This is a genomic window from Burkholderia puraquae, assembly GCF_002099195.1.
In the GTDB taxonomy this organism is placed as follows: domain Bacteria; phylum Pseudomonadota; class Gammaproteobacteria; order Burkholderiales; family Burkholderiaceae; genus Burkholderia; species Burkholderia puraquae.
This window is the reverse complement of record NZ_NBYX01000005.1, coordinates 284948-400290: the sequence shown is the minus strand read 5'-3', so window position 1 is coordinate 400290 and position 115343 is coordinate 284948. Positions and strand designations below refer to the sequence as shown.

General features: G+C 65.6%; 99 protein-coding genes, 3 tRNA genes and 2 pseudogenes (2 of these 104 running past the window's edge). 51 read left to right on the top strand and 53 right to left on the bottom strand.

The features are described from left to right. The 7 genes from B7G54_RS13285 to B7G54_RS13255 all read left to right on the top strand — a co-directional run. On the top strand, positions 1 to 82 hold the final stretch of the coding sequence (locus B7G54_RS13285) for an EamA family transporter (RefSeq protein ID WP_085039486.1). The gene continues 290 nt to the left of window position 1, outside the view; the window shows 82 of its 372 coding nt (coding positions 291-372); its start codon lies beyond the left edge, outside the window; it ends in the stop codon at positions 80 to 82. Between the two features lie 129 nt (positions 83 to 211). Beyond that, a complete protein-coding gene (locus B7G54_RS13280) occupies positions 212 to 1363 on the top strand; it encodes a DegT/DnrJ/EryC1/StrS family aminotransferase (protein WP_085039485.1) in 1152 nt (383 codons plus the stop codon). Positions 1364 to 1369: 6 nt separating this feature from the next. Further along, positions 1370 to 2407 (top strand): glycosyltransferase, encoded by a 1038-nt coding sequence (locus B7G54_RS13275; RefSeq protein ID WP_085039484.1) that lies wholly within the window; start codon positions 1370 to 1372, stop codon positions 2405 to 2407. Continuing rightward, positions 2404 to 3351 (top strand): formyltransferase, encoded by a 948-nt coding sequence (locus B7G54_RS13270; RefSeq protein ID WP_085039483.1) that lies wholly within the window; start codon positions 2404 to 2406, stop codon positions 3349 to 3351. Before B7G54_RS13275 ends, B7G54_RS13270 begins: the two co-directional genes overlap by 4 nt. Then, complete coding sequence (locus B7G54_RS13265) at positions 3348 to 4403, top strand: bifunctional UDP-4-keto-pentose/UDP-xylose synthase (protein ID WP_006482864.1); 1056 nt, start codon at positions 3348 to 3350, stop codon at positions 4401 to 4403. The genes B7G54_RS13270 and B7G54_RS13265 overlap by 4 nt, the downstream gene beginning before the upstream one ends. Positions 4404 to 4416: 13 nt before the next feature. Then, on the top strand, positions 4417 to 5313 hold the full coding sequence (locus B7G54_RS13260; RefSeq protein WP_059694573.1) for a polysaccharide deacetylase family protein: 897 nt from the start codon (positions 4417 to 4419) through the stop codon (positions 5311 to 5313). A gap of 108 nt (positions 5314 to 5421) precedes the next feature. Continuing rightward, complete coding sequence (locus B7G54_RS13255) at positions 5422 to 5883, top strand: peroxiredoxin (RefSeq protein ID WP_034207483.1); 462 nt, start codon at positions 5422 to 5424, stop codon at positions 5881 to 5883. A gap of 198 nt (positions 5884 to 6081) precedes the next feature. Here B7G54_RS13255 and B7G54_RS39650 read toward each other — a convergent pair. Next, positions 6082 to 6323 (bottom strand): annotated as a pseudogene (locus B7G54_RS39650) (hypothetical protein); the annotation flags it as partial. Here B7G54_RS39650 and B7G54_RS13245 point away from each other — a divergent pair. Together B7G54_RS13245 and B7G54_RS13240 are read left to right on the top strand one after the other, a co-directional pair. Then, positions 6219 to 8021 (top strand): PhoH family protein, encoded by a 1803-nt coding sequence (locus B7G54_RS13245; RefSeq protein ID WP_085039482.1) that lies wholly within the window; start codon positions 6219 to 6221, stop codon positions 8019 to 8021. The pseudogene B7G54_RS39650 and the gene B7G54_RS13245 overlap by 105 nt on opposite strands. A 241-nt stretch (positions 8022 to 8262) precedes the next feature. Then, a complete protein-coding gene (locus B7G54_RS13240) occupies positions 8263 to 9357 on the top strand; it encodes a C40 family peptidase (RefSeq protein ID WP_085039481.1) in 1095 nt (364 codons plus the stop codon). 133 nt (positions 9358 to 9490) lie between these two features. Here the strand turns inward: B7G54_RS13240 and B7G54_RS13235 are convergent, their stop codons facing one another. The 10 genes from B7G54_RS13235 to B7G54_RS13190 all read right to left on the bottom strand — a co-directional run bounded on the left by B7G54_RS13235 (position 9491) and on the right by B7G54_RS13190 (position 17137). Further along, positions 9491 to 10501, bottom strand: a complete 1011-nt coding sequence (locus B7G54_RS13235) for an inorganic phosphate transporter (RefSeq protein ID WP_046543500.1) — start codon at positions 10499 to 10501, stop codon at positions 9491 to 9493. Positions 10502 to 10511: 10 nt separating this feature from the next. Further along, complete coding sequence (locus B7G54_RS13230; RefSeq protein WP_085039480.1) at positions 10512 to 11138, bottom strand: DUF47 domain-containing protein; 627 nt, start codon at positions 11136 to 11138, stop codon at positions 10512 to 10514. Between the two features lie 138 nt (positions 11139 to 11276). Further along, positions 11277 to 12659, bottom strand: a complete 1383-nt coding sequence (locus B7G54_RS13225) for a replicative DNA helicase (protein ID WP_085039479.1) — start codon at positions 12657 to 12659, stop codon at positions 11277 to 11279. A gap of 140 nt (positions 12660 to 12799) precedes the next feature. Next, positions 12800 to 13252, bottom strand: a complete 453-nt coding sequence (rplI, locus tag B7G54_RS13220; protein WP_085039478.1) for a 50S ribosomal protein L9 — start codon at positions 13250 to 13252, stop codon at positions 12800 to 12802. A 27-nt stretch (positions 13253 to 13279) separates the two neighbouring features. After that, complete coding sequence (gene rpsR / locus B7G54_RS13215) at positions 13280 to 13555, bottom strand: 30S ribosomal protein S18 (protein WP_006486248.1); 276 nt, start codon at positions 13553 to 13555, stop codon at positions 13280 to 13282. 4 nt (positions 13556 to 13559) lie between these two features. Beyond that, a complete protein-coding gene (priB, locus tag B7G54_RS13210; RefSeq protein ID WP_014896852.1) occupies positions 13560 to 13859 on the bottom strand; it encodes a primosomal replication protein N in 300 nt (99 codons plus the stop codon). 40 nt (positions 13860 to 13899) lie between these two features. Next, positions 13900 to 14274: a 30S ribosomal protein S6 gene (gene rpsF, locus B7G54_RS13205; protein ID WP_006402295.1), complete on the bottom strand. Its 375-nt coding sequence runs from the start codon at positions 14272 to 14274 to the stop codon at positions 13900 to 13902. 252 nt (positions 14275 to 14526) lie between these two features. Beyond that, a complete protein-coding gene (locus B7G54_RS13200) occupies positions 14527 to 15417 on the bottom strand; it encodes an anti-sigma factor family protein (protein WP_085039477.1) in 891 nt (296 codons plus the stop codon). Then, on the bottom strand, positions 15407 to 16048 hold the full coding sequence (locus B7G54_RS13195; RefSeq protein WP_085039476.1) for an RNA polymerase sigma factor: 642 nt from the start codon (positions 16046 to 16048) through the stop codon (positions 15407 to 15409). Before B7G54_RS13195 ends, B7G54_RS13200 begins: the two co-directional genes overlap by 11 nt. A gap of 177 nt (positions 16049 to 16225) precedes the next feature. After that, a complete protein-coding gene (locus tag B7G54_RS13190; protein WP_085039475.1) occupies positions 16226 to 17137 on the bottom strand; it encodes a LysR family transcriptional regulator in 912 nt (303 codons plus the stop codon). Positions 17138 to 17309: 172 nt separating this feature from the next. Here B7G54_RS13190 and gcl point away from each other — a divergent pair, with 172 nt between their 5' ends. From gcl to lysM, 5 genes are all read left to right on the top strand, one after another. Continuing rightward, the gene (gene gcl, locus B7G54_RS13185) at positions 17310 to 19085 is read left to right on the top strand and encodes a glyoxylate carboligase (RefSeq protein WP_085039474.1); all 1776 of its coding nucleotides are present in this window, start codon (positions 17310 to 17312) and stop codon (positions 19083 to 19085) included. Between the two features lie 43 nt (positions 19086 to 19128). Then, positions 19129 to 19938 (top strand): hydroxypyruvate isomerase, encoded by an 810-nt coding sequence (gene hyi, locus B7G54_RS13180; RefSeq protein ID WP_085039473.1) that lies wholly within the window; start codon positions 19129 to 19131, stop codon positions 19936 to 19938. A 41-nt stretch (positions 19939 to 19979) separates the two neighbouring features. Next, positions 19980 to 20870 carry a 2-hydroxy-3-oxopropionate reductase gene (locus tag B7G54_RS13175; RefSeq protein ID WP_085039472.1) on the top strand — a complete coding sequence of 297 codons (891 nt, stop codon included), beginning with the start codon at positions 19980 to 19982 and terminating at the stop codon, positions 20868 to 20870. A gap of 347 nt (positions 20871 to 21217) precedes the next feature. After that, positions 21218 to 21343, top strand: a complete 126-nt coding sequence (locus tag B7G54_RS39990) for a hypothetical protein (protein WP_256093589.1) — start codon at positions 21218 to 21220, stop codon at positions 21341 to 21343. An 11-nt stretch (positions 21344 to 21354) separates the two neighbouring features. Next, the gene (gene lysM / locus B7G54_RS13170; RefSeq protein ID WP_021162125.1) at positions 21355 to 21825 is read left to right on the top strand and encodes a peptidoglycan-binding protein LysM; all 471 of its coding nucleotides are present in this window, start codon (positions 21355 to 21357) and stop codon (positions 21823 to 21825) included. Positions 21826 to 21920: 95 nt separating this feature from the next. Here lysM and B7G54_RS13165 read toward each other — a convergent pair whose 3' ends face one another. Further along, the gene (locus B7G54_RS13165; RefSeq protein ID WP_085039471.1) at positions 21921 to 22943 is read right to left on the bottom strand and encodes an asparaginase; all 1023 of its coding nucleotides are present in this window, start codon (positions 22941 to 22943) and stop codon (positions 21921 to 21923) included. A gap of 271 nt (positions 22944 to 23214) precedes the next feature. On the opposite strand from B7G54_RS13165, the gene B7G54_RS13160 reads away from it, so the two are divergent. The 3 genes from B7G54_RS13160 to B7G54_RS13150 all read left to right on the top strand — a co-directional run bounded on the left by B7G54_RS13160 (position 23215) and on the right by B7G54_RS13150 (position 25033). Then, on the top strand, positions 23215 to 23505 hold the full coding sequence (locus tag B7G54_RS13160) for a PsiF family protein (RefSeq protein ID WP_034181226.1): 291 nt from the start codon (positions 23215 to 23217) through the stop codon (positions 23503 to 23505). A 260-nt stretch (positions 23506 to 23765) separates the two neighbouring features. Then, positions 23766 to 24215 (top strand): hypothetical protein, encoded by a 450-nt coding sequence (locus tag B7G54_RS13155; protein ID WP_085039470.1) that lies wholly within the window; start codon positions 23766 to 23768, stop codon positions 24213 to 24215. Between the two features lie 230 nt (positions 24216 to 24445). Beyond that, the gene (locus B7G54_RS13150) at positions 24446 to 25033 is read left to right on the top strand and encodes a BPSL1445 family SYLF domain-containing lipoprotein (protein WP_085039469.1); all 588 of its coding nucleotides are present in this window, start codon (positions 24446 to 24448) and stop codon (positions 25031 to 25033) included. A 96-nt stretch (positions 25034 to 25129) separates the two neighbouring features. Here the strand turns inward: B7G54_RS13150 and B7G54_RS13145 are convergent, their stop codons facing one another. The 9 genes from B7G54_RS13145 to mltG all read right to left on the bottom strand — a co-directional run bounded on the left by B7G54_RS13145 (position 25130) and on the right by mltG (position 33740). Continuing rightward, positions 25130 to 26194: a glycosyltransferase family 4 protein gene (locus B7G54_RS13145; protein ID WP_085039468.1), complete on the bottom strand. Its 1065-nt coding sequence runs from the start codon at positions 26192 to 26194 to the stop codon at positions 25130 to 25132. A gap of 239 nt (positions 26195 to 26433) precedes the next feature. After that, complete coding sequence (locus B7G54_RS13140) at positions 26434 to 27609, bottom strand: AAA family ATPase (protein WP_085039467.1); 1176 nt, start codon at positions 27607 to 27609, stop codon at positions 26434 to 26436. 30 nt (positions 27610 to 27639) lie between these two features. Beyond that, the gene (locus B7G54_RS13135) at positions 27640 to 28812 is read right to left on the bottom strand and encodes a mechanosensitive ion channel family protein (RefSeq protein WP_085039466.1); all 1173 of its coding nucleotides are present in this window, start codon (positions 28810 to 28812) and stop codon (positions 27640 to 27642) included. Positions 28813 to 28901: 89 nt separating this feature from the next. After that, positions 28902 to 29258 (bottom strand): Rap1a/Tai family immunity protein, encoded by a 357-nt coding sequence (locus tag B7G54_RS13130; RefSeq protein ID WP_006485939.1) that lies wholly within the window; start codon positions 29256 to 29258, stop codon positions 28902 to 28904. Positions 29259 to 29377: 119 nt separating this feature from the next. Further along, entirely contained in the window at positions 29378 to 30088 is a 711-nt protein-coding gene (locus B7G54_RS13125; protein WP_085039465.1) for an ankyrin repeat domain-containing protein, read from the bottom strand. Positions 30089 to 30131: 43 nt separating this feature from the next. Then, positions 30132 to 30911 carry a TatD family hydrolase gene (locus B7G54_RS13120; protein WP_085039464.1) on the bottom strand — a complete coding sequence of 260 codons (780 nt, stop codon included), beginning with the start codon at positions 30909 to 30911 and terminating at the stop codon, positions 30132 to 30134. 141 nt (positions 30912 to 31052) lie between these two features. After that, complete coding sequence (locus tag B7G54_RS13115; protein ID WP_085039463.1) at positions 31053 to 32081, bottom strand: DNA polymerase III subunit delta'; 1029 nt, start codon at positions 32079 to 32081, stop codon at positions 31053 to 31055. 19 nt (positions 32082 to 32100) lie between these two features. Beyond that, complete coding sequence (gene tmk, locus B7G54_RS13110; RefSeq protein ID WP_047900899.1) at positions 32101 to 32721, bottom strand: dTMP kinase; 621 nt, start codon at positions 32719 to 32721, stop codon at positions 32101 to 32103. After that, positions 32721 to 33740, bottom strand: a complete 1020-nt coding sequence (gene mltG / locus B7G54_RS13105; RefSeq protein WP_085039462.1) for an endolytic transglycosylase MltG — start codon at positions 33738 to 33740, stop codon at positions 32721 to 32723. The genes tmk and mltG overlap by 1 nt, the downstream gene beginning before the upstream one ends. A 77-nt stretch (positions 33741 to 33817) precedes the next feature. Here mltG and ygfZ point away from each other — a divergent pair, with 77 nt between their 5' ends. Together ygfZ and B7G54_RS13095 are read left to right on the top strand one after the other, a co-directional pair. After that, positions 33818 to 34852: a CAF17-like 4Fe-4S cluster assembly/insertion protein YgfZ gene (gene ygfZ / locus B7G54_RS13100; RefSeq protein ID WP_085039461.1), complete on the top strand. Its 1035-nt coding sequence runs from the start codon at positions 33818 to 33820 to the stop codon at positions 34850 to 34852. A 76-nt stretch (positions 34853 to 34928) separates the two neighbouring features. Next, entirely contained in the window at positions 34929 to 35774 is an 846-nt protein-coding gene (locus B7G54_RS13095; RefSeq protein ID WP_085039460.1) for an NRDE family protein, read from the top strand. Positions 35775 to 35794: 20 nt separating this feature from the next. On the opposite strand, the gene B7G54_RS13090 is transcribed toward B7G54_RS13095, so the two are convergent. The 4 genes from B7G54_RS13090 to B7G54_RS13075 all read right to left on the bottom strand — a co-directional run bounded on the left by B7G54_RS13090 (position 35795) and on the right by B7G54_RS13075 (position 38219). Further along, a complete protein-coding gene (locus B7G54_RS13090; protein WP_069248160.1) occupies positions 35795 to 36235 on the bottom strand; it encodes a GNAT family N-acetyltransferase in 441 nt (146 codons plus the stop codon). A gap of 41 nt (positions 36236 to 36276) precedes the next feature. Next, positions 36277 to 37236 carry an alpha/beta hydrolase gene (locus B7G54_RS13085; protein WP_085039459.1) on the bottom strand — a complete coding sequence of 320 codons (960 nt, stop codon included), beginning with the start codon at positions 37234 to 37236 and terminating at the stop codon, positions 36277 to 36279. Positions 37237 to 37428: 192 nt separating this feature from the next. Then, entirely contained in the window at positions 37429 to 37908 is a 480-nt protein-coding gene (locus tag B7G54_RS13080) for a PaaI family thioesterase (RefSeq protein ID WP_085039458.1), read from the bottom strand. After that, a complete protein-coding gene (locus B7G54_RS13075) occupies positions 37905 to 38219 on the bottom strand; it encodes a Dabb family protein (RefSeq protein WP_085039457.1) in 315 nt (104 codons plus the stop codon). Before B7G54_RS13075 ends, B7G54_RS13080 begins: the two co-directional genes overlap by 4 nt. On the opposite strand from B7G54_RS13075, the pseudogene B7G54_RS40110 reads away from it, so the two are divergent. Beyond that, a pseudogene (locus tag B7G54_RS40110) lies at positions 38200 to 38532 on the top strand (Arm DNA-binding domain-containing protein); the annotation flags it as partial. The gene B7G54_RS13075 and the pseudogene B7G54_RS40110 overlap by 20 nt on opposite strands. A 129-nt stretch (positions 38533 to 38661) precedes the next feature. Here B7G54_RS40110 and B7G54_RS13065 read toward each other — a convergent pair. The 4 genes from B7G54_RS13065 to B7G54_RS13050 form a co-directional block, all read right to left on the bottom strand. Next, complete coding sequence (locus tag B7G54_RS13065) at positions 38662 to 39123, bottom strand: chromate resistance protein ChrB domain-containing protein (RefSeq protein ID WP_085039456.1); 462 nt, start codon at positions 39121 to 39123, stop codon at positions 38662 to 38664. Between the two features lie 14 nt (positions 39124 to 39137). Beyond that, entirely contained in the window at positions 39138 to 40310 is a 1173-nt protein-coding gene (locus B7G54_RS13060; protein ID WP_085039455.1) for a chromate transporter, read from the bottom strand. Then, positions 40307 to 41317 (bottom strand): chromate resistance protein ChrB domain-containing protein, encoded by a 1011-nt coding sequence (locus B7G54_RS13055; protein WP_425266480.1) that lies wholly within the window; start codon positions 41315 to 41317, stop codon positions 40307 to 40309. Before B7G54_RS13055 ends, B7G54_RS13060 begins: the two co-directional genes overlap by 4 nt. Positions 41318 to 41685: 368 nt before the next feature. Beyond that, on the bottom strand, positions 41686 to 43164 hold the full coding sequence (locus B7G54_RS13050; protein ID WP_085039454.1) for a sensor domain-containing diguanylate cyclase: 1479 nt from the start codon (positions 43162 to 43164) through the stop codon (positions 41686 to 41688). Between the two features lie 934 nt (positions 43165 to 44098). Here B7G54_RS13050 and B7G54_RS13045 point away from each other — a divergent pair. Next, entirely contained in the window at positions 44099 to 46240 is a 2142-nt protein-coding gene (locus B7G54_RS13045) for a glucosidase family protein (RefSeq protein WP_085039453.1), read from the top strand. A gap of 162 nt (positions 46241 to 46402) precedes the next feature. Here the strand turns inward: B7G54_RS13045 and B7G54_RS13040 are convergent, their stop codons facing one another. From B7G54_RS13040 to B7G54_RS13020, 5 genes are all read right to left on the bottom strand, one after another. Then, the gene (locus B7G54_RS13040) at positions 46403 to 47803 is read right to left on the bottom strand and encodes a GGDEF domain-containing protein (RefSeq protein WP_085039452.1); all 1401 of its coding nucleotides are present in this window, start codon (positions 47801 to 47803) and stop codon (positions 46403 to 46405) included. 261 nt (positions 47804 to 48064) lie between these two features. Then, positions 48065 to 49243, bottom strand: a complete 1179-nt coding sequence (locus B7G54_RS13035; protein ID WP_085039451.1) for an acetyl-CoA C-acyltransferase — start codon at positions 49241 to 49243, stop codon at positions 48065 to 48067. 51 nt (positions 49244 to 49294) lie between these two features. Next, entirely contained in the window at positions 49295 to 49927 is a 633-nt protein-coding gene (pncA, locus tag B7G54_RS13030) for a bifunctional nicotinamidase/pyrazinamidase (RefSeq protein ID WP_046545910.1), read from the bottom strand. Positions 49928 to 49967: 40 nt separating this feature from the next. Then, positions 49968 to 52052 (bottom strand): 3-hydroxyacyl-CoA dehydrogenase NAD-binding domain-containing protein, encoded by a 2085-nt coding sequence (locus B7G54_RS13025; RefSeq protein ID WP_085039551.1) that lies wholly within the window; start codon positions 52050 to 52052, stop codon positions 49968 to 49970. A gap of 189 nt (positions 52053 to 52241) precedes the next feature. Beyond that, positions 52242 to 53885 (bottom strand): 3-(methylthio)propionyl-CoA ligase, encoded by a 1644-nt coding sequence (locus B7G54_RS13020; protein ID WP_085039450.1) that lies wholly within the window; start codon positions 53883 to 53885, stop codon positions 52242 to 52244. A 146-nt stretch (positions 53886 to 54031) separates the two neighbouring features. Between B7G54_RS13020 and B7G54_RS13015 the strand changes: the two genes are divergently transcribed. The 5 genes from B7G54_RS13015 to B7G54_RS12995 all read left to right on the top strand — a co-directional run bounded on the left by B7G54_RS13015 (position 54032) and on the right by B7G54_RS12995 (position 57840). Beyond that, entirely contained in the window at positions 54032 to 55600 is a 1569-nt protein-coding gene (locus B7G54_RS13015; RefSeq protein ID WP_085039449.1) for a protein adenylyltransferase SelO, read from the top strand. A gap of 43 nt (positions 55601 to 55643) precedes the next feature. After that, positions 55644 to 56075 carry a peptide-methionine (R)-S-oxide reductase MsrB gene (gene msrB, locus B7G54_RS13010; protein ID WP_085039448.1) on the top strand — a complete coding sequence of 144 codons (432 nt, stop codon included), beginning with the start codon at positions 55644 to 55646 and terminating at the stop codon, positions 56073 to 56075. A 123-nt stretch (positions 56076 to 56198) separates the two neighbouring features. Next, on the top strand, positions 56199 to 56729 hold the full coding sequence (locus B7G54_RS13005; protein WP_034181202.1) for a septation protein A: 531 nt from the start codon (positions 56199 to 56201) through the stop codon (positions 56727 to 56729). A gap of 1 nt (position 56730) precedes the next feature. Beyond that, positions 56731 to 57039, top strand: a complete 309-nt coding sequence (locus tag B7G54_RS13000; RefSeq protein ID WP_085039447.1) for a BolA family protein — start codon at positions 56731 to 56733, stop codon at positions 57037 to 57039. Positions 57040 to 57057: 18 nt separating this feature from the next. After that, on the top strand, positions 57058 to 57840 hold the full coding sequence (locus B7G54_RS12995; RefSeq protein WP_085039446.1) for a peptidylprolyl isomerase: 783 nt from the start codon (positions 57058 to 57060) through the stop codon (positions 57838 to 57840). A 171-nt stretch (positions 57841 to 58011) separates the two neighbouring features. Here B7G54_RS12995 and B7G54_RS12990 read toward each other — a convergent pair whose 3' ends face one another. Together B7G54_RS12990 and purL are read right to left on the bottom strand one after the other, a co-directional pair. Then, positions 58012 to 58557 (bottom strand): GNAT family N-acetyltransferase, encoded by a 546-nt coding sequence (locus B7G54_RS12990; RefSeq protein ID WP_085039550.1) that lies wholly within the window; start codon positions 58555 to 58557, stop codon positions 58012 to 58014. 5 nt (positions 58558 to 58562) lie between these two features. Then, positions 58563 to 62627, bottom strand: coding sequence for a phosphoribosylformylglycinamidine synthase (gene purL / locus B7G54_RS12985; RefSeq protein WP_085039445.1), 4065 nt, complete (start codon positions 62625 to 62627; stop codon positions 58563 to 58565). Positions 62628 to 62958: 331 nt separating this feature from the next. On the opposite strand from purL, the gene B7G54_RS12980 reads away from it, so the two are divergent. The 3 genes from B7G54_RS12980 (at position 62959) to pgi (ending at position 67591) form a co-directional block, all read left to right on the top strand. Beyond that, positions 62959 to 64260, top strand: a complete 1302-nt coding sequence (locus B7G54_RS12980; RefSeq protein ID WP_085039444.1) for an FAD-dependent oxidoreductase — start codon at positions 62959 to 62961, stop codon at positions 64258 to 64260. Positions 64261 to 64312: 52 nt separating this feature from the next. Further along, positions 64313 to 65857, top strand: a complete 1545-nt coding sequence (locus tag B7G54_RS12975; protein ID WP_085039443.1) for an NAD(P)H-hydrate dehydratase — start codon at positions 64313 to 64315, stop codon at positions 65855 to 65857. A gap of 111 nt (positions 65858 to 65968) precedes the next feature. Then, a complete protein-coding gene (pgi, locus tag B7G54_RS12970; protein WP_085039442.1) occupies positions 65969 to 67591 on the top strand; it encodes a glucose-6-phosphate isomerase in 1623 nt (540 codons plus the stop codon). Positions 67592 to 67659: 68 nt separating this feature from the next. Here the strand turns inward: pgi and B7G54_RS12965 are convergent, their stop codons facing one another. Then, a complete protein-coding gene (locus B7G54_RS12965) occupies positions 67660 to 68373 on the bottom strand; it encodes an ABC transporter ATP-binding protein (protein WP_085039441.1) in 714 nt (237 codons plus the stop codon). On the opposite strand from B7G54_RS12965, the gene B7G54_RS12960 reads away from it, so the two are divergent. Continuing rightward, positions 68372 to 69046, top strand: a complete 675-nt coding sequence (locus B7G54_RS12960; protein WP_085039440.1) for an arylesterase — start codon at positions 68372 to 68374, stop codon at positions 69044 to 69046. The genes B7G54_RS12965 and B7G54_RS12960 overlap by 2 nt on opposite strands. 70 nt (positions 69047 to 69116) lie before the next feature. Here the strand turns inward: B7G54_RS12960 and B7G54_RS12955 are convergent, their stop codons facing one another. The 7 genes from B7G54_RS12955 to tig all read right to left on the bottom strand — a co-directional run bounded on the left by B7G54_RS12955 (position 69117) and on the right by tig (position 77776). Further along, positions 69117 to 71051: a SurA N-terminal domain-containing protein gene (locus tag B7G54_RS12955; protein ID WP_085039439.1), complete on the bottom strand. Its 1935-nt coding sequence runs from the start codon at positions 71049 to 71051 to the stop codon at positions 69117 to 69119. A 146-nt stretch (positions 71052 to 71197) separates the two neighbouring features. After that, positions 71198 to 71274 (bottom strand) — tRNA-Asp (locus tag B7G54_RS12950). Positions 71275 to 71297: 23 nt separating this feature from the next. Then, positions 71298 to 71373 (bottom strand) — tRNA-Val (locus B7G54_RS12945). A 204-nt stretch (positions 71374 to 71577) separates the two neighbouring features. Next, the gene (gene lon / locus B7G54_RS12940) at positions 71578 to 74001 is read right to left on the bottom strand and encodes an endopeptidase La (RefSeq protein ID WP_011352361.1); all 2424 of its coding nucleotides are present in this window, start codon (positions 73999 to 74001) and stop codon (positions 71578 to 71580) included. A 197-nt stretch (positions 74002 to 74198) separates the two neighbouring features. Continuing rightward, entirely contained in the window at positions 74199 to 75470 is a 1272-nt protein-coding gene (gene clpX, locus B7G54_RS12935; protein WP_006489345.1) for an ATP-dependent Clp protease ATP-binding subunit ClpX, read from the bottom strand. 165 nt (positions 75471 to 75635) lie between these two features. Next, positions 75636 to 76289: an ATP-dependent Clp endopeptidase proteolytic subunit ClpP gene (gene clpP, locus B7G54_RS12930; RefSeq protein WP_006496351.1), complete on the bottom strand. Its 654-nt coding sequence runs from the start codon at positions 76287 to 76289 to the stop codon at positions 75636 to 75638. Between the two features lie 140 nt (positions 76290 to 76429). Then, positions 76430 to 77776 carry a trigger factor gene (gene tig, locus B7G54_RS12925; protein WP_085039438.1) on the bottom strand — a complete coding sequence of 449 codons (1347 nt, stop codon included), beginning with the start codon at positions 77774 to 77776 and terminating at the stop codon, positions 76430 to 76432. Positions 77777 to 78164: 388 nt separating this feature from the next. Here tig and B7G54_RS12915 point away from each other — a divergent pair, with 388 nt between their 5' ends. Beyond that, on the top strand, positions 78165 to 79310 hold the full coding sequence (locus tag B7G54_RS12915; RefSeq protein ID WP_085039437.1) for a glycerate kinase: 1146 nt from the start codon (positions 78165 to 78167) through the stop codon (positions 79308 to 79310). A 62-nt stretch (positions 79311 to 79372) separates the two neighbouring features. Further along, positions 79373 to 79822 carry a MarR family winged helix-turn-helix transcriptional regulator gene (locus B7G54_RS12910; RefSeq protein ID WP_039367176.1) on the top strand — a complete coding sequence of 150 codons (450 nt, stop codon included), beginning with the start codon at positions 79373 to 79375 and terminating at the stop codon, positions 79820 to 79822. A gap of 160 nt (positions 79823 to 79982) precedes the next feature. Here the strand turns inward: B7G54_RS12910 and B7G54_RS12905 are convergent, their stop codons facing one another. Beyond that, entirely contained in the window at positions 79983 to 80981 is a 999-nt protein-coding gene (locus tag B7G54_RS12905; protein ID WP_085039436.1) for a 2-dehydropantoate 2-reductase, read from the bottom strand. Between the two features lie 99 nt (positions 80982 to 81080). Continuing rightward, positions 81081 to 82226 carry a helix-turn-helix transcriptional regulator gene (locus B7G54_RS12900; RefSeq protein WP_085039435.1) on the bottom strand — a complete coding sequence of 382 codons (1146 nt, stop codon included), beginning with the start codon at positions 82224 to 82226 and terminating at the stop codon, positions 81081 to 81083. 302 nt (positions 82227 to 82528) lie between these two features. Between B7G54_RS12900 and B7G54_RS12890 the strand changes: the two genes are divergently transcribed. The 4 genes from B7G54_RS12890 (at position 82529) to B7G54_RS12875 (ending at position 86276) form a co-directional block, all read left to right on the top strand. Next, a complete protein-coding gene (locus B7G54_RS12890; protein ID WP_085039433.1) occupies positions 82529 to 83575 on the top strand; it encodes a porin in 1047 nt (348 codons plus the stop codon). Positions 83576 to 83596: 21 nt separating this feature from the next. Continuing rightward, positions 83597 to 84805 (top strand): MFS transporter, encoded by a 1209-nt coding sequence (locus B7G54_RS12885; RefSeq protein WP_085039432.1) that lies wholly within the window; start codon positions 83597 to 83599, stop codon positions 84803 to 84805. A 16-nt stretch (positions 84806 to 84821) separates the two neighbouring features. After that, positions 84822 to 85931 (top strand): class II histone deacetylase, encoded by a 1110-nt coding sequence (locus B7G54_RS12880; protein WP_085039431.1) that lies wholly within the window; start codon positions 84822 to 84824, stop codon positions 85929 to 85931. 114 nt (positions 85932 to 86045) lie between these two features. Next, positions 86046 to 86276: a hypothetical protein gene (locus B7G54_RS12875; protein WP_085039430.1), complete on the top strand. Its 231-nt coding sequence runs from the start codon at positions 86046 to 86048 to the stop codon at positions 86274 to 86276. A 104-nt stretch (positions 86277 to 86380) separates the two neighbouring features. Here the strand turns inward: B7G54_RS12875 and B7G54_RS12870 are convergent, their stop codons facing one another. Together B7G54_RS12870 and B7G54_RS12865 are read right to left on the bottom strand one after the other, a co-directional pair. Further along, positions 86381 to 86680, bottom strand: coding sequence for a hypothetical protein (locus B7G54_RS12870; protein ID WP_085039429.1), 300 nt, complete (start codon positions 86678 to 86680; stop codon positions 86381 to 86383). Between the two features lie 132 nt (positions 86681 to 86812). Continuing rightward, a complete protein-coding gene (locus B7G54_RS12865; protein WP_085039428.1) occupies positions 86813 to 88273 on the bottom strand; it encodes an efflux transporter outer membrane subunit in 1461 nt (486 codons plus the stop codon). A gap of 77 nt (positions 88274 to 88350) precedes the next feature. Between B7G54_RS12865 and B7G54_RS12860 the strand changes: the two genes are divergently transcribed. The 12 genes from B7G54_RS12860 to B7G54_RS12810 all read left to right on the top strand — a co-directional run bounded on the left by B7G54_RS12860 (position 88351) and on the right by B7G54_RS12810 (position 107118). After that, a complete protein-coding gene (locus B7G54_RS12860; protein WP_085039427.1) occupies positions 88351 to 88968 on the top strand; it encodes a TetR/AcrR family transcriptional regulator in 618 nt (205 codons plus the stop codon). Positions 88969 to 89050: 82 nt separating this feature from the next. Beyond that, positions 89051 to 90175: an efflux RND transporter periplasmic adaptor subunit gene (locus B7G54_RS12855; RefSeq protein ID WP_085039426.1), complete on the top strand. Its 1125-nt coding sequence runs from the start codon at positions 89051 to 89053 to the stop codon at positions 90173 to 90175. Further along, entirely contained in the window at positions 90172 to 93312 is a 3141-nt protein-coding gene (locus B7G54_RS12850) for an efflux RND transporter permease subunit (protein WP_085039425.1), read from the top strand. Before B7G54_RS12855 ends, B7G54_RS12850 begins: the two co-directional genes overlap by 4 nt. Positions 93313 to 93344: 32 nt before the next feature. Further along, complete coding sequence (locus B7G54_RS12845) at positions 93345 to 94151, top strand: oxidoreductase (protein ID WP_085039424.1); 807 nt, start codon at positions 93345 to 93347, stop codon at positions 94149 to 94151. 1190 nt (positions 94152 to 95341) lie between these two features. Further along, positions 95342 to 98104 (top strand): outer membrane protein assembly factor BamB family protein, encoded by a 2763-nt coding sequence (locus B7G54_RS12840; RefSeq protein ID WP_085039423.1) that lies wholly within the window; start codon positions 95342 to 95344, stop codon positions 98102 to 98104. Between the two features lie 111 nt (positions 98105 to 98215). Then, entirely contained in the window at positions 98216 to 98668 is a 453-nt protein-coding gene (locus B7G54_RS39325) for a hypothetical protein (RefSeq protein WP_106408968.1), read from the top strand. 165 nt (positions 98669 to 98833) lie between these two features. Beyond that, positions 98834 to 99787: a CPBP family intramembrane glutamic endopeptidase gene (locus B7G54_RS12835; RefSeq protein WP_085039422.1), complete on the top strand. Its 954-nt coding sequence runs from the start codon at positions 98834 to 98836 to the stop codon at positions 99785 to 99787. 24 nt (positions 99788 to 99811) lie between these two features. Then, positions 99812 to 101137: an HlyD family secretion protein gene (locus B7G54_RS12830; protein WP_085039421.1), complete on the top strand. Its 1326-nt coding sequence runs from the start codon at positions 99812 to 99814 to the stop codon at positions 101135 to 101137. A gap of 33 nt (positions 101138 to 101170) precedes the next feature. Continuing rightward, complete coding sequence (locus B7G54_RS12825; RefSeq protein ID WP_085039420.1) at positions 101171 to 103264, top strand: peptidase domain-containing ABC transporter; 2094 nt, start codon at positions 101171 to 101173, stop codon at positions 103262 to 103264. Beyond that, positions 103261 to 104733: a TolC family protein gene (locus B7G54_RS12820; RefSeq protein WP_085039419.1), complete on the top strand. Its 1473-nt coding sequence runs from the start codon at positions 103261 to 103263 to the stop codon at positions 104731 to 104733. The genes B7G54_RS12825 and B7G54_RS12820 overlap by 4 nt, the downstream gene beginning before the upstream one ends. 117 nt (positions 104734 to 104850) lie before the next feature. Beyond that, a complete protein-coding gene (locus B7G54_RS12815; RefSeq protein WP_085039418.1) occupies positions 104851 to 105858 on the top strand; it encodes an alpha/beta fold hydrolase in 1008 nt (335 codons plus the stop codon). Positions 105859 to 105988: 130 nt separating this feature from the next. Further along, a protein-coding gene (locus tag B7G54_RS12810) for an IS3 family transposase (RefSeq protein ID WP_425266479.1) occupies positions 105989 to 107118 on the top strand; the annotation gives its coding sequence in 2 pieces (ribosomal slippage) (positions 105989 to 106250 and positions 106250 to 107118; 1131 coding nt in all). Positions 107119 to 107480: 362 nt separating this feature from the next. Here B7G54_RS12810 and B7G54_RS12805 read toward each other — a convergent pair. Continuing rightward, the gene (locus B7G54_RS12805; protein WP_085039417.1) at positions 107481 to 108683 is read right to left on the bottom strand and encodes a tyrosine-type recombinase/integrase; all 1203 of its coding nucleotides are present in this window, start codon (positions 108681 to 108683) and stop codon (positions 107481 to 107483) included. A 183-nt stretch (positions 108684 to 108866) separates the two neighbouring features. Beyond that, positions 108867 to 108953 (bottom strand) — tRNA-Leu (locus B7G54_RS12800). Between the two features lie 236 nt (positions 108954 to 109189). On the opposite strand from B7G54_RS12800, the gene hpnD reads away from it, so the two are divergent. Continuing rightward, positions 109190 to 110023, top strand: a complete 834-nt coding sequence (hpnD, locus tag B7G54_RS12795; protein WP_085039549.1) for a presqualene diphosphate synthase HpnD — start codon at positions 109190 to 109192, stop codon at positions 110021 to 110023. A gap of 12 nt (positions 110024 to 110035) precedes the next feature. On the opposite strand, the gene B7G54_RS12790 is transcribed toward hpnD, so the two are convergent. The 3 genes from B7G54_RS12790 to B7G54_RS12780 form a co-directional block, all read right to left on the bottom strand. Continuing rightward, positions 110036 to 111256 carry a DUF1501 domain-containing protein gene (locus B7G54_RS12790; RefSeq protein WP_085039416.1) on the bottom strand — a complete coding sequence of 407 codons (1221 nt, stop codon included), beginning with the start codon at positions 111254 to 111256 and terminating at the stop codon, positions 110036 to 110038. 67 nt (positions 111257 to 111323) lie between these two features. Further along, positions 111324 to 112826 carry a DUF1800 domain-containing protein gene (locus tag B7G54_RS12785; protein ID WP_085039548.1) on the bottom strand — a complete coding sequence of 501 codons (1503 nt, stop codon included), beginning with the start codon at positions 112824 to 112826 and terminating at the stop codon, positions 111324 to 111326. Between the two features lie 132 nt (positions 112827 to 112958). Further along, a complete protein-coding gene (locus tag B7G54_RS12780) occupies positions 112959 to 113234 on the bottom strand; it encodes a hypothetical protein (RefSeq protein WP_085039415.1) in 276 nt (91 codons plus the stop codon). A gap of 258 nt (positions 113235 to 113492) precedes the next feature. Between B7G54_RS12780 and ompR the strand changes: the two genes are divergently transcribed. Together ompR and B7G54_RS12765 are read left to right on the top strand one after the other, a co-directional pair. Beyond that, positions 113493 to 114227, top strand: coding sequence for an osmolarity response regulator transcription factor OmpR (gene ompR, locus B7G54_RS12770; RefSeq protein ID WP_006478565.1), 735 nt, complete (start codon positions 113493 to 113495; stop codon positions 114225 to 114227). Between the two features lie 40 nt (positions 114228 to 114267). After that, on the top strand, positions 114268 to 115343 hold the 5' portion of the coding sequence (locus tag B7G54_RS12765; RefSeq protein WP_085039414.1) for an ATP-binding protein. The gene runs 286 nt beyond the window's last position; only the first 1076 of its 1362 coding nucleotides appear in the window; its start codon is at positions 114268 to 114270; its stop codon lies off the right edge, out of view.

The following is a 115343-nucleotide window of genomic DNA, read 5'->3' as shown; positions in this document are numbered from 1 at the left end:
GTTCGGCGAAGTGCTGTCGATCCAGCGGCTTGTCGGCATCGGCATCATCCTGATCGGCGTGCTGGTGCTTGCGCGAAGCTGAGCACGCCCCGCCGCGTTAAGCGTCCGCCTACAAAAAATCACGGTGCGATTCCGCCAACCGGTGTTTAATGCCGGTTTCGGCCGGGACGCCCGGCCCTTTTATTACACGCCATTACAGGCCAAAGCGTACATGAGCCAGATTACCGCTCCGTTTCTGCCGTTCACCCGCCCCGAGATCGATGAGGAAACCATCCAGGGCGTCGTCGAAGTGCTGCGCTCGGGCTGGATCACCACCGGCCCGCAGAGCCAGAAATTCGAAGCGGCGCTGTCCGAGTACTGCGGCGGCCGTCCGGTCCGCGCGTTCAATTCGGGCACCTGCACGCTCGAGATCGGCCTGCGCATCGCAGGCGTCGGTGCCGGCGACGAGGTGATCACGACGCCGGCGTCGTGGGTCTCGACCAGCAACGTGATCCTCGAGACGGGCGCGACGCCGGTGTTCGTGGACATCGATCCCGTCACGCGCAACATCGACCTCGACAAGCTCGAGCAGGCGATCACGCCGCGCACGAAGGCGATCATCCCCGTGTTCCTGTCCGGCCTGCCCGTCGACATGGATCGCCTGTACGCGATCGCGCGCGCACACAAGCTGCGCGTGATCGAGGATGCGGCGCAGGCGTTCGGCTCGACGTGGAACGGCAAGCGCATCGGCGCGATCGGCGACATCGTGTCGTTCAGCTTCCACGCGAACAAGAACCTGACGACGATCGAGGGCGGCGCACTCGTGCTGAACAACGAGGAAGAAGCGACGCTCGCGCAGAAGTACCGGCTGCAGGGCATCACGCGCACGGGCTTCGACGGGATGGACTGCGACGTGCTCGGCGGCAAGTACAACCTGACCGACGTCGCCGCACGCGTCGGCCTCGGCCAGCTGCCCCACCTCGAACGCTTCACCGCCCAGCGCCGCGCGCTTGCGCGCGCCTATTTCGCCGCATTCGACGGCAGCGCGGCCGTGAAGCTCGGCGTCGGCCTGCCGATCGCCGAATTCGAGAACGGCAACTGGCACATGTTCCTGATCACGCTGCCGCTCGAGCGGCTGACGATCACGCGCGCCGAGTTCATGGCGCAGATGAAGGAACGCGGCATCGGCACGGGCATCCACTACCCGGCGATCCATCTTTTCACGCTGTACCGTGCGCGCGGCTTCAAGGAGGGCATGTTCCCCCACGCCGAACGGTACGGCGCGTCGACCGTCACGCTGCCGCTCTTCACGCAGATGACGGAAGGCGATGTGCGTCGCGTGGTCGACGCCATCAACCAGATTTGCGAACAATACGGAAAATAAGCGTACATGAGTCACCTTGAAGCACGCGCCGGGCATCCGGTCGCCGGGCACCTGGACGCCGGGCGGCCCGAAGTATCGGTCATCATCCCCGTGTACAACGAGGAAGACGGCCTCGCTGCGCTGTTCGCGCGGCTGTATCCGGCGCTCGACGCACTCGACACGTCATACGAAGTGATCCTGATCAACGACGGCAGCCGCGACCGCTCGGCCGCGATGCTCGCCGATCAGTTCCACGTACGTCCCGACACGACGCGCATCGTGCTGCTCAACGGCAACTATGGCCAGCACATGGCGATCCTCGCCGGCTTCGCGCAATCGCGCGGCGAGATCGTCATCACGCTCGACGCCGACCTGCAGAACCCGCCCGAGGAAATCGGCAAGCTGATCGCGAAGATGCGCGAGGGCTACGACTACGTCGGCTCGATCCGCAAGCAGCGCCAGGACAGCCTGTGGCGGCGCAAGGCATCGCAGATGATGAACCGCCTGCGCGAGCGCATCACGCGCATCAAGATGACCGACCAGGGCTGCATGCTGCGCGCGTACAGCCGCCGCATCATCGACACGATCAACGTGTGCGGCGAAGTCAACACGTTCGTCCCTGCGCTCGCGTACACGTTCGCGCAGAACCCGACCGAGATCGAGGTCGCGCACGAGGAGCGCTTCGCCGGCGAGTCGAAGTACTCGCTGTACAGCCTGATCCGGCTGAACTTCGACCTCGTGACGGGCTTCTCGGTCGTGCCGCTGCAGTGGCTGTCGTTCATCGGCGTGATCCTGTCGCTCGGCTCCGCCGCGCTGTTCGTGCTGCTGCTCGTGCGACGCTTCATCGTCGGCGCGGAAGTGCAAGGCGTGTTCACGCTGTTCGCGATCACGTTCTTCCTGCTCGGCGTGATCATCTTCGCGCTCGGCCTGCTCGGCGAATACGTCGGCCGCATCTACCAGCAAGTGCGCGCGCGGCCGCGCTACCTGATCCAGGCCGTGCTCGAGCAGCACGACGGCGTGCCGGCGGTACCGGCCGACGCGAACCGCTCGGGGGCCGCGCAATGAAGCCGCGCGCAGTCGTCTTCGCGTATCACAACGTCGGCGTGCGGTGCCTGCAGGTGCTGCTCGCGCGCGGCGTCGACGTCGCGCTCGTCGTCACGCACGAGGACAATCCGAACGAGAACATCTGGTTCGGCAGCGTCGCGTCCGTCGCGGCCGAGCACGGCATTCCGGTCGTCACGCCGGCCGACCCCGCCGATCCGGCGCTGCGCCGCGCGGTATCCGACGCGCAGCCGGACTTCATCTTCTCGTTCTACTACCGGCACATGCTGCCCGTGGACCTGCTCGCGATCGCGCCACGCGGCGCGTACAACATGCACGGTTCGCTGCTGCCGAAATACCGGGGTCGGGTACCGACCAACTGGGCGGTGCTGAACGGTGAAACCGAAACCGGTGCGACGCTGCACGAGATGGCTGCCAAGCCCGACGCGGGCGCGATCATCGGCCAGACCGCGGTGCCGATCCTGCCGGACGACACGGCCGCGCAGGTGTTCGACAAGGTCACGGTGGCCGCCGAGCAGACGCTCTGGCGCGTGCTGCCCGCGCTGCTCGCGGGCGAGGCGCCGCACCTGCCGAACGATCTCGCCACCGGCAGCTACTACGGCGGGCGCAAGCCCGAGGACGGCCGTGTCGACTGGTCGAAGCCGGCCGCGCAGGTCTACAACCTGGTGCGCGCGGTCGCGCCCCCGTATCCGGGTGCGTTCACGGACATCGACGGTGCGCGTTTCGTGATCGCACGTGCGCGCCTTGCGGCGCCCGGCAGCGCGGCAGCGGCCGCCGCGGCAGATTTGCCGCCCGGCCTGCACGTAAGCGATAATGCGCTATTCGGCGTCTGCGGCGACAGCCGCGCCCTATCCATTCTCGAGCTGTGGCAGCAGCGCGACGGCAGCGAAACCGTCGTGACGCCCGCGGAATTCGCGCAGTTCATTCATTCTTCCCGTCATTCATGAAAGCAAAAAAAGTCCTGATCCTGGGTGTGAACGGCTTCATCGGCCATCACCTGTCGAAGCGCATTCTTGAAACCACCGATTGGGAGGTGTTCGGCATGGACATGCAGACCGACCGGCTGGGCGACCTCGTCAACCACGAGCGGATGCATTTCTTCGAAGGCGACATCACGATCAACAAGGAGTGGGTCGAGTATCACGTGAAGAAGTGCGACGTGATCCTGCCGCTCGTCGCGATCGCGACGCCCGCCACCTACGTCCAGCAGCCGCTGCGCGTGTTCGAGCTCGACTTCGAGGCGAACCTGCCGATCGTGCGTTCGGCCGTCAAGTACGGCAAGCACCTCGTGTTCCCGTCGACCTCCGAGGTCTACGGCATGTGCTCGGACGAGCAGTTCGACCCGGATGCATCGGCGCTCACCTACGGCCCGATCAACAAGCCGCGCTGGATCTACGCGTGCTCGAAGCAGCTGATGGACCGCGTGATCTGGGGTTACGGGATGGAAGGCCTGAACTTCACGCTGTTCCGTCCGTTCAACTGGATCGGCCCGGGCCTCGACTCGATCTACACGCCGAAGGAAGGCAGCTCGCGCGTGGTCACGCAGTTCCTCGGCCACATCGTGCGCGGCGAGAACATCAGCCTGGTCGACGGCGGCTCGCAGAAGCGCGCGTTCACCGACATCGGCGACGGCATCAGCGCACTGATGAAGATCATCGAGAACAAGGACGGCGTCGCGTCGGGCAAGATCTACAACATCGGGAATCCGAAGAACAACTTCTCGGTTCGCGAGCTCGCGCACAAGATGCTCGAACTGGCGGCGGAATTCCCCGAGTACGCCGATTCGGCCAAGCAGGTGAAGCTCGTCGAGACGACGTCCGGCGCCTACTACGGCAACGGCTACCAGGACGTGCAGAACCGCGTGCCGAAGATCGACAACACGATGCAGGAACTCGGCTGGGCGCCGCAAGCGACGTTCGACGACGCACTGCGCAACATCTTCGAAGCGTATCGCGGCCACGTCGCCGACGCGCGCGCGCTCGTCGAACAGCAAGGCTGATCGGGACGTTCGCTTGGCTCGCATCGTCCTCAAGATCGACGTCGACACGCTGCGCGGCACGCGCGAAGGCGTGCCGAACCTCGCGCGCATCTTCGACCGCTTCAGTGCGCGCGCGACCTTCCTCTTCAGCCTCGGGCCCGATCACACGGGCTGGGCGCTGCGGCGCGTGTTCCGCCCCGGCTTCCTGAAGAAAGTGTCGCGCACGTCGGTGGTCGAGCACTACGGCGTGAAACAGCTGATGTACGGCGTGCTGCTGCCGGGCCCCGACATCGGCCGCCGCGCGATCGCCGACATGCGCGCGATTCACGAAGCCGGCTTCGAATGCGGGATCCACACGTGGGATCACGTGTACTGGCAGGACAACGTCCGTGCACGCGATCGCGACTGGACCGCGCGTGAAATGCAGAAGAGTCACGCGCGCTTCATCGAGATCTTCGGCGCGCCGCCCGTCACGCACGGCGCGGCCGGCTGGCAGATGAACGATTCCGCGTTCGAGCAGATCGACGCATGGGGGATGCGCTACGCATCCGACGGCCGCGGCCATTCGCCGTACCTGCCCGTCGTCAATGGCCGCACGCTGTCGCACGTGCAGATGCCCACCACGCTGCCGACGCTCGACGAAGTGCTCGGCATCGACGGCGTCGACACGCACAACGTCGCCGCGCACATCCTCAAGTTCACCGAAACCAATCCGCACGACCAGGTGTTCACGCTGCATGCGGAACTGGAAGGCCAGAAGCTCGCGCCCGTGTTCGAGCAACTGCTCGCCGGCTGGCGCGCGCAAGGCCACACGTTTGCGACGATGGGCGACTACCACGCGACGCTGGACCGCGACTCGCTGCCATCGTACCCTGTCACGTGGGGCGAAATTCCCGGCCGCTCCGGCGAACTGATCGTCCAGCCCGACTGAGTTCGCGCGAGCCGGCGCCGCCCGCTCCTCCCTTGCGGCACGCTGCGGCGGCGCCCCGCCGAACCGCGCCGCCGCAGCGGCGCCTTTCCATAACAACAGGAGAAACACGTGTCCGTCGAAGTTGACCGTCAAGTTCCCGATTTCACCGCACCGGCCACGGGCGGCGACATTTCGCTGTCCGACCTGAAGGGCAAGAAACTCGTGCTGTACTTCTATCCGAAGGACAACACGCCGGGCTGCACGACCGAAGGGCTGCAGTTCCGCGATCTCTATCCGAAGTTCAAGAAAGCCGGTGCGGAAGTCATCGGCGTGTCGCGCGACAGCCTGCGCTCGCATGACAATTTCAAGGCAAAGCTCGAACTGCCGTTCCCGCTGATCTCCGATGCCGACGAAGCGCTGTGCGCGCTGTTCGATGTCATCAAGATGAAGAAGATGTACGGCAAGGAAGTGCGCGGAATCGAGCGCTCCACGTTCCTGATCGACGCCGACGGCGTGCTTCGCCAGGCATGGCGCGGCATCAAGGTGCCGGGTCACGTGGACGACGTGCTAAAGGCTGTACAAGCGCTTTGAGGCGCGTTATATTGGGCCGCAATGAATGCCAGTTCGCCCCATATTTCTCGTAGCTGCGCCGGTGCCCGTTGCGATGCTTCCCGGCACCTGACGCGCATCACGACGGCATCAGCCGAGCCGCATGTCCCTGTCGACGGGGCAGCGGCTTTTTTTATGGATTGCGCGCCGGCCCTCCCCGGTCCGGCCCTTACCGCATCGAGGAGCTGATCGACACTTAGGCGAACCGGCTAGACGAACTTCCTGTGCGCCACCGCGCGCAAACTGCATGCGTCTACGTCACGCAGGATGCGATCAGCGGCGCACGCCATGCGACACGATTCCTCCCGAGGGACACCATGCCTTTGCCTACTCCCCCCAGCAAGCTCGGCAGCCTGCTGCCGCCCGACGAATACAAGGCGAAAGCGCGGCCCGCGAAAGCCGCGAAGAAATCCGCCGAAGGGGACGCATCCACAGCCGGTGACTATGGTCCGGCGAGCGTGGCCCAACCGATGACCGAAGCCGCGAACACGGCCGCGCCGCTGCGCGCTGTCGCATCGTCGGCGCAAGATGCCGCGAGCGCACCCGCACGCGGCCGCAAGACCAAACAGACGGCTGCTCTGCTGCAGCCGATGCCGGCCGCCGCCGAACCCGCGGCACCGGTCGTCGCACGCAACGAGAAGCCGGCTGCCGACAAACCGGCCGCGGCACCCGCGCGCGATACCGGCGCCGCGACGAAGTCGCGCAGCCGCAAGCCCGCCGAAGCCGAACTGCAGAAACTGTTCGTGCTCGACACCAACGTGCTGATGCACGACCCGAGCAGCCTCTTCCGCTTCGAGGAACACGACGTCTATCTGCCGATGATGACGCTCGAGGAACTCGACAACCACAAGAAGGGGATGTCCGAAGTCGCGCGCAACGCACGCCAGGTCAGCCGCACGCTCGACGCGCTCGTCGCCGATGCCGGCGCGATCACGGCCGGCATCCCGCTGTCGCGCCTCGGCAGCCGCGATGCGCTCGGCCGCCTGTACTTCCAGACGAAGCTCGCGGACATCGCACCCGTCGAAGGCTTGCCCGAAGGCAAGGCCGACAATCAGATCCTCGGCGTCGTGCGCGCACTGCAGCGCGACCGGCCCGACCGCCAGGTCGTGCTGGTGTCGAAAGACATCAACATGCGGATCAAGGCGCACGCGCTCGGCCTGCCTGCGGAAGACTACTTCAACGACCAGGTACTCGAGGATTCCGATCTCCTGTACAACGGCGTGCGCGAACTGCCGCAGGACTTCTGGACCAAGCATGCGAAGGGCATGGAGAGCTGGCAGGACACGAAGACGGGCACCACGTACTACCGTGTGACTGGCCCGCTCGTCGCGTCGATGCTCGTCAACGAGTTCGTCTACCTCGAGCCGCAGAACGGCGAACCGACGTTCCATGCGATCGTCCGCGAACTGAACGGCAAGACGGCGCTGCTGCAGACGCTGCGCGACTACAGCCACCACAAGAACAACGTGTGGGGCATCACCGCGCGCAACCGCGAGCAGAACTTCGCGCTGAACCTGCTGATGAACCCCGAGATCGACTTCGTCACGCTGCTCGGCCAGGCCGGTACCGGCAAGACGCTCGTCGCGCTCGCAGCCGGCCTCGCGCAGGTGCTCGACGACAAGCGCTACAACGAGATCATCGTGACGCGCGCGACCGTGCCCGTCGGCGAGGACATCGGTTTCCTGCCCGGCACCGAGGAAGAGAAGATGCAGCCGTGGATGGGCGCATTCGACGACAACCTCGAAGTGCTGCAGAAGACCGACGACGCTGCCGGCGAATGGGGGCGTGCCGCGACGCAGGAACTGATCCGTTCGCGCCTGAAGGTGAAGAGCATGAACTTCATGCGCGGCCGCACGTTCGTCGACAAGTACCTGATCATCGACGAGGCGCAGAACCTGACGCCGAAGCAGATGAAGACGCTCGTCACGCGCGCGGGCCCGGGCACGAAAATCGTGTGCCTCGGCAACATCGCGCAGATCGACACGCCTTACCTGACCGAAGGCAGCTCGGGGCTCACGTACGTCGTCGACCGGTTCAAGGGCTGGGGCCACAGCGGCCACGTGACGCTTGCGCGCGGCGAACGCTCGCGGCTCGCCGACTACGCGTCGGACATCCTGTAATCCTGCATTGCGCCGGCCCGTCGGCCGGCATCAAACGCCTCGCGGCGCTCCGTTTCCGGAGCGCCGTTTTTATTTTGGGGTCGGAAACGTTGGTAATGCTTCGTCACGCAACAAGCACATTTACGCGCGAAACTTCAAGTAAATTCTCAAGAATGGTTGCCTAAGCCCCGTCGGAGCGTCTACCATCGGGTCTGTCTGTTGTCATACCATTCGCGAGCGCGCCGTGCTCGCCCGCCTTGTCATGCTTCGAATCTGGGTTCCCGTCGCCGTCGTTTCGCTGCTTGCGGCCTGCTCCAGCGTGCCGCCGCAGTCGGCATCGCGCTCCGCCTCGGGCATGAAGATCACGACGCCACGCGCATTCCCCGCCCCCGCCAATTTCCCGAAATTCGTCGATCACAGCGTCGGCCAGGAAGAAATCTCGATCCAGGCGATGAGCCTCGTCGGTGTCCCGTACCGCTGGGGCGGCAACACGCCGACGAGCGGCTTCGACTGCAGCGGGCTCGTGCGCTATGTAATCGGCCGTGCGGCCGACGTGAACCTGCCGCGCACAACCGCCGACATGAGCAGCCGCGGCGTATCGATCGACCCCGACCAGATCGCGCCGGGCGACCTGATCTTCTTCAATACGACCGGACGGCCGCATTCGCACGTCGGCATCTATGTCGGCAAGCTGCGCTTCGTCAATGCACCGTCGACGGGCGGCACCGTGCGGCTCGACTACCTGACGAACCCGTACTGGGCCAAGCGTTTCGACGGCATTCGCCGCGTCGCGCCGCCGCGTGGGGCGCCTACGCCGTTCGATGCGCCGACCTACGAGGCAAAGCGCGACGAGCCGCGCAGCGCACCGGCCGCAGCGGCCGCCCCGGTGGTCGTGACTGCCGCCGCGCCGCGGCAGCCGGCCTATGCGTCGTCGCAACCTGCCGCGCCCCGGGCACCCGCACCGGCCATGCCGGCCACGCAGGTCGTATCGACCGCAGCGGTTGCCCCCGCAGTCGCGTCGGCCGACCCGTACGAACCGCCGCCGCCGCGCATGCAAGCGGCTCAGCAGCAGGTAACGTCCGTGAATGACGGCACGGGCATCGCAGCAATGACGGCGAATGACGCGCCGGCCGGCCCGGCCGAGGTCGGCACACAGATTCCGACGACGGCGCTGACTGCCGCCCAGGCTGCCGCTTTCGATTCCGAACCGCCGCCCGCCACCGCCGCGGCGTCACCGCGCAGTATCGAGCCCGCCCCCGTGCAGGTATTGCGTGCGTCGACCCAATCCGCACCCGTCAGCCCGCGCACCGCCACTGCAGACGATCCGATTGCCCGGTTCGCGAACGGAAGCTACTAGCCCGCTTCGCCCTCGCCTGCGGCCACTCGCGACCGCAGCCGCCATTCGCCGCACATTCCCGCGCCCCAAAAGAAAATGCGCCGCAGCCTTTCGGCTTGCGGCGCATTTCATGTCCGTTCGACAGTGTCGGCGATCAGAAGATCTGGTGACCGAGCCACCACCCACCGGCCGCGAACAACGCAGCCGCGGGCAGCGTCAGCACCCATGCCCACACGATGTTGCCGGCTACCCCCCAGCGCACGGCCGACAGCTTCTGCGTCGCGCCGACGCCGACGATCGCGCCGGTGATCGTGTGCGTGGTCGACACCGGAATGCCGAGGAACGACGCAAGGAACAGCGTCATCGCGCCACCGGTTTCCGCACAGAAACCGCCGACCGGCTTGAGCTTCGTGATCTTCTGGCCCATCGTGCGCACGATGCGCCAGCCGCCGAACAGCGTGCCGAGGCCCATCGACAGGTAGCACGCGCCGATCACCCACGCGGGCGGCGCATCGGCAGTGGCCGACGCGTAGCCGCTCGCGATCAGCAGCATCCAGATGATGCCGATCGTCTTCTGCGCGTCGTTGCCGCCGTGGCCGAGGCTGTACAGGCCGGCCGACAGCAGCTGCAGCCGCCGGAAGCGCCGGTCGACCTTGCTGGGCGCGGTACGGAAGTACAGCCACGACACGCCGAGCATGAACAGCGAACCGAGGATGAAGCCGAGCAGCGGCGAAATGAAGATGAACGCGATCGTCTTCAGCAGCCCGTCGATGTTCAGCGAGCTCCAGCCCGACTTCGCGAGCGCCGCGCCGACGAGGCCGCCGATCAGCGCGTGCGACGAGCTCGACGGAATCCCGTAGTACCACGTGATCACGTTCCAGCCGATCGCGCCGACCAGCGCGCCGAATATGACGTAATGGTCGACGATCTCGGGGTCGATCGTGCCTTTACCGACGGTCTGGGCGACTTTCAGGTGGAAGATGAAGTACGCGATCACGTTGAACGCGGCCGCGAACACGACGGCTTGCTGGGGCTTCAGCACCCCGGTCGACACGACGGTGGCGATCGAGTTCGCCGCGTCGTGAAAGCCGTTCATGAAGTCGAATACGAGCGCGACGAGCACGAGCGCCGCGACCATCCATAGGGCGAGTTGTATCGAATGCATCGTGGTCCGCTCAGGCGTTTTCCAGCACGATGCCTTCGATGATGTTCGCGACGTCCTCGCACTTGTCGGTGATCTCTTCGAGCAGCTCGTAGATCGCCTTCAGCTTGATGAGCGTCTTCACGTCGTCTTCCTCGCGGAACAGCTTCGACATTGCCGAGCGCAGCACGCGATCGGCCTCCGACTCCCAGCGGTCGATCTCCTCGCACTGCTTGAGGATCTGCGCCGACTGCTTCATGTCGGACAGCAACCCGACTGCCTGCTGCACGTGCTGGGCCGACTGCGTGACGATGTGCGCGAGCTGGCTCGCCTCGGACGTGACGGACTGCACGTCGTACAGCGACACGGCCGTCGCGACGTCTTCCATCAGGTCGAGGATGTCGTCCATCGTCGTGATCAGCTTGTGGATCTCGTCGCGATCGAGCGGCGTGATGAAAGTCTTGTGCAGCAGATCGATCGCCTCGTGCGTGAGCTTGTCGGCGGCCTTCTCGGCGGTCTGCACGTTTTGCTTGTGAATCTCGGCATCGGCGAGATTGTCGATCAGCAGTTCGAGTTCGCGTCCGCCGGCAACGATGTGCTTCGCGTGCGCGTTGAAGAGTTCAAAGAACTTGCCCTCGGTGGGCATGAATCGACCGAACATGGGATTCCTGAGAGATTGTCAAACTACTGTCACGAAAACGGGCGACATTGTACCGTTTCCGGTCGGGCCGCGCCGCGCGCATATGCGCACGGCGGGATTGGATACAACGTTTGGCGAATTAGGGCTTTACATCCGGCGTTACTCGCCGTAGAAGGTCTGCGCCCCTGCAAAGTTGTCGAACTTCGTGAATTGCCCCAGGAACGTGAGCCGAACGGGGCCGATCGGGCCGTTACGCTGCTTGCCGATGATGATTTCGGCCGTGCCCTTGTCGGGGCTGTCCGGGTTGTAGACTTCGTCGCGATAGATGAACAGGATCACGTCCGCATCCTGTTCGATTGCGCCCGATTCGCGCAAATCGGACATCACCGGACGCTTGTTCGGGCGCTGTTCAAGGCCGCGGTTCAACTGCGACAGCGCGATCACCGGCACGTCCAGCTCCTTTGCCAGGCTCTTCAGCGATCGCGAGATTTCCGAGATTTCGGTCGCGCGGTTCTCGCCCTGCGACGAACCCGACATCAGCTGCAGGTAGTCGACGATGATCAGGCCGAGCTTGCCGCATTGCCGTGCGAGACGCCGCGCGCGCGAGCGCAATTCCATCGGGTTCAGGCCGCCCGTTTCGTCGATGAAGAGCTGCGCCTCACTCATCTTCTGCACCGCGTGCGTCAGCTTCGGCCAGTCCTCATCGGTCAGGCGACCGGTCCGCATCCGGTGCTGGTCGAGCCGGCCGATCGAGCCGAGCATACGCATCACGAGCTGGGTGCCCGGCATTTCCATCGAGAACACCGCGACCGGCAGCCCGTACTCGACTGCGACGTATTCGCCGATGTTCATCGAGAAGGCGGTCTTACCCATCGACGGACGCCCTGCAACGATGATCAGCTCGCCGCCGTGCATCCCGGACGTCATCCGGTCGAGGTCGACGAAGCCCGTCGGCGTGCCCGTGACATCGCTCGGGTTCGCGGTGTGGTACAGCGTGTCGATGCGCTCGACGACCTGCGTGAGCAGCGGGCCGATCTCGAGGAAGCCCTGGTTGCCGCGCGCGCCCTCTTCGGCGATCGAGAACACCTTCGACTCGGCTTCGTCGAGCAGCTGGCGGACTTCCTTGCCCTGCGGGTTGAATGCATCGGCCGAAATTTCGTCGGCGACCGACACGAGCCGGCGCAGCACCGCGCGGTCGCGCACGATTTCCGCATAGCGGCGGATGTTCGCCGCGCTCGGCGTGTTCTGCGCGAGTGCGTTCAGGTACGCGAGCCCGCCGACATCGTCGGCCTTGCCGGACGTGACCAGCGCTTCATACACGGTCACGACGTCGGCCGGGCGCGTCGACGCGATCAGGCGGCCGATGTGCTCGTAGATGATCCGGTGGTCGTAGCGGTAGAAATCGCCCTGCGACAGGAAGTCGGCAATCCGATCCCATGCCGCGTTGTCGAGCAAGAGGCCGCCGAGCACCGATTGCTCGGCCTCGACCGAGTGCGGCGGGACTTTCAGCGATTCAATTTGAGGATCTTGCGGCGCGTTCATGGGTTGGGATTATCGCGAATAACCTACGACGTTGCTAGAGACGGGCGCCGACCAACAGGCAATAAAAAAGGCAGGCCCCGGTTGCCCGGGCGCCTGCCCTTGTCCGGACGACGGAAGCCGCCCGGAAAGCTTGCGTACGCTTACGCGTGGTCGCCGATCACGTTGACCGTGACGTCGACGACGACGTCCGTGTGCAGCGCGACCTGGACGTTGTGCTCGCCGATCATCTTCAGCGGGCCTTCCGGCATGCGAACTTGCAGCTTCTCGACTTCGAAACCTGCCTTCTTCAGCAGTTCCGCGACGTCGCCGTTCGTGACCGAGCCGAACAGACGACCGTCAACGCCCGACTTCTGCGTGATTTCGAACGACTGGCCGTTCAGCTTCTCGCCGACCGCCTGCGATGCTGCCAGCTTTTCAGCGGCGACCTTTTCGAGTTCAGCGCGGCGCACTTCGAATTCGGCGATCGCTTCCTTCGTTGCACGGCGAGCCTTGCGGTTCGGGATCAGGAAGTTGCGAGCGTAACCGTCCTTGACCTTGACGATGTCGCCGAGGTTACCCAGATTGGCGACTTTTTCCAACAGAATGATTTGCATTCGAATTCTCCTTATTGCGTCGCCTGATTACGCCTTGTGCTGATCGGTGTACGGCAGCAGCGCGAGGAAACGCGCACGCTTGATGGCCGTATCCAGCTGACGCTGATAGTGCGCCTTCGTACCCGTCAGACGAGCCGGCGTGATCTTGCCGTTTTCGCCGATGAAGTCCTTCAGCGTTTCCGTGTCCTTGTAGTCGATCTGCTCGACGCCTGCAGCCGTGAAACGGCAGAACTTCTTGCGCTTGAAGAGCGGGTTTTGTTGCTGACGACGCTTGTCGAATTTCTTACCAGTCGGGCGGGGCATGATTTCAGTCCTTTCCAATGTCCTGCAATGCTGTGATGTGAAACACCAAGGTTCTCGCGTTGCGGCTTTTCTTTGCCAGGAAGCCCGTGAACAGCGTTTCGACGCCCATTTCACGGCTTTCCAGCCTGCCGCTCGCCTCACCGGCCGCCACCGCCTCGATCGTCATTTCGACCTGACGGGGAATACCTGCTTCGACGACTTCCGTGCGGTGATGCAATGTGGCGCTTGCGATCGGAACACCCGCCGGCGTATATCGCACCGGTGCGCGTTCGACGACGCTTGCCTTCAATTGCAACCTGTTCACGTGAGTGACGCGCTCCTTGATGGCTTAATGAATGACGAACTTAAGCCTGCGCTTCGGTCGGCTGAGCTGCAGCCGCCTTCTTGGCTTCTTCGCGCTGAACTTCCTTCATCATCGGCGACGGGCCGGTTTCGGCCTTCTTCATCTTGACGATGAGGTGACGCAGCACGGCGTCGTTGAACTTGAACGCGTGTTCGAGTTCGTCGAGCGTCGTCTGGTCGCACTCGATGTTCATGCAGACGTAGTGAGCCTTCGCGAGTTTCTCGATCATGTAGGCCAGTTGGCGACGGCCCCAGTCTTCGACACGGTGGATCTGACCGCCGTGCGACGTGATCGTGGTCTTGTAACGCTCGATCATCGCGGGCACTTGCTCGCTTTGATCGGGGTGCACGATGAATACGATTTCGTAATGACGCATTACACACTCCTTGTGGATTGAAGCCACCCGGGCGTCTGAACCGGTGTGGCAAGTGAGAAGCCGAAGATTCTAACCCGGATACGGGGCGCATGCAAGGCCAATCGACGATTCGCGCGCAGATTCGGCCATGTTTTCAAAGACTTGAAGGGGCGAAGGGGCGAGCCCGGACAAGCGGGCCGGCCTTCGGTCTTCATTCCCGGTCAGGGTCGGAACAGAAGCGTACGACGGGCCCCGCCGCCCGCCGCCGTGCCGTCACTCGCTGCGCGTGCCGGCGAGCCGCGCATCGAGCGCGGTCCTGAACGCCGCGAGCGCCGACGGCTCGGCGTCGGTCACGGCCCACCACGTCATCCCGGCCGCGTCCCAGCGGTCGAGCGCATAGCCCTGCGACACGGTCGCGTACGGCGCCCCCGGCCCTTCCCCGGCCGGCCGCACGTACACGTCGATCACATGCTGCCGGTAACGGTAGACGAGCACCGCGACGCGGCGCCGCCCGACGTAGTCGAGCCGGCCGCCGACCAGCGCAAAGCCGTTCGCCGCGAGATCCTCGACCGGCGGCGCATAGTCGAGCCGGCCGTTGAACCACGGCTTGACCGTGTGCCGGTCGGTCGAGATCACGTCGATGTCGCGCGCCGACAGGTCGGCCCGTACGTGGCTCGACACGAGTTCGTCGACCGTGCGATCCGTGTCGGCGTGGCGCGCCGACAACGCCATCCCGCCCGCCGCGGCAAGTGCCACCAGCAGCGCTACGCCCCAACCCAGGCCGGGCAGCGCAGCAACCCGCGGCCCCGTGCCGGCCGACGCCGGGCGTGCCGACCCGCCGTGATCCGTCAGCCACGAGAACCAGCGGCGGCCACGCGGCTGCGGCTGTGGTCGCGGTTCGGACTGCGGCTCCGCCCGCGCCTGCTCGCGTGCAGGGGCGTCGGCCACTGCCGGCAGGCTCGCGAGGATCCTGGCACGCAGCGCATCCGGTGCACGGTGATAGTCGGCCTGACGCACGGCCTGCACCAGCGTGACGATCCGCGCGCGTTCATGGCGGCACACGTCGCACCCTTCTACATGCTGCTGAACCCGCAACGCATCGGGCGCCGACAGCTCGCGGTCGACGTCCGCGTCCAGCAACGCTCGCGCTTCGTTACAGTCCATCGATAGCCTCCGATGCGGTTCCGCCGGCCGGCGTACGGCCCGGCCTGCCTTCGGCCGCCGGTGCCGGCGGGCCGCCCAGCAGCGCGGCGAGCTTGCGCCGGCCACGTGCGAGCCGCGACATCACCGTGCCGACCGGCACATCCGCGATCGCCGCGATCTCGCGGTAACTCAGGTCCTCCATCTCGCGCAGCACGAGCACCTCGCGGTATTCGGGCGGCAGCTTCGCGAGCGCTTCATTCACGAGCCGCACGTTCTCGCCGCGCAGCAGGTGCGCGAGCGGATCCTCGGTCGCCGGTTGCCAGTCGTCGGGGACGTCGGTGTCGTCGAGCGTGTCGGGCAGCGCAACCTCGTGCGCATGCGTACGGCGCCGCCATTCCGTGTACCAGGTATGGCGCACGATCGTCAGCAGCCACGGCCGCGCGTTGTCGCCGCGACACGAATCGACGAAGCGCAGCGCGCGCATGCACGCGTCCTGGACGACGTCGTCCGCATCGCCGGCGCTGCCGCTCAGCCAGCGCGCGAGGTTGTACGCGGCGTCGAGATGCGGCAGCACGAGCATACGAAACCGCTCGCCGCGCGCGACAGCGTCGTCCGCCAACCGCTCATCGACCGCCTGTCCGGCTTGCCCCACATGGCCTCCCTGGTCCCGGCGGCCAAAGCCGCGCCCGTTCCGCGCATGGTGCCCGGACAGACCGGCAACGTGCGCGCTCGATGACCTTACCGTCGTTGCGTCGAGTTTATTCCCGCGCCGTGCGCCCGAAGCGTAAAAAATCGCCGGGCGGCCTTGTGGCCGGGCCGGCCGTGCCGGTTACGGCGTGGTGCTCCAGTAGCCGGGGCTGGCGTAGGCAGCGCGCAGGTAGTCGATGAAATAGCGCACGCGTGCCGGCACGTAGCGCTGCTGCGGATAGACCGCAAGGATGTCGTAGTCGGGCAATGCATACTCGTCGAGCACGGTCTCGAGCTCGCCCGTCTCGAGCTGCGCGGCGATTTCCCATGTCGAACGCCAGCCGAGCCCGAGGCCTTCGGCCACCCAGCGGTGCAGCAGTTCGCCGTCGTTGCAGTCGAGATTGCCCGCCACGCGCATCGTCGCGATCTTGCCGTGGCGCTGGAAATACCAGCCGCGGTTCTGTCCGCCCTGCAGGTTGAACGCCAGGCAGTTGTGCTTCAGCAAATCGTCGAGCGACTTCGGCCGGCCGTGCCGCCGGAAATACTCGGGCGTGCCGCACACGACGCGCCGGTTCGACGCAAGCTTCACCGCAACGAAGTTCGGATCGACGGCACCGCCGATCCGGATCGACAGGTCATAGCCCTCGCGCACGAGATCGACGACGCGGTCGGTCAGGTTGAACGACAGCTGCATCTCGGGCTTGTCGGCCAGAAAGCCCGGTGCGTGCGGCGCGACGTGCTTGCGCCCGAACGCGGCTGGCGCGGACACGATCAGGTGCCCGCTGACCGCGCGCCGCCCGGCGGCCAGCTCGTTCTCGGCCTGGTCCCATTCGGACAGGAGGCCGCGGCAGCGCTCGAGGAACGCGGCGCCCTCCTCGCTGACCACCAGCCGCCGCGTCGAGCGGTACATCAGCTTCACGCCGAGACGCTTTTCGAGCGCGTCGATGCGCCGCCCGAGCACGACCGGCGACACGCCCTCCTCGAGCGCCGCCGCCGCGAGGCTGCCGGCATCGGCCACCCGCACGAACGTCTCGATCTGCTTGAAGCGATCCATCTCCCGTCTCCGTCTCTGTTCCGGCACCGGCGGAAAGCCACGCCCGGCCGTCATTCCATACTTTTAGTTTCGAAAAAAGCGACTTCGGCTGATCTTATCAAACCTTTCCTGCATCCCTAAAGTGTCCCCAACAGACCGATTTGCAAGATCCATCACATTCAAGGAGACATTCATGGCCAAGATGAGAGCCGTCGACGCAGCTGTGCTCGTGCTTGAGAAGGAAGGCATCCAGACCGCGTTCGGCGTGCCGGGTGCAGCGATCAACCCGTTCTACTCGGCGATGCGCAAGTCGGGCGGCATCAGCCACGTGCTGGCGCGCCACGTCGAAGGCGCGTCGCACATGGCCGAAGGCTTCACGCGGGCCGCCCCGGGCAACATCGGCGTGTGCATCGGCACGTCGGGCCCTGCCGGCACGGACATGATCACCGGCCTGTACTCCGCATCGGCAGACTCGATTCCGATCCTTGCGATCACGGGCCAGGCACCGCGTGCCCGCCTGTACAAGGAAGACTTCCAGGCCGTCGACATCGAATCGATCGCGAAGCCCGTCACGAAGTGGGCCGTCACCGTGCGCGAGCCGGCGCTCGTGCCGCGCGTGTTCCAGCAGGCATTCCACCTGATGCGCTCGGGCCGCCCGGGCCCGGTGCTCGTCGACCTGCCGATCGACGTGCAACTCGCCGAAATCGAATTCGACATCGACACGTACGAACCGCTGCCGGTCTACAAGCCCGCGGCCACCCGCGCGCAGATCGAGAAGGCGCTCGCGATGCTCAACGACGCGGACAAGCCGCTGATCGTGTCGGGCGGCGGCGTGCTCAATGCAGCGGCCGAAGACCTGCTCGTGCAGTTCGCCGAAACGATCGGCGTGCCGGTGATCCCGACGCTGATGTCGTGGGGCGCGATTGCCGACGACCACCCGCTGATGGCGGGCATGGTCGGCCTGCAAACGTCGCACCGCTATGGCAACGCCACGATGCTCGCGTCCGACTTCGTGCTCGGCATCGGCAACCGCTGGGCGAACCGCCACACGGGCAGCGTCGAGGTCTACACGAAGGGCCGCAAGTTCGTGCACGTCGACATCGAGCCGACGCAGATCGGCCGCGTGTTCGGCCCGGATCTCGGCATCGTGTCGGACGCGAAGGCGGCACTCGAGCTGTTCGTCGCCGTCGCACGGGAATGGAAGGCCGCCGGCAAGCTGAAGGACCGCAGCGCATGGGTCTCGGAATGCCAGGCGCGCAAGCGCACGCTGCAGCGCAAGACGCACTTCGACAACGTGCCGGTCAAGCCGCAGCGCGTATACGAAGAGATGAACAAGGTGTTCGGCCGCGATACGTGCTACGTCAGCACGATCGGCCTGTCGCAGATCGCCGCCGCGCAGTTCCTGCACGTGTTCAAGGCACGCAACTGGATCAACTGCGGCCAGGCCGGCCCGCTCGGCTGGACGATCCCCGCCGCGCTCGGCGTGCGTGCAGCGGACCCGAGCCGCCCGATCGTCGCGCTGTCCGGCGACTACGACTTCCAGTTCATGATCGAGGAACTGGCAGCCGGCGCGCAATTCAAGCTGCCGTATGTGCACGTCGTCGTGAACAACTCGTACCTCGGGCTGATCCGCCAGGCGCAGCGTGCGTTCGACATGGATTACTGCGTGCAGCTCGCGTTCGACAACGTGAACGCGCCGGAACTGAACGGCTATGGCGTCGACCACGTGGCCGTCGCGGAAGGCCTCGGCTGCAAGGCGCTGCGCGTGTTCAAGCCGGAAGAGATCGAGCCGGCGCTGCGCCAGGCGCAAACGCTCGCGGAAGAGTTCAGCGTGCCGGTGGTCGTCGAAGTGATCCTCGAGCGCGTGACGAACATCTCGATGGGCACCGAAATCGACGCGATCAACGAATTCGAGGATCTCGCCGACAAGGCCGAGCACGCACCGACCGCGATCTCGATGCTCGACTGAACCGAACGACATTTTTGACTGACCGACCGAAGAGGCTTAGCTCATGCCGAAGTTTGCTGCAAACCTGACCATGCTGTTCAACGAAGTGCCGTTCCTCGACCGCTTCAAGGCGGCCGCCGACGCGGGCTTCGACGCCGTCGAGTTCCTGTTCCCGTATCCGTACGCGAAAGAGGAACTCGCCGAGCGGCTCGAGACGCATCGCCTGCGCCTCGTGCTGCACAACCTGCCTGCCGGCAACTGGGACCAGGGCGAGCGCGGCATCGCGTGCCTGCCCGATCGCGTCGGCGAGTTCCACGAAGGTGTCGGCCGGGCGATCGAGTACGCGAAGGCGCTGAAGGTGCCGCAGCTGAACTGCCTCGTCGGCATCCCGTCGGCGAGCACGGCGCGCGACAAGACCTTCGTCACGATCGTCGACAACCTGCGCTTTGCCGCCGATGCGCTGAAGCGCGAAGGCATCCGCCTGCTCGTCGAGCCGTGCAACAGCTTCGACATCCCGGGCTTCGCGCTGAATCGCTCGTCGGAAGGGCTCGACGTGATCCGCGCAGTCGGCTCGGATAACCTGTTCCTGCAGTACGACATCTATCACATGCAGCGCATGGAAGGCGAACTGGCCGCGACGATCGAACGCAACCTCGCATCGATCGGCCACGTCCAGCTCGCGGACAACCCGGGCCGCAACGAGCCGGGTACGGGCGAGATCAACTACGCGTTCCTGTTCGCGCTGCTCGACCGGCTCGGCTATGCCGGCTACGTCGGCTGCGAATACAAGCCCCGCACCACCACGACGGAAGGCCTCGGCTGGCTGCAAAGCGTCGCCGGCTGCGCACCGGGTTCGGCGCGTCGCGCCGCCTGAGTAGCGCCCTTCCCGTTTTCAGCCCTATAGGAGACTTTCACATGGCAACCATCGGTTTCATCGGCCTCGGCATCATGGGCGCGCACATGGCGCGCAACCTGCTCAAGGGCGACCACCAGCTCGTCGTGAACGGCGCGTTCCCGATCCCGGACGATCTGCGCAAGACCGCGAAGGTCGTTGCGAACTCGACCGAAGTCGCGCAGAACGCGGACGTCATCGTCGTGATGGTGCCGGACACGCCGGACGTGCGTAACGTGCTGTTCGCCGACGACGGCGTCGCGAAGGGCCTGACGGCCGGCAAGCTCGTGATCGACATGAGCTCGATCTCGCCGCTCGACACGCAGGAATTCGCAAAGCAGATCAACGCACTCGGTTGCGACTACCTCGACGCGCCGGTGTCCGGCGGCGAAGTCGGCGCACGCGAAGCGACGCTGACGATCATGGTCGGCGGCCCCGAGCAGGCATTCGAGCGCGCGAAGCCGCTGTTCGAGAAGATGGGCAAGAACATCACGCTCGTCGGCGACAACGGCGCGGGCCAGACCTGCAAGGTCGCGAACCAGATCATCGTCGCGCTGAACATCGAAGCCGTCGGCGAAGCGCTGCTGTTCGCCGCACGTTCGGGCGCCGATCCGGAGCGCGTGCGCCAGGCGCTGATGGGCGGCTTCGCCGCATCGCGCATCCTCGAAGTGCACGGCGCGCGGATGACGAAGCGCACGTTCGATCCGGGCTTCCGTATCGAGCTGCACCAGAAGGACCTGAACCTCGCGCTCGACGGCGCACGCAAGCTCGGCCTCGCCCTGCCGCACACGGCAAGCGCGCAGCAGCTGTTCAGCGTGTGTGCGTCGCACGGCGGCAAGGCATGGGATCACTCGGCACTCGTGCGCGCGCTCGAGATCATGTCGAACTTCGAGATCGAGAAGACGGCAGGCTGAACGCAGGCCGCCTCGCGCGGCTGCCTTCGGTCGATGCGGTAACGCGCGGTCCGTCGCGATGACGGACGCGCGAATGACACACGTGACCGGCCACGGCCGGTCGCATCGATGCGCGAGACTCTCGTGCATCACGGTGGGGCGCCCCGCCCTGCACTGCCGACGGCATGCGGGACGGGGCGAAAAACGCCGCTCTGGGCTGAGAGCGGCGTGGTGGGGTCCGCAGCGGCACCCGGCGACGCCGGGGAAGCCTTGGTCGGTCAGACGTCGTCGTCGGGTGTCCGCCTGTCGGATTTCGCGTATTACATTTCTTTACGTTCAAGCGTGCGATTTTTCATGCAATCGTCGTCATGAACGCCTACACTTTCGCCACGCCTTTCGAGAAAACCGCCGCGCTTGCGTTCACCTCCGGTGACCGCGCCCAGCGCGGTGTTTTTTTCGCCACTTCACGGCGCGTTTTCTTTTCAACCACCTAAGGAGTGCAACGATGGGTCTTCTTTCGTTTATCAAAGAGGCGGGTGAAAAACTGCTGGGTCATGCCGACGCGCAAGCAGCGGAAGATCCGAATGCCGCAAACCAGACCGCGGCCGATGCCATCAAGAACTACATCAACACGCAAGGTCTCGACACGTCGAACCTGACCGTGGCGTTCGACGGCGCATCGCGCACCGTGACGCTGTCGGGCAGCGTCGCCGACCTCGACACGAAAGCCAAGGTCAAGGTCGCGGCCGGCAACGTGCAGGGCGTCGCGGGCGTCAACGACGACGATCTCCAGCCGGACGATCCGGAAGTGCAGTACCACGACGTGAAGCCGGGCGACACGCTGTCGGCGATCGCCAAGGAAGTCTATGGCGACGCGAACAAGTACCCGGCGATCTTCGAGGCGAACAAGCCGATGCTGTCGAGCCCGGACCGGATCTACCCGGGCCAGAAGCTCGTGATTCCGCCGCAGTCCTGAGCATTCTTGCCGGGCTGATACGAAAAAAGCAGGCCATTGGCCTGCTTTTTTTCATGGCGGCGCGCACCGCCGTGCGGCGCGTTTCGATCACCCGGTCACCACGTATCGAACATGCGTTGCAGTTCGTCGCGACCGTGAATGCCGTTCGCGAGCGCGAGCATCAGCAGCACGCGTGCCTTGAACGGGTTCAGCGACCCTGCACTCACGAAGCCGAGCGCATCGTCGCTCGCGGCGCCGTTGCGCATCACGTGCCCCGACCCGACGCGCGACGCCCGAACCACCGCAACGCCTGCGTTCACCGCATCGGCCAGCGCCGCCTGCAGCGTCGCATGAATCGAGCCGTTGCCCGTGCCCGCGACGACAAGACCGCGCACGCCGGCCGCGACCAGCGCATCGACGGCGGTACGCGCCACGCCCGCATAGCTGGCGACGACTTCGACGGGCGGCCATGCTGCGGCGATCGCCAGTTGCGTGTCGCGCGAACGCGTGACGCGGCGCGCGAATTCGACCCGGCCGTCCTGCACCCAGCCGAGGGCACCGAGTTCCGGCGACTGGAACGCATCGACTGCATAGGTGCTCGTCTTCACGACGTCGCGCGCGCCGTGGATCCGGTTGTTGAACGCAACCAGCACGCCCTGCCCGCGCGCGGACGGATGCGCGGCCACCGTCACCGCGTTCAGCAGGTTCAGCGGGCCGTCGGACGACAGCGCGGTCGCCGGCCGCATCGCGGCCGTCAGCACGACCGGCTTGTCGCCCTTGACGACCAGGTGCAGCGCATAGGCGGTTTCCTCGAGCGTGTCGGTGCCGTGGGTAATCACGATGCCGTCGACCGCCGGGTCGGCCATCAGCGCGTCGATCCGCGCGGCCAGCGTGTTCCACAGCGGCAGCGCGAGATCCTTGCTGTCGATGCTGGCGATCTGCTCGGCATCGATGCGCGCGACGGACGCGAGCGCCGGCACCGCGTCGACCAGGAAATTGACGCCGAGCGCGCCGGCCTGGTAGCCGGCCGTGCTGGCCGCGTCGGGCGCGGCGCCGGCGATCGTGCCGCCGGTGGCCAGCACGGCGATGCGCGGCAGGCTCGCCGCGGACGAAGGAGAAGCGGAATTCGGAGTATTCATGGCCGCGATTGTAAAGGCTCGCGGCCGGGATCCGGCAGGTTCCGGCGCGGCGGCCGAGGCCGGCCGCGGCAGATCATGGTTTGTCCCGATCATCCTGCGGGGTGGGCCGTCAACGGCCGTGGTGCCCGCAACGTTATAGGAAGTGCCGTTTTGGTGTTTTCACATTGATTTGCCATAATCGGAGCGCGCGGTGCGATGCGGCCCTATCCTCATCGCGCGGTGCTTCGTGACGGCGTCGATAAAACGCAATTCACCCCATGGGAGTGTCGAAATGAAAATCCAATCGCTCGTAGCCGCCGTGCTTCTCGGCGGGATGCTGGCTTCCCCCGCATTCGCGGCGAACAGCCAGCAGGACAAGATGAAGGCCTGTAACACCCAGGCCGCCGGCAAGACGGGCGACGAACGCAAGGCGTTCATGAAGGACTGCCTGTCGGCCAAGCCCGCGAAAGCAATGACGCAGCAGGAAAAGATGAAGGCGTGCAACACGCAAGCCACCGGCAAGAAAGGCGACGACCGCAAGGCGTTCATGAAGAGCTGCCTGAGCAGCCAGCCGGCAGCCTGAGTTCCGGCGCTCCCGTATCGAATGCCGCGCACCGCTTCGGCGGGCGCGGCATTTTTTGTTTTCGTTGCATGCGCATCGACGCACCCCGCCCCGACCTCTCCCGCCCCGCTTTCCCGGCCCGCCGTACCGGCGCCGCCACATGGTGCGGCAATTCGCCGCGTTTTCTTCTATGATGGCTGCAACGCGGCCCATCCAAGTACAAGAAGCGCCATCGGGCCGCCCTCGAGACAGACGCGCACACGCGTCAAACGGAGGCATGGATGGCATGGAGACAACACCGCTGGTTCCGCCGCTGGCTGATCGTGATCGTATTCTGGGCCGTGCCCGTTGCGATCGTCGCCGTGCGCGAGATCCGCGAGGAAATGGCATACAACAAGGCGGACCTGCAGCTCGCGCTGACCACCTGGCAGCTCACCGACGCGCAACAGGCAGCCGGCGCCGCCGCGAAGTGCCATGGGGATCCTGACGAGGCGCGCGCGGCCGGCTGCCCGGCCGACGTGCTCGCCGCCAATGCGCCGCGCCAGCAGGCGGCCCGCGACGAATACGTGGTGCGCCGCAATACGCTCGCGGGCTACCTGTGGCACGCGTTCGTCGGCTACTGGGTCGTGCCGGCCGCGTTCCTGTTCGCCTGCGGCGTCGTGATCGCGCTGATCCGCCGCGCGCTGCGCCGCCCCCCGCTCAAGCCGCCCGTTCCACCTGTCACGCACTGATGCGCGCGGCAGGCGCCGCCATCCGAGCGACCGCCGTGTTTCCGGCATGCCGGCCCGGCGTCGGCGCGCGGGCACCGGTTCGTCCGTTGGCACGCCGCGACATCCCAACACGATTTGACGCTTTTTTACGCCGCGACGAAAAGAGGCTGTAATCCGCTGTGATATAACTGCCGACGTGATCCGCTCCCTGAGCGAGACTCACTCCGAACATCATCCGATGGAGAAGAACGATGCAAAAACGGAATCTTGTGCTGAAAGCCGCCGCTGCGCTCATCGTCGGTAGCCTCGCGCTCACCGGTTGCACCACCACCCCGGACAAGCCGGACAACGCCGCCACCAACGCGTCGAAGCGCCAGGCAATCGACTCGAGTGTCGACGCCACGCTGTCGCGCATGTACTCCACGGTCAAGGGTTCGCGTGAACTCGTCGCGAAGTCGCGCGGCGTGCTCGTCTTCCCGGACGTGCTGCAGGCCGGCTTCATCGTCGGCGGCCAGTCCGGCAACGGCGCACTGCGCGTCGGCGGCAGCACGGTCGGCTACTACAACACGTCGTCGCTGTCGGTCGGCCTGCAGGCCGGTGCACAGTCGAAGGCGATCGTGTTCCTGTTCATGACGCAGGAAGCGCTCGACGAATTCCGCGGCTCGGACGGCTGGGCAGCCGGCGCCGGCGCGTCGGTCGCGCTCGTGAAGATGGGCGCGAACGGTGCAGTCGATTCCAACACGGCCACCGCACCGGTTCAGGTCGTCGTGCTGACGAACGCGGGCCTGATGGGCGACGTGTCGATCAACGGCACGAAGGTCACGAAGCTCAAGATCTGACGCTGACGCCATGCCCGCGCACATCGTGCGCGGGCCATGCGCAAACGGCGATGTCCTTGCGGGCATCGCCGTTTTTTTATCCGCCCGTGTCGCGCGTCAGGTCGTCGAGTCGATCACCTTGAAGCGCGAGCGCTTCTGCGCGCGGATCACCGACTGGTACACGTCGACGTACTGCTGCGCCATGCGGCGCGACGTGAAGCGCGCCTCGAAGCGCTGTCGCACGCGCGCGCGCGGCAGCAGGTGCAGCCGGTTCACGGCGGCCACCGCGCTGATTTCATCCTCGACGATGAAACCCGACACGCCCTCGTCGATCACTTCCGGCACCGCGCCGCGATTGAATGCGATCACCGGCGTGCCGCACGACATCGCCTCGATCATCACGAGGCCGAACGGCTCCGGCCAGTCGATCGGAAACAGCAGCGCATGCGCGCCCGACAGGAATTCGGCCTTCTGGTGATCCGCGATCTCGCCGATGAATTCGACGTGCGGCAGCGCGAAGAGCGGCTTGATCTCGCGCTCGAAGTATTCCTGGTCGGCCGCATCGATCTTCGCGGCGATCCGGATCGGCAGCCCGCACTGGCGGGCGATGCGGATCGCCGTGTCGACGCGCTTCTCGGGCGAGATGCGGCCGAGGAACGCGAGGTAGCGCGGTTCGACGGGCTGCGGCATGTACAGCGTATCGGGCAGCCCGTGGTAGACGGTCGTCAGCCATTTCGCCTGCGGCAGCGGCTGGCGCTGCGAGTTCGAAATCGAGATCACCGGCGCCGTGTTGAACGTGTCGAACACCGGCTGCTGCTCGGGCAGGTCGAGCCGGCCGTGCAGCGTCGTCACGTAAGGCGTTTCCTGCCGGTTGAAGACCGAGAACGAGTAGTAGTCCATGTGGAAATGGAGCACGTCGAAGTCCTTCGCGCGACGTGCGACCGTCTCCATCAGCAGCATGTGCGGCGCGACCCGGTCGCGGATCGACGAGTCGAGCCGCAGCGCGCGCGGCCAGACCGGCTCGAGCTTCGCCCGCGTCGTCGAATCGCCGCTGGCGAACAGCGTCACATCGTGGCCGAGCTCGACGAGCGCCTCGGTGATGTAGGACACGACGCGCTCCGTGCCGCCGTACAGCTTCGGCGGCACCGATTCGGTCAGCGGCGCGATCTGGGCAATTCTCATGGTCCACGTCTCCTGTGTCCTGTCCGTTGCGGCACGGCCGGCGGGCGTTTCCCGCTCGCGGCCATGCAGCGCTGGCCGGCGGCGCCAGCCGGATATCCCTTCATTATTCGCGATCCCGTTGCACGGAACCGCCCGTCTTGCATTTTATGGGCGTTGTTACAGGCAGGATACATTCCGCCGGCCAGGCCGATCCGCCCCCCAAAGCTACAACGGCGCCTGCACGCACGCCGCGCCGCCCGTCAGCGCGACGGCCACTTCCATGCCGGCAAATCGCGCGTGTCGGCATCGACGAGCCCCGTCGCGCCGAGTTGCTTGTCGAGCACCAGCGATTCGCAGCCGGCCTCGCGCTCGAGCGTCGCGATGAGCCGCGCCGCATGCGACACGACGAGCACCTGCGAACGCCGCGCCGCCTGCGCGATCAGCCGGCCGAGCGCCGGCAGCAGATCGGGGTGCAGGCTCGTCTCCGGTTCGTTCAGCACCATCAGCGCCGGCGGCCGCGGGGTCAGCAGCGCGGCCGCGAGCAGCAGGTAGCGCAGCGTGCCGTCCGACAGCTCGGCCGCCGCGAGCGGCCGCAGCAGCCCGGGCTGGCGCATCAGCACGTCGAAGCGGCCCCGGCCGCCCGGATTGTCGATCTCGACCGACGCACCGGGAAATGCGTCGTCGATCGCCGCATCGAGCGCCGCGCCGTCGCCGATTTCGCGGATCGTCTGCAACGCGGCGGCCAGGTCGGCGCCGTCGTCCGCGAGTACCGGCGTATGGGTACCGATGTGCGACTGCCGCGCCGGCGCCTGCGCATCGGTACGGAAATGGTCGTAGAAACGCCACGAGCGGATCCGTTCCCGCACCGCGATCATCTCGGGCGCGCCGGCCGGATCGGCGAACTCGGTCATCATGCTGTCGAAGCTGGCGACCGGCTGCGGAATCGTCTGCCAGTCGCCCGATGCGATGCGCGCACGGATCTGTGCGCCCTGCCGGTCGACCAGCAGCGTCGACGGGCGCAGCAGCGCGCCGCCCCAGATGCACTCGCGCTTGACCACCGGATCGAGCGAGAACGCCGACCCGCTCGGGATCGGCATGCCCAGATCGATCGAATAACCGAAATCGTCGCAGGCGAAGCCGAGCTTCAGGCTCACCGGCCCCTTGCGCACCGTGCCGGTAACCGGTGCGTCGCCGTCCAGCATCGCCCGCGAGAAGCGCTCGGGGCCGGCCCACAGCGTCGACGGCAACCCGCCTTCGCGAGCGAGCGACGGGATCACCCGCCCCTGCGCGGTGTCGGCGAGCAGCCGCAGTGCGCGGTACACGCTCGACTTGCCGCTGCCGTTCGGCCCCGTGACGACGTTGAGCGCCGCGAGCGGCACGATCAGCTCGCGCAGCGAGCGGTAATTGGCGATGGCAAGCGTTTTCAGCGTGGTCATGACGATGGAGGGTGTGCATGCGGGCCGCGTTCAGCGGCCTTCGGCAGCCTGCGGGTCGGCCGCGGTGTTGGCCGCCGTGCTGGCGGCAGCCGGCCGCGCGTGCGGCCGTTCGGGCTTCGGCGCGTCCGGCGCGGAATCATGCGGATACAGTTCCATCCGGCTGCGCGGCAGGCATTGCGGATAGCGGTCCTGCAGGTAGGCGATCAACCCTTCGCGCACACGGCAGCGCAGGTCCCAGCACGACGACGAATCGGCCGCACTGACGAGCGCGCGCAACTGCATCGTGCGTTCCGTCGCGTCGGTCACCTGCAGCACCTGCACGCGGCCGTCCCACTCGGGCGCCGCATGGACGAGCCGTGCGAGCTCCTCGCGCAGCGGCGCGAGCGGCGTGCGGTAATCGACCGACAGGTAGACCGTGCCGATGATTTCCGCGCTGCTGCGCGTCCAGTTCGTGAACGGGTTCTCGATGATCCACTGCAGCGGCACGACGAGGCGCCGCTGGTCCCACAGCCGCACCGACACGAACGACCCGGTAATCTCCTCGATGCGCCCCCACTCGCCCTGGATCACGACCACGTCGTCGAGCCGGATCGGTTGCGTGAGCGCGATCTGCAGCCCGGCGATCAGGTTGCCGAGCACCGGCCGCGCGGCGATACCGGCGACCAGGCCCGCGACGCCGGCCGACGCCAGCAGGCTCGCGCCGACCTGGCGCACGTTCGGGAACGTCATCAGCGCGGCACCAGTGCCGATGATCACGATCAGCACCATCACGGTCCGCACGAGCACCTTGGCCTGCGTATGGATGCGCCGCGCCTGGAGGTTGTCGGCCGTATCGATCGGATGCGCCTGGATGATGGCGTCGCCGACGCCGGCCGCGAGCCGCACCAGCAGCCACGTGAGCGACACGATGGAGCCGACCGCCGCCGCCGTGCGCATGCCGCGCACGAACGACATGCCGTCGTCCGCCTGGACCCACAGGAATTCGAGCGCCAGCAGCGCGAGCACGACGAGCGACGGCCTGTCGATGTAGCGCAGGATCGCGCTCATCAACGGATACGGCTGCGCGATGCGCTTGACGATGCGTGCGCCGAGACGGTGCACGATCGTGACGACCAGTACGACGATGACCGACACGGCCAGCGTACCGAGCCATGAATGCAGTGGCGCATCGGTGATGCGCTGCAGTTCCTCGATTGAAATCATCGGCGCCCGTGGGTGATGAGGCGTGCACGCCTCGTCCTGGATGCGTCGGCGACGTCCGGGCCACGCACGGGCCCGGACACGGCGTCAGATCAGTTGCCGCTCCTGCAGGGAAACGCCTTGCCGAGACCGAGCGACACCGCGGTACTCGCGTTGTAGTCGGCCAGCTTCGGATTTTCCGCGATGTATTTGCGCACCGCGTCGGTCATCTGCTGCGCCCGGATGTCGGGCGGCAGGCAGAAATACTGGCCGACCCGCGGCCCCGTCGTGCCGCCGATCGCATCGATGGTGTTGTAGACGCCGTCGGCGGCGCCTTCGATATAGGCCGCGCACGACGCTCGCGACTTGACGTCCGTCTTCGCGCACAGCCGGTCGAGATCAGCGCCCGTGAAAGCCGCCGCCGACAACGGCACGGCAAACGCCGCGGCACAAAACATTGCGCGCAACATGGTGTTCCTTATGTCAATGCGGCCCGAGGCCGCCTGCTGCCTTGGCCGGCGCGGCGCCGGGACGCCCTGCTCCGGCCGGAATCCGGCCGGGCGGGCACCGTCTGCCGCACCGAAAACCGTCATTTTGCACTCTTTTGTGCATCTGCCGGCGTCGACGCACCGATGCGCGTCGTCCGCTTGCTCAGGATCTCGATCGCGTCCGGCGCGTTGTAATGCTTCGCGAATTCGAGCGCGGTGATGCCGAGCTGGTTCTTCACCTGCGGATCGGCGCCCTGGTCGAGCAGCAGCGTGACCGTCGACGCATGGTTACCGCGTGCGGCCATCATCAGCGGCGTCGTGCCGTTCGGCGAGGCCGTATCGATATACGCGTCGTGGTCGAGCAGCAGCTTCACGACCGCGTCCTGACCGTTGGTCGCCGCATAGTGCAGCGGCGCCCAGCCCTTCTTGCTGACTTCCGCGCCCTTGTCGATCAGCAGCTTGGCGAGACCGACATCGCCGTTCAGCGACGCGAGCATCAGCGCGTTTTCGCCGGCCTTGTCTTCCTTCTCGAGGTCGACGTTCGGCGTCGTGGCGAGTGCCGCCGCGACCTTGTCGGACTTCTCGCGTGCGGCGATCACGATCAGCGGGTCGCCGTTCGGCGCGACCGTGTTCGGGTCGAGCTTGCCGCTCTTGAGCTGCTTGCCGATGTCGGCGATGTCGTCGAACTTGACGGCCTTGACGATCGCGTCGAGCGATTCGGCCTGCGCGCCGGCTGCCGCGAACAGGCCGCTCGCGACGAGTGCGGCGGCAACGAGTGCGCGTTTCGGCAGATGGTTGGTCGGCTTCGTCATTGTTGTGGGCTCCTTCCCTGGGTTGTCGGCTGTGCGCGCGTCGTTAGCGGGCGATCTTGAACAGCCGGAAAAAGTTCTGCGTCGTCGCATCGGCGAGCGCCTCGACGGCAATCCCGCGCTCGGATGCGATAAAGCGTCCGACATGGCTGACGTACGCAGGTTCATTCGGCTTGCCGCGATACGGCACCGGCGCGAGGTACGGCGAGTCGGTTTCGATCAGCAGCCGGTCGAGCGGCACGCGCCGCGCGACGTCCTGCACGTCGGTCGCGTTCTTGAACGTGACGATGCCCGACAGCGAGATATGGAAGTTCTGCGCGAGCGCCTGCTCGGCCACCGGCCACGGCTCGGTGAAACAGTGCATCACGCCGCCCGGCACGTCCGCGCGCTCCTCGGCCATGATCCGCAGCGTGTCCTCCGATGACGAGCGCGTGTGGATGATCAGCGGCTTCTTCGTCGCGGTCGCCGCGCGGATATGCGTGCGAAAGCGTTCGCGCTGCCATTCCATGTCGGCGATCGAGCGGCCTTCGAGACGGTAGTAGTCGAGGCCCGTTTCACCGATCGCGACGACCTTCGGGTGAGCGGCCAGCTCGACGAGCTCCGCGAGCGTCGGCTCGCGCGCGTCCTCGTGATCCGGATGCACGCCGACCGACGCATAGACGTTGTCGTGCGCGTCCGCGATCGCGATCACGTCGGGCAGCGTCTCGAAATCGACGGACACGCACAGCGCGTGCGTGACGTCGTGCTCGCGCATGTTCTCGAGAACGGCCGGCAGGCGGTCGGCCAGGCCCTTGAAATTGATATGGCAGTGAGAGTCGACGAACATCGTGTTTCCTGAATACGTAAGGCGGGCGCTCATGCGCGCGCCGGCATGCGGCAACGGGCGGCGTTCGCGCGCCGGCCGGCCACGGTCGCGTCGCGGTGTGAGCCGGTCATCGTTTCGCAACCCACGGGAAACAATGCCGGATCACGCGAACATTTCCCGGTATCCGAGAAACAATTCCTCGAATACGAGCCGCGCGTTGAGCGGATGGTTCTCGACCGTCCGCTGTCGCGTCACGGCCTTCATGAAGCGCGCGAACGCGTTCGCATCGACCGCTTCCGCGCAGCGCGCGAGCGCCGCCGCGTGCATCGGGAAGTAGCGCGGCGCGCCTGCCATCCGCTGCGCGAGCAGGTCATACAACCAGCGCTGCAGCCAGCCGAGCACCAGCGGCACCGGCAGCTTCTGCAGCGTCTCGCCGCACGCGAACGGGTCGCATGCCGCACCGGCCGCGAGCTGCCCGAGCGTGTAGTCCCGCAGCGGGCGGTTCTCGTCGCTCGCGAGCGCCAGCGCGGCAAGCGGCGCGCCGCCGGCCTCGGCGAGCAGCGCAGGCGCATGATCGACGCCCTGCGCGGCAAGCCAGGCGGCGGCTGCGTCGGGCGCCGGCACGGTCATCGGCCACTGCCGGCAGCGGCTGATGATCGTCGGCAGCAGGCGGTCGATGCGCGCCGACACGAGCAGGAACACGACGCCGGACGGCGGCTCCTCCAGCGTTTTCAGCAACGCGTTCGACGCGGCGACGTTGAGCGCCTCGGCCGGATACAGCACGACGACGCGCGCGCCGCCGCGGTGCGAACCGACCCCGCAGAAGTCGAGCAGCGCACGCACCTGCTCGATCTTGATCTCCTTGCTCGGCGCACGCGTCTTCTTGCCGCCTTCGTCCGCGTCGGCCGCCTTGGCGTCGTCCGCGGCGCCCGGCGCCTCGCCCGCCAGCGCCTCGGGCAGCACGATCCGGTAGTCCGGATGGTTGCCCTGCGAGAACCAGGTGCAGGCCGCGCAGGTGCCGCACGGCTCGCCGTTCGGCTGCGGCGCTTCGCACAGGAAGCCCTGCGCGAGATGCTGGGCGAACTGCAGCTTGCCGATCCCGGCCTGGCCATGCAGCAGCAGCGCGTGCGGCCATTGCGGACGCAGTTGCTGCAGGCGGTTCCAGTCGTCGGTCTGCCACGGATAGATCATGTGGTGCGTTCCTTGCGAATTACAGCGCGGCGAGCACGCGTTCGAGCTGCTGGCGGATCTCGGGAATCGACTGCGTCGCGTCGACGATCGCGAAACGGTGCGGCGCCTCTTCCGCACGCCGCAGGTATTCGCCGCGCGTGCGCGCGAAGAACGCGTCGGACTCGCTTTCGAACTTGTCGGGCATGCGCGCGGCGCCGCGGCGCTCGCTCGCGACCTGCGGCGCGACGTCGAACAGCACCGTCAGGTCGGGCTGGAAACCACCCTGCACCCAGCGCTCGAGCGTCTCGAGCTTGTCGCGCGGAAGCCCGCGGCCGCCGCCCTGGTACGCGAACGTCGCGTCGGTGAAGCGATCGGACACGACCCAGTCGCCGCGCGCGAGCGCCGGCTCGATCACGAGCGCGAGATGCTCGCGGCGCGCGGCGAACATCAACAGCGCTTCCGTCTCGAGATCCATCGGCTGGTTCAGCAGGATCTCGCGCAGTTTCTCGCCGAGCTGCGTGCCGCCCGGCTCGCGGGTGACGACGACCTGCCGGCCGGCCGCGGCCAGCTTGCCCTGGAGGCGTTCGCAGAACCATTGCAGGTGGGTGGTCTTCCCCGCCCCGTCGATGCCTTCGAACGTGATGAATTTACCGCTCGCCATTATTGACCTCGTATGTACTTGTCCACGGCCTTGTTGTGGTCGCCGAGCGTGTCCGAGAACACGCTCGTGCCATCGCCTTTCGCGACGAAATAGAGCGCGCTGGTCGGTGCCGGGTTGATCGCCGCCTGCAGCGCGGCAATGCCCGGCAGCGCAATCGGCGTCGGCGGCAGCCCGCGTCGGGTGTAGGTATTGTAAGGAGTGTCGGCCTGCAGGTCGCGCTTGCGCAGGCGGCCGTCGTACGCATCGCCAAGCCCGTAGATCACCGACGGATCGGTCTGCAGCGGCATGCCGATGCGCAGCCGGTTCGCGAACACGGCCGCGACGAACGCGCGATCGGCCGCATGGCCCGTTTCCTTCTCGACGATCGACGCGATCGTCAGTGCTTCGTAAGGTGTCTTGTACGGCAGGCCCGGCACGCGCGCGGCCCAGGCCTCGTCGAGACGCGTCTGCATCAGATGGTACGCGCGCCGGTAGATGTTCAGGTCGCTCGTGCCCTTGTCGAACAGATAGGTATCGGGGAAGAACAGCCCCTCGCCGCTGCCGCGCTGCACTGCGTTGTCCGGCGCGCCGATCGCGCGCAGCAGCTCGGCATCGCTCATGCCGGCCGTCGAGTGCGCCAGATCGGGGTTCGCATCGAGTTCCGCGCGCATCCGCTTGAAGGTCCAGCCTTCGATGACCGTCGCGACGTACTCGTTCACGTCGCCGCGCGCGATCTTCTGCAGCACCTCGTAAGCCGTGATGCCGGTCTTGAATTCGTAGTTGCCGGACTTGAGCCGGCTCGACAGCCCGAGCACGCGCGTCATCGCGACGAAGCCGAGCGGCTCGACCGGCACGCCGCCGCGCTTGAGCTGCAGCGCGACGCTCTTCACGGTGCTGCGCGGCTTGATCGTGACGTCGAGCGATGCGGAACCCAGCAGCAGTGGCCGGGTTGCCCAGTAATACCCGCCGCCCGCGCCGGCAGCGGCCACAACGACAGCCAGCGCCACGATCGTCGCGGCGCATTTCTTCAGTAGGGACATGGAAACGTGACTCAGGTAAGACCCATATAATACTTGCTCGCCTCCGTCAAAGTCAGGGTTGACTGTTCCCTCATTCCATGAGCACACCGTTCGCTTCACCGGCAGTCCAGGCCGCACCCGCCTCGCTCCCCGTTTTCCCCCGCCCGTCCGCCGCCGATTTCGACGCGCCGGGCGCCTGCATGCCGCTGCCGCAGTTCGGCGTGATCGATGTGGCCGGCGATGACGCCGCGACGTTCCTGCACAGCCAGCTCACCAACGACGTCGAACATCTCGACGCCGCGAGCGCGCGGCTGTCCGGCTACTGCTCGCCGAAGGGGCGCCTCCTCGGGTCGTTCCTCATGTGGCGCGCCGGCCACGGCGTGCGCCTGCTGGTGTCGAAGGACGTGCAGCCTGCCGTGCAGAAGCGGCTGTCGATGTTCGTGCTGCGCGCGAAAGCGAAGCTGACGGATGCGAGCGACGCGCTCGCGGTGGTCGGTTTCGCAGGCGACGTACGCGACGCGCTGTCGGGCATCTTCGACGCGCTGCCGGACGGCGTGCACGTGAAGGTCGACGGCCCCGCCGGCACGCTGATCCGCGTGCCCGATGCGGCCGGCCGCAAGCGCTATCTGTGGATCGGCCCGCGCGCGGAAGTCGATGCGCGCGTCGCCGCGCTCGGCGGGTCGCTGCCCGTCGTGTCGCCGGCCGTATGGGACTGGCTCGACATCCGCGCGGGCGAACCGCGCATCACGCAGCCGGCCGTCGAACAGTTCGTGCCGCAGATGGTCAACTTCGACGTGATCGGCGCCGTTAACTTTCGCAAGGGGTGCTACCCGGGCCAGGAAATCGTCGCGCGCAGCCAGTACCGCGGCACGATCAAGCGCCGCACCGCGCTCGCGCATGTCGCCGGCGAGACCGATAGCGTGCATGCCGGCGTCGAGCTGTTCCACAGCGACGATCCCGGCCAGCCGTGCGGGATGATCGTCAACGCGGCGGCCGCGCCCGCCGGCGGCGTCGACGCGCTCGTCGAAATCAAGCTCGCCGCGCTCGACAACGGCACCGTGCACCTCGGTTCGGCCGACGGCCCGGTGCTCGCGTTCGATACGCTGCCGTACGCCTGGCCGACGGAAGCGTGACGCACTGACAACCCGTTCGCGCGCCGGCTCGCAAGTCGCAGCCGGCGCCCGAAGTTTCCTGCGAGAGATTCCCCCGATGTGTCTGATTGCCTTCGACTGGCAGCCCGATGCTGCCGCCGGTCCCGTCTTTACCCTCACCGCCAATCGCGACGAGTTCTTTCGCCGGACGAGCGCGCCGCTCTCGTGGTGGGAAGATGTTCCGGGCGTGCTTGCCGGCCGCGATCTCGAAGCAGGCGGCACGTGGCTCGGCGTGTCGCGCGACGGCCGGTTCGCCGCGCTGACGAACTACCGCGCGCCGTTCGATATCCGTGCAGGCGCGCCGACCCGCGGCAAGCTCGTGTCCGATTTCCTCGGCGGCCCGTCCGTTGCGCCGCTCGACTATCTCGGGCAGCTGGCCGAGCATGCGGCCGTCTACAACGGCTTCAACCTGCTCGTCGGCGACTGGCGGCGGCGTGAACTCGCGTGGTTCTGCAATCGCGCGCCCGAAGGCGAAAGCGGTGTCGCCGCGCCCGTCGCGATCGTGCCTGGCGTGCATGCGCTGTCGAATGCGCGGCTCGATACGCCCTGGCCGAAAGTGGTACGCAAGCGCGCGGAGCTCGGCACGCTGCTCACCGACAATCCGACCCCGTCGCTCGACGAACTGATCGCGCTGATGCGCGACCCGCATGTCGCGGACGACGACGCACTGCCGCACACGGGCATTCCGATCGAGCGCGAGCGTGCGCTGTCGGCCGCATTCATCGAGACCCCCGAATACGGCACGCGCGGCACGACCGCGCTGCGCGTCACGATGAAAGAAGGCGTGCGGCTGACGGTCGAGATCAAGGAACGCTGCGACGACGACGGCTCGCACCGCACCGTCCGCCCGGGCACGTTCGAGCGCGCGGTTACGTTCGACCTCGACGCGACGCCGCCGCGCTGAGCGCGCGAGCGGGCGCCGTGCTACGGCGCGCGCGCCATCTCGACATGCGGCACGCCGGCTTCGACGAACGGCTCACCGACCGCCGCGAAGCCGTGCCGCAGGTAGAACGACACGGCCGAATCCTGCGCGTAGAGCCGCACGACGATTTCGCCGCGGCGCCGCGCCGCCTCCAGCAGCGCGTTGAGCACAGCTGACCCGACGCCCTGCCCGCGCGCGTCGGCCAGCACCGCGACGCGGCCGATCGTGCCGGACGGCAGCAGCCGCCCCGTCGCGACCGCGCGGCGTGCGCCGGTCGCCGCGTCGACCCGGTACGCGACCGCATGGAGCGACAGCGGATCGTCGTCGTCGAGCTCCCATTCCGGCGGAATCTGCTGCTCGCGCACGAACACCGCGTCGCGGATCCGTGCGGCGTCGCCGCCCAGTACCGTCCAGTCGCCCGTTTCCACCACGCCGTTCGTCATCGCAGCTCCCATGCGGCGCGTCCGCCGCTACACAACCGCCGTCAAACGTCGTCGAATGCGGCCTTCAACGCCGCGACCGCATCGGCATGCGCGGCCCGCACCTCGGGCACGTAGCCGCCCATCTTGAAGAATTCGTGGATCATCCCCGGATAGCAGACCAGCGTGACCGCGTTGCCGGCCGCACGCAACTTTTCCGCATACGCGGCGCCCTCGTCGCTCAGCGGATCGTATTCGGCCGTCGCGATCCACGCCGGCGCGACGCCCGCGAACGACGGCGCATCGCGCGTGCCGTCGAGCGGCGCGAACCGCCAGTCGTCGCGGTCTGCCCGATCGCGCACGTATTGCGTGAAGAACCACTGGATCGTGTCCTGCGTCAGCAAGTAGCCGTTCGCGAGCCGCGCGTGCGATTCGGTGTCCTGGTAGCCCGTCACGCCCGGATAGATCAGCATCTGCAGCACCAGGCGAATGCCTGCATCGCGTGCGAGCACCGCGCAGACGGTCGCGAGCGTGCCGCCCGCACTGTCGCCGCCGACGGCCAGCCGCTCGGCATCGATGCCGAACGTGGCGGCCTCGCGATGCAGCCATTGCAATGCGTCGTCGGCATCATTCACCGCGGTTGGGAACCGGTGTTCCGGCGCGAGCCGGTAGCCGACCGACAGCACCGCGCACTGCGCATCGTGCGCGAACATCCGGCACAGCGCGTCGTGCGTATCGACGCTGCCGACCGTGAAACCGCCGCCGTGGTAGTAGACGAGCGCGGGCAGCGGCTCCGCGAGGCTCGGCGCGACCGGCAGGTACAGCCGCGCACCGATCGTGCGGCCGTCGCGCGTCGGCACGACGCATTCCTCGACCGAATGCATCGGTGCCGGTGCGACATCGAGGATCGGCGCGCTCTTCTCGTACGCGGCGCGCGCCTGCTGCGGCGTCTGGCGGTGATAGGACGGGCGTTTTGCACGCTCGATCATGTCGAGCACCTGGGCGATCTTCGGATTCAGCGGCATCGGTTAGGACGGCGCCGGTGCGGCGCCGTGAACGGACAAGCGTCACATGATGCCACGCCCGCGTCGCGCGGGCGTGGTGCGCTCCACGCGTCGAAATTGCGGCCCCGCTTCAGCCTGCCGTGCAACGCGGCCGACGTCGCGCAAAACAAAACGGCCCTGCCAGTGAAGAGGCAGGGCCGTGCGCTCGGGCGCTTACGCGTCGCTCGGGCCGGGCTGGGCATCCGGCGCCGTGCGCGAGCGTTGCCGCTTGATGTCGCGGCCCACCGCGAGCCGCCGCATGTACTTGAACGTGCCGAGCGCCTTCGCGACGAAATTGCCGTCGCTGTCGCGCACTTCGCCTTCGCAGTAGGCCATCGTCGTCGAGCGATGCATTACGCGCCCGTAAGCGCGCAACTCGCCGCGCCCCGGCTGCATGAAGTTCACCTTCATCTCGACCGTCACGACGCCGACGCCGTCGTCGGTCAGGCTGCGTGCGGCCATCGCGAGCGCGGTGTCCGCGAGCGTCATCGTCACGCCGCCGTGCGCGATGCTCCACGTGTTCATGTGCCGCTCCTCGAGCGGCAGCACGAGCTCGCTCGCACCGTCCTTCGCCGACACGAGCTGCACGCCGAGCAGGTCGACGAACGGGCTCTCGATCGACGGGCTGTCCGTCGGGGTTGCCGCGTCGCTCATTGCGCGCTGTCGACGATGTAGTCGACGCACTCGCGCGATTCAGCCACCGCGACGACGAATTTCTTCACTTCCTGGTGAACCGGGTGCACCTGGTAGGCATCGAGCGCGGCCTTGTCCGCGAAATCGGACACGAGCACGATGTCGGCGGTCGCGTCGAGGCCGGGCGTCGCCAAGCCGACGTCGATCTGCAGGGTGCCCGGCACGAGGTCGCGGCAGCCTTCGAGCTTTTCCTTCAGCTTCATCGCATTCTGGGCGCGCGTCGCGCCTTCGGCCGATTCTTTCAACTTCCACATGACAATATGTCGGATCACTTCGGTTGCTCCTGTTCGTTCTGGTTCGGCGACTTGCCTGTCACCCTTGCCAATCGGGCATCTTACGCCCTTCCACCATTCGCTCGCGTTCGGCGGAAATCGCGTCCGGCCAAGAAAGAAGCGGGTAGCAAAGGGGGTATCGATTCGACCATCCGAAGACGATACCCCCTTTTTCACCGTGCCACTTGACGTCGCCAAGATCCGACGGGCGAAGGCAGGCGACAAGCCTACCAAACTTGCCGACGGCAATGGACTGTATCTTGGGGTGAGTCCGTCCAGCTCCGGGCTCTGGCGGTACCGGTACCGATACGGCATTGCCGGCAAGGCAATCCATGCCGCAGTACCTGCCCTGTGCGACAAGGCCGTCTGGTTGCCCCGGTGCCAAAAGCCGCTCTCCTGCCGCTCCGATCGATCATCGACGCTGCGCGTGCAACACCCCCCGTCAACTCGACATCCTTGGCGGCCAGTTGTGGCTTTCAGTCTGGCAATGCCGACACCACGCGTAAAGCGCGTCGTACATCACCAGACCGTGCTCCAGCATCTCGTGATCGTCGGGAAACAGGTGCGACAGGCCGAGCGAAATCGCGTAGAGCCCGCTGGACTGCGGCGTCAAGTCGAGCCGCGACGTATCCGCGCCGCGCACGATGCTCGCCATCTGCTGCAAGGCGCCGTCGTCACCGAGACCGTATTTGTCGAGAAACGCATCGAAGCTGCATTTCTCGCCGGCATGCGTCAGCTCCACACCCGGAATGTCGTATGGGATCGCGCCGGTCTCGCCGGCGATCCGCAGCACGTCAGCCGGCGACACGTAGAGGAAATCGGGTGCCTCGTCGATGAAACGGGCGATGAGCCAGGGGCAAGCGACCCGGTCGATCTTCGGACGTTCTCGCGTAATCCACTTCATGACAGTCTCCACGGTCAGTGATGCAACAGCGGATACACCACCAGGCCAATTACCGCGGCCCCGGCCACGAGCAGCGGCTCTGACAACTTCCTGAACCTGACCAGCAACACGATGGTCGCGATCGCGATGAGTGCCGTCGGTACATCGACGATCGAACGCTTGGCCAGCACGATCACCGAACCGGTAATGGCACCCACGGCTGCCGCCGTGACACCGTCGACAAACGCGAGAATCGCGGGCAGCTTGCCGTACTTCTTGAAGTACGGCGCCGGCAGCACCGTGAACAGATAGCACGGCAGGAACGTGCCGGCCGCCGCCACGCAAGCGCCGGGCAGGCCCGCCACCAGATAACCGATGAAACCCACCGTGATCACGACCGGCCCCGGTGTGATCATCGCGACCGCCACCGCATCGACGAACTGCTTCTCGTTGAGCCATTGATGCTCGGTGACCACTCCGCCATAGAGAAACGGCACGATTGCAAGCCCCGAGCCGAACACAAAGGCACCGGCCTTGGCGAAGAAGACGGCAAGTTGAGAAAGCTGCGGCCAATCGATCGTGCCAAGCAATGCGCTACCGGCAGAGACCGGCACGGCGGCAATCGCATTGACACGCCCCTGGCTCATCCACTTCGGCGGCGAGCGCCTGAACCAGACGAGCAAACCTGCGGCAAGAAACAGCCATGCCATTTCCGATTCCGTGATGACCGTCACGGCAACCAGAACCAGGTAGATGGCCCAAAGCAGCTTGTCTCTGCCGATGCTCTTTGCAGTCAGCTTGCGCGCGCTGATCGCGATAATGCCGATCACGGCCGCGCCTACGCCGTAGAAGACCGACTGCATCCACGTCAGGCCGCCGAAGCGCACATAGGCCGCGCCAAGCAGCACGACCATCAGGAACGACGGCAACACGAAAGCGATCCCGACCAGCGTCGCGCCGACGATCCGGTAGTGCACGTAGCCGAGATAGATCGCCAATTGCGCGGCCAGCGGACCGGGGGCGAGCTGCGCGAGCGCGAGACCTTCCTTGTAGTCCGCGTCGGCGATCCATTTCCGTTTTTCCACCAGGTCGCGGTGCATGTAGCCGGCCAGCGCAACCGGTCCGCCGAAACCCGTGGTGCCGAGCCGGGCGAAGTAGCCGATCAGTTGCCAAAGCGTATAGGCGGGACGGTCGCGATGGGCGTTCATGTTGCTGCCGAGTAGCGCGGTTGCGGCTTTCGATTGCCGCGAAAATGGACGTACAGCGAGTCGAGTACGGTGCCGATCTCCGCCAGCAACGCGTCGTCGTCGGCAAGACGCTTGCGGGCGCCCGCCAGAATGGCCTCGAATCCGCCGGCTTCCGGCACGCTCGAACCGCCCACGTCCAGCGCATGCACCATGGCGCCCAACCGGACGAGCCCTTCGTTGTCGTCCAGTCCGAAGCTGGCAAGCAGCACCTCGAACGAAACGCGAACGCCCACGTGGGTGAACGGGGCGCCGTCGAAATCGAAGCCAAGGGCGTCGGCGGGACATTCAGCGAGGTTGTCCAGCCACACGAAGCGCGCATGAGGATCGATGAAGCGCTGAATCAGCCACGCACTGGCGACACGGTCGACCCAGAGGTGCCGGCGCGTCGCCCACACCCTTCCTCGATACTGCGCCGGGTCGCGGCGCGGAACGCCACGCTGAGCGGCATGCGGCTCGCCGGGCGATCGCAACGCCTCGACAGCGGCAGAGAAATCCCGCCATTGCGCGCTTGCGCGCAGCGACGTTTCGCCGGGAAAGAAATCGACTCTTCGGATGGCCTCATACGTGCGGGCGTGGCGGCGTTGCAGGCGGGTCAGATCGGCGGCGGCGAGAGCGGGCAGCGTCTTCCGGTGTTCCGAGAGTTCGGCGAGCCAGTCGGCGTAGTCGCCGGTGCGATCGAACAGGCGCTGAAACTCGCTCTCTCCGGCGGCATCCTCCGCACGCACGTGCAGCAGCCAGGCTTGCCCCTCTCCGTCGCGCGCGGCGTCAACCAGATCGTGCAACTGCGCGGCCTGTTCGGCATGTGCCGGCAACAGGTATGCGCCGTCCCGCAGCGCGCCACACCCCAGCGCCTTGACGGCACGCCAGATACGCATGCGCGCAGTCGCACCGGCCGTCGGCAAGCTGACGATCAGCAGGAGCCATGAAGAAGCGTTCGTATCCATGAAGGCAGCATAGACGGCCGTCATATACGCTGCAATGCTGTAGAGATACCTACAAAACCCTGGCAACGACCAGTCAGTCCACAACGTCAACGTCTGCCGAATCGACAGCTTTATCGAGAGGGCCGTTCAGCCCTTTCCCTCCAACAACGGGAGAACGAAGTGAAGAAAGGGGTTATCGCATGGCTCGCCGCGGCGAGCCTGGCCGGCGCACTTGGCGGGTGCGTCGCATACGTTCCCGGCCCGCCGGCCGTCATCGCGCCGCAAGGCGGTCCGGGGAATGGGTTCTGCCCGCCCGGACAGGCCAAGAAGGGCAATTGCTGATCGAAGGCTCGCTCATCGCGGGCCCTTTTCTTGTCCATTGCTTCACCTGACTCACGCAGGCCCACCGACAATCAGGCAGTGGACTGGAAGGCCGCGACCTTGTTCCGGCCGGTTGCCTTCGCGTAGTACAACGCCTCATCGGCCGCCTTGATCACGGCATCCGGCTCACCCTCCTGATCCGGCGCCCAGCTCGCCAGCCCGATACTGGCCGTCACACGCCCGTATTCGCTCCCGGTGTGCTCGAGCGCCAGCTCGTTGATCGCCGCACGTATCCGTTCGGCGATCTGGGCGGCCCCTGTCTGCGAGGTGTCGGGAAGCAGCACGACGAATTCCTCCCCGCCATAGCGAGCCGCCGTATCGACCGGTCGACGGATGTTGTCTCCGATGCAACGCGCGACCGCAGCCAGCGCGTCGTCCCCGGCCTGATGGCCGTAGGTGTCGTTGTAGGCTTTGAAACGATCGACGTCGACGAACAGCAATGAGAAAACGGAGCGGGCCCGCCGTGCGCGACGCCATTCCCGGTCCAGAACTTCCCCGAAGCTGCGGCGATTGCTAAGACCGGTCAGCCCGTCGGTGCGTGCCAGCAGGACAAGCTCGGATTCCGCTCGCATCCGGCGCCGGAGTTGCACGCCGAGCATTGCGGATAGCGCGATGAAAGCGGCGCCGAACGTCAGCACCAGCGCACCGATCGTCACGGCACGGTGTCTCCACGCGGCATAAATGTCCTGCTCGGCTTCCGCGACCATGATGATCAGCGGCAGGTTCGGCAGGTTCTTGAAGTAGTAGAGACGGCGCACGCCGTCGATGGACGCCGTTTCCGAAAACGCGCCCTCCGCTGCGCTCCGAAAGCGCCGAAATGTCGCCGCCTTGCTGATGTCGCGGCCGACGGTGCGGACATCGTACGGCTGCCGCATGACCATGATGCCGTCCTTGCCGATCAGCGAGATCGAACCATGTTGTCCCAGCGACAATCCGGCGAACAGCGTGTGGAAATACTCGAGGTTGACCGCAATCAAGGCAACGCCGGCAAACGAACCGTCGGGGTTCGACACCCGACGCGACAGCGCGATACTGAGCATGCCGCGACGCAGGCGCGACGCGAACGGATCACTGATATACAGCCCTGCGTTCGGGTTGTCGCGGTGCACCGTAAAGTACTTGCGATCGGCAAAATTGCCCTTGCGCGGCACGTCGCTGGCCGAATCCAGGATGATGTTGCCATCCGCATCGAGCACCAGCTGCGAGCCGAGAAATTGCGCCGTCATCGCATGATCGAACAACGCACCGCGCCGCACCGCGGGCGCCGCGGCCATCACGTCGGGCCGTTGCAGGCCATGGATCAGCGCCTGCAATGACAGGTCGTAGAGTTCGAAGTTGCGCTCGATGTCGCGCTCGGCCATCAAGCCAAGATTGCGAGAGGTTTCGCTGGCTCGCTCCAGTGCGTCGTGGCGACTCTGGAACAGCTGCAGCACGCACAGGCCCATCAGTGCGCAGGCAATCACAACGCCAACCGCCACGATGGAATAAGGGGCTGCCGTCCGAGGTTGCATGGGTCTCCTCGCCGCGAAATGTGCACGCCCGAGCCGGACATGGTTTCCGCATACTAAATCGAACCCGTGCATTTGCAAGCAGAGCGCGAAGCCGCCAGCAGCCTGCCGCTCCGGCCAGGTGCGGCGAAGGCATACCGGAGCAATTCCCGGCACATCCCGACGAAAAATCGAATCGGGACGCGGTGCGTCGATTCATATGCCCGCCCTGCGCCGCCGACCTGAAAGTGCAATACCGGTTTGAACAGCCCGCCGTTTTCTCCGCGTCGTTAACCGACGATGCGATCCGCACGAACAGCGGCAGGCGCCACGCCGCCGGACCTGGCGACTCCGATGGGCCGATTGCGTGGCCTCAGGTTGGATCACGGGAACGCGGATTGCTGAACGTATGCCCCGCTACTCCCCAACACCAGCCGGCACCAATGCGGCGATTCAATCCCTGACCGACATCAATCGCCGGAATGAAACGCCATTACCAGTCGTTTCATTACCGGATATCCGGATGCCATTACACGCCCCTTCAAATCGCATATTTTACCGTCTCGACGAGTAATAATTGCGACTTCATTTTCAATCAAATATTCGAAAATCACGCAAACATTATTGACTTCGAGTTTCCCGAAAATTTAGAATCCCCTACAACGGCTTACGATCAATTTTCTCCCGCAGCACGCAAATCGGCACTCGCCCGTACGAGCGCCGTCCGCATTGCCGTTCCTTCGACCAAGCGTGGGCGGCACTCTTGTCACTTCAGCTTTCTGCATTTATCGTCCATTCACCAATTTACTGCTCGATTCACCCACCGCAGAAGCATTACATCCCGACCCATACCAGGCATTCACTCGAATGCCCGCGACAAGGCAGTACTAAACGGACAGCAGATCCGCTCATTCGACCATTCCGAAAAAAATCGCCAGTCATCAGGAGGGACATCAACATGCATCGCCTTGCGAAGTCGCTGTGTCTCGGATTCATCTGCGCCGGCCTGCTCGCGGCCTGTAACGACGACGACGTCAAATCGACCAACCCGCCGTCGAACACCGCCGCGCTGTCGTTCCGGATGGATGCCGGCGGCCAGATCAACGCGTTCTACCGGCAGGACAAGGTTGCCGCGCACCTGCTGGTGCGCTCGTCGACGAAACCGCGCCTGCTCGTGGTCTTCCCCGCCGGCAACAGCGGCACCGGGCTATGGTTCGACGATACCGCGCAGCCGGTGAACTGGAGCCTCGACACGCCGCCGTCCGCACTGTCGGCACCCGACACGCACGGCCGCGCGCTGTATGGCATCGGCGCCGACGTGTCGGTGGACACCAACACGCTGACGATCCGGCAGGGCGTGCTCAGCAACGTGCGCTTCCTGCGCGACTTCAACGGCGGTGCAACGATTCCGCAGCAGATCCTCGCCGCGCCGACGGTTCAGGGCAGCGCCGTGCAATGGCAACGCGACCGGATCGACGGCGCGCCCGGCTATTCACTGCGCATCACATTGCGCGACGGCGGCAGCATCGCACCGGCAGCGGGCGGCAAGCTCGTCCTGAGCGCACCGGCGGGCGCGCACACGCTGCGGCTGCATGTCGATGCGCTGTCGGGCGAGACGCCGTTGTCGCCGATCACGCACGCCGACCTGCTCGCACCGTCCGTGAACCCCGACCCCGTGAGCCAGAACGTGCTCGAGTTCCTGAGCTTCCACGACAAGCTGCTGGCCGGCTCGTGGCAGTACGACACCTACTTCGGCCGCGATACGCTGATCTCGGTGCGCATGCTGATGCCCGTGCTCGAACCCGCGGCGGTCGAGGCCGGCCTGTCGTCGGTGCTGAGCCGGCTGTCGGCCGACGGCAAGGTCGCGCACGAGGAAGGCATCGGCGAGTTCGCACTCGTCGACAACCAGAAGAACGGGCGGCCGAACGATCCAACGCCGACCTACGACTACAAGATGATCGACAGCGACTACCTGCTCGCGCCGATCGCGGCCGCGTGGCTGATCGACGATACGCGCGGCCAGGCCCGCGCGGCCGCCTATCTCGCGCAGCGCGGCAGCGACGGGCAGACCAACGGCAGCCGCCTGGTCGTCAACCTGCTGCACGTCGCGACGACCGCGCAGCCGTTCGCGCAGCAGCCGTCGGTCGCGAACCTGATCCACCTGCGGCCCGGCGAGATCGTCGGCAACTGGCGCGACAGCACCGACGGGCTCGGCGGCGGCGTGTACCCGTACGACGTGAACGCGGTGCTCGTGCCGGCCGCGTTGCGCGCGGCGAACGCGTTCCTCGCGCGCGGCCTGCTCGATCCGTACCTGGATGCCGGACAGCGCGCGACGCTCGCCAATACGGCGAACCAGGCGGCCACGTGGGAAACGCAGGCGCCACCGCTGTTCCAGGTCAGCGTGCCGGCTGCGCAGGCAGCCGCCGACGTCTCGGCCTATGCGCCGTCCGCGGGCGTGCCGGCCGGTGCCGCACCGGGCACGCCGCTGGCGTTTTATGCACTGTCGCTCGATCAGCAGGGCAATCCGATTCCGGTGATGAATTCGGACGGCGGCTTCGCGCTGCTGTTCGGCACGCCGCCGGACGACGAGCTTCAGCGGATCGTTACCGACGTCACGCGACCGTTCCCGACCGGGCTCGTGACCGATGCCGGCATGCTGATCGCGAACCCGGCGTATGCGAACCCGGCGCTATGGCCGAAATTCACGAGCTCCGCCTATCACGGCACGGTGATCTGGTCGTGGCAGCAGGCAATGTGGGTAGCCGGGCTCGATCGCCAGCTCGCGCGCCAGGACCTGTCGGCCGCAACGCGCACGCTGCTCACGCAGGCGCGGCAGACGATCTGGCAGGTGATCTCGAACGGGCGCGACATGCGGACGTCGGAAATGTGGACGTGGTCCTACGTGAACGGCAAGTACCAGACCGATGCATTCGGCACGCGCAGCGCGGACGCGACCGAGGCAAACGCGGCGCAGCTCTGGAGTACGACGTATCTCGCGATCCGCGATCCGCAGCAGCGCGCGGGCAAGTACTGGTGGCAGGCGTCGCAGCGGATGCAGGAGGTGCAGCCGAAGAACGCGGCGGCCCTGGCGTCGCGCTAGGGCATTGCCCGTCGCGTGCCGACCGGGCATGCAAAAGCCCCGGGAGCGTTACCGCCCCGGGGCTTCGGTAGACATTGCAGCGACCGGCGCGGCTTCCGCTCAGTCGCGTTGCCGAATGCCCCGCGTCCGATCACCGGTGCCCGCGTGCCGCGCAAACCCGTGTCACCGCGACACGACGCGGTTCCGCCCTTCCCGCTTCGCCTGGTACAAGCGTTCGTCGACTACGCGCAGCAACGCATCGACCGTGCTGCCGTCGACTCCGTATTGCGCGACGCCGACGCTGACCGTCACCTGCACGCGCTTGAAATCGAGCCCGAACGGCGAGCTCGCGATCGACGAGCGTACGCGCTCGGCCGTCATCCGCGCGCCCTCGAGCGGCATTTCCGGCAGCAGCGCCATGAATTCCTCGCCGCCGACCCGCGCGAGCCCGCCGGCCGGCCGGATCGCGTCGAGGCACTGGCGCACGACGCCACGCAGCACCTCGTCGCCGATCTGGTGCCCGTATGCATCGTTGATGTTCTTGAAATTGTCGAGATCGAGCGCGAGCAGGCAGAACGGCGTGCCGTCGCGCTCCGCCCGTACCATCTCGCGCTCGACCTGCGCGATGAACTGCCGGCGGTTCGACGCGCCCGTCATCGGATCGGTCGCGGCCATGTATTCGAGCTTCTGGTTCGTGCGCCGCAACTCCTGCAGCGCGCTCTCGGTACGCGCCATCGATTCCGACAGCCGGCTCATCAGGTCTTCCTGGCTGTAGATCGCCGAGAACGAGCGCGTCGTCTGCAGCGCCTGCACGACGCCGTAGCTGAGCAGGAAGAAGCCGCCCGCGAAAATCGCGTGCGCGAGCCACCACATGTGATTCCACGGCTTGCCGAGAATGAACGCGAGCGACGACAGCGCGAACGCCATGATCGACACGCCGTAGATCACCATCAGCGGCGAGCGGATCCGCCGCGCGAGCAGCACGGCGACGTTCAGCAGCGAGAACACGAGCGCGCCGCCTTCCATCGACAGCCGCGTACCCAGCGCGCCCGCGACCGGTGAATACGCGATGTACGCCACAACCACGTTGACGATCACGAAGAACACGATCCACGGCAACCACGTGCGCACGCTCGTGCGCTTCTCGATGCGATCGGGCGGACGCGAATACGACAGCAGGCCCGTGAGCAGCAGGATCGACATCACGAGCCGAGACGCGGGCCCGTACAGCAGGAACAGCCAGATATTGTGATGCGCCATCCCGGTGAACGCACCGTGCAGCGCATAGATCATCGCGAAGCCGAGAAAGCCCAGTGTCAGCCAGCGCAGCAGCGGCTCGCCGGACGACCGGTAGCACACCCATGTCACATAGGTGACGAACGCGCCCTCGAGGGTCGCCGCAGCGATCGCGATTTCATGGAACGCGTGGCTCTCGAACACGACGTGAGGGTCGCTGAAGATCCACAGATAGGCGATCAGATAGGCGGGCAGCAACGCAAATCCGATCAGCAGGCATTTCGCGTAGAGCCTCGCGGCCGCGCTGACGACGCGCGGCGGTTCCCCGGCTGCATAGGTCGTACTCATTCGGTCCCCGGTCGGTCTGCTGCGTTGGTTCGAACCTTCGCGGCACGGATCGCACGAAGCACGAACCGGCCCATCGTGCCGAAAGGCAAATGTCAGAGCAAGTATAGGTGGGGCAATTCGTTTGACAAGTAAGGGGAAACGGCATTGCGCAACGCACGCGTTTTGCTTCGCGATTGTATCGAATGGCGGTTCAGTCACGCCGATTCGCATCGCGGCCGCCTGCTTCGCCGAAGCGAAACCGCGGCCGCACCCTGCCAAAGATCAGAGGATTTCGAACAGGCCGGCCGCGCCCTGGCCGCCGCCGATGCACATCGTGACGACCGCGTACTTCACGCCGCGCCGTTTGCCTTCGATCAGCGCATGGCCTGTCAGGCGCGCGCCCGACACGCCGTACGGATGGCCGACCGCGATCGCGCCGCCGTTCACGTTCAGGCGGTCCTCAGGAATCCCGAGCGTGTCGCGGCAGTACAGCACCTGCACCGCGAACGCTTCGTTCAGTTCCCACAGGCCGATATCGTCGACCTTCAGCCCCGCCTGCTTCAGCAGCTTCGGCACCGCGAACACGGGGCCGATGCCCATCTCGTCCGGCTCGCAGCCGGCCACCGCGAAACCGCGGAACACGCCGAGCGGCTGCAGCCCTTCGCGCTGCGCGGCGTCGGCGCTCATCACGACGCAGGCCGACGCGCCGTCCGAGAACTGGCTTGCGTTGCCGGCGGTGATCACGCCACCCGGCACGGCCGACCGGATCTTCGACACGCCTTCGAGCGTCGTGTCGGGGCGGATTCCTTCGTCGGCCGATACCGTCACTTCCTTCGTGAAGAGGCGGCCCGTCGCCTTGTCGGCAATGCCCGCGAGCACGGTGATCGGCACGATCTCGTCGCGAAAGCGACCGGCTTCCTGCGCGGCAGCGGCCCGCAGTTGCGACTGCACGCCGTACTCGTCCTGCCGCTCCTTCGAGATGCCGTAGCGCTTCGCGACGTTCTCGGCCGTCTGCAGCATGTTCCAGTAGATCTCGGGCTTGTGCTGGTCGAGCCAGCCTTCCTTGATCATGTGGTGGTTCATCTCGTTCTGCACGCACGAGATCGATTCGACGCCGCCCGCTACGTACACGTCGCCTTCGCCCGCGATGATCCGCTGCGCGGCCAGCGCGATGGTCTGCAGCCCCGACGAGCAGAAACGGTTCACCGTCATCCCCGGCACCGTCACGGGCAGCCCCGCGCGCAGTACGATCTGCCGCGCGATGTTCGTGCCGGTCGCGCCTTCGGGGTTCGCGCAACCCATGATCACGTCCTCGACGCGTGCGGGGTCGAGCTTCGCGCGTTCGAGCGCGGCCGCGACCACGTGGCCGCCGAGCGTCGCGCCGTGCGTCATGTTGAAAGCACCGCGCCAGGATTTCGCCAGCGGCGTGCGGGCGGTCGATACGATTACGGCTTCGGTCATGCGAGTCTCCTTCGGTCCTGCTTCATGTCCTGAATCGGATGGGGGAATGCGCTACGCCGCCGGGCGCGCGCCCGCGGACGTCACATGCGCGACGCCCGCTGCCTGCATCTGCTGCCATGCGTGGGCGAGCGACCCGTTCAGGTCGATCGCGCGGCACGCATCGTTGATTACCGCGGCTTCGAAACCGGCCGCGCGCGCGTCGAGCGCCGACCACGCGACGCAATAGTCGGTCGCGAGCCCGCAGCACCACACGCGCTTCGCGCCGAGCTCGCGCAGATAGCCCGCCAGCCCCGTGCGCGTCGTGCGATCGGCTTCGACGAACGCGGAATAGCTGTCGACCTGCGCGTCGCCGCCCTTGCGGATCACGAGCCGCGCATGCGGGATGTCGAGATCGCGATGCAGCGCCGCGCCGTCGGTGTCCTGCACGCAGTGCACGGGCCACAGCACCTGCTCGCCGTACGGCAGTGCGAGCGTGGAGAACGGTTCGCGGCCCGGATGGTTCGCCGCGAACGACACGTGCTCGCGCGGGTGCCAGTCCTGCGTCAGCACGACCTGGTCGAAGCGTTGCGCCAGTGCGTTGATCACCGGCACGACCGCGTCGCCATCGGGCACCGCGAGCGCGCCGCCCGGCATGAAGTCGTATTGCACGTCGATCACGAGCAGTACGTCGTCGGTGCGTTTCATTGCGTTTCTCCAGGTGTGCGTCGCGCCGCGATCCGGCGCGTCAGCCGTTGAACCCGCGGCCGGCCTTCGCGAGCGCCGCGATCGACGGCGCGAGCTGCCATGCGTCGCCGTTCGGCGCGGCCGCATAGCGGCGAATCGCGCGCTCGACGTTGTAGAGGCCGACCACGTCGGCGTACAGCATCGGGCCGCCGCGCCACAGCGGGAAGCCATAGCCGGTCAGGTAGACCATGTCGATGTCGGACGCCTTCGACGCGATCTTCTCCTCGAGGATCTTCGCGCCTTCGTTGACGAGCGCGAACACGAGCCGCTCGACGATCTCGTCGTCGCCGATCTTGCGCCGCTCGACGCCACGCTCCTTCGAATACGCGACGACCATCTCGTCGACGAGCGACGACGGCTTTGCCTTGCGCTCGCCCGGCACGTAGTCGTACCAGCCGGCGCCCGTCTTCTGGCCGAAGCGGCCCTGCTCGCACAGGCGGTCGGCGATCTTCGAGTACTGCAGGCCCGGCTGCTCGACGTAGCGGCGCTTGCGGATCGCCCAGCCGATGTCGTTGCCGGCGAGGTCGCTCATCCGGAACGGCCCCATCGCGAAGCCGAATTTCTCGATCGCACGGTCGACCTGCGCGGGCAGCGCGCCTTCCTCGAGCATGAAGAGCGCCTGGCGGATGTACTGCTCGATCATCCGGTTGCCGATGAAGCCGTCGCACACGCCCGACACGACCGCCGTCTTGCGGATCTTCTTCGCGACGGCCATCACGGTGGCGAGCACGTCCTTCGCGGTCTGCGCGCCGCGCACGACCTCGAGCAGCTTCATCACGTTCGCCGGGCTGAAGAAGTGCATGCCGACGACGTCCTGCGGGCGCTTCGTGAACGCCGCGATCTTGTCGACGTCGAGCGTCGACGTGTTCGACGCGAGGATCGCGCCCGCCTTCGCGACTTCGTCGAGCTTCCTGAACACCTGCTCCTTCACGCCGAGTTCCTCGAACACGGCTTCGACGATCAGGTCGGCATCCTTCAGGTCATCGTAGGACAGCGTCGGCGTGATCAGCGCCATGCGCGCGTCGAGCTTCTCCTGCGTGAGCTTGCCCTTCTTCACCTGTGCGTCGTAGTTCTTGCGGATCGTCGCGACGCCGCGCTCGAGCGCTTCCTGTTTGGTCTCGAGCAGCGTGACGGGCAGGCCTGCGTTGATGAAGTTCATCGCAATCCCGCCGCCCATCGTGCCCGCGCCGATCACGCCGACGCGGCGGATCTCGCGCAGCGGCGTATCGGCCGGCACGTCGGGAATCTTGCTCGCCGCGCGCTCGCCGAAGAACGCGTGCCGTAGCGCGCGGCTTTCCGGCGTCATCATCAGCGCGACGAAACCCTCGCGCTCGGCAACGCTGCCCTTGTCGAAGCCGTGCAGCACGCCGGCCTCGATCGCGTCGATGCACTTGTGCGGCGCGGGGAAATTCGGTGCGGCGGCCCGGGCCGAATTGCGCGCGAACTGGATGAAGCCCGCGGCGTTCGCGTGGACGATCTTGCGATCGCGCACACGCGGATGCGGCCCCTTCTGCGCTCCCACCTTGCGGGCGAACGCGACGGCCGCGTCGAGCAGGTCGCCGTCGGCCATTTCGTCGAACAACCCGCTCTTCGCGAGCTGCTCCGACGGCACGGGCGCGCCCGACACGATCATGTTCAGCGCGGTTTCGAGCCCCACCGCGCGCGGCAGGCGCTGCGTGCCGCCCGCGCCCGGCAGCAGGCCGAGCTTCACTTCGGGCAACGCGACCTGCGCGCCGGGTGCCGCAATGCGATAGTGCGCGCCGAGCGCGAGCTCGAGGCCGCCGCCCATCACGACGCTGTGCAGCGCCGCGACGACGGGCTTCGCACTCGCCTCCACCGCGTGAATCACGGTGTGCAGCGTCGGCTCCTGCAGCGCCTTCGGCGTATTGAATTCGGTGATATCGGCGCCGCCCGAGAATGCGCGTCCCGCGCCGGTCAGCACGATGGCCGTGACCGACGGGTCCTGCGCGGCGCGATCGAGCGCGTCCATGACGCCCTGACGGGTCGACAGGCCGAGCCCGTTGACGGGCGGATTGTTGAGCGTAAGGACGGCTACACCGTCGCGAGTCGAGTAATCCACTGCCATCTGCCTGCCTCCATGCATCGCGCGCCGGGGTGGCTGCGCTTCATTGTGCGCGGTCGAACAGCCGCATGTCCGAATGAACTGAGGCAGCATACAACAAAAAAGCACGGTCGTTCAATTTGAATTTTTGTTCCCGATCCGGGGCCGGATCGGGCGACCGCTTCGCGAGCCGCTTGCGGCCCGGGCCCGACGTTACGACTCGTCGACGGCCGTCGGCAATACGTAATCGCGGAACGTCTCGCGCAGCTTCAGCTTCTGCAGCTTGCCGGTCGCGGTGTGCGGCAGCGATTCGACGAACACGACGTCGTCCGGAATCCACCATTTCGCGACCTTGCCTTCGTAGAACGCGAGCAGCGCGTCGCGGCTCAGGCTCGCCCCTTCGCGCGGCACCACGACGAGCAGCGGGCGCTCGGTCCATTTCGGGTGCGCACAGGCGATGCAGGCGGCCTCGGCCACGCCCGGGTGCGCGATCGCAACGTTCTCGATATCGATCGAGCTGATCCACTCGCCGCCCGACTTGATCACGTCCTTGCTGCGGTCGGTGATCTGCAGGAAGCCGTCGGGATCGATCGTCGCGACGTCGCCGGTCGGGAACCAGCCGTCCGACAGCGGCGACGTATCGCCGCGAAAGTAGCGGTCGATCACCCACGGGCCGCGCACCTGGAGTTCGCCGAACGCGACACCGTCCCACGGCAGTTCGTGGCCGTCCTCGCCGACGATGCGCATGTCGACGCCGCAGATCACGCGCCCCTGCTTCTCGAGCAGCTTGCGCTGTGCGTCGAGCGGCCGCTGCGACTGCGCCCAGTTGAGCTTCGCGAGCGTGCCGAGCGGCGACAGTTCGGTCATCCCCCATGCATGGATCACGCGCACGCCGTATTCGTCCTCGAAGGTGCGCAGCATCGCGGGCGGGCACGCGGAGCCGCCGATCACCGTGCGGTTCAGCGTCGAGAAACGCACGCCGGCTTCGCGCATGTAGTTGAGCAGGCCGAGCCACACGGTCGGCACGCCCGCGGAGAACGTCACGCGCTCGGCTTCCATCAGCTCGTACAGCGATTTCCCGTCGAGATCCTTGCCGGGCAGCACGAGCTTGCCGCCCGTGAGCGGCACCGCATACGGCAGCCCCCATGCGTTGACGTGGAACATCGGCACGACGGGCAGCACGGCGTCCATCGCGGACAGGTTCATCGCATCGGGCAGCGCAGCGCCATACGCGTGCAGCACGGTCGAGCGGTGCGAATACAGCACGCCCTTCGGGTTGCCGGTCGTGCCCGACGTGTAGCAGAGCCCAGACGCCTGCTGCTCGTCGAGGCGCGGCCAGTCGTAGCGGCCGTCCTCCGCTTCGACGAGCGTTTCGTAACAGAGGAACGGCGTCGTGCCGGACGGCAGGTGCGCGGCATCCGTCATCGCAACCCAGCCTTTCACGTGCGGGCATTGCGGCGCGATTGCGTCGACGAGCGGCGCGAAATTGATGTCGAAGAAGACGTAGCGGTCTTCCGCGTGATTGACGATGTACGCGATCTGTTCGGGGAACAGGCGCGGGTTGATCGTGTGGCACACGGCGCCCATGCCGCCGATCCCGTAATACGCTTCCAGATGCCGGTAGCCGTTCCACGCCAGCGTACCGACGCGATCGCCGGTTTCGACGCCGAGCCGCGCGAGCGCCTGTGCCAGCTGCTTCGCGCGGTGTTCGCAATCGCGGTACGTGTAGCGATGCAGATCGCCTTCCACGCGCTTCGACACGATCTCCGTGTCGCCGGCGTGCCGCGCGGCATGAGAAATCAGCGAGGACACGAGCAACGGCATGTCCATCATCTGGCCCAGCAACGGCTTACCCATCGTCTTGTTCTCCGTGAGGATGCGAATCGGTGCCTCTGCAACGCGCCCGTCAGCGGCCCCGGACGGGCGTGGCGCACGGTGCGCGGGCCGCCATGCGGGCGGCGCGGCGCCGCCTTACAATATCGGCTTACCCAGAGGCGCTCAACATGTCGTTTTCCCGAAGCGAAGCCGATCCGGCTGACACCCTCCCCGATCTCGCCGCCACGCTCGGCGCGCCCGCCGCTGGCGCGTTCGTCACGCTCGGCGACGCGTTTCATACGCGGCTGCCGGCCGCGCCGCTTGCCGCGCCGTACATCGTCGGCTTTTCCGGCGAAGTCGCGCAACTGCTCGACCTGCCGCCATCGATCTCCGCGCAGCCCGGCTTCGCCGAGCTGTTCGCCGGCAACCCGACGCGCGACTGGCCCGCGCACGCGATGCCGTACGCATCGGTGTATTCCGGCCACCAGTTCGGCGTGTGGGCCGGCCAGCTCGGCGACGGCCGCGCGCTGACGGTCGGCGAGCGCACCGGCTCGGACGGCCGCCGCTACGAACTGCAGCTGAAAGGCAGCGGCCGCACGCCGTATTCGCGGATGGGCGACGGCCGCGCGGTGCTGCGCTCGTCGATCCGTGAATTCCTGTGCTCGGAAGCAATGCATCACCTCGGCATCCCGACCACGCGCGCGCTGACGGTGATCGGCTCCGACCAGCCGGTGGTGCGCGAGGAGATCGAGACGTCGGCCGTCGTCACGCGCGTGTCGGAGAGCTTCGTGCGCTTCGGCCACTTCGAACACTTCTTCTCGAACGATCGCCCCGACCTGCTGCGCCAGCTCGCCGATCACGTGATCGACCGCTTCTATCCGGATTGCCGCCGCGCCGACGATCCGTACCTCGCCCTGCTCGAAGCGGCGACGCTGCGCACGGCCGATCTCGTCGCGCAATGGCAGGCCGTCGGCTTCTGCCACGGCGTGATGAACACCGACAACATGTCGATCCTCGGCGTGACGATCGACTACGGCCCGTTCGGCTTCGTCGACGCGTTCGACGCGAATCACATCTGCAACCACTCGGACAACAGCGGCCGCTATGCGTACCGGATGCAGCCGCGCATCGCGCACTGGAACTGCTACTGCCTCGCGCAGGCGCTGCTGCCGCTGATCGGGCTGCAGCACGGCATCGCCGACGACGATGCGCGCGCCGAGCGTGCGGTGGACGACGCGCAGGCCGTGCTCGCGAAGTTTCCGGAACGGTTCGGCCCCGCGCTTGAACGCGCGATGCGCGCGAAGCTCGGCCTCGAGCTCGAACACGAGAACGATGCCGAGCTCGCCAACAAGCTGCTCGAGACGATGCATGCGAGCCATGCGGACTTCACGCTGACGTTCCGCCGGCTCGCGCAGGTCTCGAAGCACGACGCGAGCCGCGACGCGCCCGTGCGCGACCTGTTCATCGACCGCGACGCGTTCGATGCGTGGGCGAACCTCTACCGCGCGCGGCTGTCCGAGGAAACGCGCGACGACGCGGCTCGTGCCGTTGCGATGAACCGCGCGAACCCGAAATACGTGCTTCGCAACCATCTGGCCGAAGTCGCGATCCGGCGTGCGAAGGAAAAGGATTTTTCGGAAGTCGAGCGGCTCGCGCAGATCCTGCGCCGGCCATTCGACGAACAACCGGAGCATGAAGCGTACGCGGCGTTGCCGCCCGACTGGGCCGGCTCGCTCGAAGTGAGCTGCTCGTCCTGAGCCCCGACCCGCGCGTATCGACCGACCGATCAGGAGAACCCCCATGTCCCACGATTCCGACGACAAGACCTTCCCGTACCAGAAGGACGACGCCGAGCTGCGCCGTCGGCTCACGCCGATGCAGTACGAAGTCACGCAGCACGCGGCAACCGAGCGCGCATTCACCGGCGAATACACCGATACCGAAGACGCCGGCATCTACAAATGCGTCGTCTGCAGCACGCCGCTGTTCGAATCCGGCTCCAAGTTCCACTCGGGCTGCGGCTGGCCCAGCTACTTCAAGCCGCTCAACGGCGAGGTGATCGACGAAAAGGTCGACTACTCGCACGGGATGGTGCGCGTCGAGGTGCGCTGCAACCACTGCGGCGCGCATCTCGGCCACGTCTTCGAGGACGGCCCGCGCGACCAGACCGGTTTGCGGTACTGCATCAATTCGGCTGCGTTAAACTTCGAGTCCCGACCCGAAAACGAATGAGCGGCGCCGGGCGGATCTGCGGGGCGCCCCTCGCCGTCGCCCCGATCCGCTCCAGCGGTGCCTGGCGGGTCCCTACAACGGTGAAAGGCCGCGCATGCGGCCTTTCACGCAGCTGCGAGCGCCATGAAATTCCTGTTCGATCTGTTTCCGATCATCCTGTTTTTTGTCGCCTTCAAGGTCTGGGGCATCTTTACCGCTACCGCCGTCGCGATCGTCGCGACGCTGGCCCAGGTCGCGTGGGTCGCCTTCCGGCACCGGAAGGTCGACACGATGCTGTGGGTCAGCCTCGGCGTGATCGTCGTTTTCGGTGGCGCCACCCTCGTCCTGCATGACGAGAAATTCATTCAATGGAAACCGACTGTGCTGTACTGGCTGTTTGCGGTCGGGCTGCTCGCCGCGCGCTATGCGTTCGGCAACAACCTGATCGAGAAGATGATGGGCAAGCAGCTCACGCTGCCGCACCCCGTGTGGGACAAGCTGAACGTCGCCTGGGCGCTGTTCTTCGCGGTGCTCGGCGTCGCGAACCTGTACGTGGTGCACAACTTCACCGAATCGCAATGGGTGAACTTCAAGCTGTTCGGCACGACGGGCGCGATGGTCGTGTTCATCATCCTGCAGAGCCTGTGGCTCACGAAATACCTGAAGGACGAGTGACATGACGGACGCCTTTCTCCATGCGTCGCCCGACGAACGCATCGCGCTGATCGAAGCGCGCCTCACCGCCTCGCTCGCCCCGCTGTCGCTCACCGTGCGCGACGACAGCGCGCAGCACGCGGGCCACGCCGGCGCGGCCGCCGGCGGCCACTTCACGGTCACGATCGTGTCGGCCGCGTTCACCGGCAAGCCGCGCGTCGCGCGGCACCGGCTGGTGTATGATGCGCTCGCTGATGCGATGCAGCGCGGCATTCACGCGCTCGCGATCGTGGCTTACACGCCCGAAGAATTCAACGAATCTTCAATCTAGTCTCATTAGGAATTCCCGATGATCCTGAAATCCCCCCGCCTGTGGGTCGCGGCGGCTGCTTTTGCAGCGGCACCGGCATTTGCCCAGAACATCGCCGTCGTCAACGGCACGCCGATTCCGAAGTCGCGCGCCGACGCGATGGTTGCTCAGCTCGTCCAGCAAGGCCAGACCGACAACCCGCAACTGCAGCAGGCCGTGCGCCAGGAACTCGTGAACCGCGAAATCCTGATGCAGGAAGCGATCCGCGAAGGCATCCCGAACCGTCCGGACGTGAAGGCGCAGGTCGCCGTCGCGCAGCAGACCGTCGTGCTGCGCTCGATGATCGAGAGCTTCCTGAAGAAGAACCAGCCGACCGACGCCGAAGTGAAGGCGCGCTACGACGACCTCGTCAAGGGCGCCGGCGGCAATCGCGAATACCACTTGCACCACATCCTCGTCAGCGACGAGCAGCAGGCGAAGGACCTGATCGCGAAGATCAAGGCCGGCGCGAAGTTCGAGGATCTCGCGAAGCAATACTCGAAGGATCCGGGTTCGGGCAAGAACGGCGGCGATCTCGACTGGTCCGACCCGAAGGCGTACGTGCCGGAATTCGCGGCGGCCGCGCAGAAGCTGCAGAAAGGCCAGATGACCGACACGCCGGTGAAGACGCAATTCGGCTGGCACATCATCCGTGTCGACGACATCCGCGACATCGCCCCGCCGCCGCTCGAGCAGGTGAAGGCGCAGATCGCACAGCAGCTCGTGCAGCAGAAGCTCCAGGCGTTCGAGGAAGGCCTGCGCCAGCAGGCAACTGTCAAGTAACGCCGGCACGCGCCGCACGCGCATCGAAAAGCCGCTCTTCGGAGCGGCTTTTTTATTGCCCGCGCACTGCCTCCCGATGCGTCACGACGTGCAGCGGCCCACCAAAAGAAAAGGCCGCTCCGAAGAGCGGCCATTCCCGTGTGCGAGGTCGACTCGCGCTGCAAACTCGCGCTACGCGGGATAGAACGCGTCGTGATAGCGAACGTCACCCGACGGCAGCGGCGCCGAATCGTCGAGCGACAGCGCGAGGAAATATTCGGGCGGCACGCCCGGGAACACGATGTCGCCGGATGGCGCAAAGCCGAACCGCGTGTAGTACGCGGCCTCCCCGAGCAGGACGCACCCGCGCGCGCCCAGCCGGCGCAACGCGTCGAGCCCCGTGCACACCAGCCCTGCGCCGATGCTCTGCCGCTGGCAGTCGGGCAGCACCGCGAGCGGCGCCAGCCCGTACCAGCGCTGGCTGCCGGACGGCTCGCCGCCGATCGACACCGGCGAGAACGCAACGTGCCCGATGACGCGGCCATCGCGCTCCGCGACGAGCGAGACGCTCAACGCACCGTCCGCACGCAACGTGCCGACGATCCGCCGTTCGAACTGCCCGCCTTCCGGCTCGCCCGCGAACGCGGCGACGATCACGCGGCCGATCGCGTCGGCCTCGCTTGCACGTTCATCGCGCAGCGTGACGACTTCGACCGGCGCGTTCGGGTCGAACATCATCCCGCTCAGCCGATCCAGCGGCGCGCGTTGCGGAACACGCGCATCCACGGGCTTGCTTCACCCCAGCTTTCCGGGTGCCAGCTCATCGCGACCGTACGGTGCACGCGCTCCATGTGCGGCATCAGCACCGAGAAGCGGCCGTCGGCCGTCGTGACCGACGTGATGCCGGCCGGCGAGCCGTTCGGGTTGAACGGATAGCGCTCGGTCGCTTCGCCGCGATGGTCGACGAAACGCATCGCGACCGCGACGCGATCGATGTCGCCCTGCTGCGAGAAGTCCGCGTAGCCTTCGCCGTGCGCGACCGCAACCGGAATCCGCGAACCTTCCATCCCCGCGAAGAAGATCGACGGCGACTTCTCCACTTCGACGAACGAGAAGCGCGCCTCGAACTGCTCGGACTTGTTGCGCGTGAACTTCGGCCACGCTTCCGCGCCCGGGATCATCGACGCGAGGCTCGACAGCATCTGGCAGCCGTTGCAGATGCCGAGCGCAAACGTGTCGGGGCGCGCGAAGAACGCCGAGAACATGTCGGCGAGGTTCGCGTTGAAACGGACCGTCTTCGCCCAGCCTTCGCCGGCGCCGAGCACGTCGCCGTACGAGAAGCCGCCGCATGCGACCGCACCCGCGAAATCGGCGAGCGTTGCACGGCCGGCGAGCAGGTCGCTCATGTGCACGTCGTGTGCATCGAAGCCCGCGCGGTCGAACGCGTAGGCCGTTTCCAGATGCGAGTTCACGCCCTGCTCGCGCAGGATCGCGACGCGCGGCCGTGCGCCCGTCGCGATGAACGGCGCGGCGATGTCGTCGGCCGGATCGAAGCTCAGCACCGGCGAGATGCCCGGATCGGCCGCGTCGAGCAGTGTGTCGTATTCGGCATCCGCGCACGCGGGGTTGTCGCGCAGGCGTGCGATGCGCCAGCTCACTTCGCCCCATGCGCGATGGAGTTCGGTGCGCGGTGCGCCGAAGATCTTCTTCGCGTCGCGATACACCTCGATCACGTCGCGATCGTTGACCGAGCCGATCACGTGCGAGCACGCCGACAGGCCGAACTCGCGCAGCGCGCCGAGCACCGCGTCACGGTCGGTCGCACGCACCTGCACGACGGCGCCGAGTTCCTCGGAGAACAGCGCGCGCAGCGTGCGATCTTCGCGACGGCCGCTCGTCTGCTTCGCCCAGTCCTTCGCGTCGCCGTAGTCGGACTCGTGATTCGGGTCGAGCGTCAGCATGTCGACATTCAGCGACACGCCCGCGTGGCCCGCGAATGCCATTTCGCACACCGTCGCCCACAGGCCGCCGTCCGAGCGATCGTGGTATGCCAGCAGCTTGTCTTGCGCGTTGAGCGACTGGATCGCGTTGAAGAAGCGCTTCAGGTCTTCCGCATCGTCGACGTCCGGCGTCGTGTCGCCGACCTGCTGCGTGACCTGCGCGAAGATGCTGCCGCCCATCCGGTTCTTGCCGCGGCCGAGATCGATCGCGATCAGCACGCTGTCGCCTGCGTCGGCGATGCGGCGCAGTTGCGGCGTCAGGTGACGGCGCACGTCCTCGACCGGTGCGAACGCGGAGATGATCAGCGACACCGGCGACACCACTTCCTTCGCGACGCCCTGCTCGTCCCACTTCGTCTTCATCGACAGCGAATCCTTGCCGACCGGGATGCCGATCCCGAGCGCCGGGCACAGCTCCATGCCGATCGCCTTGACCGTGTCGAACAGCGCGGCGTCCTCGCCGGCCGTGCCGCATGCAGCCATCCAGTTCGCCGACAGCTTCAGCTTGTCGAGCGACGCGATCGGCGCGCTCGCGATGTTCGTGATCGCCTCGCCAACGGCCATGCGGCCCGATGCCGGCGCGTCGATCACCGCGAGCGGCGTGCGCTCGGCCATCGTCATCGCCTCGCCCTTGAAGCCCGCGTAGTCGAGCGCCGTGATCGCGCAGTCGGCCACCGGCACCTGCCACGGGCCGACCATCTGGTCACGCACCGACGTGCCGCCGACCGAGCGGTCGCCGATCGTGATCAGGAACGACTTGCTGCCGACCGTCGGATGCTTCAGCACGTCGACCGCGACTTCCGACAGTGCGATGCCCGTCACGTCGACCGGCGCACGCTCCGTCGTCACGCGCGTGACGTCGCGATGCATGCGCGGCGGCTTGCCGAGCAGCACTTCCATCGGCATGTCGACCGGGTATTCGTCGGCGCCCGTCGCTTCGTCGTCGACGAGCTTCAGCTGGCGCTCGTCGGTTGCAACACCGACCACCGCGAACGGGCAGCGCTCACGCGCGCAGATCGCCTCGAAGCGCGGCAGATCGGCCGGCGCGATCGCCAGCACGTAGCGCTCCTGCGCTTCGTTCGACCAGATTTCGCGCGGCGACAGGCCCGATTCCTCGAGCGCGACCTTGCGCAGTTCGAAGCGCGCGCCCTTGCCCGCGCCGTCGACGATTTCAGGGAACGCGTTCGACAGGCCGCCCGCGCCGACGTCGTGGATGCTCAGGATCGGGTTTTCCGCGCCGAGCTGCCAGCAGCCGTTGATCACTTCCTGCGCGCGACGCTCGATTTCCGGGTTGCCGCGCTGCACCGAGTCGAAGTCGAGCTCGGCCGTGTTCGCGCCGGTCGCCATCGAGCTCGCGGCGCCGCCGCCCATCCCGATCCGCATGCCGGGGCCGCCGATCTGGATCAGCAGCGAGCCGGCCGGCACGTCGTGCTTGTGCGTATGCTGATCCGCGATGTTGCCGAGGCCGCCCGCGATCATGATCGGCTTGTGATAGCCGTGCACCTTCCCGCCGACGTTCTGCTCGTACACGCGGAAGTAGCCGCCGAGGTTCGGTCGGCCGAATTCGTTGTTGAACGCGGCGCCGCCGAGCGGGCCGTCGATCATGATTTGCAGCGGCGATGCGATGCGGTCCGGACGGCCGTACGGGCCGTGTGCGTCGTTCGGGTTGCGCTCGCCGACCGGCTGCGCCGCGTCACGCGCGTTTTCCCACGACTGGCGGGCGTCCGGCAGGTCGAGGTTCGACACGGTGAAACCCGTCAGGCCGGCCTTCGGACGCGCGCCGCGGCCCGTCGCGCCTTCGTCGCGGATCTCGCCGCCCGCGCCGGTCGCCGCACCCGGGAACGGCGAGATCGCCGTCGGGTGGTTGTGCGTCTCGACCTTCATCAACGTGTGCGTGAGCTCGGTGTGGCGGCCGTAGCGCTCGCCCGGCTCGCCGGCCGCGCCCGCATTGCGCGGGAACCAGCGCTCGGCTTCGGCGCCGACCATGATCGACGAGTTGTCCGAATACGCGACGATCGTGCCCTGCGGGCTCAGCTTCTCGGTGTTGCGGATCATCGCGAACAACGACATGTCCTGCGCTTCGCCGTCGATCGTCCACTGCGCGTTGAAGATCTTGTGGCGGCAGTGTTCGCTGTTCGCCTGCGCGAACATCATCAGTTCCACGTCGGTCGGGTTGCGCTCGAGCTTGCGGAACGCGTCGACCAGGTAATCGATCTCGTCGTCGGCGAGCGCGAGGCCCAGCTCGACGTTCGCGCGTTCGAGCGCGCCGCGGCCGACACCCAGCACATCGACGCTCGCGAGCGGCTTGGCCGGCAGTTCGTCGAACAGGTGCTTCGCGTCGTCGCGCGCTGCGACCACGCTTTCGGTCATCCGGTCATGCAGCGCGGCCGCGACCGCTGCGCGCGCATCGTCCGACAGCGCCTTCTTGCCGCCGAGCAGGCCCGACTTCAGCGTGACCGTGAATTCGACGCCGCGTTCGATGCGGCGCACGTGCGTGAGGCCGCAGTGTTGCGCGATGTCGGTCGCCTTGCTCGCCCACGGCGAGACGGTGCCGAAACGCGGCAGCACGACGAAGGTCTCCGCCGTGCCCTTCTCGGCGGCCGGCTCGAACGGCGCGCCGTAGTGCATCAGCGCGTCGATGCGCGTACTGTCGTCGGCCGACAGCGGCTCGGCCGCATTGACGAAGTGCAGGAACTGCCCGCGCACTGCGACGATGTTGGCGTCGATTTGCCTGAGCGTATCGAGCAGACGGGTTTGACGGAAATCGGAGAGGGCCGAAGCGCCGGGAAAACACGAGAAGTGAGCCATGGGCTGGACTGACGTCGATGAGTCGCGCGAGGTGGCGACGTGGGGCGAAAGGAAGGCCGTAATTATACCCGGAAGTCGGACGCCCAAGACCGGCCGATCGGTAGCCTGCATGCACCGCAACGGTGCCGCAGTGCGCGCCGCACACGGCCCGCCCGCCGGGCGCCCCGCACGGGCGCGGCAGCCGGCGGCCGTGGCGTGGCCGCACGGTCGGTGCTCGCCTGGCGCCGGTTCCCGCGATTTTGGCGCTATCATTCCGGGTTCACCGGGCCGGGGCCCTCAGCGAATTCTCACCGGGCGGCGCCTGCGCGCCGCCCGTCATCGAAGCAATCCAATGGATGTCATCGTCATCGGCGGCGGAATCAGCGGCGTCGCCACCGCCTACCAGCTGCGCGCGGCCGGCCATCGCGTGTGCGTGGTCGAACGCCACGCGACCGTCGCGCAGGGTGCGACCTACGGCGACGGCGGCGCGCTGCTGCCGAGCCCGCTCGACGTCTGGTTCGGCCCGACCTTCATGCGCCAGCGCCAGCCGCGCGACAGCGGCATCGTCTACAAGCCTGGCTTCAACGGCGGCGTGCGCCGCTTCGTCAAGCAGCTCGGCACGCTGCGCGAGCCCGACGCGTTCGCCGCCCAGTACGCGCGGCTGCGCCCGCTGATCGATGCGTCGCGCGACACGCTCGCCGACATCGAGACGCGCCTCGAACTCGAATTCGAGCAAAAGCCCGGCATCCTGCACGTCGTACGCGATCCGCGCGACTGGGACGCGATGCAGCCCGCGCTCGACCTGCTGCGCACGCTCGACCAGCCGTACCGCCTGCTCTCCGCCGACGAATGCGCGGCGCTCGAGCCTTCGGTGCCGGCCGAGCCCGGCTTCGCCGGCGGCGTGCTGCTCGAGACCGAACGCACCGGGAATTGCCCGCTGTTCGCGAAGCTGGTCAAGCAGACGCTCGACGAGCATGGCGTGCAGTTCCGCTTCGGCGCCGAAGTCGCGGCGATCCGCGTCGACACCGGCCGCACCGCGGTCGAGCTCGTCCCGCCCGGCGGCCGGCGCGCATCGAACGCACGCGAGGTCGACGTGATTTCCGCCGATGCGATCGTGGTCGCCGCCGGCGCCGGCAGCCTGCCGCTGCTCGACCGGCTCGGCTGGCGCCTGCCGCTGCACCCGGTGCGCGTCCATACGCTCACCGCGCCGGTCGCCTACGAAGAACACGCGCCGCACCTGAACGTCGTCGATTCGATCAAGCGGATCTCGATCACGCGTACCCACCAGCGGCTGCGCATCGGCGGCGGCGCCGTGCTGCAGAGCCTGCCCGACACCGCGAAACCGCTCGCCGAACCGCTGTCCGAGGCGGCGCTCGCCCTGCTCGGCCAGGCGGTCCACGACTGGGTGCCCGGTGCCGCGAGGATCTCGGCCGCGTTGTCCTGGCAAGGCACGCAGCTGCTGTCGCCGGACGGCCTGCCGGTCGTCGGTCCGACCCCGCATCCGCGCGTGTTCGTCAATTTCGGCCACGGCCCGGCCGGCTGGGGGCTCGCGTGCGGGTCTGCTAAAGTGGTGACCGATTACCTGGGCGGCGACGTGCAGCACTGGCCCGCCGACACGCTCGCCGCGCTGCGCGCCGGGCGCTTCACGACCTGACCGCCGCGGGCTCGTCCCCGGCGGCCTCCTTGCCAGCCGCCACGACCCCGCGATGACCATTCCCCGCCCGCTCACCGATTCCGATCCGATCGCGCTGCTGCGCGTCGCCGACCTGCGCGCGGCCGAAGCCGACGCTGCCGCCGCGCTGCCGCCACACACGCTGATGGGCCGCGCCGGCGCCGCCGCCGCGCGCTGGCTGTCCGAGCGCGCCGCCGGCGACGACCGCCCCGTCTGGTTCGCGGTCGGCCCCGGCAACAACGGCGGCGACGCGCTGGTTGCCGCCGCGCACCTTCAGCAGCTTGGCGTCGCGACCCAGGCATGGATGCCGGTGCCGGTGAAGCCGGACGACGCGCAATGGGCGCTCGCCCTTGCGCGCGCAGCCGGCGTGCCGCTGTCGGCCACGCCGCCCGCTTCGCTGGACAGCTACGCGTGGGTCGTCGACGGGCTGTTCGGCATCGGTCTCGGCCGCGCGCTCGACGGCGCATTCGCCGAGCAGGCGGCGCGCATCGCCGCGCATGCGCGCAGCGGCGGCCACGTGCTCGCGCTCGATGTGCCAAGCGGGCTCGACAGCGATACGGGCCAGATCGTCGGCGCGGGCGTCGCCGTCGCCGCCACCCATACGCTCACCTTCATCGGTGCGAAGCCGGGCCTCTACACCGGCGAAGGCCGGGATCTCGCCGGCGAGATCGACGTCGCCTCGCTCGACATCGCGCCGCCCGCCGCACCGGCCATCGTGCTGAATTCGCCCGCGCGGTTCGCCGCCGCCCTGCCCGCGCGCGCATTCGCGTCCCACAAGGGCACGTTCGGCAGCCTCGCGGTGCTCGGCGGCGACACGGGCATGTGCGGCGCACCGATCCTCGCCGCCCGCGCCGCGCTGTTCGCGGGTGCCGGCAAGGTGCACGTCGGCTTCCTCGGCGCCGGCGCGCCGCCTTACGACCCGCCGTTCCCCGAACTGATGCTGCATCCGGCCGACAGCCTCGATCTCGACGCGATGACCGCGATCGCGGCCGGCTGCGGGCTCGGCACGCGCGAGGCCGCGGCGACGCTCGTGCGCGACGTGCTCGAGCACGACGCCGCGACGCTGCTCGATGCCGACGCGCTGAATCTCGTCGCGACACATGCGGATCTCGCAGCCGCCGTCGCCACGCGCGGTGCGCGCGGCAATCCGTGCGTGCTGACACCGCATCCGCTCGAAGCCGCGCGGCTGCTCGGCAGCGATACGTCGTCGGTCCAGCGCGACCGCGTCGCGGCCGCGCTGGCGCTCGCCGCGCGCCATGCGGCCATCGTCGTGCTGAAAGGCTCGGGCACGGTGATTGCGGCGCCCGACGGCCGCGTGACGATCAATCCGACCGGCAATGCGGCGCTCGCCACGGGCGGCACCGGCGACGTGCTCGGCGGCCTGATCGGCGCGTTGCTCGCGCAGCGCGTCGCACCGTACGAAGCGGCGCTCGCGGGCGTCTACCTGCACGGTCTCGCGGCCGACACGCTGACGGCGCACGGCACGGGCCCGGCCGGACTCACGGCCGGCGAACTCGCGCCGATGGTGCGCACGCTGATCAATCGCCTTTTTTATCCGTCGCCGCGCGCCGACACGTAACGCCGCTATACTGACTGCCCCGCCGCACGGCGGACCCTCTCGTCCGCCGGCCTTCCGATCACGATGAGCCGGCGCGGCATTCCTCCCGATTCACGCTTCACTCGAACCGCCATGACGCTGAAATCGCTCCCCGCCTGGACTGCCCTTCAATCCCATTTCGAGCAGATTCGCCACGCCCGGCTGCGCGACTGGTTCGCGCCGGAAAACGACCACGCACCGACCCGCGCCGAGCGCTTCACGTTCGCGGGCGGCGGCCTCGCGGCCGATTTCTCGAAGAACCGCATCAACGACGACACGCTGCGCCTGCTCGCGCAGCTCGCGCGCGACGCGGGCGTCGAAGCCCGCCGCGATGCGATGTTCGCGGGCGAGATCGTCAATCCGACCGAAGGCCGTGCCGCGCTGCACACCGCACTGCGCGCGACCGATCCGCAAGCGCCGTTCCATGCACAGGTCAGCGCCGAGCGCGCGAAGATGGCGACGTTCGCGCGCGCCGTGCGCAGCGGCACGTGGACGGGCTACACCGGCAAGCGCATCCGCCACGTGATCAACATCGGCATCGGCGGTTCCGATCTCGGGCCGAAGATGGTCGTGCATGCGCTGCACCACATCGCCATGCCTGAGATCTCCACGCACTTCGTGTCGAACGTCGACGGCGCCGATCTCGCGCGCGTGCTCGAACAGGTCGATCCCGAGGAAACGCTCGCGATCATCGTGTCGAAGACCTTCACGACGCTCGAGACGATGACGAACGCACGCTCGCTGCGCGACTGGTTCGTCGCGCGCGGCTGCCCCGAGGACGCGCTCGCGAAGCACTTCGTCGGCGTGTCGGCGAACCCGGCAGAAGTCGTGAAGTTCGGCATCGCCGCGGAGAACGTGTTCGAAATGTGGGACTGGGTCGGCGGCCGCTATTCGCTGTGGTCGGCGGTCGGCCTGTCGATCATGATCGCGATCGGCCCCGAGCAGTTCGATGAGCTGCTGGCCGGCGCGAACGACATGGACCGCCATTTCCGCGAAGCGCCGCTCGAGCGCAACCTGCCCGTGCTGCTCGGCCTGATCGGCATCTGGTACCGGAATTTCTTCGGTTCGCAAAGCTATCTCGTCGCACCGTATTCCGAAGCGCTGCATTACCTGCCGTCGTACCTGCAGCAGCTCGAAATGGAGAGCAACGGCAAATCCGCGCGTCTGGACGGCACCTTCGTCGACTACCCGACGTCGGCCGTCACGTGGGGCGAGCCGGGCACCAACGGCCAGCATGCGTTCTTCCAGATGCTGCACCAGGGGCCGACGATCGTGCCGATCGACTTCATCGCGGTGCTGACGCCCGAGCATCCGCTCGCGAGCCATCATCCGAAGCTGCTTGCGAACTGCTTCGCGCAGAGCGAGGCCTTGATGCTCGGCCGCACGCTCGACGAAGCGCGCAGGGTCGCCGGGCCGGGCGAGGAAGCGCTCGCGCCCCACCTGACGTTCCCGGGCAACCGCCCGACGACGACGCTGCTCGTCGATGCACTGACGCCCCGCACGCTCGGCGCGCTGATCGCGCTGTACGAACACAAGGTGCTCGTGCAGGCAACGGTGTGGGACATCAATCCGTTCGACCAGTGGGGCGTCGAGCTCGGCAAGATTCTCGGCAAGGTGGTGGAAGCCGACCTGTCGGCCGAGTCGGTCGATCCGGCGAAGCACGACTCGTCGACCACCGCGCTGATCGAGCGCGCCCGCACGGCGCTGAAGCGTTGAAGCGCTGACGCGACGGCGTCATGCCGATACCGGCCGCTCGGCGCACGCTGCGCGGCCGGCAAGATAATTCAGACTTTGCGCTGTGCTGCGTGCGGCTCGACGATGCGCCCGGCGTCGAGCGTCACCGTCGTCGCGCAGCGGCGTGCGAGTTCGGTATCGTGCGTGACGAGCACGAGCGTGGCACCGTGCGTGCGGTTCAGTTCGAACATCAGGTCGATGACCGCATGGCCCGTGGCCGCATCGAGGCTGCCGGTCGGCTCATCGGCAAACAGGATCGCCGGGCGCGTAACGAATGCGCGCGCAAGTGCGACGCGCTGCTGCTCGCCCCCGGACAACAGCTTCGGATAATGCGCGGTGCGTTCGCCGAGACCGACCTGCACGAGCAGCGCCCGGGCACGATCGGCTGCTTCGCGCGCGCTGATGCCGCCCTGCAGCTCGAGCGGCAGCATCACGTTCTCGAGCGCCGTCAGGTGCGGCATCAACTGGAACGACTGGAACACGAACCCGACTGCGCCGTTGCGCAGCGCCGCGCGCGCATCCTCGTCGAGCTGGTCGAGCGCGCGACCGAGCAGGCGAACCGTGCCGCTCGTCGCGCTGTCCAACCCCGCAAGCAGGCCGAGCAGCGTCGACTTACCCGACCCCGACGCGCCGACGATCGCGAGGCTGCTGCCCGGCCGCACGGCGAGCGTGATGCCGTCGAGGATCGTCAGCTCGCCCGTTGCATCGGCGACCCGCTTGCACACGTCATGGACTTCGATGATCGGATCGGTAATCTTGAACATGGACACGACAATTCGCTGGAAAAGACGCGCGGCGGTCGCCGCGCTGCTGGGCACCCTGCTGGCCGCCACCGTGCCGGCGCACGCTGCCACGACGCCGGCCGCGACATCGGGCCAGCCCGTGATCGCCGTGCTCGGCGACAGCCTGTCGGCCGAATACGGGCTGCCGCGCGACACCGGCTGGGTGGCGTTGCTGCGGCAACGGCTCACGGCCGAGCGAATCGATTATAGCGTCGCGAACGCCAGCGTCAGCGGCGACACCACGAGCGGCGGCCGCGCGCGGCTGCCCGCAGTGCTGCAGCGGCTCAAGCCGTCGATCGTCGTCGTCGAGCTCGGTTCAAACGATGCGCTGCGCGGCGTGCCGCTCGCAACGACCGAGCAGAACCTGCGCGACATCATCGCCGGCGCGCGGCAGGCACGGGCGAAGGTCGTGCTGGTCGGCATGTATGTGCCGCCCAATTACGGCCCCGATTACACGCAGAAGTTCCACGCCGTCTATACGCGGCTGTCGAAGGATCTCGGCGTGCCGCTCGTGCCGTTCCTGCTGGCCGGCATCGAGAACAAGCCCGAGATGTTCCAGGCCGACCAGATGCATCCTGCGCAGCAGGCGCAGGGCATTCTGCTCGACAACGTCTGGCCGGCGCTGAAACCGCTGCTCGGCAAGCCGCGCGGCTGACGACGCGGTCTCACCGGAAAACAAAAAGCCCCGCACGAAGCGGGGCTTTTTGTTGCGTGCGAAACGACGCTCAGTTGCCGCCGTCCTGCGGCTGGCTGGCCGTCGTGCCGTACAGCTTCACCTTCGAACGATCGCGCAGCGCGGCGAGATACGCTTCGCCTTCGCTCTGCGCGTCGACCTGCGCCATCTGCTGCTGCGCGGCCGCCAGTTGCTGCGGATCGACCGCCGAACCCGGGATCACCGCATTCACGCGGTAGATCGCATAGCCGTCCGCGCCGAGATCGACCCCGACGTAGGCCGGCAGCGTCTTCGCGTCGACCTTGTAGACGGCGCTCAGCGCAGCCGGCGTCAGGCCCTGCGACTGCGTGCGCGATACCTTCTGTGCAACCGCGAACCCGTCGGTCGACTTCGACTTCTGCAGTTCGGCGAGCTTCGCCACACCGTCCTTCTTCGCGAGTTCCGCGGCCTGCTCGGCGACGACCTTCTGACGCACGACGTCCTTGATCGCGTCGAGTGCGGGCACGGCAGCCGGCTTGTAGTCGGTCACGCGCGCCGAGATCAGCGTGTTGTTGCCGACGTCGATCGCCTGCGTGTTGTTGTGGCTCTTCACCGAGTCGCTGGCGAACACGGCGGCCAGGAACTTCGGATTGTTCAGCGGGCTCGTCGGCGGCAGTTGCGGATTCGGCGTCGGCGTGACGGTAGCCGTCTGGATCGTCAGCTTGTACTTGTCCGCAGCCGGCTGCAGCGTCTTCGCCTTTTCGTAGACGGTGGACGTGAAGCCTTCCGCGTTGTCCGTGAACGCCTTCGATGCGTACTGCTGCTTCAGGTCGACTGCGATCTGGTCCTTCACGTCGGCGAACGGCTTGACGACCGCCGGCTTCACTTCCGTTGCCTTCAGGATGTGGAAGCCCAGATCCGACTGCACGACACCGCTCACGTCGCCCTGCTTGAGCGCGAACGCGGCATCGTCGAACGCCTTGCCGCCCGCCGTCGAGCCGCGCGTGATGAAGCCGAGGTCGCCGCCCTTCGCGGCCGACGGTGCGTCCTGCGAGCTCTTCTGCGCGATCTGCGCGAACTGATCCGGATGCGCCTTCACGTCGGCCAGCAGTTGCTCGGCCTTCGTCTTCGCAGCAGCCTTGTCGGCCGCGCTTGCGCTGCCCGCCGCGGCGATGAAGATGTGGCTCACGCGAACCTGCGCTTCGGTGCGGAAGTGCGTCGGGTTGTCGTCGTAGAACTTCTTGATGTCCGCATCGGTCGGCTGCGCGCTCGCGGCCGCTGCGGCCGGCGAATAGACGAGATACTGGATCGTCGCGGTCTCCGGCGTCGCGAAACTCTGCTTGTGCGCGTCATAGTACGCGGCAAGCTGCGCGTCGGTCGGCTGGACCTTCGCTGCGAAATCGCTCGTCTTCAGCACAAGCGCCTGCACTTCGCGCTGCTGCGCGGCGAGTTCGGACAGGCGTTGCGCGAGGCTCTTCGGCGTGAACGCGCTCGACACGATGCTGGCCGGAATCTGCTGCAGCGAGAGGCTGTAACGCACGCGCTCCTGATACTGCTCGGGCGTCATCCCCTGGAACGACAGCAGTTGCGCATAGCGCTCGACGTCGATCGTGCCGTCGGGCTTCTTCAGCGACGCGATCATCGGGTCGCTCATCAGCGCGTCGCGCACGGCGTTGTCGGATGCGGTCAGGTGCAGACGTTGGGTTTCGTCTGCCAGCACGCGTTGCTGGACCAGGCCGTCGAGCACCTGCTTGCGGTGCTCGGGCGTATCGAACATCTTGATGTCGAACTGCCCGCCGAGCGCCTGGCGCGCCTGGTCGATCTGCTGGCGGAACGCGCCGTCGAATTCGACCCGCGTGATCTTGTGCCCGTTGACTGCCGCGACGTTCGCGCTATCGTCGAAGAAGCCGCGGAAGCCTTGGATCCCGACGAAACCCAGCCCCGGCAACACGATCAGGAGCAGGAGCGCCATCATCAGGCGCTGGTGATTACGGAAGAAATCGAGCATGCGTGACGGGAAAATTGGACAAAACGACCGATATTACAACATACGGGGTGGGACGGGAGAAAAGCAGACGTGCTGCAGGCCAGTGCAATGCGACAACCGGCCGTGCAAAATAAAAAAGCCCGCACAAGGCGGGCTTCTTCATTTTCTGGCGGAGCGGACGGGACTCGAACCCGCGACCCCCGGCGTGACAGGCCGGTATTCTAACCGACTGAACTACCGCTCCTTGGTCTGGCTGAATCGTGAAACTGGTGGGTGCTGAGGGGTTCGAACCCCCGACCTACGCCTTGTAAGGGCGCCGCTCTACCAGCTGAGCTAAGCACCCGTTTCCGATTCGTTCTGGCTGCGATCTGCGTTTCGGCATCAACAACCAGCGAGCCCGCAAGTTTAATTCATCCCCGATCATTTTGCAAAGCCCGGATGTGAATTTTTTTAACGCTCGCGCTCACGATTTCAATGCGCATAAAAAAACCCGCGGCCACGCCGCGGGTTTCGTGAACAACCGCCAGGAAGGACGGCGTCGCGATGCTTAGTGCTTGACGAACTCCGTCGAGCCGGCATCCTTTGCTGCATCAGCGACCGGTGCTGCCGCCTTCGCCTCTTCTTCCGGCGGCAGCGGGGTCGGCGAACGCTCGAGCGCGAGTTCCAGCACCTTGTCGATCCAGCGGACCGGCACGATCTCGATCGCGTTCTTCACGTTGTCCGGAATCTCGGCGAGATCCTTCACGTTCTCTTCCGGGATCAGCACGAGCTTGATGCCGCCGCGATGCGCTGCGAGCAGCTTCTCCTTCAGGCCGCCGATCGGCAAAACTTCACCACGCAGCGTGATTTCGCCCGTCATCGCAACATCGGCACGCACCGGGATACCCGTCAGCACCGATACCAGCGCGGTCGTCATCGCACCGCCGGCGGACGGACCGTCCTTCGGCGTCGCGCCTTCCGGCACGTGGATGTGGATGTCCTGCTTCTCGAACGCTTCGTCCTTGATGCCGAGACGACGCGAACGCGAGCGCACGACCGAACGTGCCGCCTCGACCGACTCCTTCATCACGTCGCCCAGCGAACCGGTGCGGATCACGTTGCCCTTGCCCGGCATCACCGCGGCTTCGATCGTCAGCAAATCGCCGCCGACTTCCGTCCACGCGAGGCCCGTCACCTGACCGACCTGGTTTTCCTTCGCTGCGAGGCCGAAGTCGTACTTGCGCACGCCGAGGAACGTGTCGAGGTTTTCGCCATCGACCTTGATCGCGCCCGATGCCTTCTTCAGCAGCAGCATCTTCACGACCTTGCGGCAGATCTTCGACACTTCCCGCTCGAGCGAACGCACACCGGCTTCGCGCGTGTAGTAGCGGATGATGTCGCGGATCGCCTGCTCGGTGACCTCGATCTCGCCTTCCTTCAGCCCGTTGTTCTTCTTCTGCTTCGGCAGCAGGTAACGCTGGGCAATGCTGACCTTCTCGTCTTCCGTGTAGCCCGACAGACGGATCACTTCCATCCGGTCGAGCAGCGGCGGCGGGATGTTCAGCGAGTTCGACGTCGCGACGAACATCACGTCCGACAGGTCGAAGTCGACTTCGATGTAGTGGTCGGCGAACGTGTGGTTCTGTTCCGGATCGAGCACTTCGAGCAGCGCCGACGACGGATCGCCGCGGAAATCCATGCCCATCTTGTCGACTTCGTCGAGCAGGAAGAGCGGATTGCGCACGCCGACCTTCGTCAGGCTCTGCAGGATCTTGCCCGGCATCGAACCGATGTACGTACGGCGGTGGCCGCGGATCTCGGCTTCGTCACGCACGCCGCCGAGCGCCATGCGGACGAACTTGCGGTTCGTCGCACGGGCGATCGACTGGCCGAGCGAGGTCTTGCCGACGCCCGGAGGCCCGACGAGGCACAGGATCGGCGCCTTGACCTTGTCCACGCGCTGTTGCACCGCGAGATACTCGAGGATCCGTTCCTTGACCTTCTCGAGGCCGAAGTGATCCTCGTCGAGCACCTGCTCGGCGTTCGACAGGTCGTTGTTGACCTTGCTCTTCTTGCGCCACGGCAGGCCGATCAGCGTGTCGATGTAGTTGCGCACGACGGTGGCTTCCGCCGACATCGGCGACATCAGCTTCAGCTTCTTCAGCTCGGCGTCGGCCTTCTTCTTCGCTTCCTTCGGCATGCGCGCGGCGTTGATGCGCTTCTCGAGCTCCTCGAGATCGGCACCCTCTTCGCCTTCGCCCAGTTCCTTCTGGATCGCCTTGACCTGTTCGTTCAGGTAGTACTCGCGCTGGCTCTTTTCCATCTGGCGCTTCACGCGCCCGCGGATGCGCTTTTCGACCTGCAGGATGTCGATCTCGGCTTCGAGCTGCGCGAGCAGGTGCTCGAGGCGCTCGATGACCGGGAACATCTCGAGGATGTGCTGCTTCTGGTCGAGCTTCAGCGGCAGGCGCTCGGCGATCATGTCGGCGAGGCGGCCCGCTTCGTCGATGCCCGACAGCGACGTGAGGATCTCCGGCGGGATCTTCTTGTTCAGCTTCACGTACTGGTCGAACTGCGACACGATCGCGCGGCGCAGCGCTTCCGTTTCCGCGCTGTCGGCGTGATCGGGCTCGAGCGGCATCACTTCGCAGGAGAACTGCGTCTCCTGTTCTTCGATCGACAACGCCTTCGCTCGCTGCAGGCCCTCGACGAGCACCTTCACGGTGCCGTCCGGCAGCTTCAGCATCTGCAGGATGTTGGCGATACAACCGACCTCGTACATGTCCTTTTCGGTCGGTTCGTCCTTGGCCGCGGTTTTCTGGGCGACGAGCATGATGTGCTTGCCGCCTTCCATCGCTGCTTCGAGGGCCTTGATCGATTTCGGCCGGCCCACGAAGAGCGGAATCACCATGTGCGGGAAAACGACGACATCCCGCAGCGGCAGCAGCGGGAGCGTGATGCGTTCCGGCGGGAGAAGTTGGGTGCCTGACATTTCATTTCCCCATGAGTGGAATCAATTGTTCGGTAATTGAGGCCGCCACAACGAATTGCAAGCCTTCAAGTGCGGGAAATATTCGGTAAGAAAGTAACCACCGCGTGTCGAGTCAGAGTTACCCACAAGATAAACGAAAAAAAGCCGCCCACGGTCTCATGAACGGCCTTTTTCGCAGAACATCGTCGGCAAGCCGGTCAGTTCGAACCCGCCACCTTCGGCGTGTCCTCGTAGATCAGCAAAGGCTTGCCGTCGCCATCGATGACATTCTCGTCGATGATGACTTTGCTGACCCCTTTCATCGTCGGCAGCTCGTACATCACATCGAGCAACGCCTGTTCGATGATCGAACGCAAACCGCGCGCGCCGGTCTTGCGGCGGATCGCCTTGCGGGCGACTGCCTGCAGTGCGCCCGGCCGGATTTCCAGCTCGACGCGCTCCATCGCGAACAGCTTGTGATACTGCTTGACGAGCGCGTTCTTCGGCTCGACCAGGATCTTCATCAGCGCGGCTTCATCGAGCTTGCCGAGCGTCGCGACCACCGGCAGGCGGCCGATCAATTCGGGGATCAGACCGAATTTGATCAGGTCTTCCGGTTCCGTTTCGCGCAGCACTTCGCCCGCGTCGCGTTCCTGCTTGCTCTTGACCGTCGCGCCGAAGCCAATGCCGGTTTTCTCGGTACGATCGGTGATCACCTTTTCGAGGCCATCGAACGCACCGCCGCAGATGAACAGGATGTTGGTCGTGTCGACCTGGATGAAATCCTGGTTCGGATGCTTGCGGCCACCCTGCGGCGGCACCGACGCCATCGTGCCTTCGACGAGCTTCAGCAGCGCCTGCTGGACGCCCTCGCCCGACACGTCGCGCGTGATCGACGGGTTGTCCGACTTGCGGCTGATCTTGTCGATTTCATCGATGTAGACGATCCCGCGCTGGGCCTTGTCGACCTCGTAGTTGCAGTTCTGCAACAGCTTCTGGATGATGTTCTCGACGTCTTCGCCGACGTAGCCGGCTTCGGTCAATGTCGTCGCATCGGCGATCACGAACGGCACGTTGAGCAACCGCGCGAGCGTCTGCGCGAGCAGCGTCTTGCCGGAGCCCGTCGGGCCGATCAGCAGGATGTTGCTCTTCGACAGCTCGACGTCGTCCTTCTTGTCGAGATGCTTCAGGCGCTTGTAGTGGTTGTACACGGCCACCGCGAGGATCTTCTTCGCGCGCTCCTGCCCGATCACGTACTGATCGAGGATGTCGCGAATTTCCTGCGGGCTCGGCAGATCCGACCGGGACAGGCTGGCCTCGACGCCGGCGGCAGCCGCCTCGTCGCGAATAATTTCGTTGCAGAGGTCGATGCATTCATCGCAGATGAACACCGACGGGCCCGCGATGAGTTTTTTCACCTCATGCTGGCTCTTCCCGCAAAACGAGCAATACAACAGCTTCTCGCTGTTCGAACCTTTTTTGTCCGCCATGAATGTAGAGCCTCCGGACAGGTAAATGACATGATACGCCGAATGCTCCAAAGGCCGCGCCTAGGGCGCGACCGGAGCCGGCTGGATGCGATTGCCGCAGATGCTCAAGGCACTCGGGACATTGCAGGGGGCGCCGCTCGAATCGGGGCGGCACCCCACTTAAATTCAGGGACGCTTCAGCAGCACCTGGTCGATCAGCCCGTACGCCTTCGCGTCCTCGCTCGACATGAAGTTATCACGGTCGGTGTCGCGCGCGATGCGCTCGACGTCCTGGCCCGTATGTTGCGCGAGCAGGTTGTTCAGCCGTTCCTTCAGGTAGAGGATTTCGCGTGCCTGGATCTCGATGTCGGATGCCTGGCCGCGTGCGCCGCCGAGCGGCTGGTGAATCATCACGCGCGAGTTCGGCAGCGCGAAACGCTTGCCCTTCGCACCCGACGCGAGCAGGAACGCGCCCATGCTGGCCGCGAGGCCCATGCAGAGGGTCGACACGTCCGGCTTGATGAACTGCATCGTGTCGTAGATCGCCATGCCGGCCGACACCGACCCGCCCGGGCTGTTGATGTACAGGCTGATGTCCTTGTCGGGATTCTCGCTCTCGAGGAACAACAATTGCGCAACCACGAGGTTGGCGGTCTGGTCGTTCACTTCGCCGACCATGAACACCAGGCGCTCCTTCAGGAGACGCGAGTAGATATCGTACGAACGCTCGCCGCGGCCGCTCGTTTCGACGACGATCGGCACCAGCCCCAGTGCTTGCGCCTCGAAACCCTGCGGCGCGTTCGAAGCAAGCATGTCCAGCAATTCAGCGCGAGTGATCATTCAATGAACCTTGTTCGAATGGAAAATTGAACGGAAGGAAGCCGCCCGCTCAATCGCCATATTAATGGCAACCGTGCGCTTGACGTAAAAACGGCGTGCGGGCCGTCGCTCCGACAGCCGGCACGCCGCTAGAGCAACACTTACGCTTGCGCCGATGCGCTCGCGAGTGCCTCGAAGCTCACTTCCTTGTCCGTCACCTTTGCCTTGCCCAGCACGAAGTCGACGACGTTGCTTTCAACGACGAACGCTTCCATCTCGGCGAGGCGCTGCTGGTTCGAATAATACCAGCGGACCACTTCCTTCGGGTCTTCGTAGCTCTTCGCGAATTCGTCGACTTCCGCACGGATCTGTTCCGGCTTCGCTTCCAGGCTGTTCGACTTCACCAGCTCGGCCAGCACGAGGCCCAGCTTCACGCGACGCTCTGCCTGCTCGGCGAACATCTCGGCCGGGATCGGTGCGTCCTTCGCGTTCGGCACGCCGCGCTGCGCCAGATCCTGGCGAGCCATTTCGACGAGGCGTTGCTGGTCCTGCTCGATCAGCGCCTTCGGCACGTCGAGTTCGGAAATCTTCAGCAGCGCGTCCATCACCTGGTTCTTGACGATCGACTGCGTGCGGCGCTTCGCTTCGCGCTCGAGGTTTTCCTTGATCTCGGCACGCATCTTCGTGAGATCGCCGTCTTCGATGCCGAGCGACTTCGCGAATTCGCCGTCGATTTCCGGCAGGTGCGGCCACTCGATCTTCTTCATCGTGACCGTGAACTGGGCCGTTTTGCCGGCCACGTCCTTGCCGTGGTAGTCGTCCGGGAACTTCAGGTCGAACGTGCGTGCCTCGCCGACCTTCAGGCCGAGCGCCGCCGTTTCGAATTCCGGCAGCATGCGGCCTTCGCCGAGCACGAACGGGAAGTCTTCGGCCGTGCCGCCCTGGAACGCGACGTCGTCGATCTTGCCGACGAAGTCGACCGTCACGCGGTCGCCGTTCTTCGCTGCGGTGTCCGCGCCGCCGTCGCCGTGCTCGCCGGCTTCGCCACGTGCGTGGAAGTGCACGCGCTGCTTGCGCAGGATGTCCAGCGTGCGATCGATTTCGGCGTCGCCGATCGACGTCGTCGAGCGCTCGACTTCAGCCGTCGCCAGATCGCCGATCTTCACTTCCGGGTAGACCTCGAACGTCGCGTCGAACGCGTATGCATCTTCAGCCTGCTCCTGCTTCGGCTCGAAGCTCGGCTGGCCAGCGACGCGCAGGTTTTCCGCGCGGCTGATCGTGAAGAATTCCTGGCCGATCTTGTCGCTCAGCACTTCCGCTTCGACCTGACCCGCGTACTGTTGCGCGACCATCTTCAGCGGCACCTTGCCCGGGCGGAAACCCGGCATGCGCACGTTCTTCGCGAGTTTCTGGATACGGGCGTCGATTTCCTTCTGCACGGTGTCTTTCGGCAGGGAAATCGTCACGCGGCGTTCAAGCTTGCCGAGGTTCTCAACAACGTTAGCCATGGCTTCAATCGTCCTAAAATTATTCGAGCGAATCGGGTTTTCCTTGCCGTGCCTGCCTGCGGCGTGATGTGCGTCACATCCACTCGCCGCGCCGGAGCGCCACGCCATCCCTGCACGCGCCGGATGGCTAGCGCAAGCGGCTCGGAGCACGGCTTTGGCCGGAAGAATCGACTATTCTAGCAAACAATTTTCCTCACACCGCCAGATCGGCGCGATGCGCATGCGTCTGCGCCGCCTCGACAGCCCTTTGCACGGCAATGCGCGCGGATCGCCGCTATGCCGCACACCGTATCCACCCCGGGCCCGCCATCCTGTAAGCTCCGATTGAGGGGCCGCCGCCGTCGCGGCCCCGGCATTCCTCACACCAATTACGCCTTCCGGAGACACCATGCCGCAACACCCGTCCGCGCCTGTCGTCGTCATCGCGCCCGATTCGTTCAAAGGCTCGCTTTCCGCCGAGCAGGTCGCGGACGCGATCGCCACCGGCATCCGCCGCGCCCGGCCCGACGCCGTCGTGCGCTGCTGCCCGATGGCCGACGGCGGTGAAGGCACGCTCGACGCGATGCTGGCAGGCGGCGGCACGCGGCGTGCGCTGCGGGTGGCCGGCGCGTCGCTTGCGGCACGCGACGCGGCGGTCGGCGTGATCGACGCGCGCACCGCGATCGTCGAGACGGCCGAGATCGTCGGCATTACGGATCCGGTCGGGATGAGCGTGCCGGTCGACGCGCGCAGCACGCGCGGGATGGGCGAGGCGATCCGCACGCTGCTCGACGAAGGCGTGCGCCGCTTCTTCGTCGCGCTCGGCGGCAGCAGCACCAACGACGCAGGCGCCGGGCTGCTCGCAGGCCTCGGCCTGCAGTGCTTCGACACGGCCGGCGAGCCGGTCGAACCGGTGCCGTCGCGGCTCGCCGACATCGCGCGCGTCGATGCGTCGGGGCTCGACCCGCGCCTGAAGGAAACCGAATTCATCGGCATGTCCGACGTCGACAACCCGCTGACGGGCGCACACGGCGCGACCGCCGTGTTCGGCCCGCAAAAGGGTGTGACGCCCGAGCAGGTTGCGGCCCTCGACACCGCCCTCGCCCGCTTCGCCGACCTGCTCGAAACCGCGTTCGACCGGCGCTGCCGCGACCTGCCAGGCGCCGGTGCCGCGGGCGGCCTCGGGTTCGCGCTGCACATGCTCGACGCCCAGTTCGAAGCGGGCGCCGAAGTGGTCGCGCGGCAGGTCGGGCTCGACGCAGCGCTCGCCGGCGCCGACTGGCTGATCACCGGCGAAGGCCGCTCCGACGTGCAGACGCTGCACGGCAAGGCGCCGTTCATCGCGTGCCGCCACGCGCAAGCCGCGAGCGTGCCCGCGTCGCTGCTGTCGGGCGCGGTCGATCCGGCCGCGCTGCCGCGCCTGTCCGAACATTTTTCCGGCTGCTTCTCGCCGGCTCCCGGGCCGATCACGCTCGACGTCGCGATCCGCGACGCGGCCAATCTGCTCGCGAACGAAGCGGAGCAATTGACACGCCTGAAGTACGGCGCACACTGACCGTTGACCCGAGCGCGCGATACAGGAACAATCGGGCCCGCCCATTTTCTTCAGGATTCGACATGAAAGGCCGTCAAGCCGGGCTCGATCAGTTTCTGACCTATCGCCTCCACGCGCTCACGAAGCGATCCGACCGCGGGATCGGCGAGGTGTACCGGCACAAGCTCGACATCTCGCTGCCCGAGGCGCGCGTGATCGCCGCCGTCGGCGCCTTCGGCCCGTTCTCGATCATGGATCTCGCGCGCCACACCAATCTCGACAAGAGCCAGGCGAGCCGGGCAGCCGAAGCGCTGCTGCGCCAGGGACTGCTCGAACGCAGTGCGAGCGAGGAAGATGGCCGGATCGTGCTGATCGCGCTGACCGCCGACGGCCGCGCACTGCATCGCAAGATCATGCCGATCGTGCGCAAGTGGAACGACGGCTTGCTCGCATGCCTGTCCGACAGCGAACGCCAGACGTTCGAGCGGCTGCTCGACAAGGTCGTCGCGCACGCGACCGAGCGGGACGACTGAGCGGCAACACGGGCACGGCGCCCCTGTATTGATCTGATGAATTCGACGGGCCGCCCCGGTCGCCTCACCCGCGACGCGGGCGGCCCGCTTTGCGTCATGCGCTGCGCACGGAAAGCGGCTCGCCTCACCGGCGTTGCGCATGGCAGCCGCCCGGCACGCGTTACAGCCCGCTGTTCGTCGCGCGCTGCCGGAGCAGCCCGAGCACCGCGTCGCAATACAGCGTCGGCACGCCAAGCTTGCGCCCGAGTTCGGGAAACACGCCGAGGATCGGCCCGATCTCGAGCGCGCGCCCTGCCTCGAAATCCTGCAGCATCGACGTCTTGAACGCACCGAGCCTGCGCGTGACCGCGATCCGCTCGGGCCCGCTCATCCCTGTCGACAGGCCAAGCTTCGCGCCGATCGCGGCCGCCTCCTCCATCATCCGCAGCGCGAGATCCCGCGTGAACGGATCGTCGAGCAGTTGCTCGGCCGTCGACCCCGTCAGCGCGCTCAGCGGATTCATGTTCATGTTGCCCCACAGCTTCGTCCATATCTCGGTCCGGATCGCGGGCGTCGACTCGACATCGAACCCGCCCGCCGCGAGCGCCGCGGCGAACCGGGCGGTGGCCGTGTCGAGCCGCGCATCGGGTGCACCGACGATCAGCCGGTTGCCGCGCCCGCGGCGCACGATGCCCGGCGCGTCGGTACTTGACGACAAGTGCACGACGCAGCCGATCGCCTGTGCAGGCGGCAACGCGGCCGACACCGCACCGGCCGGGTCGACCGCGTCGAGCGGCACGCCGTCGAGCGCCCCTTCGAGCCCGTGCGTGAACCACCACGGCAACCCGTTCATCGCCGCGACGATCACGGTGTCCGGCCCGACCAGCGGCGCAATGCGCGCGGCCAGCGCCGGCAGCGCCTGCGCCTTCAGCGCGATCACCACGTAATCCTGCACGCCGAGTGCGGCCGCATCGTCGCTCGCTCGCACCGGCACCGACGACGTCGCGCCCGCCTCGTCGATCACGCGCACGCCCTGCGTGTTCAGTGCGTCGAGCGTCGCGCCGCGCGCATACGCGCTCACGGCCATGCCGGAGCGCGACAGCGCGGCCGCGAGCAATCCGCCGATCGCGCCGACCCCGACCACCGCCGCGCGCACCGACCCTGAATTCGTGTCGTTCATGATGGAATTCCGTCTCCTGAGAGCTGACGAGCATAACGCTCAATGGTTGCGGGCACAACCATTCGCGCGACTGCGCGCAATGCGCGGCGTTCGTCCGATTCAGCGCGGCTCGCCACCGGCTTCCACCGGCTCGTCGCCGGCCGCGCCGCCTGTCGCGCCGAGCACGCCGGCGATCTGGCTCTTGTCGTGCATGCCGAGCTTGCGGTACGCGCAACGCAGGTAGTGGCGCACGGTCGTTGGCGAAATCGCCATCTGTTGCGCGACCTCCTTATGCGAGCGCCCTGCGCCGTAATAGCGGATCGCCGCAAGCTCGCGCGGGCTCAGGCGGTCGAGCAGCGAGCGCGGCCGCGCCTCGATCTGAAACAGCCCCGCCACCGGCACGCACTGGATCCGCAGCGCATCGCCGACGAACGGCTGGCCCGGCTGGCGCCGCAGGTGCGCGACGAGCGGCTCCGGCACGCGGGCCCCGGCCCAGGCCGGCCATTCGGTGCGCAGCACGTCGTCGAAACCCTGATCGGCGTGATGGAGCACGCCGAAGTTGTCGCACAGTGCGCGCACCGCCGGTGCAACCGCATCGCCGCGCTCGCGCGTGAGCTGCGCGGCGCGATTGATCGTCAGCGCCGCCGCGAGATGCGGAATCACTTCCTCGAAACGGCGTGCATCGTCGTCGCTGAACGGGCGATTCAAGCCCTGGCGGTAGATCGACATGAACGTCGTCAAACCGAAACGGCGATCGAGCGTACACACGCACATCAGCTGCGCGAGCCCGTACTTCACGCACCAGTCGCGAAACCGGGCATCGAGCCCCGGTTCGACGACCGACAGCCGCACCGCGTGGCCGTGCGCGCCGCGCAGCGTGCGGTGCGCGAGCGGGTCGCAATCGCGCACGCGCTTCCAGTCGCTGAAGAACGCGTGCGGCAGGTGGTACAGAAAGCTGTTGTGCATCACCGGGCCGGTCGGCACATGGGTCGCGACACCCGTCCATGCGGCGTCGAACGGAATGAGCGCCTGCAGCAGCGAGAAGAAGCGGTATTCGAATTCGCCGATGCCGGACCGCGCAGCAACCGCATACAGGTCGAGCAACATCAGCCCGAGTTCGCGCTGCGATGCGTCGCCGCGCGTGACGCCGTCGAAATCGGCGCGCCGGGACGGCAGCGGCGGCCAGGCGAAGTCGTCGAGCACGATGGCGGCCGGCACGTCGCGCAGCGCATCGAGATCCTGCCCGATATCCGTCGTGATCCTCACCTTCCGCTCCCCTGCCCGATCGGGCTGCTGATGTGCGCAACGACACCGGCCGATTATAGCGAGCGGCTTTTTTGACGGGCCACGGTGCCGGAACGGTCGCCAGCCCCATCCATTTGAACGGTGCGCGGCACGTTGCTGCCCCGCAGCACGACGCGCCACGCCGGCGCGCCGCGTGCATGCCGCGCACCGCGGGTTTTCCGCACCGTTCATCTGTACGACTGTTCGAAGGTTTTCCCGCTGCGGACACTGCGTCGCGACAACACCAGCGACACACCGATGCAGGACGGCATGGAGAACCCCACGTGACGAAACCCCGCTTCATCCGCACGGCCGCGGCCGTCGCGACGCTTGCCGCATGCAGCGCCGCCGCGCACGCGCAGTCGACCCTCACGCTGTACGGCGCGCTCGACGCCGGCGTGCAATACCTGACGCACGCCGACGGGCGCCACTCGGCCGTGCAATTGCAGAACTACGGCATCCTGCCTTCGCAGATCGGGCTGAAGGGCCACGAGGATCTCGGCGGCGGGTGGCGGGCGCTGTTCAAGCTCGAACAGGGCCTCAACCTCAACGACGGCACCGCGACCGTGCCCGGCTATGCGTTCTTCCGCGGCGCGTACGTCGGCATCGCGGGGCCCGTCGGCACCGTCACGCTCGGCCGGCAGTTCAGCGTGCTGTTCGACAAGACGCTGTTCTACGACCCGCTCTGGTATGCGTCGTACAGCGGCCAGGGCGTGCTCGTGCCGATGAATGCGAACTTCATCGACCACTCGGTCAAGTACCAGTCGCCGACATTCGCCGGCTTCGATGTCGAAGCGCTTGCCGCGACGTCCGGCGTCGCCGGCAATACGCGCGCCGGACGCGTGCTCGAACTCGGCGGCCAGTACACGAGCAACGGCCTGTCGGTCGGCGCGGTGCTGCATCAGTCGCACGGCGACGTTGCGGCGGCCGACGACACGTCGGCGCGCCGCCGCGAACTCGGCACGCTCGCCGCGCGCTATGCGTTCGCCGCATTGCCGCTCACCGTCTACGCGGGTGTCGAACGCCTGACCGGCGACCTCGACGCGGCGCGCACGATCGTCTGGGGCGGCGCGCGCTACCTGACATCGAACGGGATCGGCCTGAACGCGGGCGTCTACCACACCGACTCGCGCACGCCGGCAATCGGCCACCCGACGCTGTTCATCGCGAGCACCACGTATGCGCTGTCGAAACGCACCGTCGCCTACGTGAACCTCGGTTACGCACGCAACAGCGGCCAGAGTTCCCAGACCGTCTACGAATACGACCCGACGCCGCTCGCCGGCGCATCGCAGTTCGGCGCGATGGTCGGCATGTACCACCTGTTCTGACTCCTCCCACGAGATCCCGCCATGAAAACCCTGTCCCCGGATGCCGCACTCCCGCCCGACGATCGCGCATCGACCTTCGCACGCTCGACGCTCGTCGCGCTCGTCGTGTTCGCGGCCATCACGCCGCTGCTGCTGCTCGTGGCACCCGCCGTCGCCGGCCAGCTCGCGACGCAGCTCGGGCTGTCCGCATCGCAGATCGGCACCTACTTCTTCGTCGAACTCGGCGCGTTCAGCCTCGCGACCGTGCCGTCGTACCTGTGGCTCGGCCGGGTCGACGCGCGCCGCGTCGCCGCGTTCGCCATCGCGCTGTTCGGCGCGGGCAACCTGCTGACCGCGCTGTGGATGCCGGGCTTCGCGGTGCTGCTCGCGCTACGCGCCGTCACCGCGCTCGGCGGCGGTTCGCTGATGGTGCTCTGCATGACGAGCGCCGCGACGAGCGAGAACAGCGACCGCGTGTACGGCCTGTGGGTTGTCGGCCAGTTGATCGCGGGCGCGATCGGCCTGTTCGTACTGCCGCATGTGTTCGCGGCGTTCGGGCTGCGCGCGTTGTATGTCGCGCTCGCCGCGCTCGCGCTGCTCGCGGCGCCGCTGTCGCGCGGCTTTCCTTCATCGCCGGGCGCGCGAACCGCGCCCGCGCAAAATGCGCGCGGCGCGGCAGCGCATACGTCGCAACGCTCCGTCGTGCTCGCGATCGGCGCGGTGCTGACGTTCTATCTCGCGATCGGCAGCGTGTGGACGTTCGCAAGCCGTGCCGCAACCGAAGCCGGGCTCGATCCGCAGTCGACCGGCAACGTCCTCGCGATCGCAAGCGTGATGGGCATCGCCGGCGCGGCACTCGCGTCGTGCGCGGGCGGCCGGCTCGCGCGGCGCGCGATGCTGGCGGCCGGTTACGCCCTGCTGGCGGCCTCGCTCGTCGCGCTTGCCGTGATGCGGCACGCCATTGGCTACAGCGCGGCAATCTTCGCGTTCAAGTTCGCGTGGACGTTCGTACTGCCGTTCATCCTCGCGACCGTCGCGCAGATCGACACGTCGGGCCGCCTCGTCGCCACGCTCAATTTCGTGATCGGCGCCGGCCTCGCGGCCGGCCCGCTGCTCGCCGGGCTGATGCTCGACGCCGGCGGCACGATGCGCGTGCTGTTCGCGGCCGCGACCGCCGTCGCGATCGTGTCGTTCGCCGCGCTGCGTCACATCGATCGCCGCACGCGCCCTTCCGTTTCCTCCCAACCGTGACAGGTCACGCACATCCATGAATCGCACTGCCTTCTTCACCGACGAACGCACCTTCTGGCATACCGGCGGCACGCACGCGCTGTTCTTCCCGGTCGGCGGCTGGGTCCAGCCGCCGTCGAGCGCGGGCTACGCGGAATCGCCCGATTCGAAGCGCCGCTTCCTGTCGCTCGTGCAGGCCTCGGGCCTGGCCGCGCAGCTCGAGCTGCGTAGCGCCGAGCCGGCCTCGACCGCCGACCTGCTGCGCATTCATCCTGCGCACTATCTCGATGCGTTCCGCGCACTCAGCGATGCGAACGGCGGCGACCTCGGCGATCTCGCGCCGTTCGGCACGGGCAGCTACGAGATCGCCGCGCTGTCGGCCGGCCTTGCGATCGCAGCCGTCGATATGGTCCTCGGCGAACGTGCGGCGAACGCGTTCTCGCTGTCGCGGCCGCCCGGCCATCACTGCCTGCGCGACCGCCCGATGGGCTTCTGCCTGCTGGCGAACATCCCGATTGCGATCGAGGCCGCCCGTGCGAAACACGGCATCGAGCGCGTCGCGGTGATCGACTGGGACGTGCATCACGGCAACGGCACGCAGTCGATCTACTACGACGATCCGGACACGCTGACGATCTCGCTGCACCAGGATCGCTGCTTCCCGCCCGGCTACAGCGGCGCGGACGATCGCGGCGAAGGCGCGGGCGTCGGTGCGAACCTGAACGTGCCGCTGCTTGCGGGCAGCGGCGACGATGCGTATCGCTATGCGTTCGAGCGGATCGTGCTGCCGGCGCTGGAGCGCTTCCGGCCCGAGCTGATCGTCGTCGCGAGCGGCCTCGACGCAAGCGCGGTCGATCCGCTCGCGCGCATGCAACTGCATACCGACAGCTACCGGTTCATGACGCGTGCGGTGAAGGAGGCCGCGCAGCGCCATTGCGGCGGGCGGCTCGTGATCGTTCACGAAGGCGGCTATTCGGAGGCGTACGTGCCGTTCTGCGGGCTGGCGATCGTCGAGGAACTGGCCGGTGCTCGCACCGGCGTCGCCGATCCGATGCTCGACCTCGCGATCGCGCAGCAGCCGAGCGAGCGGTTCGTCGCGTTCCAGCGCGAGCTGCTCGACGAACTGGCCGCGTCATTCGGGCTGTAATGCGCGCTGGCGGATGCTACGGGGGCCGGCCTGCGCCGGCCCTCTTGCGCGATCGGCGCGGATGGGGTTTCCTGTGCTTTTATCCCCGTTCCGGCCCGAAGCCGCACTCTTCCGATGAAATCGTCCCCGCGCGATAACAACGACGATCCCAAGACGCGCCGCCAGCCCTCGAAGCTGGCCCTGAACATCGCCGCCGTGACGGTCGGCCTCATCACGTTCGCGATCGGCGCGGCGTGGGTAATCTATAGCTGGGTCGTCGATCGCGAAGCACAGTATTTCGCGATCCCGCTGGTGTTCTCGGTGCCGGTGATCGTGGCGGTCGCGATCCGGAGTTTCTGGGAATAAGCCTGCCTGAAATGACGAAGCGCCGCGGTCGGGAGACGCGCGGCGCCGGGTGGCGAGTTTGTTTCGGATGAAGCAGGGATCCCCGCGGTTCGCTTGCGGGCCGGTCACAGGCCCGGGTGCGGGCACGGATTGGGGGCTGCGCCCTGATATCCGCCCGTGACGGCGCCCAGCGCGGCGGCGGCCAGCGACGTGCCGACTGCTTTCAGCACGTTTTCCGTGGAGAACGACTCGCCGCTCGACATCACCCGCCCCGAGTACGCAGAGCACGCCGACGGCGACGACGATGCAACCGTCTGCACGGGTTTGGCGCTCCATGCAATGTTGTCGGCCGGCGTCGACGCAAATGCCGGCACGGCCAGCATGAGCGCCAAAATGGAAGTCGGCATACGAATGGTGTTTTGCATTGGCGGCCTTCGGCGTAATTGTGCTTCTTATGTGAAAGGTGAACACGATATTACACACGGCACGCATTTTCGTGTGCGATCTGCTTACCTGACGGAAACCGCGCCGAGCAGTCGAATCGACGGGACAGGACGCTATCGACTCACAATCGCTTGGGATTCCGGCACTTGCCAGCCGCCGCCGAGCGCCTTGAACGCGGCGACCGCCGCGCGTGCGGATTCGGTCTGCGCCTGCACGCGCTCGTCCGATGCGCGCAGCAGGTTTTCGTCGGCCTGCAACACTTCGATCAGGCTCACGACGCCCTTCTGGTACGCCGCGAACGAAGCGGCCCGCGCGCGGCCAAGCGAACTCACGCCATCGGCAAGAACAGCTGCCTGCTCGTCACGCTTGACGAGCGCCGAAAACGCATTCTCGACGTCCTCGGTCGCGTGCAGCGCCGCGAGCCGATACGCGGCCAGCATTTCGGCATCCTGCCCTTTGGCCTGCGCGATCTGCGCATTGATCCGGCCGAAGTCGAACAGGCGCCAGCGCAGGCCGAGCACGCCCGCAGCCTGGTTCGCGCCGCCGGCAAACAGATTCCCTGCGCCCATCGTCGTCGCGCTGCCGATCAGTCCGCTCAGCGAGAACTTCGGGTAATACTCGGCGATGGCCACGCCGATGCGCGCGTTCGACGCCGCCACGCGCCGCTCGGCGACGATCAGGTCCGGCCGGCGCCGGAGCAGTTCGCCGGGCGTGCCCGTCGCCGCGATCCGGGGCGCAACCGGAACGTCGCCGCCGGCGATCAGTTCCGCGCGATGCGTGCCGGGCTGCGAGCCGAGCATCACGTCGAGCGCATTCATCGCCGCGTCCAGCGCCGCTTCGAGCACCGGCACCGTGGCGCGAACCTGCGCGAGCGCGCCTTCGGCCTGCCTGACCTGAAGCTCCGCCGCGAGGCCCTTTCCATAGAGCAGATTGATGGTCGACAGCAGATCCTGCTCGGTCCGCACCTGGTGCCGCGCGACAGCGAGCCGGCCCTGCAATCCGCGAATCGTGATGTAGGTGTCCGCGGTTTGCGCGGCGACGGCGAGCCGCGTCGCGACCGCCGCCGCCTCGGACGCCTGATAGTCGGCGAGCGCCGCTTCGCGGCCGCGGCGCAATCCGCCGAATACGTCCAGTTCCCAGCTCGCGTTGAAATCGGCCTCATAGTCGTTGCCATGACGGTCGAATCCGGGTGTCGAATTCAACACGCGTCCCAACGGCGTTTCGACCGACTGGTAGACGCGCGCAGCCTGGCCGCTCACATTGCCCGACGGCAGCAGCGCCGCATTCGCCGCACCGAGCCCGGCGCGCGCTTGCGCGACCCGCGCCGCGGCCTGCGCAAGATCGAGGTTCTGCGCGAGCGCCAGCGTGATGTATTCCGTCAGTTGCGGATCGCCGAAGCCCGTCCACCAGGTCGCGAGGTCGGCTTCGGCAGCCGCGTCGCGCTGGTCCACGGCGCTCTGGCCCTGGAACCGCTGCGGCATCGCCACGTCCGGCCGCACGTAGTCGGGACCGACGGCACACCCCGCCGACAGAATGGCGGCAAGAACCGCGGCAACGAGAGGTTTGGGTAGCATGAGGGTATTCGCAAGAATCCGTTGGTGACTATAATACCAAATAGTCACTCGTTGTCCATTCCCGCCAGCTGCAGCCCATGAAAAAAACCGCCCCTTCCCTGGCCCCCGCGCGCGGTCCGGCCGACCACGATGTCCGGGACCAGATCGTGGCCGCCGCGACCGAGCACTTCAGCCGGTACGGCTATGAAAAGACGACCGTGTCCGACCTCGCGAAGGCGATCGGCTTCTCGAAGGCCTACATCTACAAATTCTTCGAGTCGAAACAGGCGATCGGCGAAATGATCTGCGCGAACTGTCTGCACGAGATCGAAACGGACGTGCGCGCGGCCGTCGCCGAGGCCGATCTGCCCACCGAGAAGCTGCGACGGATGTTCAAGGTCTTTACCGAAGCGAGCCTTCGGCTGTTCTTCCGCGACCGCAAGCTGTACGACATCGCGGCGTCTGCCGCCACCGGAAACTGGCAGTCGGTGCAGGCCTACGAAGCGCGCGTGCAGAAGCTGCTGCAGGACGTGCTGCAGGAAGGCCGGCAAAACGGCGAGTTCGAACGCAAGACGCCGCTGGACGAAACCGCGACGGCGGTCTACCTGGTGATGCGTCCCTACCTGAATCCGCTGCTGCTGCAGTACAACCTCGACACGACCGACGCCGCGCCCGCTCAACTGTCCAGCCTCGTCCTCCGTAGCCTCGCGCCCTGATGTGTCACCGCTTGTGACTATTGACTATATTGGTCACTAGATACACAATGAAAGCCCCGATTACTTCGTCACTGGGTCTTTCATGGTTCGGCGTCGCCTCGCTCTCCTCGTAGTCGCTTCCGCACTCCCCCTCGCGCTAGCCGCCTGCAGCGGAAAAGTGCCTTCCGATCCGCGCACGGAGGCGCCGCTGGTGCGTACCGCCGTCGTGCAGGCGGCCGTTCCCGCGTCCCGCTCGTTTACCGGAACCGTCGCCGCACGCGTGCAGAGCGACCTCGGGTTCCGGGTGTCCGGCAAGGTGCTGGAGCGGCTCGTCGATACCGGACAAGCCGTCCGGCGCGGCCAGCCGCTGATGCGATTGGACCCCGTCGACCTGAAGCTGGCGGCGCGCGCACGCGACGAGGCCGTCGCCGCCGCGCGGGCACGCGCGCGGCAGACCGCCGAAGACGAAGCCCGCTACCGCGACCTGCGCGGCACCGGCGCGATATCGGCATCGGCCTACGACCAGATCAAGGCGGCGGCCGATGCCGCGAAAGCGCAGCTGAGCGCCGCCGAGGCCGACGCCGGCGTCGCGCGCAATGCGACCGGCTATGCGGAACTCGTCGCGGACAGCGACGGCGTGGTCATGGAAACGCTCGCGGAGCCCGGTCAGGTCGTCAGCGCGGGCCAGCCGGTGGTGCGGCTCGCGCGCGCCGGCAGCCGCGAGGCCGTGATCCAGCTGCCCGAAACCCTGCGCCCGGCGGCCGGGTCGGTCGCGCAGGCCGAGCTGTTCGGCACGCAGGGCGTAAGCGTCCCCGCGACGCTGCGCCAGCTTTCCGACACCGCGGATGCGAGAACGCGCACGTTCGAAGCACGCTATGTGCTGCAGGGTGCGCTGGCCGACGCACCGCTGGGTGCGACCGTCACGATCCGGATCCCGGACGACGCGCACTCGGCGCAGGAAGCCGGCCTGCAGGTACCGATCGGCGCACTGCTGGACACGGGCAAAGGGCCCGGCGTGTGGGTCGTTGCCGGCGATCCCGCGAAGGTGGCGTGGCGGCCGGTCAAGGTCGAGCATCTGGACGACGATAGCGCGCGCGTGGCCGGCAACGGCGCACTGAAGCAAGGCGAGCGCATCGTCGCGCTCGGCGCACAGCTGTTGCGCGAAGGCGAACCGGTCCGCGTGTCCGCGCAGGCCATCGCGGTCGCGAGCGAAGGAGCACGGCCGTGAGCGAACGCCGATTCAACCTGTCGGCACTCGCCGTGCGCGAGCGCGCGATCACGCTGTTCCTGATCTGCCTGATTTCGCTCGCGGGGCTCGTATCGTTCTTCAAGCTGGGCCGCGCGGAAGACCCGGCATTCACGATCAAGGTGATGACCATCGTCACCGCATGGCCGGGCGCCACCGCGCAGGAAATGCACGACCAGGTCGCCGAAAAGATCGAAAAGCGCATGCAGGAGCTGCGCTGGTACGACCGGACCGAAACCTATACGCGGCCCGGCCTTGCGTTTACGACGTTGACCATGCTCGACAGCACGCCGCCGTCGGAAGTGCAGGAGCAGTTCTATCAGGCACGAAAAAAAATCGGCGACGAGGCGAACAATCTCCCGTCGGGCGTGATCGGGCCAATGATCAACGACGAATATGCCGACGTCACGTTCGCGCTCTTCGCGCTGAAGGCCAAGGGCGAACCGCAGCGCCTGCTGGTGCGCGACGCCGAGACGCTGCGCCAGCAGCTGCTGCACGTGCCCGGGGTAAAGAAGGTCAACATCATCGGCGAGCAGGCCGAGCGCATCTACGTCCAGCTGTCGCACGACCGGCTCGCCACGCTCGGCGTCAGTCCGCAGGACGTGTTCGCCGCGCTCAACGGCCAGAACGCGCTCACGCCGGCCGGCTCCGTCGAGACCCGCGGGCCGGAGATCTTCATACGCGTGGACGGCGCATTCGACAAGCTGCGGAAGATCCGCGACACGCCGATCGTTTCGCAGGGCCGCACGCTGAAGCTGTCGGACGTCGCCACCGTCGAGCGCGGCTATGAAGATCCGGCAACGTTCATGATCCGCAGCAACGGCGAACCCGCGCTGCTGCTCGGCGTCGTGATGCGCGACGGCTGGAACGGGCTCGATCTCGGCAAGGCGCTGGACAGCACGGTCGGCGCGATCAATCGCGAGCTGCCGCTGGGCATGAGCCTGACCAAGGTCACCGACCAGTCCGTGAACATCAGTTCGGCGGTCGACGAGTTCATGGTCAAGTTCTTCGCCGCGCTGCTCGTGGTCATGCTGGTGAGCTTCGTCAGCATGGGCTGGCGCGTGGGCCTCGTCGTGGCCGCGGCCGTGCCGCTGACGCTGGCCGTGGTGTTCGTCGTGATGGCAGCGACCGGCAAGAACTTCGATCGCATCACGCTCGGCTCGCTGATCCTCGCGCTCGGCCTGCTCGTCGACGACGCGATCATCGCGATCGAAATGATGGTCGTGAAGATGGAGGAAGGCTACGGCCGCGTGGCGGCCTCCGCGTACGCGTGGAGCCATACTGCGGCCCCGATGCTGGCGGGCACGCTCGTGACCGCGGTCGGCTTCATGCCGAACGGCTTCGCGCGCTCCACCGCCGGCGAGTACACCAGCAACATGTTCTGGATCGTCGGCATCGCGCTGATCGCTTCGTGGGTCGTCGCGGTGGTCTTCACGCCGTATCTCGGCGTGAAGATGCTGCCGGATTTCAAGAAGTTCGAAGGCGGTCACGATGCGATCTACGACACGCCCCGCTACAACCGCTTCCGCCAGTTGCTGACTCGCGTGATCGCCCGCAAATGGCTTGTCGCCGGGTCAGTCGTCGGCCTGTTCGTGCTCGCCATTCTCGGCATGGCGGTCGTGAAGAAACAGTTTTTCCCGATCTCTGATCGCCCCGAGGTCCTCGTCGAAGTGCAGATGCCCTACGGCACGTCGATTTCGCAAACCAGCGCCACCACGTCGAAGGTCGAGGCATGGCTCGCCGGACAGAAGGAAGCCCGGATCGTTACCGCATACGTCGGTCAAGGCGCGCCGCGCTTTTTCCTGGCGATGGGGCCGGAGCTGCCCGATCCGTCGTTCGCAAAGATCGTGATCCGCACGGACAATCAGGAGGAACGTGAGGCATTGAAGGCGCGACTGCGGAAAGCCGTCGCAGACGGCCTCGCGCCCGAAGCGCGCGTGCGCGTGACGCAACTCGTGTTCGGCCCGTATTCGCCGTTCCCGGTGGCCTACCGGATCACGGGCCCCGATCCCGACAAGCTGCGCGGTATCGCCACCGACGTCCAGCGCGTGATGTTGAACAGCCCGATGATGCGCACCGTCAATGCCGACTGGGGCACGCGCGCGCCGACGCTGCACTTCACGTTGCAGCAGGACCGCCTGCAGGCAGTCGGGTTGACGTCCAGCGCGGTCGCGCAGCAGTTGCAGTTCCTGCTTACCGGGGTGCCCGTCACCGAGGTGCGCGAGGATATCCGGACCGTGCAGGTGATCGCGCGTTCGGGCGGCGATGCTCGGCTCGACCCGGCGCGGCTCGACGACTTCACGCTCGCCGGCGCGAACGGGCAGCGCATCCCGCTTTCGCAGGTCGGCAAGGTCGACGTGCGGATGGAGGAGCCGGTCATGCGCTGGCGCGATCGCGTGCCGACGATCACGGTGCGCGGCGACATCGCCGACGGCTTGCAGCCGCCGGACGTATCGACTGCAATCACGAAGCAGCTTCAGCCGATCGTCGACAAGCTGCCGAGCGGCTACCGGATCGAGCAGGCCGGCTCCATCGAGGAATCGGGCAAGGCGACGACGGCGATGCTGCCGCTGTTCCCGATCATGCTGGCGATCACGCTCGTCATCATCATCTTCCAGGTGCGCTCGATCTCCGCGATGGTGATGGTGTTCCTGACGAGCCCGCTCGGGCTGATCGGCGTAGTGCCCACGCTGATCCTGTTCCGGCAGCCGTTCGGCATCAACGCGCTGGTCGGGCTCATTGCGCTATCGGGGATCCTGATGCGCAACACGCTGATCCTGATCGGGCAGATCCATCAAAACGAACAGGCGGGACTGGGTCCGTTCCATGCGGTCGTCGAAGCGACCGTGCAGCGTGCGCGTCCGGTGATCCTGACCGCCATGGCGGCCGTGCTCGCATTCATTCCGCTCACGCATTCGGTGTTCTGGGGCACGCTCGCGTACACGCTGATCGGCGGGACGTTCGCCGGGACCGTCCTCACGCTGGTGTTCCTGCCGGCGATGTACGCGATCTGGTACAGGATCCGGCCCGGCCATTCCGCCGGCGCCCGCCACGACCGGCATGAACCGGCATCGCCTGCCGAGCCTGCGCTGCAGACCGCGCTGGATGCGCGCGATTGACACCCCCATTCACAGTATCGAAGGAAACTGCCATGTCGAATTCCACCGTTGTCGTCGTGACCGGCGTGTCGTCGGGCATCGGGCGTGTCGCCGCAGAACAATTCGCAAAACGCGGATGCCGCGTGTTCGGTACCGTGCGCAGCATCGCGCGAACGGCGCCCGTCGCCGGCGTCGAGTTGATCGAGATGGACGTTCGTGACGACGCGTCCGTTCAATCGGGTATTCAAACGATCATCGATCGCGCCGCGCGTATCGACGTGCTCGTGAACAATGCGGGCACGGGCCTGATCGGCGCGGTGGAGGAAACCTCGGTGACCGAAGCCGTGGCGTTGTTCGACACCAACGTATTCAGCATCCTGCGTACGGCCCACGCGGTGCTTCCGCACATGCGGGCACAACGGCGCGGCCGGATCGTCAATGTCAGCTCGGTGCTCGGCTTCCTGCCGGCGCCCTATATTGGACTCTATTCGGCATCCAAACATGCGGTGGAGGGTTTGACCGAAACGCTGGATCACGAACTGCGCCAGTTCGGCATTCGCGCGACGCTGGTCGAACCGTCGTTTACGCGGACCAACCTGGACGTCAATGCGCCGCAGGCAAGCGCGCCGATCGCCGATTACGACCGCGAACGAACGCTTGCGTCGCGCGCCGTCGTCGACAGCGTGAAAACCGCGCCGCACCCCGAGGGCGTGGCCGCCACCATCGTCGACGCAGCGCTCGGCGCATGGCGGATGCGACGCACGCCGGCCGGCGAGGCGTCGCTGTTGCGCAAGTTGAGGCGCTTCATGCCGGCCGGCCCTGTCGATTCGAGCCTGCGAAAAAAATTCCGGCTCGCGTGACGCGGCGAGCCGGCGAATCATCGTTGAACGAGGTATCCAGCATGGAAATCGGCATCATCGGGACCGGCAATATCGGCGGGACGCTTGTGCGCCGCTTGTAGCGATACACCAGGAAGACGCCCAGAGAGATCCGCTTTTCCCTGCCGCCAAAGCGGTATTCCACCGCCACCGCCTCACGCCAGCGGGAGAGATTCCAGCTACAAGCCGCCACCGTCAAACAAGCGCATACGCTTTGCAGCAGGCTTGGCGTTCTGGATGGCGGTGTCGGTCAGCGGCACGGGGACAACGCCGGAGCCGGAACAGGACACACTTCCAGGTGATCCCCAATGTTGCCCCCGGCTTCAACCGGCAATGACCGGAACACCGCAGAATAAAAAACCCGCGAAGCCTTTCGCTATCGCGGGTTTCAAGAATTCTCCGGAACAAACCGGAACGAGAGTTGGTGCTGAGCCGCGACCCAGAAACCCGCAGTACTCCCCCCCGCGCATTCCAGCCGGCCTGGTTCAGCGCGATATCCGCCTGACCATTAATGACCCGCGAAACACTCGAAGCTGACACGCCAAGGCGCAGCCCCGCTACCGTGCTCTCCTCTCGGATGTAACGGAACCGTCAAGTGCACCGGACAACGCCCTCCACGCCCATGCAGGGCGCATCTCCCGAACCGGCCTTCGCGCCGGTTCTTTCATTTGGTGCCAGGTTGACGATCGCGCCCCGTGCACCCGGCACTTTGTCGCGTTTACAAGACAAAGACGCCGGTGTTAGCGGCCCTCTTACGCCGCTCAAGTTGCGAAAACAGGCGCGTTCGCTCCAAGATACCCACTCGGCTGAAATCGGTTTCAACGAGAATTTAATTTTGACGACAGCGATTTTTGGTATCGATAAATCGAATATTTATCCTCTGCCTCGCGGGATAATCCCGCTTATGTCGTCAATAAAAAATAGGCAACGAATTCCATCGTGAAAATATTCTAAAAATACTTCCACTTTATTTCGTATGAGCAATGCAGAATTCGAGCGCCGCGCAGTTGATTTCACGCGTCAAATGCGGAATGCATCCGTAATCTTTCGTTATTATAACTGAAATTCTTGGCGTTCGCGAAATCCCACATAGTGCGACGGGGATTGATGTAATCCGTCTTCGCAAGCGAATCGCGGCGGGGACACGTGAAGTAATCGACCGACTAAAAACCATGAATGATTTCAGCCTGAACAGGCGGGCCGCGCTACGTGATCTAATTGAGTCGAAATGCATATTTCGCGCGCCAGAACACAAGCTTGTATCGTCAAGCGGAAAGTCCCTTAAATGGCTGATCGATTTGCGACCACTCCTTCTTTCTACGGAAGGGCTCGATACGCTTGCGGATTTATTCTGGAATCGTTATGCGGATCAATTGCCGTTTCAGGTTGGCGGCATGGAAATGGCCGCTGTCCCGCTCGTGGCTGCGATTCTTATAGCCGGCGCACGTAAAGGGCACAACCTCGGCGGCTTCATCATTCACAAAGAGCGTAAGCGTTACGGCCGGATGAACGCTATCGAAGGTGAAGTTTCGGATGCGCCTATTCTGCTCGTGGATGATATTTTCAACAGCGGCGCGAGCATCGAACAATCACGAGTTGTATTAGCGGAAATTGATCGCCCGATCTGGAAAGTGTGGAGCGTGATCGACTACCAGTCTAATACGGGTGAGGACTGGCAAAATCGACATAGCGTTACAGTAGAATCTGCATACACTCTAGGTGATTTCGGTCTGAAACTGTCGGTTCCGAAGAACCATTCGACGCAGCTTTCGTTCCTCGTGCGCTGGCTCAATAAAGCAGCCTCCGCGAATCATCACTATGTCGTACCGAAATCCGCACCGCGCGCGCAAGGCGGCCTGATCTATTTCGGAACCGACAGCGGCGAAATGCGTTGCATCGATGGCGCAAGCGGCGAAACGCGCTGGAATTTCAAGATCGAGGCGGCGCGCTCGAAAGGGATTTGGTCTACGCCGTACGTGACGCCCGAGCGCGTCTTCTTCGGCGGCTACGACGGTAACCTGTACGCGTTGTGTGCCCAAAGCGGCCGGGAAATCTGGCGATACGTCGAACCCGATTGGATTGGCTCTTCACCGGCCTACGCATCCGACCTGAATCTGGTCTTTATCGGCGTTGAATACGCCAGTCCGACGCGAGGCGGCGGCATAGCCGCGATCGACGCTGAAACCGGTCACAAGGTCTGGGAATGCCCAGTCCGTTGCTACGTCCATGGCTCCCCGCTCTATGCCGCTGATAGTTCGCTGGTGCTCTGCGGCACGAACGACGGTGCCCTGCTGGCGCTCGACGCACGTACCGGCGCACTTCGTTGGCAGTTTCAGACGAACGGCGCCGTCAAGCATGCGCCCGCACTCGATCCCGATCGCCGGCAAGTCGTGTTCGGATCGTTCGACGGCGGCATTCGCGGCGTGAGCCTCGATAGCGGCGAACTGAATTTCTGCATCCAGACCGGCAACGCCGTCTACACAACACCGCTGATCGACGGTGCTCGCGCCTACTGCGGCTCTACGGACAAATACCTGTACGTGATCGATTTGGTGACCGGCGAAGGCATCGCGAAGATCGGCGCGCACTCGAAGATTTTTTCGTCGCCTGCCCGCATCGGCCCGTGGATTTGGTTCGGAAGCACGAACGGGCGCGTACGTGCAATCGATCCTCAAACGTTTGCGCTCTCAGGTGTGTTTCAGCTTCCTGATGCCGTGACAACAGCCGTCGAATACGACGCGGTCAATCAGATGCTCATGGTTGCGACGACGGCCAATCGCCTGTACGGCGTGTCTGTGACGCCGCCAGTCATGCGCGAACCAGCACAAGACGCGCAGTCGCCGGTTGACGTGACCGCATTACAGCTTGCACGGCTTGCTGTCGATGCAATTGCGAATCGCTCCGCTCTGCCTGATCCGCGGGGATACAAATTGACCGGCGCACGCCCGCAAGGTGGCGTCTTCGTTAGCCTGCGAAATCGCGCGACCTTGCAGCGCATCGGGCGCGGCGGTCAATGGACGTTCGACCCACGTGACCTATCACCGGAGTTGTCGGTCATCGTGGCGGTGACGAAGGCGTGCGCGAACCTGGCCGTCGATTCGCTGCGCGATACCGCTGTTAGCGTGAGCCTGTTCGGACCGCTTGAGCAAGTCGCAGTCGACCAGTTGGATCACGAAAAATTCGGAATACTCGTGCGCGCAACGGCAGGCGGCAAGCTCGGCGGAGGGCTGCCGAACTCCCCTGAATACAGCAACGAACACGGCCAGTATCTGCACGCGCTGCGCAACGCCAAACTGACGCCCGGCGAAGGGCACACGCTTTACCGCCATACCGTTGAACGGCAGACCGATGATATGTCGTGGCCGGCCTATGGTGTTCCGCTTCCATACGACGCGACGGCACTAACGCACTTCGTGTCGTGGTTGCTCGATCCACGAAAGCAGGACGAGCTGGAAGATTCGTTCTCGGGTGTGGTAGATCGACTTTCCGCTCTGGCCGTCACTCGGTACGTGGATGCAGCATTCACCACGCAGCTTGTGCCGGCGCCCAAGATGGCGAAATTGCGTGATCTGCAACAGTCCCTGCCGGACCGACGTGCCGGTGCGTCGCACGTGTTCCTGTCGCTGATATTCAAAGGCCGTCCTGTTGATCGCACGCGCCATCGTGGTCACTTCCGCATGGATCGGGATGCGCTGATTTGCCGAAACGGCAATCAGGCGCAAGCTTTCTTGCCTGTATCGACATTGCATCAGTGGAAGGACGAAGAGTCGTTTATCGCGGCGCTGCCGGATATTCCGGCCTCAACGTGGGAAGTCGCTCCTTGCCTGACTTGGGCGATAGCGGACGGCGCAAATCCCCTTCCAGTGCGCGGCGCATTCATCGAGCAGGCGCACACGCAACCGCCGTCGCAAGTGCTGCAACGCTCGGATTCCTGACGCACGACCTTTTTCATGTCGGCTGTTTCGACAACCGATTGAGAATCAATGGCTGCGCGGGTGCCATTGTGGATGTACACGTCAAACCCGCTTATTTCAGGAGTGGATCACATGCAAACGATTGACGATCTGGATTTGCTGCGCTACGTGGCCGGTGGTGATGGCGGCGGTGACGGCGATGGTGATGGTGATGGTGGATACGGCGATGGCGACGGGGATGGTGACGGCGACGGTGATTCCGCAGCCGATTCGGCAGTAGGCAGCGACGCGACGTCGTTGGCCGACGCAGGCTTCAACTCCGATGCCAACGATTCCATCGGGCAGGCTGAAAACAACGGTCAACTCGCGGAAGCCACGAAGGGCTTGCAGGACGAATCAATGTCCACGTGGGGCGGCGCGGCCGTTGCCGGATATGACGCCGCGCAACAGGGTCTTTCGTTGGGTCAGGCTGAAACTGCCAACCTCGGCTCCTTCCAATCTTCTCCGATCGGTTTCGCCGCAGGATACGCGGTTGGCGCTGCCGCACACGGGCTCGGTATCGGTGGCGGCGGTCATAACCACTAAGCAGCGCCCTGATGTACAGGCTATGAACCAAGCCTGATCGATGAATGACGGCGCGCTACTGGTCCCGCGACTGGACGCCTGATCTTCATCGGTATAGCACCACACCGCTCACCGCAATTGCGTTGCTAAAAGCAAGCAACCGTTGTTTCACTCGATCAGCATCCCATGAAAACTAAAGACGATATAGCGCGTGCGTTTATTGATCTTGCCAAGCTGGGCCGGACTGATTGGCGAGCAACCGCATTGACGATCCTTCTTAGCGCGCTCGTCAGTATCATCAGCACGCTTGGAGTCCTGATGTTTTCGGGCTGGACTCTGTATTTCAAGAATTTTGATGCCGCTCGGGCAGCTATCTCGCTGTACACCAATACAGCTAGCACCACGGGCATCATAGGCTTCTGGCTTGCATGCAAGATCGTCTTGCGACGCCCGTACCTCTCCCTGATTTCCGTCGACCTGCGTTTCAAACTTCGGCGTTGCCTGTTCGGCGCGGCTCTTTATCTGCCTGCCTTCGTGATAGCCGCCGTAGTCATGTCCATCTATACGTCGTTTCGAATTGGCGCATGGACGCTTCCGTTCGGGCATCTTCAACCGCTGCAGGACATTCCAAGTTTCGGTCGGATTCTCGGGATGCTCGCTGCGTGGCTCGGCATTCTCGTTCTCGCGTTCGCCGAGGAATTGTTTTTTCGTGGGTGGTTGACGCAAACACTCGGGCAATATGTGCGATCCCCGCTCATCGTCGTGGCAATCGTTGCCGCCCTCTTCGCGATCTACCACACACAGTACGACTGGCCCATCAAAACGACATTGTTCTTTTGCTCGTTTGGTTTTTCTGCATTGAGCTTACGCGATCAACGACTGGAACTGTCGATCGGTGCGCATACGATGATGAACATCTGCGCAATGATGCTGCCGATCCTGTTCACCCATGCGCAGCCACATGCGCAAATTTCAACATCCGGATTCGTAAACAATCCAGTCCTGATAGTTGATGCAGTTGTCTTTTCCATTCTCAAAGGTGTCCTGCCTTTCGCTTTGATGTACTGGTTTTTGAAGAAGACGAACGGCTGGTTTGTGTCTAAAGAAGCCGCAAGCGCAGTCGATGCTCAGCGCGTTTGATCATCAGCTGACCACAAGATAAGCATGAGCGAAATATCGACCGTCCCCAGCGCAGACCAGCCGGAAGAGGAACAGCCTCGGCAAAGTAAGCGTGCGTTGCTGTTCCGCCCCGCTGCGCTCGAATTTCGTCAGCATCAATGGCTCGGTGAGGTCGTGCTGACGGGTTCGGCACGCAGCCTCACGACTAGTATCGTGTTCTTCGCAATCGCGACCGCCGTGGTGTTGTTCCTGATCTTCGGCGAGTACACGCGCAAGGAAGAGGTACAAGGCCGGGTCATGATCGACAACGGCGCGGCGGAAATATTCGCGCCGACGGTCGGCACGGTTATCCGCGTGCTCGTCAACGAAGGGGACGTGGTCAATGTCGGCCAGCCTTTGGTCGTCGTGTCCACAGAGCGCACTATCGCGGGCGGCAACTCGCGGCAGCAGATCGGTGTCGAACTGAATGCGCGGCGGTCCAGCCTGGAAAGCGACTCGCGGCATATACAAAGCATCTTCGAACAGAACATTGCGATGTTCAAGGCGAAGGCCATCGAACTGAGCGCGGGTATTCAGCATCTGGATACGGAAATTACGACGCTTGAGGCGCGATCGAAGCTGGCAGAAATCGACAGTGCGCGGTTCGCACAATTGCGGCGTGACGATGTGGTGTCCCAATCCGAACTCGAGCAGCACGAGCAAAGCATGCTGATGAGTCAGGCGCAACTCGAAGACCTGCGAAAGCAACGCACGGCCTCTCAAGCAGAACTCGCGCGGGTTAAGGCCGATCTTCGAAATGCACCGCTTGATGAACAAAACCAACTCGGCACGATCCACCGGCAAATGCTACAGGTAGACGGCGAAATCGCCGACAACGAATCCAACCGAGAAATCACGATACCGGCGCAAATCGCAGGCACCGTAACGGCCCTGCTCACTCGTCCCGGTCAGTCGGTCAACGGATCAACGCCTTTGATGTCGCTACTGCCGCAAGGCGGACACCTCGACGTGAAACTATTTGCGCCGAGCAAGGCAGTCGGTTTCGTCAAGATCGGCGCGCGCGTCGAATTGCGATACGAAGCGTTCCCGTATCAGAAATTCGGGGCCTACGCGGGCAAGGTCACGCAGATCGCGCGCACCGCCTTGAGCCCGTCGCAATTGCAGACCGCAACCGAAACGGGTGATGCCGACAGGTCCGAGAACCTGTATCAGATTACGGTTGCGCTCGATTCACAGACCATCAACGCCTACGGCGAGGCGATTCCCTTGCAGGACGGAATGCGCGTCGACGCAGACGTAGTGCTCGATACGCGCAAGCTGTACGAATGGGTACTGGAACCGCTGTACACGCTCACCCGCCGCTCGCCCTGACCGCAGTTCACGCTTCACCTAACCAAAGCAACCATGAACCGCCAACTTCAATTCGGATTTCGGCGCAGTATTGACGTGCATTTGCAAACCGAAGCAACGGAATGCGGACTAGCCTGCATCAGCATGATCGCAACGTTTCATGGCTACGACACCGATCTGCCAACGTTGCGGCGACGCTTTTCGCCATCACTCAAGGGGCTTACGCTGCTCGATCTTGTCAAGATCGGCGCATCCCTCGATCTTGCCGGGCGCGCGGTTCGACTGGAACCGGAAGAGCTTCACCTGCTGCGGCTGCCGTGCATTCTGCATTGGGATTTTCGGCATTTTGTCGTCCTCGAACGTGTTGGCCGCGATCATGTGCTGTTGGTTGACCCCGCGCTCGGCGCGCGGCGCATGTCGTTCAAGGAATTGTCGCTGCATTTCAGCGGCATGGCATTGGAACTCGTGCCGACGCCGGCCTTTCAGCCACGCCGGGACAAGCAGGAGATCGGTCTGCGTTCCCTGATGGGTCGTGCCAGTGGTGTCGGGCGCGGGTTGCTCAGAGTCTTCCTGCTCGCCCTTGCGCTTGAAGTCTTCACCATCGTTGCGCCCTTCTATCCCGAGTGGGTCACGGACCAAGCCATTACGACCGGCGATCGACACCTGCTTCTGATTTTGGCGTTGGGTTTCGGGTTGGTGCTGGTGATCCATATCGCGACAGAGGCAATGCGATCGTGGGCTGTTACGACGTTCAGCACGCTCGTGAATGTGCAATGGTTGGCGAACGTGTTCCGCCATCTGCTGAATCTTCCGCTCGACTATTTCGGCAAACGTCACATCGGCGATATCGTTTCCCGCTTCGATAGCGTCAACACGATCCAGCAAGCGCTGACGGTCGGCTTCGTTGAATCTGTGCTCGATGGTCTCATGTCGATCGGCACCATCATTATCATGATCGTCTACAACGCCCGGCTATCGCTTATCAGCGTGGTTGCCGTGGTGCTCTACGCGATCTTGCGCGCCTGCATTTATGGCGCGCTGCGCATGTCGAACCAGAAGCAGATCGTTTTCGCTGCACGGGGCAAAAGTCTGCTCATGGAATCGGTCCGGGGCATTCAGAGCGTGCGCCTGTTCGGTAAGGCGGAGGACCGGCTGGCCCGCTGGCTGAACGTGATCGTAAGCGAGAAGAACGCTGATCTGCGAACGCGACGGCTTCAACTGATCGCGACCACAAGCAATCATTTCATCTTCGGGCTCGAAGCGATTCTAGTGACCTACTTCGGCGCGCTTGCCGTCATCGACCGGTCACTCTCGCTCGGGATGCTGTTCGCCTTCCTGTCCTATCGCGGGCAGTTCACCGCACGCTTTACTGCTCTGATCGACAAAGTGTACGAGCTGCGAATTCTCAAACTTCACGCGGCGCGGCTGGCGGATATCGTACTCACGAAACGGGAGCCGGATGAAGTGATGCGAGCGCCGGACGTGGATGAATTTGTGCCGACGCTCGAAGTCAAGAAATTGTCATACAGCTATTCGAAGAACGGACCGAAGATCATCGACAACCTCGATCTGCGTGTTGAGGCGGGCGAAGCCGTTGCAATTGTCGGGCCATCCGGTCAAGGCAAAACGACGTTGCTGAAACTGCTCGCAGGCTTGTTGGCACCGCATTCGGGGGAAATTATCGCGGGCGGCTTGCCGATTCGGCAAATGGGTCTTGCGAACTATCGTTCCCTGATCGGCGTTGTGATGCAGGAGGATCGACTGTTCGCCGGATCGATTGCCGAGAACATCAGCTTCTTCGATCCAACGCCCGACTTCGCGTGGATCGCGGAATGCGCGGAAATGGCTTCCGTCCATGCCGATATTCGTGCGATGCCGATGGGCTACTACACCTACATCGGAGACATGGGGTCTGCCCTGTCCGCAGGTCAGCGGCAACGCGTGATGCTCGCACGCGCCCTTTACCGCCGTCCGAAACTGCTCCTGCTCGATGAGGCGACGAGTCATCTTGACGTGAACAACGAACGCGCCGTGAACGCAGCGATGCGCAAGCTGAATATCACGCGGATCATTGTCGCGCACCGTCCTGAAACCATCGCATCGGCCGATCGCGTCATTGAGCTTGGGCGTGTGCGGGAAACGGCATGAGAAAGAAGAATGTCGCGCTTCGAATGCTTTCATACCGTTGTGCGCTTGTTGTTGCCTGCCTCGCGGTCGCCGGGCTCGTCGTTCCGCTGACGCATGCGCAACTCGATCCATTTTCGACACGAAGAGGATTGGAAGACGTATCGCCCGATTTGAACCGGATGGCACGTGCTACAGGCGCCTGTAGCGAGGCGCGCCTTAATTCGCCTGTTTCCCTGTATGAAGCAGTCAGCCGCGCTCTGTGCAGCGATCCGACCGTGCGCGAAAGCTGGGCGAACATGGTCTTGAACGCGGCTCAGGTGGGTGTCGCAAAATCTGCGTGGTTGCCAACGTTAGACGCCAGTGGCACACGTTCGCGTACAGTTGAAACTGAAACCCTATCTGGTCCGACACTGCCTGATGCGATGGGCCGCGCATCGGATCGTTATGGTGAGTTGCGGCTGTCGTGGGTGTTCTTCGATTTCGGTAGGCGTGACGCGAATCTGACCTATTATAACGGGCTGCTTGAGCTTTCCAAGGCGAGCCATACCGAAGCACTGCAATCTGTGTTCGAGCAGGCTGCAGCGGCGTTTTATGCGGTCTGGACTGCACAAAGCACACTTGATGCGGCGAGCAACGCCGAGGCGAATGCCGAACGAAGCTTTCAGATTGCCCGTCATAAACACCTTGCAGGCGCCGGTACACTAAACGATGAATTGCAGGCAAAGGCCGCATGGCAGGAAGCAATTTACACACGCGTGAACGCGACGGGTGCGCTCAAGGCCGCGCAAGGCACCTTGTGCCTACGCATGGGAATTCCCGTCGAAACTGCCATTGAAGTTGATGTGAGCGCGGGCGCTCAACCGGACGTGAATTTCACGTCTTCGATTGCTGATCTGCTGGCGCTGGCAAAAGCTGTCAACCCGAAGTTACGCGAGGCGCAAGCACTGATCGAAGCTGACGAAGCGAACGCGAAACTTGCACGCAGGGAGGAACTTCCCACGATTTCCTTGTCGGGCTCGTTGAGCAACGACAAGTCATTAGGCGCATTTCCACGCGACACGCGCACGTACAGCAAATATGTGGGAATTCAGATCAGCATCCCGATCTTTTCCGGGTTTGGTCAGGAGTATCACCGTCAGGCATCGGAAGCTCAGGTTGATATCGATCGCGCAAGCCTGCATAAAGCCGAACTGGAAGTCGCGTCGGCCGTATGGCGCAACTATCAGGACGTGATAACGAAGACGGCCAATCTACAGGTCGCCTCTTCGACGCAGGAAAGCGCGCAGGAAGCGTACGACGTGGCGAGCAAACGCTACAGTGCCGGCGTCGGCCCCCTGCTCGATGTTCTGAACGCACAAACTACTCTCGCAACGGCGCAACGTCAGGTCGTGCAATCGCAGGCCGATTGGCGTGTGTCGCGGCTAGTGCTGGCATTTTCGATTGGGACACTCGACGGTCAGCGTTGGACACCGCACGCTGAAGCGCCATGACGATATTTGTCGCCAACAACGCTACAACGGAGAATTTCCTTGCCTTCTTTGCGACTTCTTGTCCGGGCCTTGTCTGTTGTACTAATCGTTGAATCAACGTCATCCGCTGCCGGACCGATGACCAAGACGGCCACGATGCCCGAGCGTCAGCTTGTCGATACGCCTGTACCGGTCGTGCTACCGGGGCGCTTGGCCGTCTCGTCGCTGTCGGGTACGGCTGAAATACCGATCGCGGTATCTCGCGACTGGACCGTCAAACAGAACGACGTGACTCGCGCCGTCATCATTATTCACGGCTGGCCTCGACGCGATTTGGTTTCCGGCGAACATGCTGCAGAGGTAGCGGGTGCGGCGTCGAAAGATGCGCTGATTGTCACGCCTCAGTTTTTGACTGAGAACGACATTGCCGCACATCGCCTGCCAGCCGACATACTCGGTTGGGGCATCAACGACTGGCCTAAAGGCAAGCCATCCGACGACAGAGCGACCGTCAGTTCCTTTCAGGTTGTCGACGAAATCTTCAAGCACCTTGCGGATCGTGCCATCTTCCCTAACCTTCGCATGATCGTACTGGCGGGACATTCGGCAGGCGGACAGTTCGTCCAGCGGTATGCCGCAGTCGGACGGGGCGAAGCGTTGATCGCGGGCACGCCGATCCATGTTCGATATGTCGTGGCAAACCCGTCCACGTACTTGTATTTCACCGATGACCGGCCGAATGCAAGTGGCGCGCTTGTGCCATTCGACGCGGGCTCATGCCCCACGTTCAATCGATGGAACTATGGGATGCAGACTGAGGTGCCCCCGTACGTATCGTCGCAGCGGCCTGCGGCTCAATGGGAAGCGGACTACCTCAAACGCGATGTTGTCTATCTACTGGGCACGGAAGACGACGCGGCGGATGCGGATGGTCTTGACCGGTCGTGCGGTGCCGAAGCACAAGGACCGACGCGCTACGCCCGTGGATTGGCCTTTGACGCGTACATCCATCATCTTGATCCGAACACGCCCCACCATCTGCTCACGGTCTCCGGCGTAGCACATTCCAGTTCCCGGATGTTTGCGTCGGCCTGTGGACTCGCGGCCCTCTTCGACTCGCAAAGCTGCGAACAGAATTCCCGATAGATGATTGACGAGTGCCAGCAAAAAGCCGCCTATGAGGCTGGCCCACAAAATGATCCGCTTTGGGAATCTCGGACCGATCCGAGCGTGAGTTTTGCGGCAAACTTGACCCTGAACCAGGAGGTGGTTTGTCATGAATCGGAAACGCTTTTCGATCGAACAGATTGTAGCGGTGCTCAAGCAAGCTGAACTGGGCATGCCAGTGGCCGATGTGATCCGGCAGGTCGGTATTTCGGAACAGACGTTCTATCGGTGGAAGAAGCAATATGCCGGCATGCAGTCAGATCAGGTGCGCGAGCTCAAGCAACTGCAAGAGGAGAACGCGCGGTTCAAGAAGCTGGTTGCCGAACTGAGCCTAGACAAGGCCATTTTGCAGGACGTTGCATCAAAAAAGTGGCCCGGCCCGCGCTGAGGCGAGACGTGGTGGATTACGTGGTGAGCCACTACGGATTGACGATGAGGCGGGCCTGTCGGCTCGTGAAGCAACCGCGCAGCGTTCAGTACTACCGAGGCATCAAAGATCCCCGCCCGGAGCTTCGGTCGCGGATGCGCGGGATTGCCCATACGCGGGTGCGCTACGGCTATCGACGTGTCTATGTGCTGTTGCGTCGGGAAGGCTGGCAGTTGGGCCGGAACCAGGCGTACCGGCTGTATTGCGAAGAGCAGTTGCAGTTGCGCTCGAAGTTGCCGAAGCGACGAAAGATGGTGGTGACGCGGGTGGCGAAGATCGTTCCGATCAAACCAAACGATGCGTGGAGTATGGATTTTGTGGCCGACCAGCTCGCTGATGGTTCGAAATTTCGCACCTTGACGATCGTGGATGTCTTCACGAAGGAAGCATTGGCGATCGAAGTCGGACAACGGCTGAAAGGCGAACATGTGGTGTCTGCGCTGAATCGAATCGCCGCTCGGCGCGGGGCTCCGCGGCATCTGTTCGTCGACAACGGCAGCGAATTTTCGGGGCGCCTGCTCGACATGTGGGCGTACCACTATCGGGCCAAAATCGACTTCAGCAGGCCCGGGAAGCCAACGGACAATTGCCACATCGAGACGTTTAACGGATCATTCCGCGACGAGTGCTTGAACCTCGATTGGTTCGAAACGCTGGGCGAGGCCAAGGCGATCGTCGAGGCGTGGCGCCGGGATTACAACGAGAGTCGTCCTCACTCGGCTCTCAACGAGTTGGCACCAGCCGAATTCGCCCGTCAGTTGGTGCCTTCATCGGGTCCGACTGAACCCGAAACGCCGCAAAACTCGCTCTAGATCTGGTCCGGGAAACCCAAGCGGATCAATGTGAGCTCATTGCCGTGCGTAGCAGTCATTGATCGTGTGCACGGCCTAGTTGACCACGCACCGTCGATCGTATGTCGGAAAGGCGTCCGATACCAGTAATTGCCGCTCCTTACGCACGGGGTGGATCGGTGAACGCGATGGAAGAGTAATCGTGAGCTTGGCGCACACCGATGAATGTCCTGCCACACTGGCGGATTCAACCGGTCGATGCAACAGATACGAAGGGCAGCGACAGGTCTACAACGGAATTTAGTCCCTGGACGCCAACGGCAGCATTCGGCACCACGGCTATCGGTAATCGACGCAACCGCGAATTGCGCGATTACGCATCCCTAAGAAACAGCAGTCACCGGGCCTTTCTTGAGCCGGTCGAGGTAGTCGGCCCACTTCTGCATCATCGCCCGGCGTTCTTTGATGAACCGCGTCCGGTTATATGCGCCGCCGAGCACATCAGGAACCGCGTGCGCGAGTTGATGCTCGATTACTTCGGGCTTCTGCTCAAGTTCCTCGTGGAGGATCGTTCTGGCCATCGCGCGGAATCCGTGTCCGGTTATTTCTGTACGTGTGTCGTAGCCCAGCCGACGCAGTGCGGCATTGATAGCGGCATCGCTCATCGGGCGATTCCGATCGCGCGCGCCAGGAAACAAGTAGCGACCGCCTCCGGTCAGCGAGTGCAACTCACGGAGAATCGCGACCGCCTGAGTCGCAAGCGGCACGAGATGATCGGTCTTCGTCTTCGTAACGAGATAACGCCACTCGGCCTTGTCAAGATCGAGTTGCGACCATTCAGCCTTCCGCAACTCACCGGGGCGTACGAACAGCAGAGGGGCCAGTTTGAGCCCGCAGAGAACGGGAAAAGTACCGGTGAAGCCGTCGAACGCGCGTAGCATTTCGCCCACCTTGATCGGCTCGGTGATAGAGGCGAAGTGAATCGTGCGTGTCGATGGAATTGCTCCAAGCAGGTCACGTGCCGGATCGGCCTTACAGTAACCTTCCTTGATGCCATATCGGAACGCCTGACTGAGTTCCGCACGCACCCGATGAGCCGTATAGCGCGCGCCTCGCGAATCAATGCGCTTGAGCAGCGTAAGCACCTCCGGCGCGTCGATCTCGGCGATTGGCCGCTTGCCGACCCACGGGAACACATCATTCCTGAAGCGCGCCAGCGTCTTTTCGTACTGCGCGGGTTCGACCGAAGCGCGGCGCTCCTCCATCCAAGCGAGCGCGACAGCCTCGAATGAATTCGACGCTGCCAGCTTGGCGGCGCGCTTGTCCGCCTTCTTCACCTCTCCCGGATCGGTCCCTACCGCAAGACGTTCGCGGGCCTCGGCGCATCGCTTGCGCGCCATTTTTAGCGAGACATCGGGATAGACCCCAAGAGAAATCCGCTTTTCCTTGCCGCCGAACCGGTACTTCAATCGCCACCACTTCCCACCAGCGGGAGAAATTTCCAGGTACAAGCCGCCACCGTCGAACAAGCGCGTAGGCTTCGCGGCAGGCTTGGCATTCTTGATAGCGGTATCGGTCAGCGGCATGGGGGCAACTCCATGACTGGGACGGGACGCACTTCTATGTTATCCCCAATGTTGCCCCAACTTGCCCCAACTTGCCCCCAGCTTCAACCGGTAATGACGGGAACATCGCAGAATGGAAAAACCCGCGAAGCCTTTAGCTATCGCGGGTTTCAAGAGTTCTCGGGAACAAACCGGAACGAGAGTTGGTGCGTGAGGCCGGACTCGAACCGGCACACCCTTGCGGGCGTCAGGACCTAAACCTGGTGCGTCTACCAATTTCGCCACTCACGCGGATTTTTTGTCGCCTGACCACGCGGCACGCAAGATGCGTTTCCACGCGCCCCGGACATTGCGCCGGCCTGGAACCGGCACGCCCGATCAGGCGAGCGCGAGATTCTACCCGATCCCGGCGGCCTTGTCTCGCCCCCCGCCGTCACCCGTCGTGCTGCGGTGCTAGAATGCCGCGCTCGACGTTTCGGCACCGCGCCGCCACGCGTCCCCCGAACCCGCCCCACACGATTCCGCCCGTGAACTTCGACGACTACTGTCAGCAAAAGGCCGCCCCTGCGGGCTCCAGCGTCTACTACGCGCTGCGTCAGGCACCGCCCGCCACGCAACCGCGCCTGACCGCCCTGTTCGCGCTGCGGCGCGAACTCGAGGAAACCGTCAAGGAAACCAGCGACCCGACCGTCGGGCACACGAAGCTCGCGTGGTGGCACAAGGAACTCGCCGCGCTGGCCAACGGGCAGCCGTCGCACCCGGTCACGAAGGCGCTCGCAAAACATCATCCGGCGATCGCCGCCGAGACCGAGGCGTTGCGCACGCTCGTCAACGGTTACGGGATGGATCTCGAACAGGCGCGCTACCTCGATTTCGCGAACCTGCAGCGCTATATCGCGCAAGTCGGCGGCACCTTCGCGTCGCTGGTCGCGCGCGCCAGCGCTGCAAACCCTGCCGACCCGCAACCATGGGCCGCGGACGCCGGCCGCGCGCTGCTGCTCGCGCAATTCGTGCAGGAACTCGGCAACGACGCGCGCCACGGCCGCATCTACCTGCCGATCGACGAACTGCAGCGCTACAACGTGACCGCGGCCGATCTGCTGAACCGCCGCTACAGCCCGGCCTTCACCGAATTGCTGCAATTCCAGACAGCCCGCGCACGCGAAGCGCTCGTGGCCGCCGAAGCGGCAATCCCCGCATCCGAGCGCCGCAACCAGCGCACGCTGCGCGCACAGATCGCACTGGCCGCCTCGCTGCTCGACGAAATCGAGCGCGACGGCTACCAGGTGCTGCATCAGCGCATCGCGCTGACGCCGATCCGCAAGCTGTGGATCGCGTGGCGCGCATCGCGCCGCCGCTAACCCCCACACGCATCACGCCTTCAGCAGCGGCAGCGTGTCGAAGCGCTGCTGCAGCACGCGCGTCGCGTCGAGCCCCCACCACGGCCCGAGCACGGTCGCGTAGAGCTGGCGGAAATCGACCGCGACCGGCAGGTTGCCGTTGCCGTCGAGCCGCCCGAGCGCCGGCGGCGCACCGTACAGCCCTCCGGCCACGCGGCCGCCCATCACGAAATGCGGCGCGGCCGTGCCGTGATCGGTGCCGTTGCTCTGGTTCTCGCGCACGCGCCGCCCGAATTCCGCATACGTCATCACGAGCGTCTGATTCCAGCGCCCAAGTTCGATCAACGCGCCGCGCATCGCGCTCATCCCTTCCGCGAACTGCTTGAGCAGCGCAGCCTGCTGCCCCGGCTGGTTCTGGTGCGTATCGAAGCCGTTGAGCGTCAGGCGCAGCACCGCGACACCATCCTGCGCGCCGGGCCCGGACGCTTCGCACGCGGCCAGCACCTGCATCGCGGTCTTGACCGACGTGCCGAACGCGCCGGCCGGAAAGGCCGTCCGGAATTCACGCATCCCGCCGCGCGGGCGCAGCCGATCGGCTGCCTTCACGATGTCGTTCTCGACGTCGATGATGTGTGCGAGCGCGGGGTTCTGTTCGCGCAGCGACGACGGCTCGGCGAGCCGGGCCGCCCGGATGAACTGCGCGGGATTGACGAGCGCGATCGCACGCGCACCGTTCGCGAGCGGCCCCATCTCGGCGCTGCCGAGCACGACGCCGTCCGCCGCGAAACCGGGCGGCACGGGCGCTTGCGCGAACGTGCGCGTGAGCCAGCCTTCGTGCAGGTATTGATCCGAGCGCGACGCGGTATCCCAGATCTCGATCGAGCGAAAATGCGACAGGTTCGGCTGCGGATAGCCGACGCCCTGCACGACCGCGACCTGCCCGTCGCGCCACAGCGGCATCAGCGGCGCAAGCGACGGATGCAGCCCCGTGTGTGCGTCGAGTTGCAGCACCTGCTCGCGCTTGATGCCGATGCTGCGCCGGAACTGGTAGTACAGCGGGTCCGCATACGGCACCACCGTGTTGAGGCCGTCGTTGCCGCCCTTCAACTCGACGAGGATCAGCACGTTCGCATACCCGGCCGCCGGTTGGCGCCCCGCCTGCGCCACGGAAGCCGCCATCGCAGGCGCCTGCCACATCGACACGCCGGCCGCGGCCGCCGCGCCCGTCAGCGTCAGAAAATCACGTCGGTTCATCGTGCATCCTTTGGTTCGCCGCCCGGCACCTTCGCCGCAACGGCTCCCCGCTTCATCGTCGTTCGAATCATTTCAGTTGATAGGCCGGATCCATCAGCAGCGCCTCGAGATACGCACTGCCGGTCGAATCCGTGTCGATCGCCGCGACCGGCGAAAGCTGCAGCACCGCATGCTGCAACTGAAGCTCGGTCGACAAACCCGCGATTGCCTGCGGCCGCGCATGATATTGCGCAAGCCAGCGTTCGAGGTCGAAACGCAGGCCGGCGCGCGCGGGCTTGGCGGGCGCACCGCGCATGCCGGCGGCGGACGCCGTATCGACCACCGGCATCGCGTGTGCGCGGACGTTCGGCGGCGGCACCGTCGCGTGCGCCGGCGGGTGCATGCCGGCCGTTTCCGTCGCGCGGAACAGTTGCTCGACGAACTGTTTGCGCGCGAGCAGCGTGGTGCTGTTGATCCACAGCGCGCCGCCCGGCCAGCCCTTCACGTTCGGCGGGTAGAACAGGTTCTGCCCGAGCGTGCGCACGGTGTTCGCGAGCATCTGCGGGTCGCCGTATGAAACGTCGAACAGCCGCACCGAGCCGACGACGAATTCCGCCGGTGACTTGACGAGCACGCCGCGGTTGCGCGGATCCCAGAAGGCGTCGGTCGACCACAGTGCGGCGAGCGCCGCGCGGATCTCGTAGCCGCTCGAACGAAACCGTTCGGCCACCGCATCGAGCGCGCCCGGATCGGGCGCATCCGACACGAACTCGCGCCACAGCTTGCCGGCGATGAAGCGCGCGGTGCCGGGCCGTTTCAGCAGGATGTCGAGAAAGCCGTCGCCATCGAACGGCCCGGTTTCGCCGAGGATCGTCTTGTCGCCCGCATCGTGCCATTCCGGCCGCACCGCGAAGCGCAGCGTATCGGGATCGACCGTCCAGCCCGTCATCGCGCGCGCGGCTTCGGTCACGTCGTATTGCGTGTAATGCCCTTCGCCGAGCGTGAACAACTCCATCACCTCGCGCGCGAAATTCTCGTTCGGGCGCCCCTTGCGATTGCTCGCGCCGTCGAGGTACTGCAGCATCGCCGGATCCTTCGCGACCGCGTGCAGCAGCGCGCCGAAGTTGCCGAGCGCCTCGCGGCGAAACAGCGCGTTCTGCGCGGCCATCGTCTGCGGGTAAGGCACCTTGTCCTGCCCCGACGTGAAGTGCCCGTGCCAGAACAACGTCATGCGCTCGGTCAGCGGCGACGGCGTGACGATCATCTCGTTGACCCACGCCGCGCGCAACACATCGTACCGAACGTTGCGCTCGCGCTGCTCGTCGCGCCGCATGTCGGGGGTCAGCGCCTGGCGCTGCGCGCGCGTCGGCGGCAGCTCGGCGATCCAGTCGGGCCACGTCGTGACGGGGTCGCGGCGAACGCTGCCGAGCGTGTCGGCCACGACCTGCGCGCGCGTCATGCCGACGATGCGCGCGACATCGGCGGGCGCGGGAGAAAAACCGGTACGGCTCAGGAAAAACAATGCATCGTCGGCGTCGAGCGGCGACTGCATGGCGGGCGACGGCGCCGGTGCGGCAGCGTTCGCTTTCATCGTCATGGACTCCCGGAACGCACCGGCGGTGCGGATGCCGGTACAACGGCATTCGGCAGGCGAAAGTTGACGGAAAAATTGCTACGAATCTTTTCCGCGCGGCAGGTTCCGCGCAGGGCGAACGACGGCGGGTCAGCGCTTGTACAACTCGCGAACGGCGTCTTCGATATGCTGGCGCAGCAGGTGCCGTTCCTCGGGCGTCATGTGCCCGTCGCGGCGGTGCTGCTCGAGATCGGGGGGCACGGCGGAACGAGCCGGCATCTCGGCGGCACGATCGGGCGGCGCCTTGCTGCGCGGCAGCTTGCGCGACGATGCGCCCTGCTCGGGGCGTTGCGCATACGCGAAGTTAGACGCATACGGACCGGCAAGCGCGATCGTCAGCATCAGTGCAATCCGGGCAGATCGCATGACCGTCCTCGCTTCTTTGGTCGATTTGTTCCCTTCGTCACGCGGCAACCGGTTACCTCTGGTACTTGAAAAACCCTGCGGAATTCGGGTGTGCAAAGATGAAAGATGGAGTGCAGGGGAGTATCTACCGAATTTCGGCTTCGAGTAAAGGAATCTCTATAGCCTGCCTTTACTCCGCGCGACACTACGGGTAAATTTTGTAACCGACTGTAACGCACGAAAATACGCGGCCGTGCGTCAATTCCCATTCGCGATAAGATGCCGATCATGGAAACGAAAAACCCCTCCAAGATTCTCGTCGTCGACGACGACCCGCGCCTGCGCGATCTGCTGCGCCGCTATCTCGGCGAGCAGGGTTTCAATGTCTACGTCGCGGAAAACGCGACAGCAATGAACAAGCTGTGGGTACGCGAGCGGTTCGACCTGCTCGTGCTCGACCTGATGCTCCCGGGCGAAGACGGCCTGTCGATCTGCCGCCGCCTGCGCGGCAGCAACGACCGCACGCCGATCATCATGCTCACCGCGAAGGGCGAGGATGTGGATCGCATCGTCGGCCTCGAGATGGGCGCCGACGATTACCTGCCGAAGCCGTTCAACCCGCGCGAACTCGTCGCGCGCATTCATGCGGTGCTGCGCCGCCAGGCGCCGGCCGAACTGCCGGGCGCGCCGTCGGAAACCACCGAGGTGTTCGAGTTCGGCGAGTTCTCGCTGAACCTCGCGACGCGCACCCTGACCAAGTCCGGCCAGGAAATTCCGCTCACCACCGGCGAATTCTCGGTGCTGAAGGTGTTCGCGCGCCATCCGCGCCAGCCGCTGTCGCGCGAGAAGCTGATGGAACTCGCGCGCGGCCGTGAATACGAAGTGTTCGACCGCAGCCTCGACGTGCAGATTTCGCGCCTGCGCAAGCTGATCGAACCGGATCCGGGCAGCCCGCGCTTCATCCAGACCGTCTGGGGCCTCGGCTACGTGTTCATCCCGGACGGCGCCGCCTGATCTTTTTCCCTTCCGGTTTCGCCTGCCCACGGCCCGTCCCATGCGTATCGACCGGCGCCTCCTGCAGCTCGCGTTCGGCGGGCTGTTCTGGCGCACCTTCCTGCTGATCGCGCTGCTGATCTCGGTCAGTCTCGCCGCGTGGTTCCAGAGCTTTCGCGTGATCGAGCGCGAGCCGCGTGCGCAGCGCGTCGCGCTGCAGCTCGTCGCGGTCGTGAAGCTCACGCGCACCGCCCTGCTCTATTCCGATCCCGATCTGCGGCGCGCGCTGCTGCAGGATCTCGAGAGCAACGAGGGCGTGCGCGTGTACCCGCGCGAAAAGACCGACAAGTTCAAGCTGCAGCCCGACGAATCGCTAAACCGCCTGATCGAACACGACATCCGCAGCCGCCTCGGCGACGATACCGTGATCGCGCAGTCGGTCAACGACATTCCCGGTGTGTGGATCAGCTTCAAGATCGACGACGACGATTACTGGGTCGCGCTCGACCGCGACCAGCTCGACAACGTCACGGGCCTGCAATGGGCCGGCTGGGGCCTGTTCGCGCTCGCGTTGTCGTTGTTCGGCTCCGCGTTCATCACGAGCCTCGTGAACCGGCCGTTCTCGCGGCTCGCGCTTGCCGCGCGCCAGATCGGCTCGGGCCAGACGCCCGAACTGCTGCCCGAGCGCGGGATGGGCGTTGCGGCCGACACCAACCGCAGCTTCAACCAGATGGTGCGCGACCTCGAACAGCTCGAGGCCGACCGCGCGCTGATGCTTGCAGGCATCTCGCACGACCTGCGCACGCCGCTCGCGCGGCTGCGGCTCGAAACCGAGATGAGCCCGTCCGACCAGGCGACCAAGGATGCAATGGTCGACGACATCGAGCAGATGGACCGCATCATCGCGGCCTTCATCGACTACGCGCGCCCGTCGCAACGCAAGCCGGAGCCCGTCGACCTGTCGTCGATCGCGCAGGAGGTCGCCGCACGCGTGTCGGGCGAGGACGGTGTCGAGATCCGCACGCGGCTCGCGCCGAGCGCGGTGATCGAAGCCGACGAGACCGACATGCGCCGCGTGATCGGCAACCTCGTCGAGAACGCACGCAAGTACGGCCAGAGCAAGCAGGACGGCGTGTC

Coding starts and splice junctions, on each gene's coding strand:
- B7G54_RS13055 (WP_425266480.1), bottom strand. CDS start 41,317: ATGACGGCCGTCTATGCTGCCTTCATGGATACGAACGCTTCTTCATGG.
- rpsF (WP_006402295.1), bottom strand. CDS start 14,274: ATGCGTCATTACGAAATCGTATTCATCGTGCACCCCGATCAAAGCGAG.
- clpX (WP_006489345.1), bottom strand. CDS start 75,470: ATGGCGGACAAAAAAGGTTCGAACAGCGAGAAGCTGTTGTATTGCTCG.
- B7G54_RS13035 (WP_085039451.1), bottom strand. CDS start 49,243: ATGACCGAAGCCGTAATCGTATCGACCGCCCGCACGCCGCTGGCGAAA.
- B7G54_RS13045 (WP_085039453.1), top strand. CDS start 44,099: ATGCATCGCCTTGCGAAGTCGCTGTGTCTCGGATTCATCTGCGCCGGC.
- B7G54_RS13145 (WP_085039468.1), bottom strand. CDS start 26,194: ATGAGAATTGCCCAGATCGCGCCGCTGACCGAATCGGTGCCGCCGAAG.
- B7G54_RS12820 (WP_085039419.1), top strand. CDS start 103,261: ATGAGAAAGAAGAATGTCGCGCTTCGAATGCTTTCATACCGTTGTGCG.
- B7G54_RS13175 (WP_085039472.1), top strand. CDS start 19,980: ATGGCAACCATCGGTTTCATCGGCCTCGGCATCATGGGCGCGCACATG.
- B7G54_RS12825 (WP_085039420.1), top strand. CDS start 101,171: ATGAACCGCCAACTTCAATTCGGATTTCGGCGCAGTATTGACGTGCAT.
- pncA (WP_046545910.1), bottom strand. CDS start 49,927: ATGAAACGCACCGACGACGTACTGCTCGTGATCGACGTGCAATACGAC.
- B7G54_RS13230 (WP_085039480.1), bottom strand. CDS start 11,138: ATGTTCGGTCGATTCATGCCCACCGAGGGCAAGTTCTTTGAACTCTTC.
- B7G54_RS13090 (WP_069248160.1), bottom strand. CDS start 36,235: ATGACGAACGGCGTGGTGGAAACGGGCGACTGGACGGTACTGGGCGGC.
- B7G54_RS13165 (WP_085039471.1), bottom strand. CDS start 22,943: ATGAATACTCCGAATTCCGCTTCTCCTTCGTCCGCGGCGAGCCTGCCG.
- B7G54_RS12855 (WP_085039426.1), top strand. CDS start 89,051: ATGGTTCGGCGTCGCCTCGCTCTCCTCGTAGTCGCTTCCGCACTCCCC.
- B7G54_RS12830 (WP_085039421.1), top strand. CDS start 99,812: ATGAGCGAAATATCGACCGTCCCCAGCGCAGACCAGCCGGAAGAGGAA.
- B7G54_RS13140 (WP_085039467.1), bottom strand. CDS start 27,609: ATGACCACGCTGAAAACGCTTGCCATCGCCAATTACCGCTCGCTGCGC.
- B7G54_RS12870 (WP_085039429.1), bottom strand. CDS start 86,680: ATGCAAAACACCATTCGTATGCCGACTTCCATTTTGGCGCTCATGCTG.
- B7G54_RS13025 (WP_085039551.1), bottom strand. CDS start 52,052: ATGGCAGTGGATTACTCGACTCGCGACGGTGTAGCCGTCCTTACGCTC.
- B7G54_RS13005 (WP_034181202.1), top strand. CDS start 56,199: ATGAAATTCCTGTTCGATCTGTTTCCGATCATCCTGTTTTTTGTCGCC.
- B7G54_RS12975 (WP_085039443.1), top strand. CDS start 64,313: ATGACCATTCCCCGCCCGCTCACCGATTCCGATCCGATCGCGCTGCTG.
- B7G54_RS12990 (WP_085039550.1), bottom strand. CDS start 58,557: ATGATGTTCGACCCGAACGCGCCGGTCGAAGTCGTCACGCTGCGCGAT.
- B7G54_RS13275 (WP_085039484.1), top strand. CDS start 1,370: ATGAGTCACCTTGAAGCACGCGCCGGGCATCCGGTCGCCGGGCACCTG.
- B7G54_RS12995 (WP_085039446.1), top strand. CDS start 57,058: ATGATCCTGAAATCCCCCCGCCTGTGGGTCGCGGCGGCTGCTTTTGCA.
- B7G54_RS13155 (WP_085039470.1), top strand. CDS start 23,766: ATGGCATGGAGACAACACCGCTGGTTCCGCCGCTGGCTGATCGTGATC.
- B7G54_RS12980 (WP_085039444.1), top strand. CDS start 62,959: ATGGATGTCATCGTCATCGGCGGCGGAATCAGCGGCGTCGCCACCGCC.
- B7G54_RS12905 (WP_085039436.1), bottom strand. CDS start 80,981: ATGAACGACACGAATTCAGGGTCGGTGCGCGCGGCGGTGGTCGGGGTC.
- B7G54_RS13150 (WP_085039469.1), top strand. CDS start 24,446: ATGCAAAAACGGAATCTTGTGCTGAAAGCCGCCGCTGCGCTCATCGTC.
- B7G54_RS13065 (WP_085039456.1), bottom strand. CDS start 39,123: ATGAAGTGGATTACGCGAGAACGTCCGAAGATCGACCGGGTCGCTTGC.
- B7G54_RS13080 (WP_085039458.1), bottom strand. CDS start 37,908: ATGAGCGACGCGGCAACCCCGACGGACAGCCCGTCGATCGAGAGCCCG.
- B7G54_RS12790 (WP_085039416.1), bottom strand. CDS start 111,256: ATGAACCGACGTGATTTTCTGACGCTGACGGGCGCGGCGGCCGCGGCC.
- clpP (WP_006496351.1), bottom strand. CDS start 76,289: ATGATCACTCGCGCTGAATTGCTGGACATGCTTGCTTCGAACGCGCCG.
- B7G54_RS12835 (WP_085039422.1), top strand. CDS start 98,834: ATGAAAACTAAAGACGATATAGCGCGTGCGTTTATTGATCTTGCCAAG.
- B7G54_RS13265 (WP_006482864.1), top strand. CDS start 3,348: ATGAAAGCAAAAAAAGTCCTGATCCTGGGTGTGAACGGCTTCATCGGC.
- B7G54_RS13050 (WP_085039454.1), bottom strand. CDS start 43,164: ATGCAACCTCGGACGGCAGCCCCTTATTCCATCGTGGCGGTTGGCGTT.
- B7G54_RS12785 (WP_085039548.1), bottom strand. CDS start 112,826: ATGAAAGCGAACGCTGCCGCACCGGCGCCGTCGCCCGCCATGCAGTCG.
- B7G54_RS12840 (WP_085039423.1), top strand. CDS start 95,342: ATGAATGATTTCAGCCTGAACAGGCGGGCCGCGCTACGTGATCTAATT.
- B7G54_RS13085 (WP_085039459.1), bottom strand. CDS start 37,236: ATGCCGCTGAATCCGAAGATCGCCCAGGTGCTCGACATGATCGAGCGT.
- B7G54_RS13040 (WP_085039452.1), bottom strand. CDS start 47,803: ATGAGTACGACCTATGCAGCCGGGGAACCGCCGCGCGTCGTCAGCGCG.
- rpsR (WP_006486248.1), bottom strand. CDS start 13,555: ATGCCCCGCCCGACTGGTAAGAAATTCGACAAGCGTCGTCAGCAACAA.
- tmk (WP_047900899.1), bottom strand. CDS start 32,721: ATGGCGAGCGGTAAATTCATCACGTTCGAAGGCATCGACGGGGCGGGG.
- B7G54_RS13020 (WP_085039450.1), bottom strand. CDS start 53,885: ATGGGTAAGCCGTTGCTGGGCCAGATGATGGACATGCCGTTGCTCGTG.
- B7G54_RS12875 (WP_085039430.1), top strand. CDS start 86,046: ATGAAATCGTCCCCGCGCGATAACAACGACGATCCCAAGACGCGCCGC.
- B7G54_RS13200 (WP_085039477.1), bottom strand. CDS start 15,417: ATGGACTGTAACGAAGCGCGAGCGTTGCTGGACGCGGACGTCGACCGC.
- ompR (WP_006478565.1), top strand. CDS start 113,493: ATGCCGATCATGGAAACGAAAAACCCCTCCAAGATTCTCGTCGTCGAC.
- rplI (WP_085039478.1), bottom strand. CDS start 13,252: ATGCAAATCATTCTGTTGGAAAAAGTCGCCAATCTGGGTAACCTCGGC.
- mltG (WP_085039462.1), bottom strand. CDS start 33,740: ATGTCCCTACTGAAGAAATGCGCCGCGACGATCGTGGCGCTGGCTGTC.
- B7G54_RS13280 (WP_085039485.1), top strand. CDS start 212: ATGAGCCAGATTACCGCTCCGTTTCTGCCGTTCACCCGCCCCGAGATC.
- B7G54_RS12885 (WP_085039432.1), top strand. CDS start 83,597: ATGAAAACCCTGTCCCCGGATGCCGCACTCCCGCCCGACGATCGCGCA.
- ygfZ (WP_085039461.1), top strand. CDS start 33,818: ATGAGCACACCGTTCGCTTCACCGGCAGTCCAGGCCGCACCCGCCTCG.
- B7G54_RS12880 (WP_085039431.1), top strand. CDS start 84,822: ATGAATCGCACTGCCTTCTTCACCGACGAACGCACCTTCTGGCATACC.
- tig (WP_085039438.1), bottom strand. CDS start 77,776: ATGGCTAACGTTGTTGAGAACCTCGGCAAGCTTGAACGCCGCGTGACG.
- hyi (WP_085039473.1), top strand. CDS start 19,129: ATGCCGAAGTTTGCTGCAAACCTGACCATGCTGTTCAACGAAGTGCCG.
- B7G54_RS39990 (WP_256093589.1), top strand. CDS start 21,218: ATGAACGCCTACACTTTCGCCACGCCTTTCGAGAAAACCGCCGCGCTT.
- purL (WP_085039445.1), bottom strand. CDS start 62,627: ATGGCTCACTTCTCGTGTTTTCCCGGCGCTTCGGCCCTCTCCGATTTC.
- B7G54_RS13270 (WP_085039483.1), top strand. CDS start 2,404: ATGAAGCCGCGCGCAGTCGTCTTCGCGTATCACAACGTCGGCGTGCGG.
- B7G54_RS13240 (WP_085039481.1), top strand. CDS start 8,263: ATGCTTCGAATCTGGGTTCCCGTCGCCGTCGTTTCGCTGCTTGCGGCC.
- B7G54_RS12955 (WP_085039439.1), bottom strand. CDS start 71,051: ATGCTCGATTTCTTCCGTAATCACCAGCGCCTGATGATGGCGCTCCTG.
- B7G54_RS12865 (WP_085039428.1), bottom strand. CDS start 88,273: ATGCTACCCAAACCTCTCGTTGCCGCGGTTCTTGCCGCCATTCTGTCG.
- lysM (WP_021162125.1), top strand. CDS start 21,355: ATGGGTCTTCTTTCGTTTATCAAAGAGGCGGGTGAAAAACTGCTGGGT.
- B7G54_RS13245 (WP_085039482.1), top strand. CDS start 6,219: ATGCCTTTGCCTACTCCCCCCAGCAAGCTCGGCAGCCTGCTGCCGCCC.
- B7G54_RS13060 (WP_085039455.1), bottom strand. CDS start 40,310: ATGAACGCCCATCGCGACCGTCCCGCCTATACGCTTTGGCAACTGATC.
- B7G54_RS13130 (WP_006485939.1), bottom strand. CDS start 29,258: ATGTTGCGCGCAATGTTTTGTGCCGCGGCGTTTGCCGTGCCGTTGTCG.
- gcl (WP_085039474.1), top strand. CDS start 17,310: ATGGCCAAGATGAGAGCCGTCGACGCAGCTGTGCTCGTGCTTGAGAAG.
- B7G54_RS39325 (WP_106408968.1), top strand. CDS start 98,216: ATGCAAACGATTGACGATCTGGATTTGCTGCGCTACGTGGCCGGTGGT.
- B7G54_RS12910 (WP_039367176.1), top strand. CDS start 79,373: ATGAAAGGCCGTCAAGCCGGGCTCGATCAGTTTCTGACCTATCGCCTC.
- B7G54_RS12815 (WP_085039418.1), top strand. CDS start 104,851: ATGACCAAGACGGCCACGATGCCCGAGCGTCAGCTTGTCGATACGCCT.
- B7G54_RS12965 (WP_085039441.1), bottom strand. CDS start 68,373: ATGTTCAAGATTACCGATCCGATCATCGAAGTCCATGACGTGTGCAAG.
- B7G54_RS13225 (WP_085039479.1), bottom strand. CDS start 12,659: ATGAACGCGCCGCAAGATCCTCAAATTGAATCGCTGAAAGTCCCGCCG.
- B7G54_RS13125 (WP_085039465.1), bottom strand. CDS start 30,088: ATGACGAAGCCGACCAACCATCTGCCGAAACGCGCACTCGTTGCCGCC.
- pgi (WP_085039442.1), top strand. CDS start 65,969: ATGACGCTGAAATCGCTCCCCGCCTGGACTGCCCTTCAATCCCATTTC.
- B7G54_RS13115 (WP_085039463.1), bottom strand. CDS start 32,081: ATGATCTATCCGTGGCAGACCGACGACTGGAACCGCCTGCAGCAACTG.
- B7G54_RS12860 (WP_085039427.1), top strand. CDS start 88,351: ATGAAAAAAACCGCCCCTTCCCTGGCCCCCGCGCGCGGTCCGGCCGAC.
- msrB (WP_085039448.1), top strand. CDS start 55,644: ATGTCCCACGATTCCGACGACAAGACCTTCCCGTACCAGAAGGACGAC.
- B7G54_RS13000 (WP_085039447.1), top strand. CDS start 56,731: ATGACGGACGCCTTTCTCCATGCGTCGCCCGACGAACGCATCGCGCTG.
- B7G54_RS12915 (WP_085039437.1), top strand. CDS start 78,165: ATGCCGCAACACCCGTCCGCGCCTGTCGTCGTCATCGCGCCCGATTCG.
- B7G54_RS13235 (WP_046543500.1), bottom strand. CDS start 10,501: ATGCATTCGATACAACTCGCCCTATGGATGGTCGCGGCGCTCGTGCTC.
- B7G54_RS13160 (WP_034181226.1), top strand. CDS start 23,215: ATGAAAATCCAATCGCTCGTAGCCGCCGTGCTTCTCGGCGGGATGCTG.
- lon (WP_011352361.1), bottom strand. CDS start 74,001: ATGTCAGGCACCCAACTTCTCCCGCCGGAACGCATCACGCTCCCGCTG.
- B7G54_RS12960 (WP_085039440.1), top strand. CDS start 68,372: ATGGACACGACAATTCGCTGGAAAAGACGCGCGGCGGTCGCCGCGCTG.
- B7G54_RS12845 (WP_085039424.1), top strand. CDS start 93,345: ATGTCGAATTCCACCGTTGTCGTCGTGACCGGCGTGTCGTCGGGCATC.
- B7G54_RS12780 (WP_085039415.1), bottom strand. CDS start 113,234: ATGCGATCTGCCCGGATTGCACTGATGCTGACGATCGCGCTTGCCGGT.
- B7G54_RS12805 (WP_085039417.1), bottom strand. CDS start 108,683: ATGCCGCTGACCGATACCGCTATCAAGAATGCCAAGCCTGCCGCGAAG.
- B7G54_RS13190 (WP_085039475.1), bottom strand. CDS start 17,137: ATGGATCGCTTCAAGCAGATCGAGACGTTCGTGCGGGTGGCCGATGCC.
- B7G54_RS13015 (WP_085039449.1), top strand. CDS start 54,032: ATGTCGTTTTCCCGAAGCGAAGCCGATCCGGCTGACACCCTCCCCGAT.
- B7G54_RS13095 (WP_085039460.1), top strand. CDS start 34,929: ATGTGTCTGATTGCCTTCGACTGGCAGCCCGATGCTGCCGCCGGTCCC.
- B7G54_RS13120 (WP_085039464.1), bottom strand. CDS start 30,911: ATGTTCGTCGACTCTCACTGCCATATCAATTTCAAGGGCCTGGCCGAC.
- B7G54_RS13135 (WP_085039466.1), bottom strand. CDS start 28,812: ATGATTTCAATCGAGGAACTGCAGCGCATCACCGATGCGCCACTGCAT.